This window comes from Enterococcus sp. AZ129 (genome assembly GCF_051714505.1).
GTDB lineage: Bacteria > Bacillota > Bacilli > Lactobacillales > Enterococcaceae > Enterococcus > Enterococcus faecalis.
The window spans coordinates 1,165,858-1,281,200 of record NZ_JBIORY010000001.1 but is presented as its reverse complement, the minus strand read 5'-3'; the positions used below and the strand labels follow the sequence as shown (position 1 = coordinate 1,281,200).

The following is a 115,343-nucleotide window of genomic DNA, read 5'->3' as shown; positions in this document are numbered from 1 at the left end:
TACTGCTAGCATTTTCAACTAAATCTAAAATTTTGCTAACTGTTGAATCCCCAAATTTTTTCGTAACATTAATGGTCAAGGCCCCATTTTTATTAATAAAACCACCTAAGATTTCATCGCCGACTTTGACCGTTCTTGGAACGGATTCACCAGTCAACGCAGAGGTATCTACCATACTTGATCCATCAATAATTTGACCATCTAATGGAACTTTTTCACCTGGTTTCACTAATATTTGTTGCCCAATTTCAATTGTATCTGGAGCGACCGCTTTTATTTGTCCATTTACTAAAAGATTTGCTGAATCCGGACGAATATCCATTAATTTGGCAATTGATTTTCTGGATTGATCAACCGCAGCACTTTGGAACCATTCGCCGACTTGGTAGAACAACATTACTGCCACAGCTTCGGGATATTCCCCAATAAAGAATGCCCCGATCGTTGCCACAGACATTAAGAAATTTTCATCAAACACTTCCCCACGAAAAATATTCGTTACCGCTCGTTTGACAATGTCGCCACCAATTAAGACATAAACGACTAAATAAGACGCCAAAGCAACCCAATTATTACTTGGCTTAATGATAATAAGTGCTAAAAATAAAACAAATGCAATAATGATACGAATTAAGCGATTCTTATTGGGATTACGTCCTTCTTCTTCTTTGACATCTTTTAAAGAAATAACTTTGACATCTGGTTCTAACTTACCAATCACTGCACGCGCTTCATTTTCGACTTCTAAATCATGTCCTGATTCAACTTCCAGTGTCATTTTTTCAGCCATGAAGTCCACACGCGCTTTTTCTACTCCGTGAATTTTTTGGACAGATTTTTCAATTTTGTCTGCACAACTTGCACAATCAAGTCCTTCTAGTTTATAACTCTTTTGCATTTAAACACCTTCACTCCCTATATAATAGCGATTATTCCGTTTACATGAATAACCTTTCATGAATCTATTATAAATGAAGATGCAATCATATGTCAACCGCTTCACGTAATCTTTTTCTATTTTATAGACATAATGGCATAATTGCTGTAGGTGGAATGGATAACTGAGTAATAACTTTCGGATTGAGTCTATTGCTGCCTTTCCACCAAATTTTGGTTTGTTGGTGTTGAAACCAAGCACTTTGTTCAAAAGGTGCTGACAATGTTTGTAAGTGATGCACTTCGATCTGATTGGTTGCCTGCGGTTCTGTTGTGAAATCATGGGCCCGAATACCAATAGAATGACAAGAAATAGGAACTTCTTGTGTAACCATTAGTGTTTGTTGCCAACCAATCACTTGGACTCTGTGCGCATCTATGCGTTTGACAGGCCAAATATTTTTACAACCAGTGAGTTTAGCTGCTTCAATCGTTTGAGGTTGGTTAAATAATTGATTTGTTGCACCAAAAAGTGTTTGGTTTTTTGTGATTATCACTAAACTCTGACATAACTTATACAGTTCATCTAAACTATGACTCACAATTAAGGCATGTTGATTTAAATTACTTAATCGCTGTTGAAGTTCAATTTGCAGCTCTTCCTTTAAGGGTGCATCTAATGCGGAAAATGGCTCATCTAATAATAGGTAAGCCGGCTGAGCCGCTAGCATTCGCGCAAAAGCCACTCGCTGTCTTTGTCCTCCAGAAAGTTGACTAGGATATTGTTGTTGGACTTTAGTTAAGTGAAAAGACGCAAGCAATTGAGTGACCAATTGTAAATCTTTTGTCACGCACGTCAGATTTTGTACTACCGATAAATGAGGAAACAACGCATACTGTTGAAACAAAAGACCAATTTTTCGTTGTTGCGGCGACAAATTGATCTTTTTTTCAGCATCGAATAAGACTTGATCATTTAAAACAATCTGACCTTTATCCGCAGTCTCAACACCCGCAATACATTTTAATAACATACTCTTGCCACAACCAGAAGCACCTAAAATTCCTGTTGTTTGCGTCTTTGTTTCAAACTGAATTTGCAAAGTATGACTTTTCAATTCTTTTTGAATATCAACAATTAATCTCATTCCGATCTTCTCCAAGCGCGCTGACTAAAAAATTCCGTAAAAAATAAAATAATCAGGCAAAGTAATAACATAATTACAACATATTGATTGGCTAAGCGCCAATCCCCACTTGCTACAGCAGAGTAGATAGCTAAAGGAAGCGTTCTTGTTTTGCCAGCAATATTCCCTGCTAACATTGTCGTCGCTCCAAATTCGCCTAACCCACGGGCAAAGGCTAACACGCCACCGGCCAAGAGACCGTTCATCGACAAAGGTAGCGCAATTTTTCTAAAATATCGACTTTCCGAAAACCCAAGTGTCTGGGCTACCGCCAACAATTCACTATCCATTTGTTCAAACGCCGTTAAGGCTGAACGATACATTAAAGGAAATGAAACAGCAACGGCAGCAATAACCGTAGCTGGCCACGAAAAAACAACTTGAATGGCAAAAAAATCAAGTAAAAACTGGCCCACTGGTTGCTGAACACCAAAAATAGTTAAGAGAAAAAAACCAAAAACAGTCGGCGGTAAAACTAATGGCAACGTAAATAAACTATTCAAAAGAATTTTTAATTTACGATTTTTCAAACGAAAAACAATATACGCAACGCCTGTTCCTAAAACAAAAGTAAATAAAATGGCGATTATTGCTGTCTGAAAAGATAAAAGAATTGGTCGAACATCCATTTTCCCACCTACTTTGTTAACTTAAAGCCAATATTTTCAAAATATTTTCTGCATTGTTGACTCTGTAAAAAATTTAAAAAAGCATCCGCTGATTTTTGTTTCTTAGAGGCGGCAACTTTACCAACTGGATAGATGATTGGCTTTTTCAAAGCAGCTTCAGGCATGGCCGCAACAATCGCTACTTTTGAATTGGTTGCTGCATCTGTCGCATAAACTAAGCCAGCTTCTGCACTTGCATTAGCTACCCATTCAAGGACTTCTGTTACATTCGTGCCAAAGCTTGCGTGTTTTTCTACATAGGACCAAGCACCTAAAGCTTTTAAGCCTTCTTCGGCATATTGACCAGCTGGAACACTCGCAGGATCACCAATTGCTATCATTTGGGCCTTTTTTAAATCAGAAAAATCATGCCACTTTGCTTGATCTTGATTAGGTACGATTAGAACGAGCTGGTTTTCCAATAAAGGAACGACACTTTTCTTATTAATTAGTTTTTCTGCAACCAATGCATTCATTTGTTTTGTCGAAGCCGAGAAAAATACATCGGCTTTTAGGCCTTTTTCAATTTGCATCTGTAATTTTCCAGAACTATCATAGGTTCCAGTTACCTGAATATCTGGATGCTCTTTTTCAAAGGCAGGAATAATTTTCTTCTCCATGACTGATTCTAAGCTAGCTGCTGCCGCAAGGGTTATTTCTTCTTTTTTTGTTGAAACTGTTTCTTTTTGCGGCTGATTTGTACATGCAGCAATTAGGGCAACTAAACTGAATAAACTAAGCAGGAACACAGCCTTTTTTTGTTTAGACATTTGAACGCCTCTTTTCTTTTATAAATACCCGCCATAACTCAAGTCAATAATTTCAGATTTTTTTATCACTTCTTTGGCCATTAATCTTGGTAACAACAAATCAAAAACCGTTTTTTCTGAAAATAAAACACCGCCTGGTAAGCCAATGATCGTTTGCTCTCCTTTATAAGCTAGCAAAAACATTGAACCTGGTAAGACTGGTGTCCCATGGGTTACGATTTCAGCACCTGTCTGCTTAATTGCTAACGGTGTCAAATCATCAGGATCTACACTCATACCACCTGTACAAACAATCAGATCAAACCCTTGTGCTAACATCTTTTTGATCGCAACAGTAATTTTTTGCGGCTGATCATCGACAATTTCTTGCTTGACAATCGTAACTAAAGGATACGCGGAGAACTTGGCTTTTAACACAGGGTAAAAAGCATCCTCAACCAATCCTGTGTAAACTTCACTGCCAGTAGTTACAATCCCGACCCGTATTTTTTTGAAAGGTTTCACAGAGATTAGTGGCTCAGACGTGCTGAGCTGGCGTGCCTTTTCTAATTGGCTTTTAGAAATCGTTAGTGGAATCACTCGAAAGGCTGCAACTTTTTCATCTTTCTGAACTTCTATATTGGTAACTTTAGTTGACAAGGCGAGACCTTCAATTTCATTTAAAGCAATTAATTTTTCTCGATTGACTTTTAAAAGACCTCTCGTGCTAGCTTTAGCAACAATTTTTCCTTCATGGACTTCACTCGGCTGACATGAGTCATCTGTTAACAGGTTATACAAAAATGTCGCTGCCTCTTCTTCATGTATTTCTGCTGGATCCAAGGAAACAAACAGATGTTTTTTCCCTAATGATAAAAGAATTGGAATATCTTCTTGAACAACTATATGTCCTTTTTTAAAACACACTTCCTTGGTCTTTCCATAGTCAATTCGCGTAATATCATGACTCAACGGAAGGCCAACTGCCTCTTCTGTTCGAATTGTTTTCATGGTTTATTCCTCATCATGTATGATTTTTTTATTTGTGATTAAATCCAAAGCGTGGGGCAAAACAGGCAACAAAAAATGCAAATGTTCTGTTACACTTTTCGGGCTACCAGGCAAATTAACAATGAGCGTGCGTCCTCTTTGAACAGAAACGCCTCGACTTAACATAGCAAATGGTGTTTTTTCCAAGCTAAGTTGACGCAAGCCCTCACTGATCCCAGGAATGATTCGCTCTGCTACACGTAAGGTAGCTTCTGGGGTCCGATCCCGTTCACTCAACCCTGTGCCGCCTGTCGTTAAAATCAAATCACATGTCTTAGACCACTCTTGCAATAGCTCTACTAATTGATTTTCTTCATCTGGTAAAATGGTTTGTTTGGTTACCTGGTAGAGCACAGGTAACTGTTCACGAATCAAGGGACCCGATTGGTCGACAGCAAGCCCCTGAAAGCAACGATCACTTAATGTTACAATGCCCACTTTAAACAACGTCTAACTGGTCTCCTTTTTTAATATGACCTTCTGTCACAACAACTGCAAAGATTCCTTCTCTAGGCATGATGCAATCGCCCACTCGCGCGTAAATCTGACAGTGTTTATGGCACTCTTTCCCAATTTGAGTAACCACCAATTCGGAATCGCCTATTTTCATTTTCGTTCCAACAGGTAATTGACGTAAATCAATCCCTGAGACGATTATGTTTTCCCCAAAAGCACCATTGCCAACCCGAGCTCCTTTTTCATTGAAAGCCGTTATTTCTTCAAAAGATAACAAACTGACTTGTCGATGCCAATTACCGCCGTGCGCATCATTTTCTAATCCGAAACCTTTAATTAAGTTGACTTCAGGAATTTCCTTTTTCTGTGTGCCTCTTCGCGGGCTAATATTTATTGCAATAATTTCTCCTGTTTTCATACTTACCCTCCTATTTGTGACATAAATCGTTGTTCTCCTTGTTGTTCCAAGAAAAGATGTTTTTCAGGCTTACAGGCAATGCCACTCTTGATAATCCCTAACAATTCTGCTGTTTGTTCCTTAGCTAAAGCTTCCTTTAACGAGTAGCCGTCTGCAGAATGCAGGCACGTTTTTAAATGGCCGTCTGCAGTAATTCGGATTCGATTGCACGTCTCGCAAAAACAATGCCCTAATGCACTAATAAAACCTATTTTCCCTTTAAAATCTTTTAAGGCGTAATAACTAGCAGGGCCATTGCCTAATGGTTTTTGGTATGGTTGCAACGTTCCATAATGTTTGGTTAAAATGGCTTCTACTTCTTCTTGTTGCTTACCTGGATGCGCCTTCCCTAATCCAATTGGCATCATTTCAATGAAACGAAGATGCACAGTCTCTTTCTTAGCGATTTCAGCCAGTTCTACAATTGTTGCTTCACTTAGCTCTTTCCTAGCTACAGTATTAATTTTGATATTAGGTAGTCCCGCATCAATCGCTTGTTCTAAGCCCGCCAGAACATTCCTTAACTGACCAACTCTTGTTATTTCTCGAAATTCTTCTGGATCCAAAGTGTCTAAGCTAATATTAATACCGTCCAAGCCCGCCTCTTTTAACCCTTGAGCCTCACGAGCTAACTTCATGCCATTAGTTGTTAAGGTTACTTTTTCGATGCCTGAGATTTGCTTTATCCTTTTAATTAATGAGAGTAAATTCGGTCTAACAAGCGGTTCACCACCTGTTAATTTAACTTTTTTGATGCCTTCTTTCGCTAATATCCTCAGTAAAAAAATAATCTCATCATCTGTTAGAAGCTGCTCTTTTTTTAAAAAGCAAAGACCTGTTGCTGGCATGCAATACGTGCAACGTAAGTCACAACGATCTGTTAAAGACAAACGAACATAATCAATTTCACGGTTAAATGCATCTTTCATGCTGTTCACTCATCACTTTCCTTTGATTTAATTGAAGAACGAATGAAATGACCACTGCGTCCACCATTTTTCTCTAATAAACCAATGTTTGTCATTGTCATTCCTCGATCAATTGCTTTACACATGTCATAAATTGTTAAGAGTGCTGCCTGCACACCTGTTAGCGCTTCCATTTCAACGCCAGTTGAACCCACTGTTTTTGTAAAGCAACGTACTTCTAAACAAGTTTGATTGCGCCAATCAAACTGAATTTCACACTTTGTCAAAGCAACCAAATGACACAAAGGAATCCATTCAAACGTTCGTTTTGCGGCGGTAATCCCAGCTACTCTTGCTACCTGTAATACTTCACCTTTTTTAATCATTTGGGTCTGGATCGCTTCTGCTGTCGCTTCCAACATGTGAATTTCTCCATAAGCGAGGGCTGTTCTTTGAGTGTCATTTTTTTCCGAAATATCAACCATATGCACTTCTCCTTGTGTATTCAAGTGCGTAAATTCCTTACTTTGAACCATTTCTCCACCTCACATTTGACATTTGTTAACGTTTACACAATACTTCTTTTTCAAGTGTATCACTCTTGCATCAAAAAAACAATCTGGCATCCATAATTTTTTTTAGCGAGAAATCGAAGTTAAAAAAGTTAAGCGACAAAAATTACGTGCTTCGCTTAGCCTGACCAGACTTTTGTCTTAGTCTTAAAACTTGATAAGCAATAAGCCACCAGTCGACTCGACTGATGGCTTACTTTCATACTAATCTTAGGTCAGGTTGTCATCAAGTTTGCCAATAATAGACTTTTACAAGCGCGCCTTTTTTGAGTAACACACCAGCTGGTTGTTCTAGCAGGCAATTTGTTTCTAAAGTATTTGATAAATTGGATGAAAGATGACTTTTTGTCACTAAATTTACTTTGCCATCTATTTCTTTCGCTCGGTAAAATCGACGTAGTCTACTGGGGGCTAATTCATGCGCTAAAATTACTGTTCGTTCCTTGAGATTTAACTCGACACAATTAAAAAAAGTAGCTAATAATGTCCAGTAAAAAAGATGTAAATTAACCATTGCCGCAAACGGATTGCCTGAAACGCTTAAAATGAGTGTTTCTTGAAATTTACTTCCCATAACTGGAGTTCCAGGTTTCATATTTACAAAATGAAACAACTCTGTTCCTCCGATACGTTTAATTGCTAAAGGTAAATTATCCTTTTCACCTACCGAAACACCACCACAAGTAATTAATACATCAAGTTTTGGTGAAATCTCAATCAGCCTCTTCGCTAATTCTTCAGGGTCATCTGAACAATGGTCTAGGTGGATTACTTCATTACCACTCGCTTTGACAAAAGCTGCTAACATGTAGAGATTACTATTATAAATTTTCCCAACTGACAGTGGTTCTTCCAAAGAAACTAACTCACTACCGGTCGCTAAAATCCCCACCTTCATGCGCTTCAAAACAACAACTTTATCAATCCCTTGCATTGCCAACAAACCAATCATGCGACTATTAATCTGTTGATGTTTTGCTAAAATTTTTTGCTGAAAAGCAATATCTTCTCCAATTTCCGCATAGTTTTGGCCCGCAGTGACAGAGCGAAAAATTTTAACATGGTCCTGCCCAAAATCCGTCCATTCTTGTGGCACTACAGCATCAAAATCGGTTGGAATAAAAGCACCTGTCGTTATTTTAATCGCACAGTTATTCGTCTGATTACAATAAAACATGGAATCCCCTGCCACTAAAGAACCGACGACTTTTAAACAACTTGGGCTTTCAGCAGTCGCACCTCGTGTTTCTACTGCACGAACGGCATACCCATCCATCCCGGCACGAGGAAAATGAGGAATCGCTGTCTCTGCAAAAATGGTTTCTCCGCTAATCCGCCCCAAGGAATCAAGCAGCGCCACTTCTTCTGTTTCACATTGACTCTTCATATGTTGGGTCATTTTCTCTCGTGCTTCTTCCAACTCGATCATGTTTTAACCATCCTTTTTTATTTATTCACTGGTTTAATCGCAACGGCACAAACTTTATATTCAGGAATTGTGGCGATATCATCAAATACAGCATTGGTGATTTCGTTAACATTCCCATCTGGAAAGTGGAATGTCATAAAGACTTCTTGCGGAAATACTCGATTTCCGACAGCCGCATAGGTTTCGATTTTGCCACGTCGAGAATGAACTTCAACTTTGTCACCTTCTTGGATTCCCAGAGCTTGTGCATCGACTGCATTTATCTCAATATAAGAGTGATTCGCTATTTGGTTAATCCCTTCCGTTCGTCCTGTCATTGCTCGGGTATTGTAATGGTAAAGCATTCGGCCTGTCGACATTAAATACGGGTACTCTTCATCTGGTAATTCTTGTGCTTGCTTATACGGAATTGCTTTAAATAAACCTTTCCCACGAGCAAAACTGCCCACATGCATAATCTGCGTACCTGGATCTGTCAAGCTACGACAAGGCCATTGTAAGCTCTCCTTCTCTAATCGTTCATAATTAATTCCACCAAACGAAGGCGTCACAGCTGAAATTTCTTCCATAATTTCTTTTGCAGATTCATACGCACAAGGATAGCCCATTCGTGTCATGACTTCACAAAAAATTTCATAGTCTTCTCGCGCTTGTCCCCTTGGTTCAACAGCTTTGCGGACTCTTTGCACGCGCCGTTCTGTATTTGTAAATGTCCCGTCTTTTTCTGCATAACTGATGCCTGGTAAAACGACATCTGCATAAGCAGCCGTTTCTGTCATAAATAATTCTTGAACGACTAAAAAGTCTAAACTTTCTAAAGCTTGACGAACATGTCCTGTGTCTGGATCCGTAACAATTGGATCTTCTCCAAAAATATAAAGGCCTTTGACGTTTCCTGCCGTTGCTGCTGGCAAGACTTTAGTAGAAGTTAAACCTGTGTTTCGATTTAACGGCACATGCCAAGCTTTTTCAAATTTGTCGATTACTTCTGGATTATTGACTTTTTGATAGCCTGGGAAATCATAAGGCATACAGCCCATATCGCAAGCACCTTGAACATTATTTTGACCTCGCAAAGGATTGACACCACAGCCTGGTTTTCCAACTTTACCAACCAACATTGCCAAATTAGACATACTCATAACACCCTCAGTTCCTGTCGAATGTTCCGTTACGCCTAAACAATAAATGATTGGTGCTTTCTCTGCTTTTGCATACATGCGTGCTGCTTGAATTAAATCTTCTGGATGAATATGACAAATTTCTGCGACTTTTTCCGGCGTATAATCAGCCACCATTTTTTCTAAATCTGAAAATCCTTCTGTCCGTTCTTCAATAAAGTGGCGATCTGCTAAACCTTCTTTCAAAATCACATGCATCATGCCATTAGCAAATGCGACATTCGTTCCCGCCTGAACTTGTAAATGCAGTGCACTATCTTTCACTAAGTTAATTTTCCGCGGATCAACAACAACAACTTGTGTTCCTCTTTGGATGGCTTGGCGAATTTGCGCACCAATAACTGGATGAGCTTCTTCTGGATTGGAACCTACTAATAAAATCATGTCGACATCTTCAGTGATATCAGCAATAGGATTGGTCATCGCACCAGAGCCTAAGGTTTGGGCTAAACCATGGACCGAAGCCGAATGACAAACACGGGCACAGTTATCAACATTATTGGTCCCAAAAGCAGCACGCACCATTTTTTGAAAGACATAATTATCTTCATTTGTCGCTCTAGAGCACGAAAAACCAGCAAGAGCATCCGGACCGTTTTCTGCTTTAATTTCGTTAAATTTTGACGAAACAAGCGTTAAGGCTTCTTCCCAAGAAGCAGGTTCAAAAATCCCATTCCGTTTAATTAATGGCTCCGTTAAGCGATCTCCTGACCCAACAAATTTATATGAAGCAAATTTTCCTTTCACACAAAGTAAATTTTTATTAGCTGGTCCATCCAGGGGTTCAACACCCACCAAACGATTATTTTTAACGAGTAAATTCATCTGACAGCCTGTCCCACAATGTGGACAAGTTGTAGGAATTTTCTGGGTTTCCCATTTGCGGTACTCTTTTGTATCTTTTGCTGTTAACGCACCTGTAGGACAGGAAGAGACACAATTGCCACATGATTCACAGATAGATTGATCAAACGCCTGCCCATAACTCGGCATCATTTTTGTTTCAAAGCCACGATTAGCAATACTAAGTACATCTCTTCCCTGCCGCAATTGACAGACACGGGCACAACGACGACACATGATACACTTTTCTGGATCATAAGAGAAAAATGGATTACTGGTATCTTCTTGATGGCAAGGCATTCTTTTTCCCTCGGTAAAGCTAGTGGCATCAATCCCATAATCTAGCGCATACTGTTGTAATTGACAATCCCCGTTTTTTCCACAAGAAAAACATTCTAATTTATGATTACTCAATAATAAATCAAGAATAAAACGTCTGGAATCAGCAACTTTTTCAGAATGTGTTGACACAACCATGTTCTCTTGACAATGTGCCGTACAAGCAGTTGTTAAGCCACCACGTCGGCCGCCTTCCACCTCAACCACGCACATCCGACAAGAACCATCAGGTGCTAATTCCTTTAAATGACAGAGCGTTGGAATTTCAACACCTAGCCCTTTCGCTGCTTCGAGAATAGTAGTCCCTTTAGGCACAGTTACTTCTTGGTTATCAATAGACAACGTAACTGTTTGCGTATGCAACTTTGTTTTCATTTTTACCAACCTCCTTTGCTGGTGGCATAGATTTCTGTTTCAGCAGTCGTTTCAAATTCTTCTGGAAACAAAGCCAATGCACTCTTCATTGGATTTGCGACGGATTGGCCCAAACCACAAGCTGATAATCGCGTGACATGTGTGAGCATCTTTTCCAATCGTGGCAAATCACTAGCTGTTGCCTCGTTCCGATTGAATTTACTCAATAATTCCAAAATCCTAGTTGTTCCCAATCGACAAGGGGTGCATTTACCACAGGACTCATGAGCAAAAAAGGCCGCCACGTGTACTAAATAGTCCACAACATTGACTGAATCATCCATTACTACAATTGCGCCAGAGCCGACAGATAAGTCATGGGCCCATAAATCTTCGTAGGAATACAAACAATCCCTTAACGTTGCGACAGCACCAATTGGACCGGATTGTCCACCGAAGTGAATAAATTTTAATGATCGACCAGTTGCAGAGCCTCCGCCGTATTGCTCGCTATAAATTATTTCTTCTAATGGTGTTCCAAGGTTGACCTCGTATAAGCCCCGATTTTTAATATGTCCAGACAAACAAATTAGCTTTGTTCCGCCACCATCGGCAGTCCCCATCTCTAAAAAGGCTTGTCCACCTTCTCGTAAAATTACAGGAACACTTGCAAATGATTCAACATTATTTACTAATGTTGGTTGCAAATATAAACCAACATCTGCTAAGTGTGGTGGTTTGACACGCGGCCGCCCCGTTTTTCCTTCAATTGAATTTAAAAGTGCTGAATTTTCCCCACAAATATAGGCGCCAGCACCAGAAATAATCGTAATATCATAATTGAATCCTTCAATTCCTAAAATGTTTTCCCCTAAAAAGCCAGCTTGTCGTGCATTATCCAGTGCTTCTTGAAATGTTTTTTGGATTCTGCGATATTCTCCTCGCATATAAATATAACCTGCTTTTGCTGAAAATAAATAGCCAGCAATAATCATTCCTTCAATCACACTCAATGGATCTTCAGATAAAAGTACTTTATCCTTAAAGGTCCCTGGTTCGCCTTCATCAGCATTACAAACAATGTACTTTGTGGTTCCTTTTGCATGATAAAGATGGCGCCATTTTTTTCCTAAAGGATAGGCTGCTCCACCGCGACCTCTTAAGTGAGCAACATCCAGTTCGTTTAAAATTTCTTCATCCGATAGTGAAATTGCTCTTTTTAAACCATCAAATCCATCGTATTTACAATATTCAGCAACATCGGTCGCAGATTGCATTTTTCCCATTCTCTCTAATAACATTGGTTGGTTTCTCTTAAGCATTGACTCACCTCCTACAATCCTTCATAGCAATCATTTTGTAAATGTTGAATTAATTGATAAATTTTCTCTTCTGTTAGTTGACTAAAAACGGTGTCCTTAATTTTAATTACTGGACCTAAATCACAAGCCCCGATACAAGGAATACTGTGATACATAAATAAGCCATCTGGTGTCGGCTGATTCTCTGGCACTTCTAAAATGGTTTCTAAAACTTCGGCAACCATCGCCCCACCAGTATAATGACACGGTGTGCTGTTACAAATCTTCAAGACATACTTCGCTTGCGGTTCCGTCTTTAAAATGGCATAAAAACTGACGATTTCATAGACTCGCGCTTCCGTTAAATGTAGATGCTCTGCAACTAATTGAGCTGTCTCCTGATCGATATACCCTTCCTCTGAAGCAAATTGTAATTCAATTAAAATATTTAAAATTCGTTGTGGATCAGCATCGTTTTCTAGAATAATCGCTTCTTTTTCAATTAAGCTTAATGCACACATTCCTTTTTATTCCCCCTTTTTAGTGAAACTTGAAGTTGTTCTCCTTGATAATAGATACGCAATTCTTTTGGTATTTCAGCAGATAGTAAACAAAAATCGGCTTTATCTATAACATTTTTTGCTGATTCTTTTTGGCGATTCTGGTTATTCATCATAAGAAATAGTCCTGGCTGCACAACATTACGTAATGAATTTGATTCACAAATGATTAATGCTTGGGCCGGCACAGCTTTCAGAAATTGCTGAATGGCTTCCGCCAAATTTTCTTGAAAAACTTTCAATAGAAAAACTTTTTGACAACCTGCAGCTAATAATTTCATGGTATCTTTATTGCCAATCGTCTCTTGCTCTTCTACTAATTCATAACCAGCTGTAATACTGGTACAAATTCCGCATCCTTTTGTGCCTCGTTGACACACACCTCGTTGACCACTAATCGTAATAATCTTCAAGCCATAAATTGGATAGACTTCTTTGTACTGTTTAATAAGGGCTTCGGCTAATGTCGTTTTGCCACTATTCCGACCAGTAGATCCAATTTGAATCATATTTGGTACCTCAATTGCCATAGAGCTCCTCCGTCTGAATCGTTTTCTCAACTCTTGGTTTGACAGTTGCTGGTTTTGTCATAAAGATCAATGGTACGGCCATAAAAAGACTGCCCCCTACCGCATTGCCTAAAAATACCCATAGTGTATTCTGCAAATAATCCCACCAACTGATTGTGGTGCTTTGTGAAAAAATTGCCGCTGGAATAATAAATGCATTGGCGACCACGTGTTGAAACCCACAAACAACGAAAACCATGACAGGAAACCATAAGCCAAACATTTTACCTAAATATGATTTTGCCAACGCTCCGAGATAAACCGCTAAACAAACAAAAATATTACAGCCAATCCCTGAAACAAAAGCAACTAGCGGTGGATCAGCAATTTTCGCCTGAGCAACTGCGACTGTTTTATCCAGAAACGCACCTTCAGTTAACCCAACAATATGGCCAAATAAATACGCCACAAGAAATCCGCCTAGACAATTGGTCAATAAAACAACTAGCCAGTTATAACAAAGAGCGCCCACTCGAACCTTTTTCTGTAATACGCCTAATGTCATTACCATCATATTGCCTGTTGCTAACTCACCACCAACAAAAGTAAGCGCTATCAATCCGACTGGAAATAAAGCTCCACCCAGAAAATTGTTAAAACTTCCCCATTCTGTGGGGGCAGTTCCAGTGATACGAATAAACGCCAAGTAACCTAGTGCAATACAAAAACCAGCCATGATACCTAAAATACAGAGTCGAACAAACGATAATTTCCCTTTCATTTTTGCCTTATCACCTAAGCTTGCAACTATTTCTTCACTACTGAAAAAATCCATTACGATTCCTCCTTTTTATCGATACCACTGAGACAATTCTTCTTTTCGATTGACATTTTTAAGTTGATTCTCTTTTGATAGTTGCACCGTTTTTACAGATAGATGCTCAAATTCTTGCCGAATCTGATAGTTATTTTGCGCAAGCTGTTTTTGAAATGTTGGTAAACAAGAACATCGATAAAAGCCAAATAATGGTTCTTGACGACCTTCAAAATCAAAGATTGTTACTTGATTTTGTCCACGCTTAGAGGCTAACTGATACACAAGTTTAGGAGAAAAAGTTGGTATATCACAGGCAATTACAAACACTTCAGCTTTCTGAGTATAGTTCATTGCTGTCACAATCCCACCTAATGGCCCCTTTCCAAGATACATATCTTGAATGATTGTGCATTTTCTAAACGCCTTAGGAAATTTTTGACTATCATTCGTTACTAAAATAACCTCTTCGAACAGTTCCATTAACTTTTCAGCTGTTTGCAAGATCACGTATTGCCCTTGAATTTTCAATAATGCTTTATCAAATCCCATCCGTGAACTTTTCCCGCCGCATAACAGCACTGCTGTACAATCAGCAATAATTTTCGCCACCCCTTTACCATAATTTTTATTAGTTCAAAAAAATATTTTTTAGTCATGTGTTAAGTCTATTATAAGACATCCCTCGTACAAGTCAATTCCTTTTAAAAAAAAAGAACGAGAAAAAGAGTCGCTCTTTTTCTCGTTCTACCTTATTCATCTGTTTGACGTTTTATTTCTTCAATCTCAATGCGTAATGATTTTCGTTTCTCAATGGCGACATAAACCAAGCCAATCAAAAAGGGTAACACAAAGCTACCAAATCGATACAGTAAAACAGATGCTACAGCATCAACATTGCCGACCAATGGTTTAAACAACAATAAGTAAACAAATTCAAATGGACCAATGCCAGCAGGTGTTGGAATAACTCCTGAAAGAATAACAGCAAAACTGGTAAAGGACATCACTAATAATAAATCAATATTCGGGTGATTTTCTACTAAAACAATGTAAGGAATAATGTACCAAAATAATAATTTAAATACATTCCATGAAAAGATTCGAAGCAACGCTGAGCGATCTTGTGTAATTGTTTGGACAGCCGCACGCAAGGAATAGATTTGTAAATTACAATTATCCACCCAATCTCTTAGTTTTGGTCGTTTAAACCAACGATTGGCAAACTTAACCAATAAAACTTGCAACTTTAAGCTACTAGATAAAATAAGTAATGCTGCAATTATTACTAATGTTAAAATAACACCTGCTAAAATGAATGGAATCATCTTAGGCGCATTTTCATAAAACAGGGAAAATTGAATAATCAAACCAATAATTGCTAAAAAAATCACGGCTGCTTTGTACATAATCATATGTAATGCCGTTATCCCTACACTTTTAGAAACAGGAATTCCCTTTTTCTTATAAAAATAAATTTCTGAAAGCAAGGTTCCCGTGCCAAATGAAATAATCCGATAAAATGCTACATAACAAGAAGTAAAAAAACCATCCACTGTTGTAAAGTCTTTGTTAAAATAACGAGCTATTTCCTTGATTGAGCGCCCTTCTGCAAATTGATAAACTACACCAAAAAAAATAACAGCAATCAGCACCAGCCAACTCGTTTCCATCAGTTGAGCAAAAATATCACTTAGTGAATTATCCATGACATAAAAGATTACGCCTAAAACGATAATCATTAACAACATATTTAAGCCAATTTTTACTTTTCCTTTCATCGCTTCTCCTTTTTTGTTCTTACTTAAACGTTAGATAGATGCAGCTAATCATCGCGATTACGCCAATTGAATAACACAATGCAAAAACTGGTTTTTGGGTTTTATGATGAAATTTCTTTTGTCCCATTAGCCCACCTAGACCGCCACCGACAAGTCCTATCGTCAATAAGCGGCGTTCTGGAATACGCCAGTTCCCACGTTTTGCTTGTTTTTTATCATAACCCATCATACTAAACAATACTAAATTAATGACGAGGAAATAAATGATTACTATCCACTGAAGCATTCTTTCTGGCCTCCTAACTAGTTACTGTACTAGGATACCTTGTTCTGATTCTAATTGCAAAAAAATTTTCAACGACTCATGAAACTACAACAGGAAAGTAAGCTCTCGGTTGCCCGTTTTCTTACTTTCCTATTGAGTGCCTCATTTATTTTGCATTTAATTCAGCAATTTTAATAATCACATTGGTCGCTTTTTCCATGGCTTGTAATGAAACAAATTCAAAACGGCCATGCATATTTTCGCCACCAGCAAAGATATTTGGTGTTGGAATCCCTAAATAAGAAATTTTTGATCCATCCGTTCCACCGCGAACAGGTTCAATAATTGGTTGAATTGACAATTCTTCCATTGCTTGTTTAGCAATTTCGACAATGGACATATCTTTTTCAATCACTTCTCGCATATTATAGTATTGATCAAATAAATCAACTTTGATTCGTTCTTCATCAAATGGTGCATTCAATGTTTGCTGAATTTCTTTAATTTTAGCTTTACGTGCTTCAAAAATCTCGCGATTGTGATCGCGAATAATATACGTCATTGTAGCTTCTTCTGGCGTTCCAGCAAACGCTGCTAAATGATAAAAGCCTTCTTCACCTGCTGTTTTTTCTGGAACTTCGTCAGCAGGTAAGGCATTATGGAAATCAATTCCTAATTGTAACGCATTAATCATTGTATTTTTTGCTGTTCCTGGATGAACGTTTTTCCCTTGAATTGTAATTTCTGCTTGCGCCGCATTAAACGTTTCAAATTGTAATTCACCTACTGGTCCGCCATCCATTGTATAAGCAAAATCCACGTTAAATTGAGCGACATCAAATTTGTCGGCACCTACACCAATTTCTTCGTCAGGACCGAAAGCCACACGAATGGTGCCATGTTTAATTTCTGGGTGATTAATTAAATATTCCATGGCTGTCATTATTTCCGCAATACCTGATTTATCATCAGCCCCTAATAAAGTGGTACCATCTGTTGTGATAAGTGTTTCACCACGATAATTTTTTAAGTTAGGAAAGTCTTTCGTATTTAAAGTGAATTTGCCTTCTTTATCTAAAGGAATCGTTGATTCTCCGTCATAGTTCTCAACAATTTGCGGAGAAACATTCACTGCATTAAAATCAGCCGTATCCATATGGGCAATAAAGCCGATTGAACGAACGTCTTTCTCCACGTTACTAGGTAACGTAGCAATCACAAAACCATTTGTTTCATTATAAATAACATCGCTCATCCCTAATTCTTCTAATTCTTTTTTTAAGGTTTGTGCAAAGGCTACTTGTGTTTGTGTTGATGGTGTCGTTGTGCTAGTTGCATCTGAGCGTGTTTCTGTTTTCACATAGCGTAAAAAACGAGGTAATAGATTTTCATACATAAAAGAACACTCCTTTAATCTTCATTTTTTTATTTAAAACGAAATGGGTTGGTATTCGCTTCTGATTCAAAAATGGATACAGCCCACTCATTTTCTTGTTTCCATTGATTCATTAATTCCACAAGTTTTGGCTTACAAAGCGCTTCAATGTAATGACCAGGATCGATAACTGGTAAATCTTCAGCAATCATGTCATGTGCCGTATGATAATACACATCACCAGTAATATAGACATCGGCTTGTTTACGTAATGCATCATGATAGAATTTTTCACCACTTCCACCACAAATGGCTACCCGTTGAATCATTTTAGTATCATCTTTTGCAATGACCCGCAAGCCATCCAATTGGAAAGCTTCCTTGACTTGCTGTACAAAATCAGAGAGTCTCACAGGCTTGTCTAATACTCCAACCCGACCTAAACCAAATTCTTTTGATTGATTTTCAATGGTATAAACATCATACGCCGGTTCTTCATAAGGATGCGCCTGTAACATAGCTGCAAGAACTTGTTCTTGTTTAGTTTCAGGGAAAATCACTTCGATTTTTGCTTCTTGGACGACACTTTCTTGACCAATTTCGCCAATCGTGGGATTTGCTCCTTGTGTTGGTGTAAAACGTCCTGTTCCAATTAAAGAGTAACTTGTTTTAAAATAATCACCTTGAGACCCGGCGCCAGCTAGACCTAAAGCTTCTCTCATTTGCGGAGCTTCATCAATAGGCACAAAAACGGCTAATTTTTTATAAGGAACAGTATGTGTTTTAGTTAAAAAGGTGGTCTGTTTAATTCCCAATAATTCACAAAACCAATCATTTAGCCCATTGTCAATAATATCCATGTTAGTATGCGCAGCATAAACAGCAATATCGTGTTTTAATAAATCAGCGTACATTTTTTCTTGAAAATTATCTGTGGTTAATCGCTTAACTGGGCGGAAAATAGGTGGGTGTTTCGCAATAATTAAATCAACCTGCTTCTCAATTGCTTCTGCAACGACCTCAGGACGAACATCTAAGGTAACCATCACATTTTCAATTGGTTTATCTAACGTACCAATGTGCAAGCCCACAGGATCTCCCGTTTCAGCTAGCCACTCGGGACAATAGTCATTGAAGCGTCGAATCAATGTCTTACCGTTCACAGCCATTGGCCAGCACCTCCTCAATTAATTGTTGGTCTTGCTGTAGTTTCACTTGTTTTTCAATATGTTCTCCACTTGCTTTTGCTAGTTGTGCAAGAACAGTTTTGCGCTGTTTTAATTCTCGTTGCCATTTTTTGGTAAAAACCGGTCCTTGTTTTTTAATTAAAACTGGCCCAAATAGTAATTCTTGGTCCGTATAAGAAACGGATTGCTCTGTTTTTTCGGCTACGATAATTTCATACAACTTACGGTTTTCTTCCACGATTGTTTCATCAATAATACTGTAGTCGTTTGCCATTAACCAGCGGCGTAAAGTTGGTTCACCAATATTCGGTTGTAAAACAAGGCGTTCCTTCCCTGTTAAACGATTTTTTTTGCGTCCAGCTTCTAAAATATCTCGGATTAATGTGCCGCCCATTCCACAAATACTAATGACATCTATTTGATCTTCAGGTTCAATTGCATCTAGCCCGTTCGCTAAACGTACGATAATTTTATCCGTCAAATTAGATTTACTAACTTGGGTTTTGGCAGATTGATAAGGGCCTTCTACCACTTCCCCAGCCACAGCAAAAGACAGTTTATTTTCTAACATTAAAGCAACTGGTAAATAAGCATGGTCTGAACCAATGTCTGCTAAGCGACTTCCTCTAGGGATTAAATCACCAACCGTTGCGAGACGTTTTGATAATTGATTTTCATTCATATTTTTGATTCCTCCGTTGCTTATTATACCATTGTCAATTGAAGATGAAAACTTACACATTCGTGCAATCTACTGTTTTCTCTCCGTAATCACTTATAAAAAAGAACCCCCTTCAAAATCAATTTCATAACTTTGAAGAGGGCTGTCATTATTGCTATAAAGAGCATTCTCCTTATATTAATAATAGGGAAAACATTTTTAATTAGGCATTTGCCAACCAGTTTTCAACTTCTGCTAAGGCATCCGCAATCCCTGCTGGATTTTTCCCACCAGCTTGAGCCATATCAGGACGACCACCGCCGCCACCGCCAACTTTTGGCGCAATTGCTTTGATTAAGTCACCGGCTTTTAAGCCTTTCCCGTTCATGTCTTTTGTCATAGCCGCTAACAAGCTTACTTTTTCATCTTGTGCAGTTGCCAGAACTAGTACATCAGACAATTCTTTTTGTTTCCATTGGTCAGCCAATTGGCGTAATTGATTCATGTCTTTAACATTGACTTGAGCGGCAATATAACGAACACCGTTGACGTCTTTGACATCTTTAAAAATGTCACCAGCTTGTTGGTTCGCTAATTTGCCAGCCAATTGTTCGTTTTCTTTTTGTAGATCACGTAATTGTTGTTGCAATTGCTCTGTTTTCGTAACCACTTCTTTTAATTGAGGTGATTTAACTAATGTAGCAATCTCTTTCAATTGACGTTCTTCTTCTTGTAAAAGTTGATACGCTTCTTTACTCGTCACTGCTTCAATACGGCGTACTCCTGCACCAATTCCAGATTCAGAAACAATTTTGAAAATCCCGATATCTTCTGTATTAGCAACGTGTGTTCCACCACATAATTCGATAGAGTAATCCCCAATATTAACTACACGGACTTCTTTGCCATATTTTTCGCCAAATAACGCCATTGCGCCCATGTTTTTCGCTGTATCAATATCTGTTTCAATTGTGACAACAGGAATAGCTTCCCAGATTTTTTCGTTAACGATGGCTTCCATCCGCGCTAGTTCTTCTGATGTAACTTGCCCAAAATGAGTAAAGTCAAAACGTAGATGTCCTGGTGCAACTAATGAGCCCGCTTGGTTGGCATGCTCCCCTAACACATCTTTTAAAGCACGATGCAATAAATGGGTTGCCGTATGGTTTTTCAAAATACGTGTCCGCATCCGTTCGTCCACTTGCAATTGATAAATTTGGCCTTCTGCTAATGGCGCCAAAACTTCTACTTTGTGTAAAAATTGACCGTTTGGTGCTTTTTTCACATCCACCACGTTGGCAACGACTTCCCCTGCGGTATTTTTTACATAGCCGCGGTCAGCAATTTGTCCACCCATTTCAGCATAAAATGGTGTTTCAGCAAAAATTAATTCGGCTGTTCCTGCAGATGCTTCATTTACTAGTGCGTCACCTTGAATAATAACAAATAATTCACTATCATGTGTTAATTCTGTATAGCCAACAAATTTACTTTCTACTTTAATATCTGTTAATAAAGCAGATTGAACACCCATTGAAGTTTCTTTACTGCGGGCAGAACGAGCACGTTCACGCTGTGCTTCCATTTCTGTTTCAAACCCAGCATGGTCGACTTTCAAGCCTTCATCTTCTGCAACTTCTTCCGTTAATTCTACGGGGAAGCCAAAAGTATCATAAAGTTTGAAGATAATTTTTCCATCTAATGTATCGCCTTTTGCATCTTTAACTTCTTTAATAACCTCATTTAACATGCTTAAACCTTCATTGATGGTTTCATGGAAACGTTCTTCCTCTGTCCGAACCACTTTTTCGATGAAGTCTTTTTGTTGTAATACTTCTGGATAGTAGCTTACCATGATTTCGCCAACAACAGGCACTAATTTGTATAAAAAGGCTTCATTAATGCCTAATTTTTTCCCGTGCATTACCGCACGACGTAATAAACGACGTAACACATAGCCACGACCTTCATTTGAAGGAAGCGCACCATCACCAATTGCAAAGGACAAGGCGCGAATATGGTCAGCAATCACTTTAAAGGAAACATCCGTTTGTGGTGCATCTCCATATTTTACGTTGGTTCCTAAAGCTTCTACCGCATGAATGATTGGCATAAATAAATCAGTTTCAAAATTTGTTGGTGCATCTTGAATGATAGATACAACACGTTCCAAGCCCATGCCCGTATCAATGTTTTTATGTGGTAATGGTTCATACGTATCTTCTGGTGTATGGTTAAATTCAGAGAACACTAAGTTCCAAATTTCTAAATAGCGTTCATTTTCGCCACCAGGATAATTTTCTGGATCATCTTCTGGAATATCTAAAAATTCTTCGCCGCGATCATAAAAGATTTCCGTATCCGGACCACTTGGACCAGCACCGATATCCCAGAAGTTATCTTCTACATCAATAATATGATCTTCAGATAAACCAACTTCATCACGCCAAATGCGTTTTGCTTCTGTATCTTTCGGATAAACAGTCACATATAATTTTTCTGGGTCAAAAGCAAGCCATTCAGCACCAGTTAAAAATTCCCAAGCCCAGTGAATCGCTTCATTTTTAAAATAATCTCCAATTGAGAAGTTCCCTAACATTTCAAACATTGTATGATGACGAGCCGTTTTCCCAACATTCTCAATATCATTTGTACGAATAGATTTTTGAGCATTCGTAATTCTTGGATTTTCTGGCACAACAGAGCCATCAAAATATTTTTTCAAGGTCGCAACACCAGAGTTAATCCATAATAATGTTGGATCGTTTACTGGTACTAAAGAAGCGCTTGGTTCTACTGAATGTCCTTTAGACTTAAAGAAGTCTAAATACATTTGGCGAACTTGACTACTTGTTAATTCTTTCATTGATTTTCCTACTTTCTATTAATAATTAACTATTTATATTTTGTACCCTCTTAAGTGGCAGATTGTGAACACAAAAAACACCATTGCAGTCAAGGACGATTGCTCGCGGTACCACCTTGATTGCAATGATGTTGGATCATTACCTCTTAAGCTCTATAACGCAGAGTCGCGTTGATATTTCTATCAAGTCCATCTAAAGGGAGCAAGTAAATTTATCTGATGCCCTTCTCTCAGCAATGAACGGCTTTCTGTGATCAAAATAAGATTCCTCATATCCTTTAGCTTATAGTCAAAAGTATAAGAAAGATCTGCTAAAAAGTCAATTGTTTTCGTAGGAATCGTATGTGTCTGAAATTTACCCTAAAACAAATTCCCCTTCGAAAAATTAAAATATAATTAGAGAAACTCTGGTGTAATAGATTCAAACTTTTGTTATTTAATTTTTTTTACGTCTTTTTATCGATTCATTTTTCCCTTTTAATTTAACATATTTTTGTTTTTTTGCAAGTCTAACTAGATATTTTTTGTTATAGAAAAAAATATGCACAAAAGAAACTTACGCCTCTATTTTAAAAATTTAGTTGCGCAACTCACTAAAATATGCTATATTTCAGACACGAAAAATTAAAATAGATTATTGAAACAAGTGCATTTTGCCTCCCTATAGAATTAACTATAGGGACTTTTTTTATATTCCATTAAAATATTTGAAAATTTCGTGTATACGATTGGTCTGATTTTTAAAATTGATTCTTCCTGTCGGAATTTTACCAACTTCTGCTTTCTCGTCTTCAAAGAAGTGATTATATTGATTGCCAATTTCTGAAACGATTCGATCATCTAATTCAAAATTTGACTTCCATTTTTCTAAGAAAATCTCTTTCAAAGTACCATTGCGTTTCGTTGTTAACAGCCACGCCATCGGTTCCAAACCTACACCCCAATATTTACTATTTTTCTTCATACGGAAAGTCAATATTCGGTGTAAACTTTCCATTATTCCAATTCCTTCTTTTTCTCCACTCAAATCTCGTATATGATATGGTTTGATTATTTTCCAATTTCTTCTCAAATAGCTCGTTAATCGTTTAACATGTTCTTCTTGCTCTTGTGTCGTCGCATGACTCTCTAATGTATCTAATGCCGTACGCACACGCTCATAAGAATACTGATTAATCGCCTGTTGAAACACATCGATTAGCTCTGGTACAAATACTCGTTGCTCCAATTTTTTTGAAATGTGGTAACGATCTAAAAAATGTTCATGCCTTTTCACACTCGGCAAAAGACTTTTGAAAGTTGCTTGCGTATAGCCTTTTCCTCCATCTGCATTGCTGACAATGATTGTATTCTTCAGGTTATATGTGCGATACAAATAATTTTCTAATCGATTCAACGTTTTTCTATGACCTAAACCAACAAATTGTTTTAGATTTTTCGTGCATTTTCTATTTCCGTTTGTTTCAACTCCTTCATGAACAATAAAATGAGCCAGTTCTCTATTTTTTCCATCTCGCCCACCAATAAATACACCGTCTCCTTCAATATACAAATAATCGACTGTTTTCGTACCTGCAGTTCCATATTCTTCTAAATAGGCTTCATAATTTTTATATTTTTCTCCGTATTCATGGACAATTTTCATTACAGTATCTTTTGACGTAGTTATATCTGCTATCGTTTCGATTAATTCTGCGGATTTTCGATAAGACGTGACCATGCTCAACGACACTAACGCATATTTAGTCCCTACAGAATATCTTGAATAGCGTTCTAATCCTAATAGCTCATCAATCGGATAAACAATATAGCCATTCTTTTCTACTGGCGTACGTGTATATGTAATTTCTCCAAATAGAAAATAGACACTTCGTTCTGCCTTTTTTCCAATAGAATAGCCCTGTGCTTGATACTTTTGCAATAACACTGGTTCATACATTTTAATATATTGAGTAAAAAGATCATTCATCATTCTTGAACCAAGACGTATCAATTGATTTTCTTTTGATAGAACATCTATTTCTGATAGAAGTATATTTTGTAAGTCTGTCAATAAATTGGCAAACATAGTGGTTCTTTGTTTCCTTTCTTATGAATTTTTATGTACACACCAAGTTAATAGAAACTTGGTGTTATTCTTGTTTCACTATTTACTTATTTTGAGAGTTTGATACTTCACTAACTGATTGATACACAACGTCAGAAACTCATCTTCAGATAGAATTTTCAACTGTTTTTTTACTGCTTGTTTTCTTTTCACAGATTCATCCGAACCAAATAATGTTAGTGCCTGCTTTCCTACAATTAAACAGGTACTTTCTTTTGTTACGGTTTGTTGAAATCGTCCACCTAATGCTACAACTAAATTTTGTGCTTGCTCTCGTGTAAAACAATCCAATGTTCCTGTAAACACAAATACTTCATCCATTCATTTCACCTCTTTAGAATTGACGAATAAATGCAGTCAAAAATGCAGAAGCATTTGGGCGACCTTTTGGCGTGATATATCCCGCCTGACTTGCTAACTCATTTAATTTTTCTCGATCACTTGGATAAAGCGTGAATACATAATCTTCTTTTCGTTCTTTTTCACGCTTCGCCATTTTCTGAATAGCATTTGACGGTTGAATAATGTTTTTTGTTTGAACTCGTTCCTGTTTAGAAACCTTTTTTTGTATCGCTTCAAAGTGATTCATTGTTCATTTCCCTTTCTCTTTATAGTTATTTTAATCGATTTGTTCATTTTTTAACAAGTGGATTTTCTTTTACATAGGTCTTTTACATAGGTCTTTTACATAGGTCTTTTACATAGGTCTTTTACATAGGTCTTTTACATAGGTCTTTTACATAGGTCTTTTACATAGGTCTTTTACATAGGTCTTTTACATAGGTCTTTTACATAGGTCTTTTACATAGGTCTTTTACATAGGTCTTTTACATAGGTCTTTTACATAGGTCTTTTACATAGGTCTTTTACATAGGTCTTTTACATAGGTCTTTTACATAGGTCTTTTACATAGGTCTTTTACATAGGTCTTTTACATAGGTCTTTTACATAGGTCTTTTAGGAAGCATTGCTTCGCTCGCTTCCTAAAAACCATCGACACATTGCTTGATTCTTTCTAATAACTCATATGTTTGCTTTTTAAATTCCTGATATTGCTTTTGTTGATACTTTTCTTGCTCAAACAAATCTAATAACGAAATACGCTGTAAACTTGCTTCATCAAATGCTGTCCGATTTTGAAAATAGCCTAGAAATGTAGTATTTGTTGCGATTAATTGTTTAAACTGTCTGGACACATCTGTATTGTGCGAAATTTGATTGCCTATGAATCGAACGGTTGCTCGAACATAACTTTTTCCCGTGAACACGTCCACTAATTCTTTTCGTAAATATTCAATATGCGATTCTAAACCTAACAACGCTTCAAAACCATCTGCACTTGGATCAGATACTCCCAATACTAAATCAGAAGCTGTTAACATATTATTCGTAATAATGTTACTATCGTTTCGTGTATCAATCACCACATACTCATAATTTTCAAACGTGTCATATTGTCGTAAATAGCTACTAAAAATTAATGTATTATTCATTCGTTGAAGCAATTCTGCATTTACTAATTCAAGCTCTGGTGTACCTGCGACTAAATCAAGATTTTCTCGAATCGCCATAGGTATGACCTCTTGACGTCTAAATAGTCGTGTTAGTTCTGCTTGTTCATCTCTCTCTTCTGTAAACCGTTTTGTCGCATTGCCACTCTCGTCTGAATCAATCAAACATGTTTTTCCAAATTTTGAAAGATACACTGCTAACATACAAGAAACACTAGTCTTTCCTGTTCCACCTTTTTTGTTGTTTACTGTGATAAATTTTGTCATTTTTTTCTTCCTCCTTGAACACCAAATGTTTTCATTACCTGATACTCTGCTCGAATCATTCGTTCTAATGTATGGGCAGGATAATATCGTTCTGAACTAAACTGACGATCATTTTCTGTAATTTCATGCCACATCTTTTTTACTTCCTGAGAAACCATACAATCAATTCTGGCTTTCTCCTCCACATGTGGAGCTGTTGGGTTCACATGTGGACCTAAACTAGCTTTTTTCAATAAAAACACTTCTTTCTTTTAAATGAGTTTGTTTATATCCAAAACAAGCATACACTCGTCGAAGGGTTCGATAACCATAGTCTTGACAATTCAGAAGATAACACTGCTCGATAATGTCTATACATTTTGACTTTGCTCCCTTCTTTTTTTCAAAGATTGTTTATATAAATATTCGTCCCACGAAATATAAAGATAAACAAACAGACTAAAAAAACAATCCCAATTGAATAACCTTAGGCAACAAGCTAGTAACCATTCCCAATAAAACAAGTGCGACAACAAATCGTTTATTCATCTTGAAATTTCTCTCCTTTTTTATTAAAATAAAGTTGTTAAGACTTTTAATAATTTTCATATTTATTCCTCAGTCCTTGTTTTTTAACAAGGACTATCTTTTTTTTTAATTTACAGAAGATTCACCAGTTAAGTAATTAATCGTGTAGCCTTCCTGTACATTATGCACATATACATGAAACGATAACTGATTATCTTCGATGCTCTGCGCTTCGATACGTACACCTCTAGCTACTAACTCATTTCCTCTAAAATCTGGTGTCACTCGATACAGAACATGATTTCCAGTTTTTCTCAGATAATCTGCTACTTTATTTTCATATTCCACCATTCCAGGAGTATTAAATGAACGTGTCCCTGTCATCAGATTTCTTGGATTATTATTTTCACCTGTCAATTGATACCCAATCAAGTGACAACGGTTATAGAGATAGTCGCCATTTTTCATTTTCTTTTGTTTCCAGCCAGTCGGCTTAATATATAATCGTTCTCGTTCTTCAGTAGGCATTCTGCTTTTATGCAAAAGTGCGCTCGCTACACCTACTCGATTCAAACGATCCAACTCCGAAAAAATTTGCCAATTGCCATTTTCTAACGAAAAATCTTCTTCAGAAAAGTTTGGCTTATTTTGATTCACTATTTCTACTTGTGAATTTTGTAGTTGCTTTTCATCTCGTTTTGTGAATACTTGTTTGATTTCTGATAAGGAATCTTTTTGAACGTCAATTGTTTCACAGCCTGTTCCTACTATTCCGAATAACGCAAACACAATAAAAATACTTCTTTTTAATTTTCTCATTTTTTCCACTCCTTTAAAAATTATCGTATTTCTATTTATTTTTTGTTCCATACTTGAAAAATCAGGTATGGAACAAAACTTTTTTATCTCTTAACTATTTGTTCGCTACTAACATGTTTAGAATGGTAAGTCGCTATCTGAAATTTGAACGTCATTTTCAAGTGTTGATTGCTCTAGTTGATTATTCGTTATCGCTTTTGCTCGTTGTTCATTCACTTCTTTACTCTCTAATAAATAAAAGTCTGTCACTAGAACTTCTGTAACATACATTGTCTGTCCTTGCTGATTCTGATAATTTCTTGTTTGAAGACGTCCATTAATGCCAATCAAGCTACCTTTTCCAGTAAACTTTGCTAAAGTTTCCGCAGCTTTTCTCCAAATGACACAGCGGATATAATCTGCTTCACGCTCACCATTTGCATTCGTATAATTTCGATTAACAGCTAAAATAAAGGTTCCTGTCGCATTCCCTTTTGGCGTATATTTTAAATCCACTTCTTTTGTTAATCGTCCTACTAAATTCACTGAATTCATCATTGTTTTTTCTCTCCATTCTTATATTTTTGAAAGGGGAAACTATCCCCTTAATAATAACTACTTTCATAAACAGCTTGTTCTTTATATCTATGAAACGTGTCCCAACTACGATAACCGTATAACATATCAGGATAGGTTTCTGGATCAATTCGTTTTTTTACAATACTGTCTTGTGTTTTTGCTAAAGGATACTCGATAAAATTATCTTTCATTGGCACCACTTTTCCACTCATAGACGAATAATGCTCAAACGTTTTCTTTTGAATAGGCTGAAACCATGCTGTTTTTTCTGTTAACTTCACAATTTGCCAAAATGTCACGTTCGTTTGTTCGTAGCCCCAACTACTATAAAAAATGTCTCCCACTTGATAAGGTGTGTTTTTTTTCATTGTCTTTTTCCTTCCTTTATTTTTTTATCGAACAAAGAGAATGATTCTCTTTGTTCGTCATGTGATTTTTATAAGAAATTTTCAAGCTTTCCGTTTATAATTTCCCACTCATACCATTCGGTAAAATCCTGTGGAAAGCCATTTACTGCATGTTTTTCTTGTTCTTGCACTTCTTGTTCATTCATCGGGTCTAATGCGGTAGGTTTGTTTATTGGTCTAGCGTAACAACCAATATATGTTTCAAAATCGCCTTCAAAATTTCCCTCAATAATCAATCCTCTTTCTTGCAATTCTTTTCTTGCTTGTTCTTTTAGTTGCTCTTCTTTTGTTTTCATAGTTGTTTCTTCCTTTCTGAAATAGAATGGTTTATTTGATTTTTTCGCCACCCCCACCCACCTTTTCGGTAGTGTGTCAGAGGCGCAGGGGCTTGGGGGTGCAACCCCCAAGGTTTTTATTCGGCTCGTTTTTAGACGAAGGCCTGCTTGTTTGATTTTGCTTTTAGTTGTCAAGGATCAAAGTGGGATTCTGTTTAGAGTCCCTTTTCGTATAGCGGTCTTTCGGCATAACCGGCTCGAAAACATGTTCTGACGATTGCCAAGGGCGCACTTGTGCGTGCATTTTACCCTTGGCAATTGGCAGGTTATGTTTTAGGTTATACTCGCCGAATGACTGATATACGATTAGGGACTCTCGAACGCCCACTTCTTTGACAACGGTTAAATCAAACAAGCTAGTCCTTCCTAAAAACGAGCCGATTCAGACGCTTGCGTCTGAATGTGACAGCTTGCTGGCACAAAAAAAGAACGAAGCTCGTCTTCGTTCTTTCCCTTTTTTTCTTTTTCAAAACATTGCACTTTTTAAGCTTTTCTTTCCTTCGAATCTTTTTCCTTTAAACAACATATTAAATTATCTCTACTCCTGTTCTTTTTCTACTTTCTCTCAAGTTTATGGTTCTGGACAGCCCCAAGAACATGGGGCGTTGGCCGTGGGGGTGATTCCCCCCTCTTTCAAAAGAGGCTGAAAGAGGGGTTAGGGGGTGTTAGTTTTGAGACCCCAAGATTGGGGTAGGGGTTGATTTCCTTTCCCTTTTATCAAATTAGATGACTAAACTATCATTTTTATTTCTGAGTCAAACCTTGGTATTATTTACTTTTCTGTGCTCGGCGGAGGAGACTTCCCTAGGTACATGTATTTTAATACGTGGAGCTAGGGAAGTCTCCTCCGCCGAGCACTTAGAAATGTTATAATACCAAGGTTTGACGGACTCCTTTTTTGAATCCTTATTCAATCATGTTTCAATGAAAATTCAAACAAATTTCAAAAGAAACAACTAAGATTTATACATTTTTTATTGCTCTTTTCTCTTCTGTTTTTGAAGCATTTTTAGTTAGCATATTCTTGCAAAACTCCGTCATTACTGAGTTTTGCACGCTTTCCTCCTCTGTTTCTTCCTGTATTGCTGATTCACTTTGAGTTGACTTATCCTTGCAAAACTCCGTCGTTACTGTGTTTTGCACACTTTTCCCCTCTGTTTCTCCCTACATTACTGATTCACTTTGAGTTGGCTTATCTTTACAAAACTCCGCCGTTACTGTGTTTTGCACACTTTCCTCTTCTGTTTCTTCCTGTATTTCTGAAACGCTTTGAGTTAGCATACTCGTGCAAAACTCTGCCGTTACTGTGTTTTGCACGCTTTTCTCCTTTGTTTCTCCCTGCATTGCTGAAACATTTTGCGTTGGCTTATCTTTGCAAAACTCCGCCATTACTGAGTTTTGCACGCTTTTTCTCTCTGTTTCTTCCTGCATTTCTGAAACGCTTTGAGTTGGCTTACCCTGAAAAACTCTGTCATTACTGAGTTTTTCACACTTTTCCTCTTTGTTTCTTCCTACATTTCTGGAACGCTTTGAGTTGGCTTATCCCTGCTAAACTCCGCCGTTATTGAGTTTTGTACGCTTTCCTCTTCTGTTTCTTCCTGTATTGCTGATTCACTTGGAGTTGGCTTACCCTTGCAAAACTCCGCCGTTATTGAGTTTTGCACGCTTTTGATTAATCCTGTTTCACTTCATTATAAACTTTTTCAAGTAAGTACTTTAATGTTCGGACGTATTCTTTTAGTTCTTCAATAGTGTTAGCAGTAATTAACGGTATTGTAATTGAATAGCGTACCCAATTTACTAGAATTCGTTCTAGTTCTAAGGAAAATATCGCACCATAAAAAATAGAAATTACTTTTTGTAGTTCTTCGTATTCTGCAACAAAGAAAGTCAAACTATATTTTCCGATCTCAAATGTACCATCATTATTCACATTAATATCAATAATTGAGAGCTCATCAATTGAACTGTCTACAAAATTCAACTCAAAAAAATGACTATCTTTTTCATCTTCCAAATAAGGAAAATAACCAAAATCTTCTAGTTCTTTTATCAATAATTCATTTGTTTTCTTCATATTCTTCTTCCTTTTAAATCGATTTTTAAAATTCGATTTAAAAGGTTTTATCTTTTTGTGATAGAAATTACCTAAACTGCTCTAAAACCTCTTAAATCGAAAATATAAGCTTTTAAAGATATTTGAAATTAAATATAGTATTCATTAGTTCATTGTAGTGACTGTGTGAAGCTAAACTTGTTCAAACATACTACTCAAAAAAACTATTCTATTCTTAATATAGGAGATCCTTAGATTGTTAATCTATAATATTAAACGTTCAATCATGTTTTAATAAAAATTCAAACAAAAAACTCTATTTATTATTTCCTCTTTCTATCCACCAGTTTTTTAACGTTTTTTCCGAATGCTCAATTTGTTCCTTTTTTTCATCTAATTGTTCCAGAGCAAGTTTAGGCAATTTAAATGTAGGTAAAATCTTTTCAGATTCCTTATGTGACAATAAATGTAAACTTTGTTCTTGATCTAATACTTTTACAACATCATTACTGATTGTATTGGCATGTGCTAATTGGTCTCGTAACAATTGATTTTCTCTTTCTAAATAAGCAATTTTTTCTTCATACATTTGTCTTTCTATTTGTGACATTTCTTCCTCCTCATTTCCTTCTGATTCTTCTTGTATTGTTGAATCGCTTTGAGTTAGCTTATCCTTGCAAAACTCCGCCGTTACTGAGTTTTGCACGCTTTCCCCCTCTGTTTCTTCCTGCATTTCTACAACACTTTGAGTTGGCTTATCCTTGCAAAACTCCGTCGTTACTGTGTTTTGCACGCTTTTCTCCTTTGTTTCTTCCTGTATTTCTGCAACATTTTGAGTTGGCTTATCCTTGCAAAACTCCGTCGTTACTGTGTTTTGCACGCTTTTCCCCTTTGTTTCTTCCTGTATTTCTGCAACATTTTGAGTTGGCTTATCCTTGCAAAACTCCGTCGTTATTGAGTTTCGCACGCTTTCTCCCTCTGTTTCTCCCTGCATTACTGATTCACTTTGAGTTGGCTTACCCTTGCAAAACTCCGTCGTTACTGTGTTTTGCATATTCTGAATTTCTTTTGTAATTATTTTTTCTAAAATTGTTATCGCATAATATTTTTTATTTTTCTCACCAACATAAATCGGTTTAATTTGATAGCTTTTAATTAATCGTTGTAATTTAGTGTATGAAATTTGATATAAATTGCTTGCTTCAGTAATTGTCATACACGGTTCCATTTGCTTCTCTCTTTCAACTACTTCCTCAGATATTGACGTCACAGTTTTTTTAGATTCAAAATATTGTTTCATTGCTTTACTATCTTCAGATCGATACAATTCATTTCCTTCGTAGTCAATAGTTTCTGCTTCAATTTGATTTTTTTCAATATATTTCTGAATTTCTTGAGGAGTTGTTTGAAAATAATCTGCTAATTCCGTAATACTCATTAATTTCCGCATGCTTTTCCCACCTTTTTATTTCAACCCATCTAATGCATTTCGCGAATAGATTTGTTCCTTTGTCATTGACAAGTTGTTTCCTGTTTTATCTACCATAAAAAAAGTATGATTTGGTAGCTCTTTGGCTGTATCTGGATCAAAAATAAATTTTCGCACATTTCGAATCGTTCCACGATCTTCTTTGGTTTCAATTCGTCGAAAAATTCCTCCTTTATTTTCTGTCATAACAGTTCGATCAATGTCTTCATAGGTTCCAGCAAGACGAGACGTATATTCTGCATTATCTGGATCATTAACTCGTCCTAACAAAAATAAGTTAACATTATCAATAATACGCCCTGTTAAATCGCCTTCTTCTGTTTTCAGGTCAGATTGAGACTGTGCGCCTAATACTGCCCCAAAATCTGCACTTCTTGCTTTAGAAACAATATCTATAATTTTCTTTGAAGCATAACTACCAAATTCATCAAAAAAACCTATACCTCCTTGATAAATAGAAGAGGTTGATTTTATTTGTTCAGTTTTCGTCATTTCTGTTTCCGCATATAATTTTGTTACTACATGTGCAACATCCGCAATCAAAAAACGTCCTAACGTTTTTATAAATCCTGAATAATCGTTTGAATTGAATGAAAAAAGAACGACGTGACCTTCTCGTATAATTTTAAATAAATCTAAGTTTTTTTCTGGTACTTCATTTTCTAAAAATTTTTCTCCTAAATCCGAATAAATTAACAATTCTAATTGTGTTCGTAATCCTTGAATCAGTTTAATCTTTTCCCCCTTCATTTCAGCAGCTGCTTCAATATCACCGTAGGTAAGAGAGGACTTACCAAAAAAATACTGATTATATTTTGCATATAACAAATCTTTCCCAAAAGTTTTCGATTGAATCACTTTTTTCTGTTGATCTACCAATTCACTAACTTTCTTTTGCTCTTGAATCGGTTCTTTTTTTTCTGTTCGTTTTTGTTCTATAAAAAGATAATTTGCTAATTCTTCCATATCCAAAAATCGATGAATTGTTTGTAAATCCCTACGCAATCGTTCCCCTTGTTCTTTGGGTCTAACTACTCCATTTTGTTCCTCTAACTCTTCTTTTTCTGCAAAATCTTGAACAAAACGAATAATCATTTGCAACATGTTCTCACTTTCTTTTTCATAAAATGATTCTGACCAATCCAACGTTGCCATTAAGCGATCTTTAATAGCCGTTGCTTTTCCATAACGAACAGGATTATAGTGAAAGTCTGTTCTATCAGAAAAAACATAGACTTTCTTTCCATAGAATTCTGCAATTTTTCTTACTTCCTTTTCTGTTTTTGGATCACCTTTTCCATCAATAAATGCAGTTCCTAAGCCATTTCTTAAAGCTCCTTCTAAAATATTGTACATTAAAGAGGTCTTTCCACTACCTGTTGTCCCGCAAATAAAACAATGGGTAAAAAAAGAATGAATGTCTAAAAAAATATCTTTAGCTTTCGTATTCATTCCTAAATAAACTTTTTTGTTAGAAGAACGGCGATATGCTCGTTGTCGTTGTGCTAAAATTTTTCCTCTATCACGAAAAATTTTCTTGAAGCGATCACTAGTTAAATAGTCTTTTTTCTCTGCTTCTTTTTCCTTTGTAAACCATGTTTTTTCAAGTCCTCGATACCCTAACAGAAATAAACATGTAAAACACCCAGTTAAAATTCCTATTCCTAACCAACTTTTAGCAGTAATCACAAAAGGTGCGCCATTTTGAATCATTTCTTCCGCAAAACGTACACCGTCTGCCCAAATCGTACGCCATAATCCGCCAAATTGAAATAGTGGTAGCCACGAATAATTAGTAAGATAAAGAAAAAGGAAAAAGCTAAATCCCAAAAAGCCCCACCATTCCCAACATTTTTTAGAAAAATTTTTCAATAGATAGGTCAATAAAATCGCTAATAAAACAGCAGGTAAAAAGAAAAATAAAAAACCTACGCCTAGTAATCCTAAAATCATTTCTATCACTGCTCGATTCGATAAACCTCCACTTTTCGAAGACTGATCCATTTTCAAAAAATCTGAATTATTTTTTCCCATAACTATTTCCTCTCCATCGGTTCAAATTGTTGATAATAAACTGGAACACCACATTTTTCTGCATTATGGAACACATAATTGAAAATTTTCTTATTTTCACATACGTAATAAATCACTTGATAATTTTCTAAAGACAATTGATCCGCGTACCATTTTAACTTTCTTAAAAGATACTCGTGCGATTTTCTAGTTAATTCCAATTCATAGGCAACAGTACATTCTTCTCCATTTGCTTCAAAACGAATCAAATAATCTGGTAATTTTTTACGTAACGCTGCTTTTTCTCTCATAAGTGTTCGTCCTGAATACTTTCTTTCTAAATCTGTATACCACCATGCTAAATTTTCTCGCTCTGTAATCAAATAAAACTGTTTTGTTGGTTCATTTTTACAACATTCCTTTAAACTTTGAAAAGAGGCTTCTACCATTTTTAAATTGTGTTGTAAAATGGTCGTATTTGGTTCTTTTTCAGTCTGAGTATAACCAAAATTGATCAAACCAACGTATTCACTTCCCGCTTGCGTAATATAGTAACAATGTTCTTTGTAAATCCGACAAACTTTGATAAATCCTAATTTTTCTAATTTATTCACACTATAAGAAACATGTCCTTTACAGGTATCTAACCATTGTAATAATTGATTCACCGTCATAATCCCATGGCGATCAATCTCAACTAAAATCCGATAAATTTTTGTATCTTTTTTTATCAAATCCATATATCCGTCTCCTCTAATTTTTTTGGCCATTTAAAACTGTCGTTTTTTGGCCACTCAAAATGTAGGTTTTTGGCCCATTTATTTATTCAATCGAATAAACGAGAACACTTCTTCCTTTTCACTGCTAATCAAGCGTTTCTTTTCAAAAACAAAAGTAGGAACTTTTTTTAACTGATATTCTTGAATATATTTTCTATTTGCTGGAACAGATAAATTAACAAATAGTAAATCTTGATACCATACATTATGCCAATACAATTGCGGATAAAGTTGTTGACAACTTTTACAATCTTCTCGATAAAACACTTTAATTCGTGAATCTTCCTTTGAAAGTACGACAGATTTCTTTGATGTCAAATTATAATGAATCCAAGTAGTTGCTCCTTTAATTCCTAAATGAACTGAAAAGAAAAAAACAAGAATAATATACAAAAACAATCTCCTTCTTTTATTCCAAAAGATCACTTGTATAACCACTTCCTAAATTATCCATTCTTGTAATGCGTTGACTTTCTGGATTGAATGAAATAGAAAAAAGATTCATTCCTTTTTGACTGCCATAAGCAGAACCACTTGAATACTTCACTACCACTAATCCATCAATCGTTTTTGTTGTCCAAGCTTTTACGTATACTTCACATGAAAGTAAATCTGAAGAAATTCCATTTGAATCTCCGACTGTTGTCTTTTCTGAAAAATATTGTTGATATAACTCTTCAGACAACCATTCTTTTACCTCTTTTTTCCGTGAGCCATACGTTTCGGGAGTAAAAGTATACATTTTTTGAAATAGTTTTTTTGTAATATCCGCAAATTTTTTTCGTTGCTCACTTGTTTCTGTATTTAATTGCTGTTCCTCCAATACTTCTTTTTGTCTTACTAAAGAATCATATGCTTCTTTATTTATTTGACTTGTATGCTCGCTTCGCTGGATTTCTTTTTCTAAATAAGTTTTTTCTTTTTTTAATTCAACAACTTTTGTTTGAAGTCCTTCTATTTCTTTTTGTTCTTTTTGAACAACAAAAAAGAGTGCGACTAAAAAAATCGCACTCATTGATAACACGATACCTATTGTTCTCATTTTTTCTTCTCTCCTATTTTTTTATTGGTCTTGCTAAACAAATATCTCCACCGTTTAACAACGCGCCAAAGGAATTTCCAAACGTTTCAATAGACACACGATCCTGTCCTCCTCCTTCTTGAATAATTTTTGTTTCTTTCCCTTTCCAATTTTCAGTTAAAATACCTGTATGGCCATTTGCTCCTGCGCCACCTCCAAGATTGACGATTACTATATCTCCTGCTTGTGCTTCATTTGGCGAAATTTCTCTTAAATACTGTTGAGCCTCTCGAGCATCACTAGTCATTGAACCTGTATACCATCCCATTGCTGGAGGTACTTTATACCCTGCTTTATTCAATACCAACCAAACATAACCAGAACAGTCTGTATAGCCTTCTTTATCAGGATTTAGCGGATCTCCACCAATCATATCAATCGAATGTGCAATTGGATTAGGATAATGAAACCAGCCTAGCCATGATTTTGCAACACCTAAAATATCATTGTTGTTAGAAATTTCTTCTTCACATTCTTCTTCTGAACCTGTCGAACTCCCAACAGACAAAGCACTTTCTGAGATTGGATCACTAGTCCCTAGTACTGAATACCAATGATTGGCATAATTTAATCGATTCCCCATTGCAGGGATTCCAGCTCGTTCGAATTTAATTTGCCATTCTTCTGTTGCTTGTTCCACTGAAGTTAAAGTGAATACGCTTTGAGAAGCTTTCTCTGAACCATTTAACTCATAAATCAGAAACTCGATTTGTAAACCTAGATCAGACCATTCTTTTCCTTTTTCCTTCGCAAAATTTTTTAAATTTGTTGTTCGCCCAGCTGTCCATTGTGCAATTCCATGACCAGATAAAGGATCATTTGGACGTTCAACGGCTGTTGGCATAATACCTGATTCTTGTTGAAAATTTCCTAAAATCCCCGCCATTGCCTGAGCGGTAAGTTGTGGAAATGCTTTTTTTAAATTGCTATAAATTTGCTTGGCATTTTCCGTCATGTCTTTATTAACAGCAACCACCTGAACATCACTAATCACTTCACAATCAATAGCTCTTTGATTCTCAGAAACTGAACTACTTCCTAAAACGATTAAAAACAAAAAAGAAAATACTAGAACGAGTAAACATAAAAGTTTCTTTATCATTTACGCCCTGTTCCTCTGTATTTTCTTAATAAACGTTCAAATTCATTTCCTCGAATTCGATTAGTTGTCTGATTTTTCACGTCTATATGCGCATGTTGTTCATTGTGTTGTTTTTGGTTAATCGTTAGGTTTTTATCTCCTTCTTGAAATTGTTGGTATACTTGAACAGGTGTTTCTGGTTTGGGTACTGTTGAATTTGGCACTTGTTGTGTCTTTCCTTTTTCATCAGTGGTGCTATTTGTTCCAATTTTTGATTCTTTTTGATAATTTTGTGTCATGGTTTGCTGTTGCTCTTGTTGTGTTATTTCTTCTTCCGTTTTATTTCTCTCTTTTGCTTCACTCATCGGAACATTTTCGACAGGTATCTCTTCATTCTCTTCAGTTGAAACTTCTGGAATATCTGGCACATCAAGTTCTTCTAATTCAATTGGATCTGGTTCTTCCACTTTGTCCATTTCTTCTTGAATTTCTAGTTCTGAATCAGGTAAATCCATTTCATTGATTCGATTACTTTGATCTGCTTCTTGCAAATCATTTTCAAATTCAGAATCTTTATCCATCGTTTCGTCGTCCATTCCATCAAAATCGTTTTCCTCTTCTTGTGTCAAAAGAGTATCCTGTTCAGGATTATCTTCGTCTTTTTCTTCATCACCAGTATAATCCGATACGTTTTCTTCTCCTCCAGTTGAATCATTGGCTAAAGCTAATTCAGGTGGCATGCCAGCTGCCATAAGTGCTGCACTTTTAGCACTAGAAATTGCTGAATCTTTCATATCAGACACCTTGTCCAAACCTTGTTGGAAAAATTCTTGCGAACCTTGTTGCATTTGAACCATTACATCACTTCCTCGTCCACTTAAAGCACTCATTAATGAACGAAGAATAAAATGTCTTGATTTCCACAACAAAATATACACGAGTCCTTTCACAAAAACGTTCCCTAATACGGGTATGAAATTTTCTGGGGGAATCAATAAATCAATGGTTGTATTGATCAAGCAAAACAGCAAAATTGCCATGGCCAAAACACCTTTAGATAAGTAAATTTTTACGATATTACCAATAGAATTAATGAACCCATCACTGTAACGTGGTAATAAACTGACTATTGCGACAAGTGGAAGAATATATTGATACAATATAGTCAACAACTGTAAAAATACATTAACAAACGCTAAAACAGTAAGAGGAATTCCCATAAGAAATACACCAAAAATCGACACTATGGATATAATAAACTTAAACCCTGCTTTTTCTCCTGTTAGATATTTATTATGCTTGGCTAAATCCTTTAATTGTTGTTTTTGTTTCTTACTATCTAATTTCGCAAATTCTTTACTTGCTAAATACTTTCCATTTGTATCTTTGGGAATTTCTTCACTTTTTACTTTGGCGTACATACCATTAATTTTTTCAACATTCGTTGTTCCATAATTCAATAATAAGAAAGGACGATACATCGTTTGACGAAACAACTCATTTCGAATAATCTCTGTAGCTGTTGCTCCACTATCGTTTCCATTTTCTGTGCTTAATGCGCTGGTTTCGTCTGTTTGTCCTGCAATGCGCAGAACTTCCGCTTGAAATTCAAAAGAAATATCATTCATTCTATTCAAGTAGGTTGACGCATGGGGAAACCATATACCAGAAACCACCAAGACTAAAAGAATTTTTCCTAAAAATAAAACAGCTTCTTTTGCACTTTCTAATAAAATTTTTCGTATAATTGAAAAGAACGAAAATAAAAGGATCAATCCTACATAATTATTTTTTAATGTTTGCCAGATATTGTTCGTTAATTCTGTAATCACATGACTAAGTTGCGATAAAATATCCATCGAATATAATTTATCAATGACAAAATCAAAAATTTGATAAATTACTCCAGTGAATTGAAACAGCGTATCTGCAAACCCACTAATGGTATTTGTCCAACCTTTTCCAAACATTATTCCCCAAAATCCTGAAATATCGCCTATATAAGAACGCAGATTATCTAAATCTACATCATCCTTCAATAAGCCACCACTTGATTGAATTTTTACGCCTTCAGCAAATACTCCGCTTGAAAAACAAAAAAAGAACAGAAAAAAAAGAAACGCTACTAAAAGTAGCTGTCTCCGTATTTTCCTCTTTTTTACTTGCACTATAGGTGTTAACAACGCTCTCCCTCCTTGTGTTATAGGTATTGTTCTTCTAAATTTCCACTTGCTGTTCGCTTAACCGTTTTGTTGGCCAACTGCCATTCTGGAAATAAAGCATGAATCGATAATTTGTTTACTCGTGAATAACTATCTTTCATTAAGCATTGTCCTTGTTGTAAGTTTTTCAACAGTTCGATATTCTCATCTGTTACTGGCATACTTAATTTTTCTAGTATCTCTGGACGTTCAGACGCTTCATCAAAGGCAAAAATCATTCCTAACTGTCCTTGAATTTCTTCAGAATCTGTATCTTTCACAGATTGAGAAGCAAAGATACAGCCATTGCATTGCGCACGTCCGACCTTTTTTATCTCTTTTATAATTCGCCGCCCAATTGCACTAGTGGATAATACCCAGCTTTCATCAAAAATTTCATACGTATACTGTTCTGGATTCTGTTTTCCAAATAAACGAATATACTCACCCACACAACACATAACAGCAATCGAATTTCGCTCACTTTGTGTATACTCCAGTGGATTTTGATTTGGTTCAGGCAGTGTTAAGCCTTCAATAGATAAAACTGTACTTCGATTATCTAACGACAACGTTCGATTTTTTCCATCACTAAAAATCAACTCCAAAACAGAATTTTGAATTTCATTTTCAAAAATTTCTCCAACTTCACGAATAGCTGGATTACGATGATGAACCAACATCGTGACCCATGTACGCAAACCAACTTCTTTCCCATTTTGTCGATCTTCTAATACACGCATCAACGCGGCCATCATTTGATTACGAATTTTATCATCTTTTTTCCAATCATAAACTTGACTTAAAATATCTTCCGCTACTGTCTTTGCTTCATTTGTAGGTAAAAAAACGACTGGATCTAGCACACCATGATTTTCCTTATTTTTCGCATCTAAAGTCACAAAAGCAATTTTTTTCAACAATCGGACAAATACTGGATATTTCTGTAAAAATTGCTTATTACTCAATAATTCTTTTGTTATTTTTTCCAACTCTACTTTTGGATCAAAATACAACGTACGAACATTCATTAGCTGAAGAATCCAAAAAAACAATTTCAATAAGAAACTTTTTCCATTTCCTGTACTTCCTGTTACTTCAATATGTGGACTGGCACTTGCTCCTGAAATATTTTGATTGTTTGCTAATGGATTCCAAAAAACAAATTTTCTTGAGCGTTTCACTGCCATATCTCTCGTAATTTTTCGATTTCCATCTGTTTGAACGCCCAAAAACCAACCAACTTTGTTTCCTAACGCATTGGATACGCCAAAAAGAAATTCTGATAAACCATAACTCGTACAAAAATGTTTCCAATACTTGATGTCTTCTTCTCGAGAACCAATTAAACATTGATGGAATAATTTTTCTTGGTCTACTAGTGGCATTTCTACTCGTACTTTCATTTTTCTTAGGGTAGAACGTAAAGAGCGTGCACGTGCCCGACACTGCTTCGGTGTTGAGCCATAAACCACAAATACAGCAGAAAAACGGAAAAAGCTTTCTTCAGACTCAATATCTTGCAATGCTTGTTCTGATTTATATTTCGCTCGCAATAATTTTCCACTTACAGGAATCCCACTTGCTTGCATATCACGAACACTATTCTTTAATTCTTTTCCTTTACCAATGGCCTTTGCTTTCACACCAAAAAATGGATCGTTGCTCTCCAATGATTTTGCATTCACTAGATACTCACAAGGAAACGGAAATTGTTGTTTCAAATAAAATAAATCATAACCTTGTAGATTATCTGGAAACTCGGATACAGGTAAAAAACTAAGATATTGAGTACCATACTCAGTTTGAACACCTAAAACCCCTCTTTTTACATTTGGAAATAAAATTGCTTCCGTAATTTCATCAAATGATTGTACCCGTTCTTCTTCTGAACGAAAATGAGGAGTATTTCGCAAAAATTGTCGTTTTTGTAAGTACGCTAATGCTTTTGTTGTTAGCCTTATCGGATGGATCATGCTTAATTCTTGAAACAAATCATTTTCTTTTTGCTCAAATTCTTCTAAAAGTTTTTTTCCATCACTGGTTACACCACCTAAAATCTTTAATAGATCTTTTTCAACCTCTTCTAAACCAATCTTAATTGCTTCTGCACGGCTAGTAATTGCATTATACTCACGCAATTTTACACCTAAAACAAAAATATCTTTACTTAAATCACCATATAAACGCTTTAATTGTTCAATGGTTTGATCGGCAAAATAAGTAGGAATCTCTGGATTTTCAGGATTAAAATCTTCTTTTAATGACTCAAATAATTCTTTCAAGTTAAATTCATAAGGTAAAATTCTCAAATCAATTCCTTTATAATTTTTACCTAATTCATGATATATATACTGTTTTGTACCAATTTCTTCTTGTCTCATTTCTTGATCGTGAAGTTGAACTTGTGTTTCTTGAATAAAATAATACGCCCATACGTCTTTATCTTTCGTAATTAATAAATTTTTATGATAATACGTAATCGGATACTTAAATTTCACTACTTCCTCTTTTTTAGTCATGAAAGGAAATAGTGAATGAAAAATCGTTTGCATTTGCTTTACCTCCCTACCATTCTTCGGTTAGATACACCACTGGCGCTTGTTTATACGGACGATAACGTCCTCTATACACTACTTTTTTAGGTACCATCACTTTAACAAAAAACAAAAAATAATCTTTTATAAATTGATCGATTCGCTTTCCTTCTAACGGCAAATTTAACAATAAAAAGGTTAAGCCAAACGAACTTGCTAATGTCCCTAAAAATTCAAACAAAATTAATCCTGTTGCACTTTGAATCATACGCAAAAAAGGAGCGAGCACAAATCGAACAAAAGAAAAACTCCCTATAAATACCAAAATACCTTGTAAAGATAAGCGCCAAGGCAATACCACCATTTTCTTTTTGTACCAAAATTTCAGTTGCATACTTATAGGCGCTTGAAACATACTCGTATAATTCATTGCTTTGATTGGTTTCATTTGTTTCTCCCTTCAATCATTTGATAAAAAAAGAAGGCGATAAGCTCTTAAAAGAACTTATCGCCAATTTGATTAACCGCCCATATTCAAAAGCTTATTGATAATCCCTTCGGCAATTTTTACCATCGTGCCTTCTGGATTTCGTGCAAATACAATCAAGACACCTGCTAAAATAATCACTGCAACTAATCCACCAAATTCTCTTTTAGCAAGGCAGATAATAATTAATATTAACGCCACAATGACAATAATTGAAACGACCGCACCTTGTGCATAGCTTTGAAGTCCACTAATTTCTGGTAACATTTCTTTCTTCTCCTTCTTTTTAATAATGAATCAACTGATCAATAAAATATTTTCCATCAGTTGTTTTGGATAAATGTAGTTCCATATTTTCTTCAAAAGAAACCCCTGTGTTTGCATAACTCATAATCAATGATAATTCTACAACTGGGTGGTCTTCCGTTTCGTATACAGTAAATTCTTTTGTTTCAATCGTTAGTCCTTTTGGCAATCCTTCCACATTTTTCATTAGATACTTCAAATTTTCTTGATTGTTCTCTTGATATTCCGTTAAAAACTGTTCAACGAATGTTCTAATTTTTTTCGTAGCTACTTGATCTTGTAACACATTCGTTGGTAATTGGTGCTCCTCATAAGAAGTAGAGGCTATCAAATTCTTTCGCTGATCATTTTGTTGATAAGGTAATCCTGTTAATTGATATTTGCCCTTTTCAACTTTAAACGGAATATTCAAAATGGTTTGGAACGTTTGAGAATTTTCTGCTTTTGTTTTGATTTCGACAAAAAATTTCGCAATATTTTCTGTTCCTTTTCGTTCATAACCATAATTTTCAATTCTGGTTACTTCAGTATCTACACGTGGTGATTGTCCTAACATTTTCCCTAATTCACTGTAATACTCACTTAGCTTTTTACTTCGCTGTTGTTGTTTTTCGTATTCTTTAAATTGTTCTCCATATAATCGGATAAACTCTTTAAAAAATGCTTCTGTCTCTGGAACGTCTAACTGTTGTTGCATTTCTAATTGTGAAAATTGCTTTTCTAATTGAACAATTTTTTTATTAGCTATTGTTAACTTGTTGGCCACAACATTTGACCGTACAATAGACAAACAACTAAAAAAAACGAATAAAAAAATAACTGTCCAAATCACCTTACGTATCTTTGAAGCACCATACGTATATGATTTTTTTGACAGTTTTTCTTGAGATCTATTCTTTTTTGAGGTGGAGCTCTGCTCCTTTTCTTTTTTTGAAAAGGGGAATTTCATTCTTTTCTACCTTCCCGTAATCTATATTTTGAAACGACTTTCATCGTTTCAGTCACCCCTTAGGGCTATTCCTTATTAAATAACTTTTAAACCTTGACTTCCTAAATCGTATTTTCTTTGTTTTGTTCTTCTTTTTCAATTAATGCTTTTTTAGCATTCTCTAGTTGAACAAAAATAGTATCTACTATTTCTTGTGTTGCCTGCGTATCTTCCATTACTCGATTCGCTTCTTGTAATACTTGTTGTAACGTTTCCCAGCTATCTGGTGTATAATTTACAGCTTCTAATTGATTGACTTCTTGAATTAACTGTATTAACGCTGTCTTGTCTGCTTTTCTTACTAATTGCTCTTTTGCTTGTTGTAACGCGGCTAATTGCGCTTGTACGGATTCTTCTGTTATTTCACCACTAGAAACAAAGGCTTTCGCTCTAGCCAACTCTGCTGTAAATACCGCTACGGATTGTTCCGTATACTCGGTTAAATCCATTTGTTCGCAAACTTCAATCAAACGAGTCAATTGCAATAGACTATAATCTGGTTCACCAATCGTTTGTAATTGAGCTAACGCTGTTTGAACCAATTGAACACTTTCGTCCACTTGGGCTTGTGTAGCATCCACAAATTGCAAGACTTGTTGCGCTTGACCTACTGCTTCGTCTAATACTTGTAAACTTTCAGCTGTATACAACGCGCGATCAATGCCTTTGGCTTGCTCAACAATCGCTTGAAGCGCTGCTTTTTCTCCACGTTCTACTAAGTGCATAATCGCTTGATTCAACTGATTTAACGCTTCATCAATACGTTCTTGTGTCGCTTCGCCTTCTTGAATCAACGCTGTTGCTTGTTCATACGCTTGATCTAAGCGTTGGGCACTTTCTGTCGTATAGTTTTCTCGTTGAATGAGCTTCACTTGTGCGACCAACTGCTCTAAATCAGAAAAATTGCCTCGTAGTACCAATTGATCAATGGCTGCTTGTAAGACTTCTACTTGTGCATTCACTTGAGCTTGCGTCGCTTGACGTTCTGCCAACATGGTTTTAGCTACCTTCAGTTGATTTTGCATCACTTGATAAGAAGCTGTCATGTAAACAGAAGCTGGTAAACCTTCCGCATTTTCAACTAAACGTTCTAATACTGTATAATCTACAAGTACTATTGGTGGTTGTTCATCAATTGGTGGTTGTATTGGTGGAAGAATATCTGAAATAATCGGAGGTTTTATTTCTACTATTGGTTTATTCGTATCAAAAGAATTTGGTTTGTTTGGCTGTAAAATCACAGGCGCTTGCCCACTCAAACTAGGCTTAAATTGTACAGATAGTGGTATCATTTGATTTTTTTGTTTTTCACTGGTAAAGACACCTTCCTTATGACGATCTGCTTGTTTGGCTCTTCGATCAAAAAGTGCTAAATCTTCTAAAACCTCGTTTGGCTCTAAAATATAATTTTCTTTCCCTCTTATTTGTTTAATCACTTTTTCCACTTTTTTTGAACCTGTTACTTTGTCTAAAATAGACTCTTCTTTACCTTCTGAAAATTGTTTCAACACATTTTTCTTCTTTTTAGGGTAAGAAATTGATTTAGTTGCTTTATCTGATTCTGCTGACAAATTATCCCATATTGCATAACCAGTACTTCCCAAAACAACTGTACTACATAGCATAGCTATAAGAATTTTCTTCTGTTGATTTTTCATATATTTTTTCTCCTTTATATTGCAATAGTTTTTGGTGTTACGTTTTTTATAAATTTTGCAGTTCTTCTTTTAATCGGAATTTTTCATTAGCGACTTTTTCTGCTTGCTCTCTTTTTTTACTCCCTTCTTTGCTTAATTTTTCTAATTCGACTTCTTTTTCCTTAATCGCTTGTGTCAATTGCTCATAACGAAAAATTTTCTCTTCTAATTCAATGTTGCGTGTTTGTTTTTGAATAGTTTTTGCTTCTTCAATCGCTTCTTCCTTCAAATACGCATATCCTACCAACGTTAAACGTTCTGTGTCATTAATAAATGAATCTTTTTTCGCTTCATAACTATGGATCGCAGAAGAATAATCTTTTTCAAAGATAGACACATCAAATGAACCGAAAGTTGTTGAGAATTTTTTAGTAAATTGTTTTAATGTTTTTATTTTTTTAGTTGTTTGTTTTTCTAACATGGACATATACAGCATTTGTTCAATCTCATTTGCTTTATTAGGAAAATTTTCTCCTGCTTTGATATATTCTTCCGTTTGAATAAGTGTTTCAAACGAAGTTTTTTTTATAAAATGAACATAACCAATAGAAGCCATACAACTAAAAAATAAAGCAACAAATACCACTATGCTAAGCTTTCGATTGATTCTTCTTTTCGTTTTTTGATTAGATACCTCTTTTGTTTCTGATTCTCTATCCTCTTCTAAAAGTTCTATTTCTTCTTTTTCCTCTTTGTTAGAGGAAAGATTCACAAAATAGGCTTTTAAAAAATCAGCTAATTGTTTTGCTTCTTCTGAATGAATTTCTTCTAACTGCTCATTTATTTCGTCGTATAATGAAAATTCTTCTTTCTCTGTAGGTAAATATAGATAACCTGAATAAAAAACCTCCTCCTCCGTTTTCAATTGAAATGGATACCCCTTTTGTTCTTCTCCTTGCAAGTAGTCATTTAAATCTTTAAGATAATCATTTACTTTCGACAAAGGAATTTGCTCGTTAGGCACTTCTTCCATTTCTGAAGAAACAAACTGAAAATACATCGTATCCCTCCGTTTCTCTGCTTTTTTTGTTTATTCTTTTTGCGTTGGTAAACAATACAACACAGTTAATAGGATTGAACCGATCGTTGGGATAAAATATAGAAAAATAAATCCCCAATGTATTCCTGCATCTCGTAAACGACGAATACTTATAGAATGAGACGGAAAAAGAACTGCCACACAATAAACAATGAATAAATCAACTAGACTAATTATCACTGCTTCTGAAGCATTCAATGCATGTATAACGACTATTATTATCCCTAGCCCAAAACTAATAAAAGTATTCATTAACATAACAGACCAATACACTTTTCTGGTTACTCTTCCTTTGTAATGAAAACTGTTCTTCCAAAATTGTTTATAATTTGTGATCATTTCTTTCCCTCTCTACTGTTTCTTTTTGATTTCAACTTCTTCTGGTTCACTTGCAATGAAGCTTGCCATAAAAAAAGTTGCCAGTACTCCCCCTGATAATAATCCACTTACAAATAGCAAAGCTTTCTCCTCCTTTCTGAAAAATCCGCCATAAAAAGGTTAACTCTTCATTAAATTATTAAATAAAAACCTTTTTTGTTATTTGTTTTTGCGTATCACCTCATATTTATTTTTTTTAATAACAATGTATAATACATACTATACGTTTCTCTAACTCATTTTTTCACAAGCAACACAAACGTCTACTACTAATAATTAACTTATTGAGGTGAATTTCTATGGAATTGTTTGAAGTTATTTCTTCAGTAATATTAGTTGCTAATTTCATTTGGACAATCTTTAATTATTTCGCAATAAAAAAACAACCCTTCAAACAAAACAACTTAAAAAAAGTAACCAAGTATATTTTTATTCCTTGTTACTTTTCTCTTGAAAAAAATCTGTTTCAAAAAATTACAAAAGAAAATAAACGAGAAATATATTCTAATTTAATAGAACTAAATAAAATAATTACTGAAAATCAATTACAGTTCTATTTGAATGATGCTTTGTTAATTTCATTAAAAAAATGTATTCATTGTTTTTCAAAAGAAAAAATAACTTTTAATACACATTTCCGATATATTATTTTTTCCAATAACTACTGGAAAAATCTCAATCGAGCACGTGCTGATCACGGACTGATTCCAAGAAGCTTAATTTATAGAATACAAATAGGCCTAGTTTTTTATCCCTATCTACTTGTAGAACTTGTACTAGTTATTTGTAAAAGTTTTTTTATCTTCATAGTCGTTCTAGCAATAATTCTTATTATTTTTGTAACTATACTCTGTATCTACTCTACTTTAATTGTTAAAAAATAATATCTTAAACTGCTTTAAATTCTTTATAAATAAGATAAAAATCGTTTGAGAAAAAAAATAAATCAATGAAAACCCAAACGATAAAAAATATTCCTAATACTATATTTAATAAACTACGTTCTAGATAGATACGAGATTTTAAATTTAAAAACGAAAATGAAAGATACAAATATATCAAATATTTAAAAATTAACCACATTTTTTATACAACTCCTTAACACAAATAGCTTTATTTCTGAAATTGTTTAACAAGCGGTCAGTTGCTCCCACATATATCATAAAAACAAAAGCAGACAGGTTGTCTGCTTTTGTTTATTTTGGTGTGATATAACTTAATACACTTGTATAATTTGCTGGAATTGTACGAGTAGATACGACGTTTAAGCCTTGTACATTCATTTCTGAAATGTAAATTGAACCATCTTGATTCACTTTTTCAACGAATGCGACATGTCCATACATTGGATCTGCGCCTAACACGCCCGCAGGGAAAGAAACGGCTGTTCCTGCTTGTGGTGTTCGACTCACTTCATACCCTCGAGCTTGGCCAGTCACACTCCAGTCTTTTCCATTTCCCATGGTTAAGTCAATGTGTTTGCCTAATTGAGTGATTCGATTATAGACATATTGCGTACAATTTCCCCACGCATAGCTGTTATACGTATCGTAGTTTTCACCGTTATACGCTGGAAAATCAGATTTTGTCATTTCTACTGTCGCTTTCGGATGATCATACATCGTTAAGTTATAAGTTTCAATTAAGCCGTTTAATTTCTGATTGTATTGACTATCTGTCGCATAACGTCCTGTCAAATACTGAGTGGCTTCTTGATAGGTTTTCGCTTTACTTTTCCAGACGCCTTCATAAAAAGAAGCATTCCCTGCCAACCCTTCTTTTAAGAGTTTCGCATAGTCTTTTAGGCTCTCTTCGTAGCTCTGATATTGTCTAAATGTTGCTTGGGTAGTATAAAGTGTTCCATTGCCTAAATCCTCTTGTGTCGCAAAAGAGACCCCTTTTCCGTTATGTGTGCCTTTAATGCCAAACAAATTATAATTTGGTGCTTTTGATAGTAAACTTTGACCACTAGCAGATTCTAAAATCGCTTGTGCAATCATAACAGAAGCATACAAATCGTTTTCTTGGCCCACTTTTCTAGCTGATTCTCCAATTTTTTGAATAAATTGTTCCACACTTTCATTTTTTTCAAAGTGAATGGTTCCATCTGAAGAAAGCGTACTTTCTGGCACTAACTCTTGAATAGGTGCTGATGGAGCTTGGTGGTATTCTTTAACTTCGTCTACAACGGGTGCTGATGGGGCTTGATTTGTTTCTATAGTAGTAGAAATACTAGATTGATTGGACACACTCGGTTGATTTGTCGGCGTTTCTGTTGGTTTTTGTGGTGTTTGTGTCGTTGTAGAATCCGTTGGCTTAGACTCTTCCACAGGCCGATTTTCTTCTGGTTTTTGTTCAGGTTCTACGGGTGTGGTTTCTGGTTTGCTTGAATCTGGCACCGTAGGCGTTTCTGGCTCTACTGGCTGCTCAGGTGTAGTTGGTTGTTCTTCTGTAGAAGAATTTATTGGTGGAACATCTGTTTCTGGTCGTTCTGATGTATCTATTGTATCTTCTTCAGGTATCTCTGGTTGATTTTCTTCAGTTATTGTTGTAGATTCCGAATTTATCGGTTTATTTGTATCTAGTTCATTTGCTAAAACCGTTGGTGTATAACCAAATACTTGACTTAGTAATAACAAGGCAGACAAAAGTTTACTTGTTTTTTTCACAAGCTTTCCTCCATTTCTCAATCAAGAATCTAGAGACAGCTGATAGAGCTGTCTCTAGTGTTTTTTATTTGCTTTGTTTCATTTTACGACGAACCAAAACGACACTTGCGCATACAAAAAGAAACAGCCCTAATGCTACATATGCAACATTTGCTGTTTCTCCTGTTTTTGGTAATGCTTTTGGTGTTTTGAAGGTAACTGTTTGGTCTTTATTGGCCAAGTTATCTTCTTTACCAACAAGTTTTGTTTTTTCTTTGTCGTAATAAATATAGTGAGTAGCTACCCCTTTTTGACCGTCTTTCATTGTATTTTTCGCAATTGGAATATCTACATGGATCGTTTCATTTTCGGCTTTTGCTGTATACGTTGATTCAACAGTCGTAATCACTTTTTTCGTTTCTGGGTCTACGTATGGAGTAACGATAGTGTACGTGTGGCCAACTTCTGCACCTTTGATTTTCACTTCATCACGTAACGTATTGTCAATTGTTGGGTTCGCTTCTTTCTTACCGTCTACAGTCGCTAAAAGTGTGGTAATTTCCATTGGTTTGCGTTTGTTGACTGCTTTAAGGGAAATGACTTGGCCATTCGTTTCTGGCGTTACTTCAAAGCTCAAATCGTCTGTATTTGGATAGTACCATTTCAAAGGTTTTGTTTCTTTGAATTTGTAGTTCCCTGTTGGTAATTTCTTCACAGCGATTTTTCCGTCTTTATCTGTTTTGTACGTATTTACCACAGTTTCTTTTTTACCGTCTACACGGATCAATTGGAACTCAACGCCTTCAAGAGGTTTGTTTCCTAAATTATCCGTTTTGATTAGCTCTACGTCTGTATACGCTAATTTGTTTTCAATTTCTTTTCGAGCCATTTTCGTCAAGATTTCTTTATTTTCAGCGTATCCGTCCGCAAATACATGAATCGTATGCTCTTTTTCATTCGTAGAAGGTACATATTTAAATCCATATTTGGTTTCGTCCAACACATGGTCATTACCTGCATCAATTTCTTTTAAGTAGAAATTACTTTCTACATTTGGTAATGTTAAGCCTTCAAAAGCTAATTTGCCGTCTTTGACTTTCGCAAAAGCTAATGCTGTGTCGTGAGGTAAAATATCAAAGCCAATTTGAATCCCACCTTCACCAACGAATAAGCCAAAGACTTGGCCATTCTTCGCATTTTCTAGCTCAATCACTGGTTTGCCGTCTTCCCACCCAGTTACAACTTCTTGTTTCTTGTAGCCGTATACGTTGATTTCTTGCAATTGATTTTCAACTTTAACGGTTGTAGAAGCTAATTCAACCAGTTGTCCTTCGTATTTGATTTCAAAAGGAATTGGGTCTTTTAACAGCACAAAACCATTTGGTGCTTCGATTTCTACTGCTTCATATTTACCTAGATATAAGTTTGGATCAGATTCAGTCATTCCTAAATCATTTGTTACTAACTCAAAATCTTTGCCGTCTTTTTGAACATATTCCCCTTTGGCCAAACGAACAGTACCATCAGGCGTTGTGATATCTTCTCTTGCACGGATTTTGAATTTCACACCTGCTAAATCCACTTGGTCATATTGAATTTCCGCATATTTTCCGTACTCACATTCTTTTTCGACAGTAGAAATGCCTTTTTCACCTGTTTTATGGATTTTTACTTGGCCTTTTTGTGGCATATTCTCGAATTTAATCGTAATTACGCCACCTGCATCAGCTTCAGTAACAGAGAAAACAACTGGTTCAGTCGCAAGTAAGTAGCCTTCTGGCGCACGTAACTCACGAATTTCATAACGATCTTTACCGAATGGTAAGCTATCGCTTGTCACCAATTCCCCTTTTTCATTGGTTTTGAATTCGTCACTAATTTCTAATGAGTTTGGTACACGCATAGAAACATAGTCGCCTTTACCGTCATTTGCCCAGCGGTCCCAAATTTTGAACGTTGTATCGCGTAGCGGAATATTTTTTCCTGTTTCTGCGTCAACTTTCACTAAATGTAGACGAGCTTCAATGATTTTATCTTCCAATACCCAGAAGAATTTTTGGTCTTCTTCTGAAATAGTAAATTCAATTGGATCAATCGCTAAATATCCTTCTGGCGTTTTAGTTTCTTCCATGACATAAGAATCGTAAGGCAATGTTTTACCTGTACTTGCTTTACCATTTTTATCCGTTGTCATCACTTTTACAACTTTTCCAGTTGTTTTTGACGTGATAGTGAATTCTGCCCCTTCTAATTGAGGCTTGATATTGTCTGCTTTTCCTGTGATTGTATCAAGGACTTTTTTGACAAGTGGTTTGTCACCAATTTTAACAATTTCCACGCCACCTTTAATGACTTGGTCTTTTAGCGTCATTGTTTTTACTGCGACAGTTTTATCTTGACCTGCATACGCAATGTTTACTGGATATTTTGTTTTATCTAACGTATATCCTTCTGGTGCTTTGATTTCTTGAACATAATAGTCATGCATAATTTGAATGTTTTCAAAAGAACCTGTGACTTTGTCTCCAGATTTTTTCAACGTCACTTCTTTTACTTTTTGACCATTTGTTTCAAATAAACCATACACAGCACCTTCCAACTTAGCAGATCCTTGCGCTTGATTTCCTGTTTCCTTATCTTCTTTGATAAGATCTAAGCGTCCAACTTGCTTTTTGTTTTTGAACGTAACTGTAATTGTTTTATTCGCTTCAACTGTGACTGTTTGTGGTGTTTTATTAAGAACATAACCGTTCGCTGCTTGAATTTCTGGAATGGTTACTGTTGTCCCATGAGGAATATCTTTCAGGTCAGCTTCACCATTAGCGTTAGTTACCACTTCCACATTTCGGCCACCATAAGAAAGTTTGAATTTCGCACCAGAAATAGCTTTTCCTGTGTCTGCGTCCACTTTTTTGATTTTTACATTACCGTTTTTGAGGACATTAATTTTAACATAACCAACAGTCGGGTCACTTGCGCCTGCCGTAGTTACAGATTGAGATCCTGGTTTAACCCAAAAGAATTGACTGCCTGTATAAAATGTATTTCTTAATAAATCAATGTCTCCACTCTTAGAATTTGCATTAGGTGTGATTTCTAACACATTCCCATTTTTCTTAACAGTTGCATTTAAATTATTTTGAACGGTAAAATGTTTTAATACACCATTTGTATCTGTAATTTTTAAAGTATCTCCTACTTTAACAGTATATACACTTTTATGGAAACTTGGTTTTATTCTAAAATTAGCAATATTATTTTCAATTTGTTGTTTATAGTTAGAATAACCTGATAATGTAGTGGATACTGCCCAATTTAATTTTTCCCACATATACATATTAGTAGCAAAAATATATTCACTACTATCTCCTTTTTTCGCTCCAAAGTTCATAATAGTGTTAATGGCTTCTTTTTGTATCGCCGTTATCCCATTAAATGTAGTTTGTTGAGTGAATCCAGCTCCTGGAACAAAAACAACTCCAGGCTCTACACAATACGCTAAATTATTATCAATATACAATGGTTGATAAAACTCTCCCCATACATGCCATGCTCCTTTAGTAGCATCATATCTAGCATAAACAGGATTCCCTTCTGTCCCCACAGCTCGCGTTTTTCGTGTAGCTCTTTCAAAAGGAATTTCAATTACTTTTCCTTCATCATTTTTTACTGACACTCCAAAAGAAGAATCTTTTTTAGCATAGTCTCCGTAAAGATACTGTGCTAAAGAAACGATTTCATCATCCGTTAAGCCTTGTACATCTGTTGGATTTGGTCGTTTAGCTAATTCTTCACCTGTTCGTTCTTGTGTTATTTTCTTACCTTCTTCTGTTGAGTGTTGAACTTGTTGCTCACTAGAAACTTGAGACGAACTGCTTTCTGTTTCAGTTGGACTATCATTACTATTCATACTATTCCCAATCGTTTTATTTAACTCGTTTTGAGAGTTTTGAGTACTATCTGTTACTTCATTAATTTTACTAGAAGAAGTTGTGGATTCTTCCGTAGTAGTTGTTTCAGTATCTTTATTCTCTACTGTAGATACCGACTCTATTGTATTTATACTTTCAGCAACGGCAGTTGCTGAAGGTATAACGTTTGCTCCTAAAATAGTCAACATTGCTAAAATAGTTAACATTTTACTTTTGAACAATTTAAATTTTTTATCCATTAAATTCCCTCCTAAAATAATTATTGCTTGCATTAAATATAGGCGGTGCTCTCAAAAGTTCCATAAAATTCCTCCAAAAAAAAGAAGCAACAATTGTCGTAAAACAATCATTGCTTCCAATCAAATATTTTTTAAATAGCTAATTCATATGTCCAACCAGCTGTACGTCCATCTACATATTTTACTTCCCAAACCACTACTCTGTAATCTCCTTGCCCTTCTTTAGATAATTCTAAAGCTTTTGCCTGACCAGCAGCAGTTGCTTCAGCTTCACTTCCAAATAGCCCACCTGAACCAACTGGAGTCATTGGATCATATTCGTCACTTGGTGTAGAAGGATTTTCCGTATTCCCTCCACCAGGTTGATTTGGTTGTTCTGGCGTAGTTGCTCCACCATTACCTCCATTATCTGGTTGATTAGGTTGTGATGGAGTTGTCGTTCCGCCATTATTTTCTGGTGTAGAAGGCGTTGTTTGTTCGCCTTGGCTGCCATTATCTGGTTGAACTGGCGTTTGTTCTGGTGTACTTGGTGCTGCTTCAACATTTCCAGTTTGTGTGTTATCTGTTACTACATTATTCATTGTTGCTTCTTGTGTAGGTTGGCCTACTGGCTGACTTGGATTTACTTTGTCTTTATCTTGAATCACTGTTTGAGCCACTGTTTCACCTGCGCTGTTTTGCACACTTGCTACATTGCCATCAAAACTCAATTTGTTTCCTGCATAAATTAAATCTACATTTGCAATTTTGTTCATGTCTGCTAATTTTTGCACTGTAATATTTGTCGCTTGGCTAATAGCACTTAGTGTATCTCCCCAAACAATTGTATATTCGTTTCCTTTGATTTCAGCTTTGATTTGTTCTGCTGTACGTGGTGTCCATTCTGCTGCTTCAGCTTTTTCACTATTCATTGCTAACGCAATTCCACCCACTGTTACTCCGATAGCTAATACCTTCAAAATTTTCATGATTTAATTCCTTCTTTCTTTTTAATATTTATTTGTTTTATCTACAAAAATATAGTACCAAACTTAACACCTTTAGTCAATATATTTTTTGTATTTTTTTCATTTTTTGATATACTAAGTTTGCTACCTAAATTCCAACTATTGAAAGGAGTTATTTTCATGAAAATCAATAATTTAACTGATTTCCACAATTGGGCACAAGATAACTTACTTAGTCGTAAACAAGCTGCCAAAATCACTGGTCAAAGCTATGAAGCCTTTTCTCGAGCGCTACAACAAAATAGAATAAAACCATTCCTAGAAATAGGCGACGAACCAGGTCCTTCTATCATCAGACTATATTTGAAAAAAGATATTGAAAAATACGCAAAACAGCTCAAAGAAAAAAGACAGAAACGGCAATAAGTCGTTTTCTGTCTTGAACTTACAACTAAAACAATAATAAATAATTTTTACAACGGAGGTTCTATGAATAAGAAATACATTGTTGCTATTGGTTCAATCTTACTGATTGTACTTACTATTATTGCTTTTACTGTATCTAACAAAACAGAAACACAGTCACAAAATACTGTTCAATCAACTACTACAAGCCAATCTAGTGAGCTTGCCGTTTATCCTTCATTAAATAGCTTAAGAGAAAAATATGGACAAGATTTAATCGATCTTGGTTCTTCTCAAATCACTACTGTCTTGTTTGAAAAGAAAAACGTAGCTTTTATCACTTCTGAAAAAGAAAATGATATTGAATTTCCACTTACCGTAACTGATAAAGCAAAAAATCTTTTTTCAATTTCTAGTATCAAACATACCCCTAATAATTTAAAAATAGGTGATACTTTTGGTCTTGCAAAAATAAATAAACAATACTTTGCCTACTCACTTGAATAACAAGAGAACAATTTCTCTTGTTATTTTTATCACATAATTATTTTATAAAAACGCTTCGAAAATTTCAACATTTTTCAATAACATTTTTTTATTTAATACATAAAAAATAACTAACAAGACTCTTTTCTTCCTTGTTATATTGATACATACGTCTTATATTAAAAAAATATTTTGATATTGCTATCAATACATGAACTGGTAGTTTAACTAACTCAGCACATTCTTCAATAGTCATTAAGCGATTTTTTCTTTTTTTTAATCGTTGTTCAAGCTGTTTTTCTATTTCAGAAATTTTTTCTTTACTCATCTTTTCAATAAACTCCTTTTTCTTTATTTTTTCAAAAAAATGAATTATTTCTGATAACGAACATATTTTATTGCATGTTTAAAACAAACAAATACTTGACCTGTTCTCTCATTGTCTTTAATCTGTTCTAAAAACAATTCATATTTTGTTACTCTAATTAGTATTCCTTCTAACTTTTTTGCATCTGTAGTAATTACAACCACACGTTTTTTTAACAATTGATTTAAATAATTCGTTTGCTTTTTCATACAAAAATCCTTTCATTTTAAATACTCGATAAAAACGAATGAAATAAAAACTAGCCTCTTTTGTTTATTAGTTTTAACTTACTTGCTAGTATTTATATTTAACAGATTTTCTTTCGCAGGGTTTCTAGCGTCAGCAACCCCAAACTCTAAAAAAGTGCCTTTGCTCCCTTGAAAAACGAGCGGACGATTGTACTCGTCATCATATATTTTTCATACTAACTGATCCACGCAAATAACCTTTTTTTGTTCTGTGCCACACCCATCAATACGTATCGCTTGAGATTCACCATACTTTTTTAGGTGGTTTATCCTTCCTAAGTCCCTGTTAGACACGCTGATTAACTTAGAAAGTCCTGTTTGTATCCAATTTTCAAAGATCTCCCAAAAGAAATAAGTAGGTTTACGTGTATCGCTTCTGTTCAAAGTACCTATTTGTACTTGAGTATTTCTACTCCCCTAGTTCAAGGGATTCCTTCCACCAGCTAGCTTTTCCTTTCATCATCAAATGTTCCTTAAAAGCATTTACGTTTCGTGTCCGTGTGCTTACTTATCCTTTTTTCGATAGCGATTATCCGCTCGCTACTTGCTCATTTATTCCTTGTTTGTTAGCTCAATAAAAACTAACAAACAAAAAAGGCTAGTTTCTTTCCGTTTTATTTTTTCAATTGTCGATAAATAATTAGTAATTTGATTCCAAATTCTAAAACCACTGCTCCAAGCAAAACGACAGGAAAAACAATTGGTGCAAGCAAGTAAAATCGGATGTTCTTCATCATGTCTTCCCTCTTTCTTTTTGTATGTGCGAGTGTTGTTTTTGCCGTTCAATGCTTCGGTACTCTTTTTTATTCGGCATTTTGTTTGGACCATTTTTGCTTTTCTTGCTTTTTGAATGCTTTATACGCTTTTCGTGCCTGCTTTAATAGGTCTTGTCGGCGTTTCATTCGTGAGAAAACAATATTTGAAACCATCAAATTCTGGTTCGAACAACCACGATTCGCAATAATTTTCCCATCAAAATAAATAGCTTTCACTTGAGAAAAAAACAGTTGGAAATCTTGCTTTGTTGCTAATTTTTTTGTCAAAATCACTGTGCTTTTCCCTGTTGAATCAATAATGACCCTTCGAGCAATCCGATTCGATAACTTCCAACGTTGTCGATTAAACAATGTTACTTCACAACAAATATAACGTAAGTGATTAGGAGACATTTTCATATATCCAATTCCTCCAACCAATTATGGATTGAAATTTCAGGTAATTGCGCTAGTCCATAGATTTGATCCTCTAAATCTTCACGACTACATGAGCGTTTTGCTTGTAGTAATAAATATTCTGCTTGATCTGATAATTTCGTTGCCAGTGGATCGATATTTAATTCTCGTGCACAGCATTCCCAGAAATTCAGCAAAGCTTTAAAATAAAATCCTTTTCGATTTTGAATGGCTTTTCCTTCATGTCGAGCAATTTTTTCATTTTGAATACAACGTTGATACATGTGAGTTAAATCTTCCGCAAATGTTTCTCCTAGAATTCGATACTCTTCACTACCAATTCCATGCCTTTTGTTATAATTTTGCTGTCGTTTCTCTATAATTCGCTTGCTATCATAAATCATGTTTAACTGCTCTTTTGCTTCCCGCCATTCTTCCGAACTACGAACAATCCAAACTAAAACATCTTCTGGAACAAATGTGCTTTCGCTATAACGAGCAATAAACTCTTTTTGCCAATTATCTGCTATTTCAACGGAACTAGTAGTATCGATTGTTGTATCTATATTTTCTGTATCTAGATAGTTAAAGGAATTATTAAATAATTGTGCAGAATTTGCACATGGTTTTTTCGCGTCAAAATGACAGGAGTTTTCTGTATTATCAACATTTTTTCTCTCTTCTTGTTCTTGTGCAAAATCTGCACTAGGCAATTCCTCTACATCCAGTGAATACACATCATTTTCTGTCGTATCTAATTCGCCTAGATACAAACGAGCCTTGTTTCTTTTGCCAGTTTGTTTATCAAATCCTCTATCTTCAATTTCTAATAGCTCATATTTTTTCAATTCCTCTTTAATTGTATTCACTGAACGTCTAGAACAATTCACTGCCTTTGCTAGTTCTTGTTCTGTAAATTCAAAATAGATGAATCCTTGTTCATCTATTTGATTTCTTTGAATGGCAAAATCTAACCGTGATCGAAAAATCATATAAGCAATTTTCGCTTTGTCAGATAATGACCGATATTTTTCACTCGTAATAAATACTTTTGGAAATTGATAATACAACTCATTGTATTTACGTGTTGCAGTAAATTTCTTTGTAGCCATCTTTTACACCTCATCTTGTCCATGAATTAAGAAAGAATTTTGGTATTGATAGCTATGAACATCTTCTATTGTAGCAATCAATTCTTTTAGATAAATTCGACCGAATTCAATTGTTAGTAAGTCATAATCTTCTAATTCATTTTTGATTTCTTCAATTTCTTCTTCAGATACATTGAGTAAAATTGCTAATTCTTGATTCGTATAAGAAATATAGACCTGTTTTTTTTCATCAATTCGTTTTTCAATTAATGCTTCTTCTAAATATTCATTCAATAAACTATACGCATATTTTGCTTGTGCAGACATTGAATAATATTTTGACGATTTTATAAAAAGTAATTTAGGCATATGAAAAGTTGCTTGTGCTAACACATCTGTTGCTTTAAATTTATTTTTTAACATATTTCTTCCTCCTAGTAAGACACGCAAAAAAGCTCTGTATAAATCAATTTACACAGAGCTTTTTTTATTGTTGTTATTTAATTTTTTGAAGGAGTTTTTTAGATTAGAACATTCTAATTTTTAAAATATGTTTCGGGTAAAAACTAGACACTTACGTAGGAATCTTTCCTTACTAAGCTGTTTCAAACAACGTTTGCTCTAAATAAGGCAAAATTTGTTCATTTATTTGATACCCTTTTCCCCAAGAGGTTGTAATAATCTCTTCATTCATACCTGCATCACTAAATTTTTGTTTCACTCGTTTACATACGAAAGACAGCTGCGATTTTGTAGAAGCATCTGGTTCTTTCTGCCAAAGCAAGCGACAAATTTGATCACGATCCAACCCTTCGTGGGCATGCTGATACAAGATTTTTAAAAAGCGTTGCTCGTTTTTTGTAAAGCGAATCTTTTTTATTTGGTCATCAAGTAGCTCGGCTGTGACTTCGGCAAAACTTTGATCGACAGTGTCAATTTTTTCACGAATATCTTCCAATGAATCTTTGAGGCCTAACCACCGGATAATACCTCTTTCCTGCCAAATCTCCGCTTCACGTTTATTACACATCGATTGTGAACGTCGATAAATCGGCTTCTCTAACGATGAAAGACTTCCTAATAATCTCAAGCAATCGTTCTGAGAAAGTGTTTCGCTTAATACAATTGCATCAAAATAATTAAAAAAAGTTAACTCATGTTCTATAGTTTCTTCAAAGCAGTTCGTACAAAAGACTTCATAATTTAAATGTTGTAATTGCTGCTGAAATGTTTGCTCAACTAAAATGTTCTTTGTTAATACCAAAATCCTTCTCATTTCTTCTTTCCTCCTAAAACTTCTCTCTGCTACCAATAACTAAACGCACCAACCAAACTACGTTACCAAATCGCGTGTTTCCTCCAGCGATTGATTAATAAACACTTTTTTATCTTCATCTCTCTTCGCTCCTTTATTCTTTATTTTGGTGGTTATTTATATTATATTAGAAAATGAATTTTTTTGTGTGTAAAATTTTTTTATCCTCCGTAAAAAAAAATGAATTTCCTTTAATATCAACTAATAAAGCTGATTTTTTAACAAAAAAAGTGCCGAAACTTCCTACTTTTTGCTAAAACTCGCCAAAAAATCTGTAATTTTATTATTTTTTTCTCGAGAAAACATCAAAATGTTGGTTCTAAACACCAACATTTTGATGTTTTTAACAAAAATCTTTACAATTAATTGGTAAATTTCTCTACTTTTAGCAATAGTCACTTTAAAAAAAGAGTTATTTTAAAAGTGACTTAAATATTTATCATATAAAAAAGTAAGGGACGAGAATCTTCACGATTCTCGTCCCTTACTTTAAATAATCCACAACAATGTTAGTTAGAAGAATTCTTTTTTGCTTTTCTAGCAGAACGATCTTTTTGACGACGTTCAATTTTACGTTTTTTCTTATTGCTGTCTTCAATTGCCCAATTAATTTTTTTCTTGTATCCTGGTTTAATTTTTTTCTTTTTCTTTTTCACTAAACCAATTAACGTTGGGTCTAATTCTTCTCGAGATTTTTCTCGTTTTGTTCGACGATTGCGATCATACGTCTCTACAATCTCACCATTTTTAATTTCTTTTGGTTTGAAAGAAACACCTAACTGCTCAATCTGAGTAATCGCTTCATCATCCGCTGGTGAATATAATGTTATGGCAGTTCCATTCAATCCATTACGTCCTGTGCGGCCAACCCGATGGATAAAGAAGTCCAATTCATGTGGAACTTCTGCATTGATGACATGTGAAACCCCTTCAATATCAATCCCACGTGCGGCTAAATCAGTAGCTACCACATATTGGTAGTCAAGATTTTGAACTTGACGCATCACACGTTTTCTTTCGCGTGGTGTAATGTCTCCATGAATTTTGGCAACTTTTAGGCCCTGATCTTTTAAGTAATCGGTGATTTCATCAACTCTTTGTTTAGTATTTGCAAAAACAATCGCTAAATAAGGATGCCCGATAGTCAATAATTGATAAATTATTTGATTGCTGTTTTTTCCTTTGGTGGAAATCAACCAATTGTCAATTGTTTCTGAAATAACTGCTTTTGGTTTGATATGTTCAATCACTGGATTTTCTAAATATTTTTTTAAAAATGGTCGTAATTTTTCTGGAATGGTTGCAGAAAAAACGAGCATTTGTAATTTTTCTGGCAAACGACCAGCAATTTGATCGACTTCTGCTAAAAAGCCCATATCTAATGTCATGTCTGCTTCATCGACAACAAAGGCAAAAGCCGTATGCACTTTCAAGGCTTGTTCATTCATCATATCTAAAATCCGCCCTGGTGTACCAATCACCACATGAGGTTGTTGATGCTTTAATTTATTTAATTGACGTTGTTTATCTGTTCCGCCAACAAAATTTGACACTCGAATTTCTGGTTGACTAAAACGAGCCAATTGCTGCGCTTCTTGATAAATTTGATTGGCTAATTCACGACTAGGCGCAGTAATCACAATTTGTACTTCGTCGATAGTTGGCTTAACTTTATCCATTAATGGAAGTAAAAAAGTATGCGTCTTTCCACTTCCTGTTTGCGATTGTCCAATGACACTTTTCCCTTTCTTAATGATTGGGATTAATTTTTCTTGGACTTCTGTTGGTTCTTCAAACCCTTTTTCTGCGAGTGCTTCGTTGATAAAAGGTTGAAATTGAAATTGTTTAAATGAAGGCACTTGCCTCACCTCTTCTCGTTAAATTCTTTATGCACTTTGGCATTATAACACAAAAACAACTTTTACTCACCTGCTGATTCCTTTGTTTTCGCAACTTCTAATGTACTGACTGTATAAGTGTGGCTGGCTTTTTCATAAAACAAACGCCGTTTTTTACGAATCAAGGTTAACAAAACGTTGATCAAAAATAGTAAATATAAAATTAAACAGAACAAATACAGAAGCAACGACACCATTTGCAACATCCGATTAGAAGAATTCAATAAATCAGTGGCATTAGCTAGATAAATACTAATTAAACCATACACAAAATACAAATAACCGTAGCGAACAAACAAGGCTTTTAAACGAATTTTTTCATGTCCTGTTTCAACCACCCGAATGCGAACAACTTTTTTCCCTAACGTTTGACCATTTGTCAGTTTCATCATGACGATAAAGACCGCAAACACCATGATAAAGAACCACATCCGATCTGAAAAAATCGGATAATTGGTTGCCCAATTTTTATAAGCTGGAATGAAATTTAGTCCAAAAACGAGCAGGCCTTGCACAAAGCCAATCACCAACCAATCAATCCCCCATGCAAAGAAACGTCTCAACAGGCTAACTGTCTGCCCTTTTTCATAAGAGGTGGCATCAATTTCTTCTCGTGTTGGCAATAAAAAGGTAAAGAGTGGCGTCAACCAATAACCGACCATGCCTCCGACGGTATTATTAATTAAATCATTGACATCCGCCAAGCGATACGAACGTGGATAAATAAAATAAAGGCCAGATAACTGTGTTAATTCAAAAAATAATGACAATAAAAAACTCGCAAGAACTGTTTTTAAAAATGAACATTTGAAATAATACCGTAAATACACACCAAAAGGTAAAACTAATAAAACATTAAACAGTGGTTCTAAAACGGCATGCTGTTTTAATGCTGGCAAATACGTACTAGGATCTTTGAGCGAAAAAACAGTTTCGTTTAAAATCCCTGAAATAAAATGAAAAGGCCGCAGTTCCATTGTCGGTCCTGTGTATTGAGCCACTTCTGCCCGAGATGGCAACGGTAAAATTACCAAGAAATAGGCACATAATAAATAAAAAACAAATGAATACAAAATCATTGCTCGTGTCCAAACAAAGGAACCATATTTGCGGTATTCATAGATTAATAATACCCCAGAAATAAAAAATGCTAGAAACGGGAAAATAATGATTGCCCATTTAATTGGTTCGCTATATACTGCCATAAAAATTCCTCCAAGATAAACAATTTCAAGTATGAATGCCTCAATAACACTATACTTGTTTCTAAAAAAATGTACCAACAATAAATTTTATTTTGCAAATCCTCTCCTTTGCAGTATCATTAAGAAAAAGGAGGACGTTCTCATGTTACAGCCATATTTTGCGTTTGGAGTGCCGCTATTTTTACTTGTGCTCTACTTACTCTTTGCACTGATTCACCGTCAAACAACGATTCATTATTTACGGTTTATTTTGTTACTTATTTCAACATTTCTCATGGTTTTTAGTTTCCAAGTATTGCAAGAATCATGGACCATCAACCCTGAAACGTTAAAAGATGCCGCTTATTCTCCGCAATGGTTATGGATTCCTTTAGGTATCGGGTTAATCCTCACACTTTACAACGCTTGGCACGGCCTTCGTACAATGATAAAATACAAGACCGATAAACATTAGTAAGAGTCTAGGACGATGGTTGTGTCCTAGACTCTTACTGTCTCATCATTCAAATGAAATTTAAATTTTCTTAACAAACTCTGATTTTAACTTCATTGGACCAAAGCCATCTACCTTACAATCGATGTTATGATCACCTTCCACTAAACGAATGTTTTTTACTTTTGTGCCTTGTTTAATTGCGCCACTGGCACCTTTAACTTTCAAATCTTTGATTACAGTAACACTGTCACCATCCGCTAAAAGATTGCCATTTGAATCCTTGACTACTAAGCCTTCTTCTGCAACTTCTTCTGTTGGTGACCATTCATGACCGCATTCTGGACAAATAAATAATCCGCGATCTTCATAGGCATATGCCGACCCACATTCAGGGCAGTTTGGTAATTGCTCTGTCATTAACGTTCTCCTTTGTAAAAAATAATTCTTTTTCATTTTACCTTATTTTCTAGTGAATGAAAAGTAGTCCTAATGATTTATCAACGTCCGATAACTACTTTCTAATTACTTATTTATTTTTGAGCCCACTCTTGGCAAGCTGCTTGGATTTCTTGGTAAATCACTTCAATTTCAGCTGCATCACGGGCATTAGCGCCACTTGCCAAAGGATGGCCGCCGCCATGATGTTTTTTAGCAATTGTATTAATGATTGGCCCTTTGGAACGTAATCGAACGCGATAATAACCTTCCGGCTGTTCAACAAAGATTGCCCATGAGAGAACATCTTCAATTTTTCCTGGCATTGAAACAATGGCTGCCGTTTCAGAATCGACAATATCATAACTGTTTAAAATACTTTGTGGTAAAACGACACGAGCAGCGCCATTTGCGTCGATTTCTAAATTTTGATAAATATAACCCGCTAATTTAGCAACCTTTAAAGGCATTTGGTCTAACTCACGATTTAAGTCTGCGGCATTAAAGTTAAACGTACGCAATTGCGCAGCGACAGCGAGTGTATGCGCCGAAGTGGAAGGATAAAGAAAACGTCCTGTATCCCCCACAATCCCAGCATACAATAAACGAGCTGCATTATCTGTCATCGTTAATTCTGCTAAATGCTGTTGCCAAAAATCAACAATAATTTCACTACAACTACTTGCATTTGTATTCACCCAAACTAAATCTCCATAGGGTTCATCATTCGGATGATGATCGATTTTAATTAATTGATCGCCTAAAGAAAAACGCGCATCACTAATTCGTGGAGCATTTGCAGTATCTGTTACAATGACTAATGCACCTCGATAGACATCGTCAGTAATGACATCCATTTCAGCTAAAAACTCTAAGCCTTCCACTGGTCCGCCTACTTGATAAATATTTTTTTCAGGAAAGCTCGCTCTTAAGAGTTCTGCTAACCCAACCTGTGAGCCAATCGCATCTGGGTCGGGCCTTTGATGTCTATGAATAATAATTGTTTCATATTGTTTAATTGCTGCCATAATTTCTTTTACTACGTCCATTCTTTGTAGCCTCCTACGTTCTCTCCATCACTTGGCAAACAACAATTGCTTTTGCCACAATGACATTTTCTAAATAAACTTCAATATCTAATTTTGCAGAGCGACGACCAATTTCTAAAATCCGTGGACGAATGTCCAATTCACTTTCCAACTGGATTAGCCGCAAATAATGTAGATTCACTTGTTCAATTAATACATTTCTTTTTTGATTCATCAACATTGTTCGTTGTGTCACGTTAGAAATAATTTCACTTAGGACACCGAACGAGATGGTACCAACACTGTTAACCATTTGGGGCGCAACCGAAAAACGAAAACGGGTTGTTTCTTTGCCATTTTCTTCAACAGGCATCACTTCCCCGGAAATTTGATCTGAAATTGTATCTGCAATTTGTGGTTGTCGTTGCACCAATTGCATGGCTTTCATCACATCTTGGCGAGAAACAATTCCAACAAGCGCTAAATCATCTTCCACCACCGGCATGACTTCTAGACCATCCCAAATCATTTGATGACTGACACTCGCTACACTCATCATCTTTTTCACAACATTGGGATCCTTTGTCATGACTTTATCCACGGTTAAATGTTCACTTTTACCAATGACATCTTTGGCTGTGACAATCCCCACTAAACGTAATTTCTTATTTACTACTGGGAAACGAGAATGATGGGTACTTTCAGATAATGCCTGATAATCTGCAATCGTTTGAGTTGTCAACAAATAATTGGTTTTTTCAAGCGCTGTATAAATATCACTGACGAGTAAAATGTCTTTTTTAATCAGCTGATCACTTAAAGCACGGTTAATCATAGTAGCCACAGTAAATGTATCATATGTGGTTCTCAAGACAGGCATACCCAGACGATCTGCTAACTGCGCAATCTCTTCAGATGTTTCAAATCCACCTGTAATTAAAACGGCTGCCCCATTTTCTAAAGCAAGCTTTTGCACACCTTGGCGGTTACCAACAATCATTAAGGAGCCTGGAGTAATATATCGCGTCATCGCGGTTTCTGTCATCGCACCAATTACAAATTTATTAAGGACTTTGTCTAGACCAGAGCTACCGCCTAACACATCCCCTTCAATAATCCGGACCACTTCACCAAATGTTAATTTTTCAATATGTTTTTTTAACTTCCGCTCAATTCGTATCGTACCAACACGTTGAATGGTGGAAACAAGCCCAATATTTTCTGCATCTTTGATGGCCCGATACGCTGTTCCTTCACTAACACTTAAACTTTTGGCAATGCTTCGAACAGAGATTCGATCGCCAATTGGTAATTCTTCAATATGTTTTAAAATTTGATCATGTTTCGTCGCCATAATTTCCTCCTAAACTAGGATCGTCTCTCCTGGGTTTAATACTTTCCCGCCAACTACTTGCTCTGCGAATATTGCTGGATTTTGTTGGATAACAGGAAAGGTATTGTAATGAATTGGAATTGTTATTTTGGGATTTAAGTAAGAGACTGCTTCTAGCGCATCCTCTGGTCCCATCGTATAATTATCGCCAATTGGTAAGAACGCTACATCAATGGATTTGTCTTTTGCAAAAAGGCGCATATCTGAAAACAACGCCGTATCACCAGCGTGATAAATTTTTTTATCTTCTGCTTCTAAAATAATCCCACTTGCTTCGCCCATGTAGGTCATTACGCCGTCTATTTCATAACCGGAACTATGCAAAGCTGGCACAAATTTAACCGAACCAAAAGGAAAGACATAACGCCCACCTAGATTCATTCCATGCGCTTTTACCCCTTGCGACTGTGCATACGTAGCCACTTCAGCTATCGCAATAATTGTTGCCTTGTTGGCTTGAGCAATTGCTAGCATATCGCCAATATGATCGCTGTGTCCGTGAGTGATTAAGATGTAATCAGGGTGTAAATCTTCAAGTGAAACGTCCGCTAAAGGGTTGCCATTAATAAAAGGATCAAATAAAAGGTTCGTGCCGTCGTTTAGACGAATTTCAATACATGAATGTCCATGTCCTATCAGTTCCATTTGTATTCCTCCTACGGTATTTTCTACACACTCTTATGATAATTAATCGTCAAATTCATTCTTAAAAGTAGTACAGTTTAGTACAGTTTACTTTCTTTATTGTAACAGAGAATTAGAAATATACAATCGCATTTGCTTATTTTCTTAGCTAGTAAAGAAACAGACGAGAAAAATCATGAATCTTTCTCGTCTGCTTCTTTTTACTTATTTGGTTGTTTTCCGAAAACGTAAAATCGTTAATATAAAGGCCGCCACACATAATAGAAAGGCGACAAAAAAGGTTTCACGCATTCCCACAATAAATATATCTGGGCGATTAGCCAGATACGTGGTTACTCGTTCACCATAGGCTTCGCTCATACCACGATATAAAATGGTCGTTGACAACGCAATCCCAATGACCATCCCTAAGTTTCTAGCAAAAGAATTCATACTTCCTGCTACACCTAAATCTTGCTTTTCAACACTGCTCATAACCATTGTATTGTTTGGAGACTGGAAAAGTGCATTTCCCAAGCCCATAATGGCCGTTGCAATCACATAATACCAGATGGGCGAGTTCATATCTAAAAACATATACATTAACGACGTACAGCACAAGAGCAACAATCCGCCAAACGTTAAAATAGCTGGGCCAATTTTATCCGTCAAATAGCCACTCAGAGGAGCCCCAACCACCATTAATAACGGAAATACCATCATTAATAGACCAGCATAACTAGCACTTAGTTTGCGTGCATCCTGCAAATAAAATGGAATGACAACATTTACAAAAAAGTTTGAGGCAAAAATTAAAACGGCGGACAATAAACTTAATGTAAAAATTTTGTTTTTAAAAATTGCGAACTTAATAAGTGGGCTTTTTCTTTTTCGTTCAACCATTATAAATAATCCTAATGCGATTACTGCAATAATGAACAATAAATAGGATTGTAACGAGCCAAACCCGCTCTCTTGTCCGAGGAAAATCCCGCCGAAGAACGTCATAATCGCAATGGCAATACAAGCAAATCCTGAAAAATCGATTTTTTCTTTTGTTTTTGTAATATCTTTTGGTAGAAACTTTTCGCCAATTAAAATTGTAACTAGCCCCACAGGAACATTAATCCAAAAAATATACGACCAAGAAAAGTTTGATAAGATCAATCCACCAATCCCAGGACCAGCAATCGCGCCTAAAGAGACAAAGGCACCTACTGCACCAAGCGCCCGCCCTCTTTCATTTAAAGGGAATACTTCCGTAATAATTCCTGAATTGGTCGCCATGGTCATGCTAGCACCAATACTTTGAACGACTCGCGCAAATAATAGAAAGCTCAGCGATTGATTAAAGCCACAAAGTAACGAACCAATCGTAAAAATAACCGTGCCAATTCGATAAACTTTTATTTTTCCAAAACTGTCGCCAATTTTTCCAAATAATAATAAACAAGCACAGACAACCATTAAATAAATAGATACGACCCATTCCGCTTGATTCATGGGTACGGACATTTCTTTTGAAATAGTCGGTAAAGCAATATTTACAATGCTGGAATCTAATGTAGACATGAAGGTAAACATAGCCACAGAAACTAAGATCCACCAACGATTTTTCTGCACTTCAGAATCCTCTTGGTAACTTTTAATTTTCTCCATTGATTCATCCCCTCTCGCTCCAAAACAGTTTACTTACTAATAATAACTCTATTTCTTCTTTTTTTCATCGGAAATTTTCTAAAAAATCACTCATGAGATGTTCACCTTCTTATTACACGCTCGCAATTGACAACCATTCGCTTTTACGCTAATTTAAAATTAGCAAACGGAAAACACAAGGAGGACTTGAAATGACCTTAATTTCTCGCATTAAACAACTAGCTCAGTCAAAGCAATTAACCCTCGCCCAATTAGAAAGAAACGTCGGCATTTCCAATGGACAAATTCGTCGTTGGGATACCTCTTCGCCTAAAGTAGAGAATCTTTTAAAAATAGCAGACTATTTTTCTGTTTCCTTGGACTATTTAATGGGCCGCACCCAACAAACAGAGATCAATCATCAGGCACCTATGACAAGCACACAAAAAGAGTTACATATTCACATTACTACGGAAGAGTTAACAGAAGAAGAAATTACTCAGTTAGAGGAAGAAGCAAAACGTTTCTTGCGGTTCCGTAAATTTGAAATGACAAATTCTTAAAGAGCGTTCACTTCTCCTAGTCAATTAATAGCAAAAACTAGAACCTAAATAAAAAAACCACCACGACCGTCGTCTGTGGTGGAAATGAAGGTTGTTATTTACTCTTGGTAGGAGTAAGTATGAAAAAACCAATTCGGGATAATTGGCATAACGTAAGTATAGTGGTTTGTGCCTTTTTTATCATGAGTTTCAGCTATATTTTTTATAAAACTTTTATTAGAACACCATTAACAGTCCTTTATTTAGATTCTTTAAAGCGCTTTCTTTTATTGAACATATTGTTTTAAACATTCGATTTCCTGTGCTACACTTACTTTTAGAAGGGGGATTTTATTATGGCAAATCAAAAAAAAGATAGCTTATCAACATTATTTTCTGAAGAAGTTCATGGACCGTTTGTTACTTTCTTGTTTAACACCCATGTCGCTCATCAAAACGTAGAAAAAGATTCGCTTGTTTTGAAAAATTTTGCAAAAGCGGCAAAAACACGCTTTGAAAAAAAATTTCCTGAGGAAAAATGGGCTGTTTTCCAAGAAAAAATTGACGCACTTCTAGCTGATGCTTCCTTCTGGCGCAACGGCACAGCAAGTGTTTCAATCATCTTATCTCCAGAAAACACCTTTGTTCAACGATTAGATGTGCCCGTTGACGATCAATATTACGTGGACACGATTCCTTATTTACTTGGACTAGTCAAAGACAAACAATTTAACTACCATTATTACCTACTTGCTCTAAATCGCGATTCAATGAAACTTTACAAGGTCGATCATACGACTGTGACTCCTGTTGAATTGCCTAAAGACGCGCCAACAGACGTGGTCACAGCTTTAGGTGATGAATTAACGGGTGGTAATTTAAACTTTTCAACTCAAGGTAGTTCTAACGGTTCTAAAGAAGGTGTCGCTTATCATAGCATCAATACTAAAGATAAAGAAGTTGAAATTGATTGGGTGAACTACTATCAAGCAGTCGATACTTTCTTAAAAGATCAACTGGATAATCCTGAAAAATTACCGCTTTATCTTTATGCTTTACCAGAAAACCAAACACTCTTTAAAAAGATTGCTAAAAATCCTTATTATGATTGCTCAATTTCAGTTGCTGCTTCACCTGCACAAGCAACCATTCAAGATATCCGCAGCGCTAGTGAAAAAATAGCTGCAGAGTTAAAAGAAAAAGAAACAGCTTCTTATAACAAATTACTAGATCGTAAATTCTTAGATCAATTTACAGATATTTCGCCAGCGGCAGCTGACGGCAAAATTTCCCATCTTTTTATTGCAACGTCACTCTTTGTTACTGAAAACAATGAAATGTCATCTGAAGAGTACGATCGCCGCAAACTTTTAAACACCATTGCTTACCAAGTCATTCAAAACGGCGGTCAAGTTTTTGTTTTAGACCAAAAAGCTGCACCAGATGAAAAATCTTTAGCGGCTATCCTCCGTTATTAAAAACAGGCAAAAAGCCCATTGTAAGAAAGCGCCTTACAATGGGCTTTTTTTCTGAGTCTTATTGAAACAGCACTATAACAGCCTTATCTTCACTTTCTAGTTTTTAAAAAACATCCGATAAAAAAGAAAATAAGGTTATCGCTATACAAAAACCAGTTAGTATGCTATAGTAATAGATGTAGTTTTTGTTCGGTAATATGGGTAGCTGTTTCAAATAAACATCTTCCACATTTTTCACCTTTCAAGTAATTGCAAAATATGAATGTGTTATAACACACATCTAGGAGGATATTTATTATGGAAACAGGTACAGTAAAATGGTTTAACTCAGACAAAGGCTTTGGCTTCATCACTGCAGAAAACGGAAACGATGTATTCGTACATTTCTCAGCTATCCAAGGTGACGGCTTCAAAACTTTAGAAGAAGGTCAAGCAGTAACTTTCGAAATCGAAGAAGGTCAACGTGGCCCTCAAGCAACTAACGTTACTAAAGCTTAATTAAACAATACTGACTCAAAAACCTGACGTTAATCGTCAGGTTTTTTTTTATAAAAAAAAGAACAAGAAAACTTTCTGAAACTAAGTGCTTCCTCTATTTTTTTTGAAGAGTTTTCGTTATACTGAAGAGGAAAAATGTTTTAAAGGAGTTTATTTATGCAATTTTATGGTGATTTAACCTTTTTAGGTGTTTATTTATTGGGTCTCTTTTTCATTCCTTCGTGGCGAAAAAAGAAAAAAGAACACGATTGGTTGCCGTGGATGTTTGGCTGGACCGTCTTTATGTTCTTCTCATATGTTTTATATTTAGAAATCATTCGTGGCACAGCCTTCTTTTTAATTCCCATTGCTTTTTTTGGCTTGTTTGCGCTCTTCTACTTCAAAGAAAAAAGGCGTTTACTGAATGGAACATTATTTAATATTTTTCTTGTGGTTCTAGCGACTTATTTAGGGATTACTGCGATTCGTACAAACAACTACTTTCTAATCACCTTAGCAATTATTGCCCTGCTGGCGATTTTTATCGCTTTGGCTTTAGGACTCTATGCCTTAATTATTTTCCTCTATTGGAATGCGGTCGTTGTTATGAGAAAAGAAGGTCGGTCTCTAGGGAACTTGTTGACGTTGTTGCTGGCAATTGGCTTAACATTACTATTAATTTATAATTTCTTTTTTCAATCGTTGTTACCAACTTGGCTCTCCTTACCATTAACTATTGCGCCATTTATTTTGACTTATTTCGCGTTTGTTTTTTATAATTTTTTAACTGTTTCTACGTTGTATCAATTTAATCAGCCAAAATATACACAGGATTATATTGTTGTGTTAGGTTCGGGGTTAATCAATGGTGAGATTGTGCCGCCGTTATTGCAAGCCCGCATCAACAAAGCCATTCAATTTTACAAGGCTCAAAATCGCGCAACGTTAAATCCGCCAAAAATCGTCATGTCTGGTGGCCAAGGTCCCGATGAATTACTTCCTGAAAGTGTCGCGATGAAAATGTATGCTTTGACACAAGGTATTCCTGATGATGATATTTTAGTAGAAGCTCATTCAAAAAACACACTAGAAAATATGCGTTTTTCCAAAGAAACAATGATTGAGGATTTTGGAAATGCTAATTTCCAAGCCATTTTTACTACAAACAATTATCACCTTTTCCGAGCGGGTCTTTTCGCTCGAATGGCTGGCTTAAAAGCTGATGGCATTGGTGCAAAAACCGCTTTTTATTTTTTACCTAACGCGTTTATTCGAGAGTTCATCGCCATTGTAGTGATGTACAAACGCCGCCATATTATTGTTTGCGGCCTAGCTGCCATCGGTATGGTTATGTTATTCTTAACAGGATTGATTATTCAGTAAAGAAGGAGTTTCCCCTATGAGTTTGTATCAAAAATTTATTCAAAATGAACGTTTGCGACGTTTTTGCGTCCTTGCTTTGATTATTTTTGTGCTTTATTTATCCAGAAGTATGATTACAACAATTCTTTTAACATTTATCTTTACCTATTTAGCTGTTCGTTTGGTCCATTTTGTTCAACGCTATATGAAAATCCCGACGATTGTCATCGTTCTCTTAACCTATGCATTGGTTGTTTTTCTAATCTATTTAGCGATTACTAAATATGTTCCCGTTCTAGTTAACCAAACGACTCAAATGATTAATTCTGTAGTTGATTTTTATCAAAGTCCACATACAGATACAAATCAAGTATTGCAATTTATTGATCAATACTTGGAAAAATCTAATTTACTCTCTCAACTCCAGAATGGCGCTTCAATGATTTTACGCTACATTCAAGATATTGGTGCTGTCGGCTTATCATTTGTCATGTCCTTTATTTTAAGTTTCTTCTTTATGATTGAGAAGAAGCAAATGGCCGATTTTTCTAAGTTATTTTTAAAAAGTGATTTTGATTGGTTTTTTCAGGATATCTATTATTTTGCCAACAAGTTCGTCAACACATTTGGTGTCGTGATGGAAGCTCAGTTTTTCATTGCTGTGGTGAATACAGTCATTACTACCTTGGCCTTGGCGATAATCGGCTTTACTCAGCTACCTAGTTTAGCCATTATGATCTTCATTTTGAGCTTAGTCCCAGTTGCTGGTGTGATTATTTCCTGCATTCCGCTAAGTTTCATCGCTTATTCCCAAGGCGGCTTGAACGATGTGATTTATATCTTAGCTTTAATTACAATCGTCCATTTATTTGAATCTTACGTGCTAAATCCTAAATTCATGTCTAGTAAAACAGAGTTACCAATCTTTTATACGTTTGTCATCTTATTAGTTAGTGAGCGTCTCTTTGGTGTATGGGGACTTATTGTAGGAATCCCTGTGTTCACTTTCTTCTTAGATGTCTTAAAAGTAAAACCAATTCGTGGCCTGAAACGTCTACCTAATGTGAAAAAAAATAGTTCAGCAGAATAATTTCTGCTGAACTGTTTTTTTATTGTTTTCTTAAATCATTTAAAATAGCCAAGGCTCGGTCTTGGTTCATCGTTTTTTGACGTTTTAATTGTTGAGCGACTGCCTCAACTTCTTTACCAGTAGCTCCGACCGTCATCGCTAAAGAACGTGCTTGTAGAGCCATGTGTCCTTTTTGAATTCCTTCAGAGACTAAGGCCCGTAACGCCGCTAAATTTTGTGCCAAACCAACAGCCGCTACTACTCGACTTAGTTCTTTTGCATCCGTCACTGCTAACAAATCAGCAGCTGCTTGAGATTTAGGTAAGACTTTTGTGGCACCGCCAACCGTGGCTAAAGCAAGCGGAACTGAAATTTCACCAATTAGTTGTTCGCCATCCAGCGTCCAACTAGTCAAGCCTTGGTAGCGACCTTCCTTCACCGCAAAAGCATGACAAGAAGCGCTAACAGCGCGTGTATCATTTCCTGTAGCTAAAACTACAGCTTCAATGCCATTCATGATCCCTTTGTTATGCGTGACTGCCCGATAAGGATCTAATGAAGCATAGCGTGAAGCTAAAACAATTTTTTCAGCAATTTCCCGGCCATTGCTCCCCTTACTTAAACGTGAAACTGGAATAGCCGTTTTCATCGTAACAACCGACTCCGTTGCGTAATTGCTTAAAATACTGAATAAAATTTTTTGCTCCGCAAACCATTCACGGAACAACTCGGCCACACCTTCCAACATAGCGTTAACGATATTTGCCCCCATTGCATCCTTAACATCTACTAAAAAGTCGACAGATACAAACGATTCATCAAAAGCACGATATTGCAAATCTCTTAAGCCGCCGCCCCGTTTAACGATAGATGGATAACTTAACTCTGCTTGTTGAAAAATTTCCGCTTCTCTTACTTGTAGTTTATCAATCAATGACTCGGGATCTGCAACATCGTAAAAAACGATTTGTCCACGCATTAAGCGTTGTTGATTCACTGTTTTAAATCCTTGTGCTATTTTTGCACCATTACTCAAAGCCGCAATCACTGAGGGCTCTTCTGTCGCCATTGGTACCAAATAATCAGTTTCGTCCACTGTTAAATGTAAGCCAACGCCCATCGGCACTTCTGTTTCACTGATTTGATTTTCAATCATATGATTGGCAATCTGCGAAGATAAAGCCGTATTTTCAAATTCTTTTTTTGTATCAGCAGAAATCTGGCCTTCATTAAGAAGCGAAGCCAGGCGTTCCTCAGGACTCATTTGATAAAATCGGCTGTTTTTTTTTTGCTGAGGTCTCTCTAGTAGCATAGCGAGTCCTAAGCCACCGCCGATACATAAAGAAGCCACGCCATATTTCTTTTCTTTTTGATTTAATTGATAACTTAAACTCGTTAATAAACGAGCACCTGTGGCACCAATCGCATGACCTAACGAAATACCGCCACCATAAATGTTGACCTTTTCCTCTGGTAAAGCCAGTTCTCTTTGGACCACGATTGAAGTTGCTGCAAATGCTTCGTTGATTTCATACAGATCAATTTCTTCCGTAGTAAGTTGATTCCGCGCTAACAGTTTTTGAATGGCTTTAATCGGCGAAATTCCCATATAGGCTGGATCAATACCGACTTCCACACTGTCTCGAATAATAGCTAAATAAGGAAGACCGTGTGCTTCGGCATATTCTTGTGAAGCAATAATCAAAGCAGAAGCCCCATCATTAATGGTTGATGCATTCCCTGCTGTTACAGTACCGTCTTCTTTAAAAACTGTTTTAAGCGTTCCTAGCTTCTCAACGCTCGAATTAGGGCGAATCCCTTCATCTTTCTCCACAAGCGTTCCTGACACTTCTAATGGGGCTATTTCGTCAGCGAATATCCCTTCTGCTTGTGCTTGAGCTGCTTTTAATTGTGAATGTACAGAAAATTGATCTTGCTCTTCTCTAGTTACATGATACTTTTCGGCCACATTTTCAGCAGTTAAGCCCATTGCTTGACCACTAAAGGCATCCGTTAACCCATCGTACATCATACTAGAAAAAGGCGCATCGTAGCTTTCTGTTTCGTAATTAAATCGTTGTAATTTAGGTGCTTGGGACATATTCTCAATCCCGCCAGCAATTAAAACTTCCGCTTCCCCTAATTGAATCAATTGTTTCGCCAAAATAACGGCCTTCATTCCTGATCCGCAGACCTCATTAACCGTCATTGCGGGAATTTCATGAGATAAACCGCTGTTTATTGCTATTTGTCGTGCGGGATTTTGGCCATTTCCAGCTTGTAAAACATTTCCAAAGATTACTTGATCAATTTCTTCAGAAATAGTGGAATGTCTTTTTAAAAGTTGTGTTGTAACATGTGTTCCTAAGTCTACGGCACTTACTTGACTTAAGCTGCCTTTATATTTTCCAATTGGTGTTCGTAATGCATCAATAATAACTACTGTTTTCAACTAAATGCACCTCCATCTTGAAATATATCATAAAATCCCAGAATCACAAGTGCCAATTACTGAATGTTAACAGACTTATAAGATATTTTTTAATAATCTATGAAGTTAATACAAAAATTCCCCATTTTGGTTCATTTCGTGCTATTTTATATAATGAATCTATTTATCGTAAAGGAGTTAAAGAAATGACAATTGGGATTGATAAAATTAGTTTTTTTGTGCCCCCTTATTATATTGATATGACGGCACTGGCTGAAGCCAGAAATGTAGACCCTGGAAAATTTCATATTGGTATTGGACAAGACCAAATGGCGGTGAACCCAATCAGCCAAGATATTGTGACATTTGCAGCCAATGCCGCAGAAGCGATCTTGACCAAAGAAGATAAAGAGGCCATTGATATGGTGATTGTCGGGACTGAGTCCAGTATCGATGAGTCAAAAGCGGCCGCAGTTGTCTTACATCGTTTAATGGGGATTCAACCTTTCGCTCGCTCTTTCGAAATCAAGGAAGCTTGTTACGGAGCAACAGCAGGCTTACAGTTAGCTAAGAATCACGTAGCCTTACATCCAGATAAAAAAGTTTTGGTTGTAGCAGCAGATATTGCAAAATATGGCTTAAATTCTGGCGGTGAGCCTACACAAGGAGCTGGGGCGGTTGCAATGTTAGTTTCTAGTGAACCGCGCATCTTGGCTTTAAAAGAGGATAATGTGATGCTGACGCAAGATATCTATGACTTTTGGCGTCCAACAGGCCATCCGTATCCTATGGTCGATGGTCCTTTGTCAAACGAAACCTACATCCAATCTTTTGCCCAAGTCTGGGATGAACATAAAAAACGGACCGGTCTTGATTTTGCAGATTATGATGCTTTAGCGTTCCATATCCCTTACACAAAAATGGGCAAAAAAGCCTTATTAGCAAAAATCTCCGACCAAACTGAAGCAGAACAGGAACGAATTTTAGCCCGTTATGAAGAAAGCATCGTCTATAGTCGTCGCGTAGGAAACTTGTATACGGGTTCACTTTATCTGGGGCTCATTTCCCTTTTAGAAAATGCAACGACTTTAACCGCAGGCAATCAAATTGGGTTATTCAGTTATGGTTCTGGTGCTGTCGCTGAATTTTTCACTGGTGAATTAGTAGCTGGTTATCAAAATCATTTACAAAAAGAAACTCATTTAGCACTGCTGGATAATCGGACAGAACTTTCTATCGCTGAATATGAAGCCATGTTTGCAGAAACTTTAGACACAGACATTGATCAAACGTTAGAAGATGAATTAAAATATAGTATTTCTGCTATTAATAATACCGTTCGTTCTTATCGAAACTAAGTATTTAAATCCCCCGATTCAATCAACAAAAGAGCTAGACATTCAAGTTTTTGCTTGAATATCTAGCTCTTTTTATGAAAGCCAAACTTCTTTGACCCCGTCTGTCACGGCGATACCATCTGTCAAAGCTAAACGTTGTGAATAAGAAACGTAGCCATAATAAACATCAACACCGCCGCCATTGTTCCAAGTAACAGTGATTTTAACATTTGGAGTAATCGATTTTGTAGCTGGTTGGGTCGTCGGGCGATAATTAGTCGTATCATAACTTAAAATAGTGCCCGAAGCTCCACTTATTTCGGCTTTTCCTGTGTAAATTTCGCCATTCGTATTCGTCTGCGTGACCGCTCCATTCGCTTCAATGATTAACCCCGCTTGCTTTTGATCTCCTCGTGGATAATAAAAAAGATACGTGGTTGCCCATTTAGCAAATTCATCTGGAATCGGTTTAAGTGATTCTGTTTGTGCCGGACTCGACTTCGTTTGCTTTTCAACCGCGACTTCTTCTTGTCTTTTTAAGCCTTCATTATTTTGATTATTTAGTTTCTCAACCGTTTCTTTAACGATCGAATAGTGTGGTTTCCCTAAATCGCTAACAGGGATCGTAGCTAATTTTTCTTCTGATTCTTTATATTGCCCCTCTGCCGTTAACTTTTTAGCTTCTGTAATAATGGCATCATACTTGGTTTGGTCTACAGAAGAGGATGTGCTTTGTCCCGTAGCTTCGACTTGTTTTGTGACACTGGTTTTTTCCGTGGTCACGTCTGACGAATTTCCACAAGCACTTACAAACATTGAGCTAACGATTAATAAACATCCCACAATCACATGCTTTTTCATCTTTAAATCCCCCATTTGTCTATCTTTGTTATTTTTTGTTACTTAAATTATCCCATAGATGAACAAAAGAAACCATTATTTATAAAAAAGTTTAGCAAGCGCTTCAAGAGAGGCACTTGCTAAACTTTTTTCTCACTGTTATTGATTGATTACTTTGACTAGTTCTTCAAATAATAATGCACTAGATGCTGCTCCTGGATCAATATGACCAATTGCTCGTTCCCCTAAATAAGAGGCACGTCCTTTTTTCGCCACCCAATCTTTTGTTGCTTCAGCAAATTGTTCAATTTTTTCTTCATTAAATTGTTCCGTTCCAATTACTTCAGCAACAGGTGCCCAGACATCAACCATCGTTTTATCTCCTGGTTCAGCTTTGCCGCGCATCTGAATCCCAGCTAGACCTTGCTGAACAATTTCTTTTAATTGCTCTGGCGAACTGATGGTTTCCAAATCTTTTGTCGCTTTAGTCATATTCATAAACGCAGTACCATATAAAGGACCAGAAGCTCCGCCAACTTTTGAAATCAAAGCCATGGATAGGACTTTAAATGTCTCCGTGATTGTTGTTGGTACTTTTTTGTCAAACGCAATTTTGTATTCAGCCATACCACGAGCCATGTTGTTACCGTGATCCCCATCACCAATCGGCGTGTCTAATTCACTTAAATAGTCTTTTTTTTCTTCAATAACTTTTGAATAATTGTCTAACCATGTTTGAATGTCTTTTACTGTTAATTCCATCTTTTATCACCCTTACCAAGAAATTGTTGTTACATTGCTTTCTAGCGCTGTTTGCCAGTCTTTTGTCGCCAAGTCAATCATCGTTAAAGATAATCCTTGCATGTCAATAGACGTCATATAGTTACCCACTTTATGGAAGGTCACTTGAACACCTTTATCTTCTAATAATGTTAGCACGTCGTTCATAAATACAAATTGTTCCATTAATGGCGTGCCGCCCATGCCATTGACAAGTATCCCAACTGTTTGTGGTTGTTGTTCATAGCTACTTAATGTTTTTTCAACTAATTCTTTCGCTAACTCTTTCGATGGTTGGATTTTTTCACGACGATAGCCTGGTTCTCCGTGAATCCCTACGCCAAATTCAATTTCATCTTCTGGTAAAGTAAAACCTGGTTTGCCAACTTCAGGCACAGTGGCTGCTTTTAAAGCCACTCCAATTGTTTTCGTGGCTGCTACAATCTTTTCTCCTAAAGAAACGAGCTCTTCTAAAGAAGCACCTTGGCGGGCATGATGTCCTAAAATTTTATGGACAAGAACAGTCCCGGCAACGCCGCGTTTTCCAGCGGTATAGGTGCTATCTTCGACAGCTATATCGTCATCGACAACGACCATTTCTACATGAATGTCTTCCATATCAGCCATATCTTTGGCCATTTCAAAGTTCAAAATATCGCCTGTATAATTTTTTACGATTAACAGAACACCGGCCCCTTGGTCTGCCGCTTGGATCCCTGTTAAAATTTGATCTGGTGTTGGTGAAGTAAAGACATCACCTAAAACTGCGGCATTTAACATTCCATCACCAACAAACCCAGCATGTGCAGGCTCATGACCACTTCCGCCACCAGATACTAACCCAACTTGTTTGTTTGAGTCGTTGCGAGCAATCACGCGAGAATCTTCGACTTGATGAACAAGGTTTCCATAGCTTTTCACAATTCCTTGGAGCATTTCTTCGACAATTTTACCAGGTTCATTAATAATTTTTTTCATTTAGTTCCACCCTTTCTTACCAGCATTTTGAGCTTCTGCTAAAATTTGCGTCAAATCATCTGAGACACCTGCAGTAATTGCTGCCGCAAAGGCACCTTCAACCAATGGTGCATCGACTAAATGATAATGTTTCTGTTGGTCTTCTTCTAGCATATCAAAAGCTAATTCTGAACTTAAAACGGCACTGCCTAAATCGGCAAAAATTAAAAATTCTCGGTCAGAGTCCGCTTCGTTAATCGTGTCAATGATTTTCATTGGATCTGAACCTAATGAACCATCTGATGTGCCACCAAGTGAATGAATCGTAATTTCTTCACTGGCGTTCATCTGTTCAATCATCTCTTTAATACCATCTGTAATCATTTTGCTATGTGAAACGAGTAAAATATCTGCTTTCATGTGGACACTTCCTTAATCTAATTTATGTCTTGTTTTATATTCTTGTCCGACTTTATCTGCAACAATGATTGCATTCGCTACTTCTTCAACGACAATTGGGAATGGCATTGAATGAATTGATTCTTCTGGAATACAAGCAATTTTGGCTACTTCCAACGCTTCTTCATAAGTGATTTCATCGACACCAATGTCTGAAAGCGTTAATGGTAAACCTACAGAAGCACTAAAGTCTAAAACAGCTTCTAATTCGTCTTTTGCTGCATCTTCTAATACAAGTTGTGCAATCGTTGCAAAGGCTACTTTTTCACCATGTAAATAACTGTGCGCACCAGGTAAGACTGTCATACCGTTATGAATCGCATGCGCTGCAGCTAAACCACCACTTTCAAAACCTAAGCCTGAAAGTAAGATATTTGTTTCGATAATCTTATTCAATGATTCAGTAACCACATTTGCATCGCAAGCTAATTTCGCTTTTAACCCATCTTCCTGGAGGTTTTCCCAGCAAAGTTTTGCCATGGCCAAAGCTGCATATGTGCCGCTAGCAGCAGGCGTTAAGCCTTCTCTTGAACCCATTGGCAAACTAGCATTAACCCGAGAATATGAATTGTGTGTTGCGCGTGCTTCAAAATATGTGGATAAGGCATCCCCCATTCCAGCAACTAAAAATCTAGTTGGCGCTTTGGCAACCACTTTTGTATCAACCATCACGACGCTTGGACTTTGTTTAAAGTAAGCATAATCATCAAATGAGCCATCTTCATGATATAGTACAGCTGAATGCGAAGTTGGTGCATCTTGAGCCGCAATCGTTGGTACAATAATTAAGTTTTCACCTTCTGCTACGACTTTTGAAGCATCGATTGCTTTACCGCCACCTAAACCAATGATACAGTCTGCTTGTTCTTTTTGTCCAACGTTTTGCAAGCGCTTTGTTTCTTCACGCGTTACTTCTCCACTAAAGCCACCCTCTACGAAGGTAATGTCAAACTTTTTCGCTGTTTCTTCCAATTGTGGACGTACACGATCAACGTCAGCAGGATTTGCAATTAGTAACGCTTTTTTTCCAAAAGTTGAAACGAAGTAACCTAAGTTTAGTAATTCATCTTCCCCTTGAACATATTTCGTTGGTAAAATCAATGCTTTTCTCATGTTGATAGCCTCCTATATTTTGTTTACATACATAGTATAAAACGCTTTCATCCAAAAAGCATTGAACTTTTGGTATCGTTTTCTTGCAAAAAATGATAGAATTATTTTGTGAAATAATAAAATATTATGATTTTTAAACTTTAGATTGAAGGATTGCCTTATGACTGTAGAATTAAAAAATATTTTAGATTTAGAAAAGTGGGAAAAATTGCAAGAATCATTGGCCTTAAGCACTCGTTTAGCCATTATTTTAGTCGATTATAAAGGTCGTCCTGTGACGAAACATAGTCAAGTTCAACCCTTTTGCCAACTGGTACGTCACTCCCCTGAGCTCTCGAAACTTTGTGAAAAATGTGATGCTCGTGGTGGCTTGGAAGCCGTTCGCACTGGTCAGCCTTTTATCTACCGTTGTCACTTTAATATCGTTGATATGGCCATCCCCATTATTGTTGATGACCAGTATGTAGGAGCCATTATGGCTGGTGAAGTTTTGCTCGAAGATCACCAAGAAGAGTTAGAACAGGTTTTAACCATGAATGATGCCTTCATTCAAGAATTTTTAGCAACACACCAAGAGCTGTATCAACAATACCCTGTTTTAGAACTAGCAGACTTAGAAAAGAGCGCGACATTAATCGCTGATCTAAGCCAATATATTATTTCTGAAGCCATCAAAAAAGATTATTTAATCAATACGTACAAACAATCCTTACAGATTAGTTCGCGAAAAGAAGAACTGGAGCCATTAAATATGATCCAAAAAGATATTCAACAAACTTTATTAACTGCTCAATTAACTCCTTCAAGTGCCTATCAAACTAAAAATAAGCAATTACAACCGGTTTTAGATGCCCTTTGGGAAAACAAATCGCTACGTTTAAATTTACAAGAACTGGCAGACCTTGTTCATTTGACACCAACGTATTTAAGTCGTTTATTAAAAGAGGAGTTTGGTATTCCCTTTAGTCAATTTTATCGACAATTAAAAATCACATGGGCTAAACAGCTTCTTTTGGAGACAGATAAAACGATCGCCCAAATCAGTGAAGATTTAGGATTTGTTGAAGATAGCTATTTTGTCCGTATCTTTAAACAAGAAACGGGTGAAACACCTCTTAAATACCGTAAAAGAAAGAACAGAGCATAAAAAAACAACGACTCCGAGAAAGTCGTTGTTTTTTTACACCTTTTGCACTTGCTGTGGCTAATGCAACAAGTGCAAAAGGCGCATTATATCTGTCGTGCGACAAAGTGATACTATTAAATATGAATTGGTAAACCTAAAGCCAATTCAGCTGTATCCATAGTAATTTCGCCCAATGATGGGTGTGGGTGGATTGTTAAAGCAATGTCTTCTGCATTCATGCCAGATTCAATAGCTAAAGCTAATTCAGAAATCATGTCACTTGCACCGACACCGGCAATTTGTGCACCGATGATGACATTGTCTTCTACAGTTGTAACTAAACGCATGAATCCTTCAGTTTTATCTAAAGAGATTGCACGGCCGTTACCAGCAAATGGGAATTTGTAGCCTTTTGCTTCGATTCCCGCTTCTTTTGCTTCTGCAACAGTCATACCAACGCTTGCCAATTCTGGATCAGTAAAGGCAACAGCTGGCATTGCTTTGTAATCAACTGCAACTTTCTTACCAGAAATTGCTTCAGCAGCAATTTTTGCTTCGTAGCTTGCTTTATGCGCTAACGCAGCACCTGGTACGATGTCGCCGATTGCGAAGATGTTTTTCACGTTAGTACGTCCTTGGTTATCAACTGGGATTAAACCACGTTCGCCAATTTCAACGCCCGCTTGTTCTAAGCCTAAGTCGTCTGTGTTTGGACGACGTCCAACAGTGACCATTACGTAATCTGCTTCAACACTTTCTTCTTTTCCGTTAACTTCATATTTAACAGTGACGCTATCGCCATTGTCAACAGCTTCTTTAGCCATTGCAGAAGTCACGATTGTTACGTTTTTCTTCTTGAAGTCGTCTGTGACAACTTTAACCATATCTTTTTCATAAGTTGGTAAAATTGACGGGCTACCTTCTAAAATTGTTACTTCTGAACCTAAGTTAGCATAAGCGCCACCTAATTCAGCACCGATGACACCGCCACCGATAATAACGAATTTTTTAGGAACTTCTTTTAAGTTTAAACCGCCTGTAGAATCTAACACGCGTCCGCCAAATTTGAATCCTGGGATTTCAATTGGACGAGAACCTGTTGCTACAATAGCATTATTGAATGAGTAAGTTTGTGCTGAGTCTGGGTGAATAACACGCAATGTATTTTCGTCAACGAAGAATGCTTCGCCTTCAATAATTTCTACTTTGTGTTTTTTCAATAACATGCCAACTCCGCCTGTTAATGATTTAACAACTGTGTTATCTTTCCAGTCTTGTGTTTTTGCAAAGTCTAATTCGACTCCTTTAGCTGTTACACCAAAAGTTGAAGAATCTTGTGCTTCTTGGTAATGATGTCCAGCAGCAATTAAAGCTTTTGAAGGAATACATCCAACGTTTAAACAAACGCCTCCGATGTATTCACGCTCGATAATCGCAACTTTTTGACCCATTTCTGCGGCACGAATTGCGGCAACGTATCCTCCAGGACCAGCTCCGATTACGACTGTATCTAGTTCAATGGCGAAATCTCCTACTACCATTTGTTAATCATCCTTCCATTAATAGTAATTCTGGATCAGCTAATAAGCGTTTAATGTTGTTCATTGCTTTTTGAGCAGTTGCGCCGTCAACGATACGGTGGTCAAAGCTTAATGATAATTTCATCATGCGTCCCACAACGATTTCGCCGTCTGCATTAACAACTGGTTCTTGTGCAATTGTACCAACGCCTAAAATAGCAACTTCAGGGTAGTTGATTACTGGTGTAAACCAGCCGCCACCGACTGAACCAATGTTACTAATTGTGATTGTACCATCACGCATATCTTGTGCAGTTAATTTGCCTTCGATAGCCAATGCTGCTTTTTCGTTGATTTCATCAGCGATAGCAAACATGCTCTTCGTATTAGCATTTTTAACATTTGGTACATATAAGCCATGATCTGTATCAGTAGCGATACCAATGTTAAAGTAATTTTTGTAAACAATTTCTTGTGCTGCATCATCGATTGATGCATTCAAGATTGGGAATTTTTGAACAGTTGAAGTCAATGCTTTTACAACGTATGGTAAGAATGTTAATTTTGTACCGTTTGCAGCAGCAACATCTTTAAATTTCTTACGGTGATCCCATAATTCAGAAACTTCTACTTCATCATGTAATGTTACGTGAGGAGCAGTGTGTTTGCTGTTAACCATTGCTTTAGCAATTGCTTTACGTGTTGGTGTCATTTTTTCACGTGTTTCCATTTCGCCTAAATCAGAAGTAAAGGCTTTTGGCGCTGCTTTAGGTGCAGCGGCTTCCGCTTTAGGTGCTGCTTCTGTTGCGGCAGCTTCAGTAGCTGGTGCTGCTTGAGAACCACCAGAGACAAAGGCATCAATATCCGCTTTAATGACACGGCCACCTTTACCAGTTGCAGTTACTTGTGTAATATCAACGTCTTTTTCACGCGCATACTGACGAACAGATGGCATTGCTAAAACGCGTTTGTTTGGATCAGCGGCTGCAACTACGCCTGTTGAAGCGGCTGGAGCTGATGCTTCCGCTTTAGGAGCGTCAGTAGCTGGTGCTGCGGCTGCCGGTGCTGCTGAATTATGACCAGGTGCGTCAATTTCAACTAACACGTCACCCACATTGGCAACTGTTCCTTCTGGTACAACGATATTTTTTACAGTACCTGTTACTGGTGATGGAATTTCTTCTACTGATTTGTCATTTTGTACTTCTAATAATGAATCATCTTCATTAATTGTGTCGCCCGCTTTAACGAACCATTTAACGATTTCGCCTTCGGCAATTCCTTCACCGATGTCTGGTAATTTGAATTGGAAAAATCCGCCAGCTGCTTCGGTTGTTGGTACAGCAGCAGGTTGTGCTGGTGTTTGTTCTTGTGCAGGAGCTGCTGGTGCTGCATCGTTATCTTCGTGACCAGGTGCGTCGATTTCGATTAACACGTCACCAACGTTTGCAACTGTTCCTTCTGGTACAACGATATTTTTTACAGTACCTGTTACTGGTGATGGAATTTCTTCCACTGATTTGTCATTTTGTACTTCTAATAACGTATCGTCTTCGTTGATTGTATCGCCAGGTTTTACAAACCATTTAACGATTTCGCCTTCGGCAATCCCTTCACCGATATCCGGTAATTTAAACTGATAAGCCATTTTTTAAGTCTTCCCTTCTTCGTTGGATCTGTCTATTTTCTTAGGAGCAAAACGCGGGGAAACGACTATAGTAGCTGAACATTTCATGCCTATAGCCGTATTCCACCTGTTTAATTCTTCGTTTATCTACTTCGAATAACTATTAAAATTCGACGATTTCTCTAGCTTTTGCTTCGATATCTTTCGCATTTGGTAACCAGATATTTTCTGCTTGTCCGAATGGGAAGATTGTATCTGGAGCAGATACACGTCCGATTGGTGCTTCTAATGATAATACGGCACGTTCAGAAATTTCAGAAACAACCATAGCGCCAACGCCAGCTTGTTTTTGTGCTTCTTGAACGACAACCACACGGCCAGTTTTTTCAACAGAGTTAATAATTGTTTCCACATCTAAAGGAGCCACTGTACGTAAGTCAATGATTTCTGCTGAAATATTGTCTTTCGCTAAGCTATCAGCTGCTTTAATCGCTTCACGAACCATAGCGCCGTAAGTGATGATTGATACGTCTGTTCCTTCACGAGTTACAGCCGCTTTATCTAAAGGCACTTCATAAGCTTCGTCTGGCACTTCCTCACGGAATGAACGGTATAATTTCATGTGCTCTAAGTAGACAACTGGATCGTTGCTACGAATAGATGAAATTAATAGTCCTTTTGCATCGTAAGGGTTTGATGGAATAACAACACGAACACCTGGTGATTGTGCGATTAATCCTTCTAAGTTATCTGAGTGAAGTTCTGGTGTATGAACACCACCACCAAATGGGGCACGAACAGTAATTGGCATATTACGAGTTCCACCCATACGGTAACGCGTACGAGCCATTTGACCAACGATTTCGTCAAATACTTCAAAAACGAAACCAAAGAATTGGATTTCAGGAACTGGACGGTAACCTTGCAAGGCAAGACCGAAAGCCAATCCACCGATACCAGATTCAGCTAAAGGTGTATCGAAGACGCGGTCTTCACCAAATTTTTCTTGTAAACCTTCAGTTGCACGGAAAACCCCACCGTTGTTACCAACGTCTTCACCGAAGATTAAGACATTTTCGTCTTTCTCTAATTCAAGAGCTAAGGCATCTGTAATTGCTTGGATCATAGTTTTTTGTGCCATTTTTATTTCGACTCCTTCGCTTCATAAAATGCAATTTGTTCTTTAATTGTTTGAGGTTGAACTTCAAACATATTTTTCAAGAAATCAGAAACTTTTTGTTTTGGCGCTTTATCCGCTTCTGCAATCGCTACTTTGATTTCTTCTTTTGTTTTTTCAATAATTTCTTCTTCTTTTGCTTCAGACCATAAGCCTTTATCTGTTAGATATTTACGGAAACGAGTCAATGGATCTTTTTGTACCCATTCGTCATCCATTTCTTTTGAACGGTAACGTGTTGGATCGTCTCCAGATAAAGTATGTGGACCATAACGATAAGTTAATGTTTCAATTAAAACTGGACCATTTCCTGCAGCTGACCAATCGCGTGCTTCTTTTGCAATTGCGTAAACTGCTAATGGATCCATACCATCAACTTGAATACCAGGAATTCCTGCTGCAACAGCTTTTTGAGCTAAAGTTTTAGCCGCTGTTTGTTTTTCACGAGGTGTAGAAATCGCAAAACCATTGTTTTGGATAATGAAGACACCGTTTGCTTGGTAAGCACCAGCAAAGTTAATTGCTTCATAGAAGTCTCCTTGTGAAGAACCGCCGTCACCAGTATAAGTGAAGACAACATTTTCTTTTCCACGTTTTTTCAATCCTAAAGCAACACCAGCTGCTTGGATGTATTGAGCACCAATGATAATTTGTGGTGGTAATGCATTTAAATCTTCCGCGTAGTAGTTCCCTGCTACGTGACCACGAGACCATAAGAAAGCTTCTCTTAATGGTAAACCATGTTGTACTAATTGAGGTACATCACGGTAACCTGGTAGTAAGTAGTCTTCTTTTTCCATTGCAAATTGACTTGCCAATTGGCTTGCTTCTTGTCCAGCTGTTGGCGCGAAGAATCCTAAGCGTCCTTGACGGTTTAATGCAGTAGAACGTTGGTCTAACACACGAGACCAAACCATGCGTGTCATTAATTCAACTAATTCCTCATCCGATAAATCAGGTACTAAATCTTCATTCACAATTTTTCCATCTTGATCCAAGATTTGGAAAGTTGGGAAATCAGCGTCGACTTTAGCCATTAGCTCTTTAAAGTCAATAGGTTTTTGTTTCTTAGCCTTTGCCATTTTGTCACACAATCCTCTCTATTACGTTTCTTTAATTTCGATAAAAGTAAAACAGAGTGCGAAACTGTATTACTTTTTATCGACTACACTTAACAAATTATCACTAAATTCGAAAAAGCGCAAGAAAAAAACTCTAATTTCTTCATTTTTTCACAAAAGAGCAAAACCGCATGTTTTTGCGGTTTAGTGATAATTTTCACAAACAAGAAAACGGTTTCTGTTCCACACTTCTTCTGTACTATTTTTCTCCTAACTGTTATATTCTATTTTGAAAATATTATATAACAGTTCTATTAATCCGAGCCCCCTCATCCCCGAGCTGGCTAGTAATCTGATTTCCGAACTTTGCGTTTTCATGAAAATTATCTTGAAAAAACCAAAAAATAAAAACCGTCAGCCGAGTAACCTACTCAGCATGCGGTTTTTTATTTTTTAGAGAACAAAGTTTTTTTCGTTAATTTTTATTTTTTTTGGCTCGCTTTTTTGCCAAATACTTTACCTTAGGTTTTATCACGAACATTCATTGCTTAAAATCACCAAATTTTCGCAAAACGAGTAATACAGCTTAGCAAATTCTTTTCTCTTTCAGTAGATTTTACTAAATCCATTCCTTGGTAATTTTAATATATAGACGTTTAGCTACTTCAACAGTTAACATGTACGCAATGATGATTCCAAAGAACCATGGCCAGTAGTTAGCCGGAAGTTTCACAAAGTCAAAAACCTCTCTTATAGGCGTTGCTACAATCAAGAAACCGAGTAAGATTGCGCCTAAACTACTTAACATCACAGGCATTGACGCACGACTTTGAATGAATGGTATTTTCCGCGTCCGGACCATATGAACAACTAACGTTTGACTAACAAGTCCCACCATAAACCAACCTGTTTGGAATAAATGTTGAGTTGCCAAACTATTGGCGCTAAACACAAACCACATGACAAGATACGTTAGAATATCGAAAATACTACTTACCGGGCCAATACATACCGTAAATTTCGCTAGTCCGTTCGTTTCCCACCGAACAGGGCTTAATAACTCTTCTTCATCGACATTATCCCAAGGAATTGTCAACTGAGCTACATCATAAATCAAATTTTGAATCAAGAGTTGTAAGGAAAGCATTGGTAGAAATGGTAAAAAGGCACTGGCTACTAAAATTGAAAAGACATTCCCAAAATTAGAACTGATGGTAATTTTAATATATTTCATCATATTGCTAAATACTTTTCGTCCTTCAATCACACCAGATTCCAGTACATTTAAACTTTTTTCCAGTAAAATAATCGAACTAGCATCTTTAGTAATATCAGCTGCAGTATCTACTGAAATGCCCACATCAGCTTTTCGTAATGCCGGTGCATCGTTAATGCCATCCCCCATAAAACCAACCGTATGACCTTTTGCTTGTAGCAATTCAATAATTTTAGATTTTTGCATCGGATTTAATTTGGCAAATAAATTAGTTTCTTCCACTTGCGCACGCAACTCTTCATCTGTCATTGCTTCAATTTGAGAACCTAATAACACATGGGAAACTTCAATACCTACATCTTTACAGACTTTTTTGGCGACAATGTCATTATCGCCCGTTAGCACTTTCACGTTGACACCATGTTCATGCAAGGAGCGGATAGCGCTGACAGCTGACTCTTTTGCTGGATCAAGAAAACCCATAAACCCAATCAATGTCATCTCTTTTTCATCTTCAACTGAATAAACTGCTTCTTTATGGACATCTTTTTTTACAGCTACCGCTAACACACGCATCCCTTGTTTGTTCATTTGAACATTCACTCGGCGTAGTTCTTCTCGTACAGCAGTGCTTAATGGTACAATTTCGCCATTAATTTGCGCATGCGTGCACACTTCTTCCATTTCTTCCACGGCGCCTTTCGTAATCATCAATTGATGATCATCTGCATTCACGACAACCGTTAAGCGGCGTCTGGAAAAATCAAAAGGAATTTCATCAATTTTAGTGACATTTTTAAACGGCGTTTTCCATTGATGCTCTTCATAAAAATTAATAACGGCAATATCCATTAAATTTTTCCAACCTGTTTGATAAGAAGAATTTAAGTAGGCTAAATTTAGAACCTCGTCACTCAAATCACCTAATGGATTCAAATGTTGAACCAAAACTACACGATCTTCGGTAATCGTTCCAGTCTTATCTGTACAGAGCACATCCATACCACCCAAATTTTGGATAGCCGCTAATTCTTTAACAATGACTTTATGTTTCGATAAGCATAATGCACCCTTGGCTAAGTTACTCGTAACAATCATTGGCAACATTTCTGGTGTCAAACCAACTGCAACGGCAATCGCGAAGAAAAACGCTTCGCCCCAAGCACCTTTAGTTAAACCATTAATCAAGAAAACGATTGGAAACAAAATCATTACCATTCGTAATAAAAACTTACTGACTTTTGCTAAGCCTAAGTCAAAACTAGTTTTTCCTCGTTGTGTTGTAGCATTTTTAGCAATATCACCAAAAAATGTATGTTGCCCAGTTTTTAAAATAATCGCTTTTCCTTGTCCACTCAAGACATCTGTGCCCATAAACACTAGGTCTTGCATATCTAATGCAGAAACCTCTGTTTGTTGACGATCCACACCTGCATCCACAAATTTTTCGACAGGCATGGATTCGCCTGTTAGCGACGATTGATTAACGAATAAATCTTTGGTCCAAATCAACACGGCATCTGCAGGAATCATGTCTCCTGTAGCTAAAGTTACAATGTCTCCTGGAACAATTTCGTCCATTGGAATTTCTTTCGTAATTCCTTCCCGTGTCACTGCAGCGGTGTTTTCAATTAATTCTTTTAAATCCAAACTCGCTTTTTGAGAACGATACTCTTGTATAAAAGCAATCAAGACACTGGCTAAAATCATCACGCCCATCACGATAGCGGCTTCGAAATCTTTCGTTAAAGTTGAAACGACCATCAATAAGGCTAAGACATAGACAAATGGATCTTTGAATGCACTTAAAAATAAAATAATTGCTGGGGTTGGCTTTTGTGCAGAAACTTCGTTTGGTCCAAATTCCTCTAATCTTTTTTCGGCATCTTCATTCGAGAGTCCTTTTTCAGATGTCCGTAATTCCATCATTAATTCCCGTTCAGAAAGCAACGCCAATTTACGTAATTCTTGATCTTTGGTTGCTTTTCTCATATCCATTGTTTTTTTGTTCATCATTTTCTTTTCCTCCAAGGTTGTGGTCACCTGCCGAAAAGAGCGCTAAAATCTTCTCCTTTCGTTGGTGACTGTATTTTGTTTCTCTGTTCACTTCCAGGGTCTTCCATGACAGTCATCCTTTCTTTTTCTTATTTATACTTCCAGTGAATAATTGCTTTTTTGCCAAACACACAAAAAAGGACCTACTCAACAATAGAGTACGTCCCAAAATACCATCTTTAAATAAGATTCTCTATCGTTGAGCTTTAGCACTATAGGGCGTAGATAACATGTATCAGCTACATTATGAATAACCTTCACGATTATTCCTGTTCAACCAACTAAGGGTCTCTCGATCCTTTCGCGGCAGCAGCATTTGTCCAAATAGGAGCCTCACCTAACAATTATTCAGTTTTTATCCACTTCTTATAATAGAGGAGTTTGACATTCTTGTCAAAAGATTTATGACTTTTTTGTTATAAATAAAAAATAACTACTTTAAAATTTCCTTTATTTCTGCTTTTCGCTCAGGAATAAACCACATGACTAAAACAATCGTATCAATAATCAGGACAGCGATTGGCGCTACCAGTTTGCCCACAATCAACGCAATAATATTCAACACAATCGAAAGCGTTAATTTTGGATAGTGGCCAAACAAACGTTGTACTTCGGATTTGGGCCCATTTGCCTGAATCAATGCCCGCACCACTAGATAATAAGCAACATCAGCTCCTAATACTACTAAGCCATACAAAGCTTGTGGCGGCCAAGAAAACGGATGTTCACCCACCCAACCAGTAACAAACGGGAAAAACGTCAACGTCAAAATTAATAAATTATTCATCCAAAGGACACGTCCATCAATTTTACGGACACTTTGAAATAAATGATGATGATTGTTCCAATAAATCAATAAAGTAACAAAACTAATTAAATAAATAATGATTTTGTGTCCAGATTGAGTCAGAGCAGACCAATCTGCTTTTTCAGGAATTTTTAATTCTAAAATTAATAACGTTAAAATAATCGCAATGACTGCATCTGTAAATGCTTCTACACGTGTTTTCGGCATCATTTCCCCCTACTTTCATAAAAATTAAATAACTTACCCAAAGTAAGTATAACGCATTTCTGTAAAAATTCAATTATTTATGGAGTCTCTCGGTTGTTGAAGTTCCTAAAAACGAGTGCAAGCGCCCCACTTAAAAGTAAGCCTCTTGCACTCGTTATAGAACAAATCAGTTATTGGAATACGCCTGCCTGATAAGGTGCTAACTGCATCCGTTTCTTCACCGTAAAATCTTGATTCCCTAATAATTGTTGCCACTTTCTGCCTAGTAATTTATTCGGCAAGTCAAATTGGCACTTTTCTCCACTTAAATTGACAATCACTAACGCTGTTGCCTCAGTTGTTTTTCTTAAAAAAGCAAAAACAGACGGATGATTGGGCGCTAATAGTTCAAACTGTCCATCTGTAAAGACCGGATTGTCTTTCCGCAACGCAATTAACTTTTTATAATAATTCAACACGGATTGCGCATCCGTTTCTTGGTCATCCACATTTATTTCTTTGAAATTGGGATGAATTGCTAACCACGGATGCCCCGAGGTGAATGAACTTGCCTCTTGACTCGTCCACTGCATAGGCGTACGCGAATGGTCCCGCGTCCAATGCGCCACTTCTTTTAATGCTTGTTTCGCATCGTAGCCACTTTCTATAAGCAAACGATAATGGTTATGAGAATCTTTAGCATCTAACTCGTCAATCTGTTGAAACGGATAATTAACCATGCCGATTTCCTGTCCTTGATAAATAAACGGTGTTCCTCGCAAGAGCAAGGCGATTGTTCCAATCGCCTTAGCAGAATGAGAGGTTTCATTGCCTAAAATTGAATTGATTCTGGGATTATCATGATTTTCTACATATAATGCATTCCAGCCTTCTGTCCCTAAATGCTTTTGCCAGCGAGCCATTACTTTTTTATAGCCTAAAATATTTAACCGTTCTTCTCCTGGCTTTCCTTCTCGAACATTGTGCTCTAATTCAAAAATCATATTCAGATAGCCCGCATCATTGGTCCATTCCACCGCTTTTTTACTTGAAACGCCACTAGCTTCCCCCACTGTCATGATGTCATACTCAGCAAAAATAGCTTTCAAATCCAGCATATAGTCTTCAATGCCTTTTACATTCATAAATGGAGCCCACGGATTCGTGGTAATTTTAAAATCCCAAGGTTCTTTTTGGATATGACTAATCGCATCCAATCGGAAACCATCAATTCCCAAATCTAACCACCAGCGAATCATCGCATAAATCTCTTCACGAACTTTAGGATTTTTCCAGTTCAAATCAGGTTGCTCTTTTGCAAACACATGAAAATATGCTTGTTTTGTACCCGCGTCATACGTCCAAGTCGAGCCACCAAAAAAGCTTTGCCATTCATTCGGCATACGTTCTGGTGTCGCATCGGCCCATAAATAATACTCACGATACGGATTATCTAAACTTTTTTTTGCTTCAACAAACCACGGATGTTGATCACTGGTATGATTGACTACTAGATCAAGAATAATCTTCAAACCTAATTGATGCGCTTGATCCAAAAGTTCTTGAAAATCTTCCATCGTACCAAATTCTGGCTGAATCCCTTGATAATCCGCAATATCATAACCATTGTCAACGTTTGGCGAAGTGTAAATCGGATTTAACCATAAAAAATCGACCCCTAGTTCTTTTAAATACGGTAATTTCTCAATAATTCCCTGCAAATCACCAATGCCATCCCCGTTGCTATCTTTAAAACTCCGAGGATAAATTTGATAACCGACAGCATTTTTCCACCATTGGTCCATCTTATTGACTCACTTTCACAACAAATGCTTGCCAAGGCGCTAACGAATAGTCTGCTAAAGCAGTGACATCTGTCGGCATATTTTCAATCATTACTTGTTCTACAGAAACGTCTGCAGAAAATGGCTGAACTTTGTCAGAAAAGTTTGTTGCAACAAGCCAGCGTTCCTCACCATAGGTACGATAAAAACTGATCACTTCGTCCACTGTTTCTAGCAATTCAAAGTTGCCCCAAACAATTAAAGGATGTTCTTTTCTCAAACGAATCATTTCTTGGTACGTATAGAATAGTGAATTTTTATCTGCCAAAGCAGCAGCGACGTTAATCGTTTGATAATTGGGATTAACATCAATCCAAGGTGTACCAGTCGTAAAGCCCGCATTTTTTTCAGCGGTCCACTGCATAGGCCGGCGTGCATTATCACGACCTTTAGTATTAATTTTCAGCAAAATTTCTTCTTTAGAATATCCTTTTTCTAGATACTCATGGTACATGTTAATCGTTTCGATGTCCCGCGCTTCACGAATATCTGTAATCGGCGTATTGGTCATACCAATTTCTTCCCCTTGATAAATATAAGGTGTGCCTTTCATCATGTGCAGTAAAATAGCGAATAACTTACTACTTTCCAACCAATATTCCTGATCATTTCCCCAACGTGAAATCATTCTCGGTAAATCATGGTTATTCCAAAATAAAGAATTCCAGCCATCATTTCCTAATTCTGTTTGCCATTTTGCAAAAACCTGTTTCAACTTGGCAACTTCCATTGGCTGAAGGTCCCATTTTTCTTTACCTGGTTGTTGATCCAAGCTCATATGTTCAAACTGAAAAATCATAGATAATTCATGACGCTCTGGACTAGAGTACATTTTTGCAATCTCAGGTGTGGCCCCCCATGTTTCACCTACAGTTAACAGCTCTTTGCCGCCAAATGTCGCGGCGTTCATTTCTTGTAAATAACGATGTAAATGAGGCCCATTCGCGGTGATCTCTTCTCCTGGAATTTTACCCACTAAGTCAATTACATCTAAACGGAAACCGCCAATTCCTTTATCAATCCAAAAATTCATCATCTCGTAAACCGACTGACGCATTTGTTGGTTTTCCCAATTTAAATCTGGTTGTTTTTTACTAAACAAATGCAAATAGTATTGCCCACTCGCTTCATCAAACGTCCACGCCGAACCCGAAAAGGCAGATTTCAATCGGTTAGGCACACCGCCATCTGAAGCAGGATCAGCCCATACATAATAGTCTCGGTAGGGGTTCTCCTTGCTTTTTTTCGCTTCAATAAACCAACGATGTTCATCTGACGTATGGTTAACCACTAAGTCCATAACAATTTCAATCTTTCGCTTTTTCGCTTCCTCAATTAGACGATCCATATCCGCCATCGTCCCAAACTCTGTCATAATCGCTTCATAATCAGAAATGTCATAACCATTGTCATCATTGGGTGATTGATAAACTGGTGATAACCAAATAGCCCCAATGCCTAACGTTTCCAAATAATCCAATTTTTCAATAATTCCTGGTAAATCTCCAATGCCATCTCCATTGCTATCCTTAAAACTGCGAGGATAAATCTGATAAACCACGACTTCTTGCCACCAATGTTTTTCCATTCTTCTTCACATTCCTTTGCTTAATTATTATGCTTGATATAAAAGAAAACCTTTTGGTAAAACCATTATCTGTTCTGAAGCAGTTTCGATAGAAGAACTTAGCAAAACTTCTCGATCAGTTCTATCAACAAATTGTGTCTCTTGGCCAGTATTAAAAATCCCATAGATCGTTTGTTCATCCAAACAACAAGCGAGTCTAATCAACCCCGTTTCAAAAGAAGTGCCTGTCCAATCGATTGTTCCACCAGAAAAAACAGCCGCATACTTTTTGCGAAGGGCAATCAATGATTTTACAAATTCCTTCAAATCCAAATCTTGCTGATTTTCCTCCCAAACCATACAACGACGACAATCAGGATCCATATCACCTGTCATACCAATTTCATCACCATAGTAAAGACAAGGGACGCCTGGTTGAATATACGTAAACGCTAATACTTGGCGCATCAGCTCTTTATCCTCTTTCGTTTCATGCAATAAGCGTGGTGTATCGTGGGAATCTAAAACATTAAACTGCATTTGATTCGTTTGTTGTCGATAGAGCATTAACTGGTTGTTCATTTCAGAAAGCATCTTTTCCAAGGACAGTTCTTGCTTGACAAAGTAGCCCATAATCGCATCTGTGTATGCATAATTCATCACTGCATGAAATTCGTCTCCTTGGAGCCAGCTTTGCGACGAGTGCCAAATTTCTCCTAAAATATAAAAATCTTCTTTTGCGTCATCACATGTTTGCCGGAATTTTTTCCAGAACGCATGATCCACTTCGTTTGCCACATCTAAACGCCAGGCGTCAATATCATATTCCTCAATCCAATAACGAGCAATTTCTAAAAGATAGGCTTGCACTTCTGGATTTGCTGTATTTAATTTAGGCATATGCGGAGTGAATGCAAAAGTATCATAGGTAATGTTGCTTGCTTCTTCAAAATCAGCACTTTCTTCATAGCTAGCTGGAAACTCATTTACGTGGAACCAATCGGCATAAATTGAGTCCTGGCCATTTTTTAACACATCTTGCCATTGAGGCGAAGTGTCCCCCATATGATTAAAAACGGCGTCCAACATAATCTTAATGCCCCGTCGATGACACTCTTCGACTAAGCGCTTAAAGGTAGCGCCATCACCAAAAGCTGGGTCAATTTTTAAATAATCAATCGTATCATATTTGTGATTAGAAAACGCTTCAAAAATTGGGCAAAAATATAAGCCGTTAACACCTAAATCTTCAATGTAATCAAGATGATCTAGCACCCCTTGCAAATCCCCACCAAAAAAATCTTGTCGATCTGGTCTTTTAGATCCCCACGGCAACGTCCCTTCAGGATCATTGGCGGGATCACCATTTGCAAAACGCTCTGGAAATATTTGATACCAAACCGTTTCTTTCACCCATTCAGGTGCTTTAAAACGATCGATTTCATGAAAATACGGCATCCGAAAATAATTATTCGCCATCGCTAAATACTTTTCTTCTAAAGGATAAATGCCGTGTTCGCCATAAAACGCCGTCAAGCCATCCGTCCCTACTAAAGTAAAAGCATATGAAAGGCGTTTAAATTTTGCACTTAATGCAATAAACCAGTAATCATATAACTCCGTAGATACTAACTTCTCCATGGTTAACGACTGTTGGTACCACTTTTCTTTCCCTAAAAGATAAGGATCTCCTTGCACTAATTGGACAGAGGCAATGTCGCCTTTTGCCGTACGCAAACGAATATGCATTGTTTCTTCTGTATAAAGATAAGCAAATTCACTTTCTGGACGATGGTAGATTGCAGCAGTGTTCATTTAATTCTCTCCTTTAATTGTCGCTTTTCGTGTATTTTCTAATACTCGAACACATTTTAGCGCAAACGATTGCATCTGTATACCCTTTTTTATTTTTTTATTTAAAATGCTTAATTAGTGGTATACACCACTTTAAACAAACAGTATGTTATTTATAACAAAAAAACTTTTTTAACTTTCTCGATGAAAAACACTTGATTATTTCCGCAATCGGTTGCATAATAAGACTTGTAAAAAATAATTTTTGGAGGGTTCAAAAATGAAAGCGAATTGGAAAAAGATTTTAATGGGCGGTATCCTTTTAAGTGCTTCCGCGGTTTTACTTACTGCCTGTGGTGGCGCAGAAAAAACGAAAGCTGAAAATGAAAGCGGTTCAGCAAATAAAGCAGCTGGTGACATAAAATTATGGGTTGATACTGAATATATGGGCGTCTTTAAAAAAGTTGTCGCCGATTTTGAAAAAGAAAACCCCGATATTAAAGTTAACTTAACTGCTGGAAATTCGGCAGATGCTAAAAAAGACATTGCAAAAGATCCTAAAGCTGCCGCAGATGTTTTCATGATGCCACATGATCAAATTGGTCAAATGGCAGAAGCTGGTCTGATTTACCCTAACACAAAATATGAAAAAGAAGTCAAAGAAAACAATATCGACTCAGCAGTTGCAGGGGTCACTTGGAAAGACAAAGTCTATGCCTACCCTTATGCCGTAGAGTCACAAGTTCTTTATTATAACAAAGATACGTATTCTCCAGAGGAAATCAAAACTTGGAAGTCTTTAACTGAAAAAGGCAAAATCGGTACCAATTTTGGCGAAGATGGCGCAAATTATATCTTTGGTCCTTTATTTATGAGTAACGGCGATTACTTATATGGTGAAAATGGCGAAGATCCAAAAGGTACCAACTTTAACAACCAACAAGGTATAGAAGTATTACAATGGATTGCCGATCAAAAAAATAATCCTGGTGTGATCCAATCAAATACAGAAGCATTGTCTAATCTAGGTTCTGGCAAAACGGATGCCTTCCTTTCCGGCCCTTGGTCTAAAAACGATGTAGAAAAAGCTCTTGGCGACAAAATGGGGGCCGCTGCCTACCCAACCATTGATTTTGGCAATGGAGAAAAACAAATGAAAGCTTTCTTGGGCGTTCGTAGTTTTGCTGTCAACCAACAAACACAAGCACCATTGGCCGCAATGACATTAGCAAACTATTTAACCAGCGAAAAAGCACAAATGACTTACTTTAAAGAAATCGGCTTTGTCCCTTCAAACAAAAAATTACAAACAAACGAAGAAATTACACAAGATACTGTTGCAAAAGCTATCTTAGAAATGGCGCAACCAACCCACTCTGTGGTAATGCCAAAAATCCCAGAAATCGTTTCATTCTGGCCTGCGATGGATGCAGTGATCAATGATACGTACAAAGGCAATATCAAACCTGCGGATTATCAAGCAAAATTAGATAAATTAGTCCAAGACACATCAAAAGAAGCAAAAGAATAAAAAGAGTAAAGAAATGGGACGAGCTTCAATCTGCTGTCCCATTTCCTCTATCTTTTTTATTTAAGTAGAAAGTGAGTGAACGAAGATGTTCAAGAAAAAGAAAGCCCAGACGTCATTTCGAGAGGTCTTTAAAAAAGGCGACTTCGCTACAAAACTATCTTTTTTAGTTATGGGTGCTGCAAACTTCGCCAACAAGCAGTGGTTAAAGGGAATCATCTTTTTAACAGCTGAAATTGGCTTTATCTATTGGTTAATCCGTAATGGTTTCCACGCATTAATGATGCTAGGAACACTAGGGACCCAACAGCAAGGATTAGTATATGATGATTCTTTAGGGATTGAAGTTCTAAAAGAAGGCGATAATTCAATGCTCTTATTATTATTCGGAATTGCAGCAATTTTAGTCTGTTTATCGCTAATCATTTTATATGTAATCAATTTAAAAAGCGCCCGTCACCTATATGAATTAAAGACAGCCGGCAAAAAAATTCCAACAACTATGGATGATTTACGTAGCTTGTTAAACGAACGTTTCCATGCAACTTTAATGACGATCCCCTTACTAGGCGTTCTTTTCTTTACCATCTTGCCGTTGTTATATATGATTTCAATTGCCTTTACCAACTACGACCATAACCATTTACCACCGAAAAACCTTTTTACTTGGGTTGGATTGGCAAATCTAGGTAATGTAATCACAGGCGATATGGCTTCAACGTTCTTTCCAGTACTTGGCTGGACCTTGATTTGGGCTGTTTTCGCAACCGCAACTTGTTTCTTTTTTGGAATCATTTTAGCCTTGCTTATCAATACAAAAGGCTTAAAATATAAAGCGTTTTGGCGGACTATTTTTGTTATCACGATGGCCGTACCTCCGTTTGTTTCACTTTTAATTATGCGAAACCTCTTAAATGGTTCCGGACCTATCAATGCTCTGTTGTTAAATTGGGGCTTAATCGATTCTTCTATCCCCTTCTTAACAGATCCGAATTGGGCAAAATTAACCATTATTGTTGTCAATATGTGGATTGGTATTCCTGCTACGATGTTAATCTCTACAGGGATTATCCAAAATCTTCCTGAAGATCAAATCGAAGCAGCTAGAATTGACGGTGCCAATAAATGGCAAATTTTTAAAAGTATTACATTTCCACAAATTCTATTTGTGATGACCCCGGCGCTGATTCAACAGTTTATTGGCAACATCAATAACTTCAATGTCATTTATCTATTAACAGGCGGTGGTCCAGCCAATTCTAACTTCTACGGTGCAGGCTCAACTGACCTTTTAGTTACCTGGCTATACAAATTGACTGTCGATACAATGGATTACAATTTAGCCTCTGTGATTGGTATTTTAATCTTCATTCTCTCCGCAGTCTTCAGTTTAATTGCCTATACACGGACGAATTCATTTAAGGAGGCGTAACTTATGGCTAAAGCAAAAAGTTACCAGAAAAAACAACGCACTGCACTTACCAGCGTTTACATCATTCTAACCATTTTAGCAGTTTTTTGGATGTTCCCCATTGTGTGGATTATCTTAACAAGTTTTCGTGGCGAAGGCGGTGCATTTGTTCCCTATATCATTCCCAAAACATTCACTTTAGAAAATTATAAAGTATTATTAACAAATCAGACTGGCAACTTCCCCTTTGTCCGTTGGTTTTTGAACACCTTGTTCGTCTCCATCGCAAGCTGTCTGTTATCAACTTTTATTACAATCGCAATGGCTTATGCGCTGTCACGGTTGCGTTTCCGCTTAAGAAAACCATTTTTAAAAGTGGCGCTCGTTTTAAATATGTTCCCTGGTTTTATGAGCATGATTGCCGTTTACTATATTTTAAAAGCCTTAAATTTAACTGAAAGTTTATTCGCTTTAATTCTGGTTTACTCTGCAGGTTCGGCGCTAGGTTTTTACATCGCCAAAGGGTTCTTCGATACCATTCCGATGGCTTTAGACGAATCGGCTATGATTGACGGTGCCAACAAGTGGCAAATTTTCACAAAAATTACGTTGCCATTGTCGAAACCAATTATTGTCTATACTTCTTTAACCGCCTTCATGGGCCCTTGGATGGATTTTATTTTCGCAAAAGTTATTATGGGTGATAAAGTTGAAAATTACACCGTTGCGATTGGTCTCTTTTCGATGATGACCAAATCAACAGCCAATTCACTATTCATGGCTTTTACAGCAGGATGTGTGCTGATTGCCATTCCAATTACTATTTTATTTATATTAATGCAACGTTTCTATGTAGAAGGCGTGACTTCTGGCTCTGTCAAAGGCTAGAAAAAAACATCGTTTGGTTTATAGCCAAACGATGTTTTTTATTTTTTGGCGTTGTTTTCCTTACACGTTTTTCTTCGTAGCGCTTGATAATTGGACAAAATTTTCATGACCGCCAAAAAGTGTTGATTGACTTCTTGATAATCCTCTAACGAAAGAACACTAAGCGTTTCAGATAGTTGCTGTTTTACTTGATTTTCTTTTTGCTTAAAGAGCTTCTCGCCTTCTTTTGTCGTATAAACATTAACCACGCGGCGATTTTCTTGATTATGGCGACGTTGAACAATCGCTCGTTCTTCTAACCCCGCAATAGAGCGACTCACTTGAACTTTCGACGTTCCTACTTGGTTGGCTAACTCCGTCATACTAATTCCTTCATTTGTTGCCACAATTAATAAAATTAACATGTCTAACTTGGTTAATTTTAGATCCTCCAAGTCTAGGTCTTTAAAAAGCAATTGGCTCATATATGAAAAAATTTCAGTAAAGACACTAATATCTAAATTTGATGAATGCTTCTCTTTATCCATATGTTCTCCCTCGTTTCCCACCTAGTGTATACTAAATTCACTTGATTATCAAATGGTAATGATTGATTTTTGTTAACTATTATGTTACGTTATACACTAACTTAAGGTTGTGTTGTTGATAAATTGGAAGAAGGATGCGAAAAATATGCTAGAACTCAAAGAGATAAAAAAATATTATACTGTCGGCGGAACGACCACTAAAGCTTTAGATGGCGTCTCTGTCGCTTTTCGAAAACAAGAATTTGTAGCCATTCTGGGTCCCAGCGGCTCTGGTAAAACGACGATGTTGAATGTGATTGGCGGATTGGACAATTACGATTCTGGTGACTTAATCATTAACGGCAAATCAACAAAAAATTTTAAAGAAGCCGACTGGGATGCTTATCGGAATAACTCAATTGGTTTTATTTTTCAAAGTTACAACTTAATTAGTCATCAAGGGATTTTGGATAATGTCGAGCTTGGTATGACACTGAGTGGTATTTCAAAAGCAGAAAGACGCCAAAAAGCCGAAGATGCACTCATCCGTGTCGGTTTGAAGGACCATATCCATAAAAAACCTTCCCAATTATCTGGCGGTCAAATGCAACGGGTTGCCATTGCTCGCGCTTTAGCTAATGATCCCGATATTTTACTTTGTGATGAACCAACTGGTGCATTGGATTCAGAAACTAGCCTGCAAATTATGGCACTTATCCAAGAACTTTCGAAAGAAAAATTAGTCATTATGGTGACCCACAATCCTGAATTAGCTCATGAATACGCTGATCGAATTATTGAATTTTCAGATGGCCAAATTCGTCATGACTCGCGTCCTCATATTGAACATGAAAAAAAAGAACCTTTCGAATTGAAACGCACCAAAATGAAATTCACGACTGCGCTGCGTTTATCTTTTAATAATATCCGCACTAAAAAAGGGCGAACTTTTTTAACCGCCTTTGCTTCAAGTATCGGAATTATCAGTATCGCGATTGTCCTTTCTCTTTCAACAGGATTCCAGAAACAAATTGATAAAACTCAGTCGGAAACGTTAGCGCAATTTCCGATTACCATTTCTAAAATAGCGACCGATCAAGATCCAGAAAGTTTCAATAATCAGGACAAAAAAGGCACCTTCCCGAAAGAAAAAGAAGTGACTGCTAAAATTAGCGATGCGGACCGTGCGCAACACACGAATTTAATTGATCAAAAGTTTATTGACTATGTCAATCACATTGATCCTGAATTAAGTAATAATATCGGCTATACTCGTCTAGTCAATATGAACTTATTAAGAGAAATCAACGGGAAAGCACAAGCTGTCAAATTTTCAAACGATGCACCCGACGGCCAATCAAACGCGATGGCTTCTATGATGGCTGCCCAAACTGGCGTCGGCGTTTCTGCTTTTCCTAAACAACTAGAAAATGGAAAAAACAATTTCTTAAAAGACAATTACTCGTTGCTTGAAGGAAATTATCCAGAAAAAGAAACCGATGTCGTTTTAATCGTTGATAGTAACAATACCACCAATATTAATGCTTTAAAAAATCTTGGCTTTGACGTGAAAGATAATCAAAAGATTGCCTTTTCAGACATTGTTGGCACAAAAATGAAATTAGCCAATAATAATGCATTTTACACCAAATTACCGACAGGCAACTTCATTCCTAACCAAGATTTGCAAGCTGTTTACGATAACCCAGAAAATACCGAATTAACAATTTCAGGGATTTTGCGAATTAAAGATTCTTCAACAATGAATCTATTAGCACCTGGAATTGCTTATAGCGATGCACTTTCAACTAATATGATTGCCAAAAACAAAACCTCTGATATTGTTAAAGCGCAAGAAGCCAGCAACACTAACGTTATGACTAACGAAACATTAGATGCTTCCGCGAAAGAAAACCTGTTGTCTTATTTAGGAGCGAATGAAATTCCTTCAAGTATTATGATTTATCCAAACGATTTCAAATCAAAAGATAAAATTCTTGATTATTTAGATGCTTATAACAAAGGAAAAGATAAAAAAGACCAAATCATCTATTCTGATTTAGCTGGAACAATGACCCGCTTAACAGGTGGTTTAATGGATGCCATCACCTATGTGCTGATTGCATTTGCTGGGATTTCCCTTGTAACAAGTATGATTATGATTGGAATCATCACCTATACTTCTGTCATTGAGCGGACCAAAGAAATCGGTATTCTGAAAGCGTTAGGAGCTCGTAAAAAAGATATTACCCGGGTGTTCGATGCCGAAACTGCTATTTTAGGCGTTGCCTCTGGTATTCTTGGTGTTGTGATTGCCTTTCTCGCAACATTTCCGATCAATGCAGTGCTCTATAACCTGACTGATTTAGAAAATGTTGCCACCTTAAATCCAATTCACGGGATTATTTTGATTGTAATTAGCACAATCTTAACCATGATTGGTGGCCATATTCCTGCCCGAATGGCAGCGAAAAAAGATGCGGCAGTTGCTTTACGTGCAGAATAAATAACAAAAAAACAATCCTTTAATTTCTCTTAAAGGATTGTTTTTTATTTGTATTTCTTATAAAACCTCCGTATACTAAGTGATTGTGAATACTTAATAAAAGGAAACGAGGTAATTTCATGTTAAAAAAACCATTTTTACTATTTTTTTCACTTTTAGGAGCTATTTTTATTTTAGCTAGTTGCGGCGTAGGAAAAGATGCCGTCACGGATACAAAGTACAAAGTTAGTTTGCAGCAAGCTGCTGAAATCTACGAAAAAGAAGCCGGCAACAGCAAACCATTAGTAAATGTCCAATTTGATACAAAACCAGAAAGTGACTACAGCTATATCTTTACCAACGATACAGAAACACTTTACGTGAATCCTGAAACAGGAAAAGTCACCAAAAATACTGAAGCAAATCAACTTGGCGAAAACGAGACAGCCTTTTCAGCTGCTGAAGTCAAAGAATTAGGCGCTGTTAACGACGTTTTAGCCAAAGCAAAAAAAGAAGTTGGAGGACTTTCTCCACGTATTTTGACTTGGAAGTTAACCAAAAATAACAATAAACTTGTTTATACAGTAGATGTTAAAACGACTACGGCAGATGAAAAAGTTACCTTAGATGCCAATAAATAAGTACAAGCGTATAACTTATCACGAAATAACCAAATCTTAAAATACTCTTTGGGACAGAACCTACGCATTCGGAAACCTTAACATTTTCTGAAGCCGATCGTTCTGTCCCAATTTCATTCTTTTAAGTAATAATAATTGTTCGTTACCCCTGCTACCGTTATACTTAGTTTAAAAGAAAAGATGGGAGTATCAATTCATGGTTTATACAGTTGATTTTAAAGAAGTAGCCACTATTGGTTTAGAAAGTTCACCAGTGGCACCTGCCCTTGCTGGACTAAGAGCGAATGAAGCTCGCTATTTTTGGAATAAATACAAACATCGCTTTACGACCGTCCCTGCCTCTGAAGCTCCAGAAACATTGGCCTGGATTGAAAAAATTTTATTAGAACGAGAATTACATTTCCCTTACAAGCCACTTGAAATTTCTTCTTTCACTTTAGATGGCATAAAAATGGCCTATGTATTTTATGAAAACGGCTTAGCAGTTAACGTGATGTACACATTAGCTGAGGAAGGCAAACGCGCCGTTGGGTTTAAACTTTCAGATGGTATGGCAATCCCTGCAGAATTTGAAGGAAAATTCAAATTTGCTCGTCAAAAATCAAAATTAGCTGGAACCATTCGCGGCTCTTATTTTGTCATTAAAGGAACCTATTAAAAAAATGCTTTTGCCCTTATTCTTAAAGGCAAAAGCATTTTTTTATTTTAATTCTTCAATATAGTTAAATACTTGTTGTCCAGCAATACCGCCTTCACCGACCGCTGTCGTGATTTGACGCAATGTTTTTTCACGGACATCACCAATGGCATAAACACCAGGAATTTTTGTTCTCATTTCTTGGTCTGTTTCAATCCAACCAGCCTCATTCGTAATACCAACTTTCTTAAATGGTTCTGTTAATGGATCTAGCCCCACGTAAATGAACACGCCGTTTGCTTCAATTTCAGAAACTTCATCTGTTTTGACATTCCGGGCTTTCACACCTGTCACGACCATTTCATTGCCAACAATTTCTTCGACAACTGTATCCCAAACAAAGGAAATCTTTTCATTTGCAAAGGCACGATCTTGAATGATTTTTTGCGCACGCAATTCATCACGACGGTGAACAATCACTACTTCAGAAGCAAATTGTGTTAAATAGATTGCTTCTTCAACTGCAGAATCGCCGCCACCAACAACTACTAAGCGTTTATTTTTAAAGAAAGCACCGTCACAAACGGCACAATAAGAAACACCACGGCCAGCAAATTCTTCTTCGCCTTTTACACCCAATTTTCGGTGTTCACAGCCTGTTGCAATAATTACCGCTTTAGCTTCATAAGATTTGTCATCACAAATCACTTCTTTATAGGATCCGTGGTCTTCGATGCCCATCACAATGCCATACGCATTTTCCGTACCAAATTTTTCTACATTTTCATACATTTTATAGGCCAATTCTGGACCCATAATAGAATCAAAGCCTGGGTAATTCTCTACCTCAGCAGTGTTGTTCATTTGCCCACCAGGCGCACCGCGTTCAATCATCAATACAGAAAGATTAGACCGTGATGCATAAAGTGCTGCCGTCATCCCAGCAGGACCGGCACCAATGATAATTACATCATACATTTTATTTCCCCCAAAATTTTAAGTAAGTTTACTTTACTCCTTAAACAATTTCTTGTCTACTTTTCTGCCCTTTTTTGACATTCGGAGTAGGTGTGTCTATTACGTAAGTTATTGTACCACGGTTTTGTGTTTTCTAGGAGAGGGAAAAGAAAAGTTTAAAAATAACGATCACAACGAATCATTGATTTTTAGAAGCTGTTGTACTGCCGCATCAGAGAATTCTTCTTTATCATTTTTTATGCATTCTTGTTGATTTTGCCCTTGTGGAACAAAACGAAATACTGTAAATGATGCAGATAACGTATCAGGATTACTAATCCGATGAAGACTATTATGCATCCGAATAAGTTCTCCTTCTGCACAAATTCTTGAAACAATTTGCTGATTTTCTACCTCTTCTATTTTCACTTTTCCTGACTGCACAAGTAAAACTTCTTCGATTTCGTGATGCTTATGCCAACCTTGCACAGTTTTTCCTGGCAAGCTATTTATATGTATTTCAAACTCTGGAAATAGAAAATAATTTACTTCTGTTCCATCTGGCTTTTTACGAAAGATGGCCTCGTCTCTTGTTAAAATTTCTATATATTTCTGTAACATGGCAGGCTCCTTTTAACTTTTTTTATAGCCGAAAGCTATTCTTTCAAACTAAGTTTGAAGCTACTTTCTGAAAATTCGAGTTCCTTTAAATATACTTTTATTACCATTTGAAAATCACTTTTTTTAAAACAATTGACTGTTCAGTATCAATCTTCACTAATCCATCTGTTCACCAGAAAAAATATAGTATTTCCGATTATTCACGAACTTATTATTCAACTTCAAAGGAAAATCAGTCAACACACAGCCCACATATCTAACATCAGAAACACTTCTACTTTTCTCAAATACTGCTATGGTATACATTAACCTTACTAGTAACATTATAGCATCAAGTTTTAATCATATGTAGATTTTAAAAAAATTGATAGCACCCTAACAGATGTTTTCGTTGCTCATTTAATTTACATGATTATTTTTTAGATGCTAATTAAATGTTTGTCAGTAACCTGAATTTTTGATATTTTTATCCAGATTACTTATGTCGGTTTATCAGTTTAAAAAAGAAATGTAAAAAATGGACAAAAATGAACTACAGCCAAAAAAAGAATAAAAGCAAATAAACTAGCAGCTATTATAAGTTTATTTTTAACAATATTTATAGCGGGACAAACCATCTCACTTTTCTGGTATTCAGATTTGCTACTCTATTCAATATTTATTTGAATTGAGATGCTTTCACTAATTTTAATTTGAATTCTACCTGATAAGTTCATAAAAAATAACCTCCAAAAATTGTATTTTTCAGATACAACTTTTGGAGGTTAAAATATCTTACCTCAGCCTATTTCTTGGCATTTTTCCATACTTATCATTTCTCTACTTCTCTAAATAAAACTCAAATCGACTTCCTGCATACTGCGTACGAACATATTCAAAAGGTAGTCCGTTTTCAAAATAGGATACTTGGCGCACACGCAGAATCGCATCGCCTCGTTTAATCTCTAAATATTCTGCGATCTGTTCCGATGCTTGAACAGCAGAGATTGTTTGGTTAGAATGGCCAATTTTGTGGCCAGATTTGGCTTCAAGTGTTTTATAAAAGGAGTTCGTGATTTCAGATTTGCCATATTGCGAGACCAATGAATAAGGAATGCTCGCCACCTCAAAACAAATCGGAATGTCATCCGCAAAACGAATTCTTTCCATTCGTAAAATTGAATCTTCTGGACCTAGTTGTAATTTTTCCATCTCACTAGAACTAGGTTTCGCTACAAAATAAGACACCGTCCGACTAGAAGGAACGCGATTTTGAGACAAGGTAATTTCTGTAAAACTAGTGGTACCTGTCATTGTTTCTTGAACTTTCTTACGTGCTACATATGTTCCTGAACCAATTTTTCGTTCTAAAATCCCTTCGTCTGCTAAAGTCTGAATGGCTTGGCGTAAGGTCATTCGACTAACATCAAATTTCAAGGCTAATTCTCGCTCAGAGGGCAAACGATCCCCGATACTCCAGACACCTTTTTCAATATCTTCTTTGATTTTATCGTGAATTTGAATATAAATTGGTATATTTTGAACCATTTACGCTTCCTCCTCTTCATTCATCTCCTCTTCTATTATAACTGGTATAGACCGTGTAAACAACCAAAAAATGATAAATAAAAGAGGAATTGGAATTTTTATCAAAGTTGGTCTAGTTGTATGCTTTCTTTTTATAACAAAAACATTTGGCTTAGTCAGTAAAAAGTGATCAAGCCAAATGTTTTTAAACGAATTTCTATTAGTTATTATCTTTTTACATTTTCTTCTTTCAACAACTTGTTCGCTGTGGCCATCATCAAACGGATTCGGTTCAACTGATTGACCAAAGATACCCCTGGATCATAATCCACCGCCGCAATGTTTGCTTGCGGATATTGACGTCGTAGCTCTTTCACGACCCCTTTTCCAACAATATGGTTTGGTAAACATCCAAACGGCTGCATACAAACGATGTTATTCACCTCGTGTTTTAAGAGCTCAATCATTTCAGCTGTTAAAAACCAACCTTCACCCGTATGATTGCCAATTGATAAAATTTTACTTGCATCTGCTGCCATATCATAAATGGAATGAATACCATCAAAACGGACAGATTTTCTCAATGCCTTATCCATTGGTTTTTCTACCAATTCAATGATTTTTATCGCAAATTCTGCTAAACGTTTGCTTTGTTTTGACATGCCCATATTTTCGTATTTCCAAATTTGATTGTACAAAGAATAGTTCATAAAGCCAACAATATCTGGCACAACTGCTTCAGCACCTTCTTCTTCTAGCAAACGCACGATATCATTATTCGCTGTCGGCGAATATTTCACTAAAATTTCCCCGACCACACCGACTTTTGGTTTTTTTATCTCTTGTAAAGGAATTTCATCAAACGTCCGAATAATTTTTTTCATGAAGTGATTAAATTGTGTCAGCGAACCATTCCGGACATTGGCTTCCACTCTTTTTAGCCAATCTTGGTGCAGTTGATCCACCATTCCTTTTTCTGTTTCATAAGGTCTTGTTCGATAAACTACTCGTTCGAATAAGTCACCATATAAAAAGGCAACTACTAAGCGTTTGATCATTGGCAACGTAAATTTAAATCCTGGATTGGATTCGACCCCTTTATTACCCATCGAAACTGAAACTACAGGAACTTGAGAAAAACCAGCATCATTTAAGGCTTTTCTTAATAATGGAATGTAATTCGTTGCGCGACAACCGCCCCCCGTTTGCGTCATTAAAACACTGACATTATCCAAATCATATTGACCACTTTCCAAAGCTTCGACTAGTTGTCCGATAGAAATAATTGCTGGGTAACACGCATCATTATTGACATATTTTAACCCGACATTCACGGCTTCTTTATCCTGCGCAGGCAAACAGACGACATGATAGCCAGAAGCTTGTAATGCTACATCGACTAATCCAGATTGATGAATCGGGCTAAGCATTGGTAACAGTAAAGTATGTGTTTTTTTCATTTGTTTTGTAAACACAATTTTCTCTGGCTCTTCCATTTGCATATGCGGAACAAACTGTTGCTTCTCCCGCTCATTGACAGCCGCTTTCAAGGAGCGCAACCGAATACGAATTGCACCCAAATTCGCGCCTTCGTCGATTTTGAGGACTGTATAAATTTTGCCAGACCGATCCATGATTTCTTCTACTTGATCGGTTGTCACAGCATCTAAGCCGCAACCAAAGGAATTCAGTTGGACAAGTTCTAAATTTTTCGTCTTAGCCACTACTTTAGCCGCCGCATATAAGCGAGAATGATAGACCCATTGATTCACCACACGTAAATTCTGCACGTCTCCAAGATGCGAGATACTGTCTTCTGTCAAGACATGGAATCCTTCCTGTGTAATGACTTCGGCAATGCCGTGATTAATCTCTGGATCCAAGTGATACGGTCGCCCCGATAAGACAATCCCTCTCTGGCCTTTTTCAGTTAACATGGCTAACGTTTCTTCGCCTTTTTCTTGAATTTCTTTTTTAAAAGCTGCTAATTCTTGATAACCATGATGCAGCGCTGTTTGAATTTCTTCTAAGGAAATCCCTAAATCAGCAAAATTTTCAGCTAAAACTTTGGCAACTGCAGCTTCATTCGCTAGATTAAGATAGGGATTTCGATAATCTACTTGGCCCTCTCTGATGGCATCCACATTATTTCGAATGACATCTGGGTAGCTTTGCACAATTGGACAATTAAAATGATTATCAGCTTCCACTGTTTCTTGCTGTTCAAAAACGACACCAGGATAAAAGATAATTGGCACTTGCGCATCAATTAATGCTTGAATATGTCCATGCGCCATTTTCGCTGGGTAACAAACCGTATCACTGGGAATCGTTTCAAGGCCTTGTTCATAGATTTGCTTATTAGAACGTGGCGATAATTCGACCCGAAAGCCCAAGTCAGTAAAAAATGTATGCCACAAAGGATAATTTTCATACATGTTTAGGACTCTAGGGATACCCACGCGCCCACGAAACGCTTTATTTTCCCGCAAAGGTCGGTACTTAAATAACTTGCGGTACTTATAATCAACCAAATTCACTTTGCGTTCTTCTCGTTTAATTTTAATTCGTGCACCACGTTCACAGCGATTTCCCGTAATAAATTGGCGCCCATCTGAAAACACTGTGACCGTTAACTGGCAATTGTTTTCACACAAGCCGCAATGAGTAAATTCCTTTTCAGAGGTAAATGCCGCTAACTCTCCTAAAGAAAGAAGCGTGGTTTCTTCCCCAATTTCATAAGCGTCCAAAGCAATCAGCGCTGCCCCATAAGCCCCCATCAAACCAGCAATAGAAGGACGAACCACTTCACGACCGCTAATTTTTTCAAAAGCTCTCAAGACCGCTTCATTGTAAAATGTTCCTCCCTGGCAGACAATCTTTTCTCCCAACTCTTCAGGTCGGCGAACCTTAATAACTTTATAAATGGCATTTTTGATGACTGAATAAGATAGTCCAGCAGAAATATCGCCGACAGAGGCCCCTTCTTTTTGAACCTGTTTCACTTTTGAGTTCATAAAAACAGTACACCGAGAACCTAAATCAACCGGCGCTTGCGATTCTAAAGCCGCCAAAGCAAAATCCTTCACATTATATTTTAAAGATTGCGCAAAGGTTTCGATAAAAGAACCGCACCCAGAAGAACAAGCTTCATTTAATTGTATCGAGGAAAGCACGCCATTTTTAATGGTCATCGCTTTCATATCTTGTCCTCCGATATCCAAAATAAAATCCACACCTGGCTGAAAATGGTTGGCTGCTTTGTAATGGGCCATCGTTTCAACTTCACCAATATCGACTTTTAACGCATTTTTTATTAGCTGTTCTCCATATCCTGTAACAGCCGTTTTTCCGATAAAAACTTCTTCAGGCAGTTGTTGATAAAGTGATTTCAGTACTGTCATGGTGGTTTCTAAAGGTTGCCCTTGGTTATTACCATAAAAAGAAAACAACAAATGACCATCTTCATCAATCAATGTGACTTTTGTCGTTGTTGAGCCTGCATCAATCCCTAAAAAGGCCACGCCAGTATGTTGAGATAAAGGTTTCTCCGTTGCTTGGGCTTGCGCGTGTCTTTCTCGAAAATCTGCTAAATCTTCTGCGCTGTTAAATAACGGTGGTAACGTGTCGCTCGGCTGTAAATCAGTAGCCTGGCTGTTCACTAAGCGCTGAATTAATTCTTCCAATGTACATTCGGCTGCATCTTCTGAATAAAGTGCTGCACCCATTGCTACAAACAGTTGCGGTTGTTCTGGAAAAATAACATCTTCTGGCTGAATTGCTAAGGTTTCAATAAACCGTTTTCTCAATTCTGACATGAAAAATAAAGGTCCCCCTAAAAACGCTACTTTACCTTTAATTTTGCGACCAGCAGCTAACCCGGCGATTGTTTGATTAACTACCGCTTGAAAAATACTCGCCGCAATATCTTCTTTCGCTGCTCCTTCATTGATTAAAGGTTGAACATCCGTTTTGGCAAAAACCCCACAGCGGGAAGCAATCGGATAAATAGTTTGATAATTCTTCGCCAATTCATTCACTCCATTGGCATCCGTTTTAAGTAAAACAGCCATTTGATCGATGAAGGCGCCTGTCCCACCTGCACAACTACCATTCATTCGTTGCTCTAAAGCACCATCAAAAAAAGTGATTTTTGCATCTTCTCCGCCAAGTTCAATAGCAACATCCGTTTCTGGTATTATTGTTTCAACAGTTCGTGTACACGCGATAACCTCTTGAACAAAGGGAATCCCTAATACCTCAGCCAGCCCCATACCACCAGAGCCAGTTATGCTCATTGTCACAGGTTGGTCTGCACCGATCCTTGCTAGCCCTTCTTTTAAAATGCGTTCCGTTGCTGCTTTGACATCTGAAAAATGGCGTTCATATTTTGTAAAAATAGGCTGATTTTGTTTATTTAAAAATACTAATTTTACTGTCGTTGACCCAACATCAATCCCTGCTCTCATAACCATCAATTAAAATACCCCTTCATTTCCCAACAGTTTGTTGATTATTATACAAACTGTTTGTTATAATAGATATACCTATTTTAGAAAGGTTCTAAATGATTTGCAACAAGCAATTTACCCTATTTTGTGAGATAAACAACAAAGTTTCCGCGAATGTTGACTATCTCGAAAGGAATTTATGATGGCAAAGAAAACAGACCTTAGAGTACAACGAACCAGAAAAATGATTATTGAAGCTTTTTTTAAACTTGTAGAAACGAAAGGCTACGAAGCGGTGACGATTCAGGATATTGCTGATGAAGCTATGATTAATCGTGCGACTTTTTATGCTCACTTTAAAGACAAACAGCATTTATATGATGCAATCTTCACCTTTACGCTTAGTGCTTTTACCGCTATTCTTGATTCGCAACAACTGGTTAATGGCAACCGTGTCCGCGTGAAGCACATTGAAGAACTTCTGACGCAACTCTATATTAATATTCAAGAGAACAAATCTTTCTTCTTAACTATCATGGACAATAATTTCAACGAACACTTTCGAAAACGCTTAGCTGAAATTATCGAAGAAAAATATGCGACGATTTTTTCGCAGTTGCGTATCACCGAAAATGATATTGATGTACCGATAGATTTTGTTATTGAATACATGACCTCTATCTTCATCGGTACCCTTCATTGGTGGATTACTAGCGAGACGGATATGACACCCAACCACTTAGCCCAATTAGTTATCAAATTAGTTGGTAATGGGCATTTAACTGTCTTAGGCATCGAATTAGAAAAATAAAAACACCGGAGTAGACAATAATGTTGTCTGCTCCGGTGTTTCTGTTAAAGACGAGTTAGTTTTTTGAACGCCATTTGATATTGTGGGCTGTATTTCTTGAAGAAGTGACTTTAACACCACTTTTGATGTTACCTTTTTTACGAGGAATTAAGTCAACTTTGACATCATACTTACCATCGCGTGCTAAATCGTAAACATTTTCAACCATTTCTGTAATTTTTTCTTTAAAGTTCATTCTTATCAACTCCAGACTATTCTTTCTTTATACTTTAGCATATTCTTATATAAATGAAAACTTTTCTAGCCTGTACATGAGGAAAATCTTACCTCATTTTTGTTATATAATTATACAAAAAAAGAACATCTCTCTACCAGAAATGTTCTGAAAACTGGGGTAGCTGGATTCGAACCAACGCATGACGGAGTCAAAGTCCGTTGCCTTACCGCTTGGCTATACCCCAAAAAGAAAATGGAGGAAAGTGGATTCGAACCACTGAACCCTAAGGAACGGATTTACAGTCCGTCGCGTTTAGCCACTTCGCTATTCCTCCAAAAAGTCATTGTCGCTGTAACGACCTGACTTAGTTATAATACAATCTTTTCCAGAAAAAAGCAACCCTTTTTTTAAAAAAATTGTTATTTATTTTTTATTCACTTAAATTCCATTGACGAATAATTGTTTCAAAGGCTTCGTCCAGATTTTTTGCTGTACCTTCTTGCTTGCCATCAATTTCAATGATGAATTTTTTATCATTTTGCGGAATGACACGACCGATTTCTTTTTTACCAATAAATAATTTGTTCATTAAAACGTTTGCTCCATTGTATTGGGCTTTTTCTTCTTCAACACGTACTTCAATATCTTTATTCTTTTTTGACATCTCTATCCCTCCAAGAACTCTATGTTATCAGAATCTTTGAAACAAAACAAGCACTCGCTATTTCTCTGTCAGATTGTTCGTTTATCGTTTCAATGCAGCATTAAGGAGTAACGAAATGCGATTCGCTACTCCTTAAAGGCTGATTTCTATTCTTTTTCTGAACCTTCTGTTGCATGATAGTTCACGCTATTTGAGGTACCTTTTTTAGAAAAGTTTTCAATTAGCTCTTTCACGTCGAGGCCCGTTGTTTCTTTTAGTGTTTCTTGTGTACCAGCCAACAAGTTTGTTGCATAATTGGTAATACGGTTGGCGCCAGAATTTTCGCCACCTGCGCCTGTATCTACCACTGAAATCTTGTCGATGTTGCCCAATGGTTGTGCTGCTTCTTTCATTAATTGTGGTAACATTTCCATCACCATACTTAACACAGCTGCTTCACCATATTCTTTGAAGGCATCAGCAATCTTTTGTTTGGCTTCGGCTTCCGCTGCACCACGAGCTAAAATAGCTTCGGCTTGCGCTTGACCTGTTAAACGCGTTTTATTGGCTTCCGCTTCGGCTAATGCTTCAACTTTGAAGCGTTCTGCTTCGGCTTCTGCTACTTCGCGTGCTTTTTGAGCAAGAGCTTCTTGTTCGCGTGCGTAACGATCTGCATC

105 protein-coding genes, 2 tRNA genes and 1 riboswitch (2 of these 108 only partly in view) are annotated in these 115,343 nt (G+C 36.6%); of the genes, 18 read left to right on the top strand and 89 right to left on the bottom strand.

The features are described from left to right. From IGJ90_RS06385 to IGJ90_RS06150, 48 genes are all read right to left on the bottom strand, one after another. Positions 1-898, bottom strand: the beginning of a protein-coding gene (locus IGJ90_RS06385) for a heavy metal translocating P-type ATPase (RefSeq protein WP_010712414.1). The gene continues 1,205 nt to the left of window position 1, outside the view; only the first 898 of its 2,103 coding nucleotides appear in the window; the start codon lies at positions 896-898; the stop codon falls past the left edge of the window. A 121-nt stretch (positions 899-1,019) separates the two neighbouring features. Continuing rightward, positions 1,020-2,024 carry an ATP-binding cassette domain-containing protein gene (locus tag IGJ90_RS06380; RefSeq protein ID WP_173958533.1) on the bottom strand — a complete coding sequence of 335 codons (1,005 nt, stop codon included), beginning with the start codon at positions 2,022-2,024 and terminating at the stop codon, positions 1,020-1,022. Continuing rightward, the gene (gene modB / locus IGJ90_RS06375; protein ID WP_002357709.1) at positions 2,021-2,692 is read right to left on the bottom strand and encodes a molybdate ABC transporter permease subunit; all 672 of its coding nucleotides are present in this window, start codon (positions 2,690-2,692) and stop codon (positions 2,021-2,023) included. Before modB ends, IGJ90_RS06380 begins: the two co-directional genes overlap by 4 nt. Positions 2,693-2,700: 8 nt before the next feature. Further along, a complete protein-coding gene (gene modA, locus IGJ90_RS06370; protein ID WP_002360416.1) occupies positions 2,701-3,501 on the bottom strand; it encodes a molybdate ABC transporter substrate-binding protein in 801 nt (266 codons plus the stop codon). An 18-nt stretch (positions 3,502-3,519) separates the two neighbouring features. Next, positions 3,520-4,491 (bottom strand): molybdopterin-binding protein, encoded by a 972-nt coding sequence (locus tag IGJ90_RS06365; RefSeq protein WP_202564723.1) that lies wholly within the window; start codon positions 4,489-4,491, stop codon positions 3,520-3,522. Positions 4,492-4,494: 3 nt separating this feature from the next. Continuing rightward, a complete protein-coding gene (locus IGJ90_RS06360; protein WP_002365607.1) occupies positions 4,495-4,977 on the bottom strand; it encodes a MogA/MoaB family molybdenum cofactor biosynthesis protein in 483 nt (160 codons plus the stop codon). Beyond that, positions 4,970-5,404: an MOSC domain-containing protein gene (locus IGJ90_RS06355; RefSeq protein WP_002357714.1), complete on the bottom strand. Its 435-nt coding sequence runs from the start codon at positions 5,402-5,404 to the stop codon at positions 4,970-4,972. Before IGJ90_RS06355 ends, IGJ90_RS06360 begins: the two co-directional genes overlap by 8 nt. 2 nt (positions 5,405-5,406) lie before the next feature. Further along, entirely contained in the window at positions 5,407-6,381 is a 975-nt protein-coding gene (gene moaA, locus IGJ90_RS06350; protein WP_002374938.1) for a GTP 3',8-cyclase MoaA, read from the bottom strand. Then, on the bottom strand, positions 6,378-6,887 hold the full coding sequence (moaC, locus tag IGJ90_RS06345) for a cyclic pyranopterin monophosphate synthase MoaC (protein ID WP_002369470.1): 510 nt from the start codon (positions 6,885-6,887) through the stop codon (positions 6,378-6,380). Before moaC ends, moaA begins: the two co-directional genes overlap by 4 nt. A gap of 262 nt (positions 6,888-7,149) precedes the next feature. After that, positions 7,150-8,352, bottom strand: a complete 1,203-nt coding sequence (locus IGJ90_RS06340) for a molybdopterin molybdotransferase MoeA (protein WP_002366622.1) — start codon at positions 8,350-8,352, stop codon at positions 7,150-7,152. A gap of 17 nt (positions 8,353-8,369) precedes the next feature. After that, positions 8,370-11,090 (bottom strand): formate dehydrogenase subunit alpha, encoded by a 2,721-nt coding sequence (fdhF, locus tag IGJ90_RS06335; protein ID WP_002366621.1) that lies wholly within the window; start codon positions 11,088-11,090, stop codon positions 8,370-8,372. A 2-nt stretch (positions 11,091-11,092) separates the two neighbouring features. Then, a complete protein-coding gene (locus tag IGJ90_RS06330; protein ID WP_002374946.1) occupies positions 11,093-12,391 on the bottom strand; it encodes a complex I 51 kDa subunit family protein in 1,299 nt (432 codons plus the stop codon). An 11-nt stretch (positions 12,392-12,402) separates the two neighbouring features. Next, on the bottom strand, positions 12,403-12,891 hold the full coding sequence (locus IGJ90_RS06325; RefSeq protein WP_002357722.1) for an NADH-quinone oxidoreductase subunit NuoE family protein: 489 nt from the start codon (positions 12,889-12,891) through the stop codon (positions 12,403-12,405). Then, a complete protein-coding gene (locus IGJ90_RS06320) occupies positions 12,879-13,460 on the bottom strand; it encodes a hypothetical protein (protein WP_010819971.1) in 582 nt (193 codons plus the stop codon). The genes IGJ90_RS06325 and IGJ90_RS06320 overlap by 13 nt, the downstream gene beginning before the upstream one ends. Next, positions 13,450-14,274 (bottom strand): formate/nitrite transporter family protein, encoded by an 825-nt coding sequence (locus IGJ90_RS06315; protein WP_002366617.1) that lies wholly within the window; start codon positions 14,272-14,274, stop codon positions 13,450-13,452. The genes IGJ90_RS06320 and IGJ90_RS06315 overlap by 11 nt, the downstream gene beginning before the upstream one ends. 15 nt (positions 14,275-14,289) lie before the next feature. Then, positions 14,290-14,865 carry a molybdenum cofactor guanylyltransferase gene (gene mobA, locus IGJ90_RS06310; protein WP_002361748.1) on the bottom strand — a complete coding sequence of 192 codons (576 nt, stop codon included), beginning with the start codon at positions 14,863-14,865 and terminating at the stop codon, positions 14,290-14,292. Between the two features lie 140 nt (positions 14,866-15,005). Next, positions 15,006-16,034, bottom strand: a complete 1,029-nt coding sequence (locus tag IGJ90_RS06305; RefSeq protein WP_002360426.1) for a lysylphosphatidylglycerol synthase transmembrane domain-containing protein — start codon at positions 16,032-16,034, stop codon at positions 15,006-15,008. Positions 16,035-16,053: 19 nt separating this feature from the next. Beyond that, a complete protein-coding gene (locus tag IGJ90_RS06300; RefSeq protein ID WP_002360427.1) occupies positions 16,054-16,320 on the bottom strand; it encodes a DUF1294 domain-containing protein in 267 nt (88 codons plus the stop codon). A gap of 145 nt (positions 16,321-16,465) precedes the next feature. Continuing rightward, positions 16,466-17,695 carry a peptidase T gene (gene pepT, locus IGJ90_RS06295; RefSeq protein ID WP_002360428.1) on the bottom strand — a complete coding sequence of 410 codons (1,230 nt, stop codon included), beginning with the start codon at positions 17,693-17,695 and terminating at the stop codon, positions 16,466-16,468. A 29-nt stretch (positions 17,696-17,724) separates the two neighbouring features. Next, the gene (locus IGJ90_RS06290) at positions 17,725-18,843 is read right to left on the bottom strand and encodes a Nif3-like dinuclear metal center hexameric protein (RefSeq protein ID WP_002366616.1); all 1,119 of its coding nucleotides are present in this window, start codon (positions 18,841-18,843) and stop codon (positions 17,725-17,727) included. Continuing rightward, the gene (locus tag IGJ90_RS06285) at positions 18,827-19,543 is read right to left on the bottom strand and encodes a tRNA (adenine(22)-N(1))-methyltransferase (protein ID WP_002360431.1); all 717 of its coding nucleotides are present in this window, start codon (positions 19,541-19,543) and stop codon (positions 18,827-18,829) included. The genes IGJ90_RS06290 and IGJ90_RS06285 overlap by 17 nt, the downstream gene beginning before the upstream one ends. A gap of 202 nt (positions 19,544-19,745) precedes the next feature. Then, a complete protein-coding gene (alaS, locus tag IGJ90_RS06280; protein ID WP_002366615.1) occupies positions 19,746-22,388 on the bottom strand; it encodes an alanine--tRNA ligase in 2,643 nt (880 codons plus the stop codon). A 688-nt stretch (positions 22,389-23,076) separates the two neighbouring features. Continuing rightward, a complete protein-coding gene (locus tag IGJ90_RS06275) occupies positions 23,077-24,456 on the bottom strand; it encodes an ISLre2 family transposase (protein WP_438767810.1) in 1,380 nt (459 codons plus the stop codon). A 78-nt stretch (positions 24,457-24,534) separates the two neighbouring features. Next, positions 24,535-24,816, bottom strand: coding sequence for a BRCT domain-containing protein (locus tag IGJ90_RS06270; protein ID WP_438767808.1), 282 nt, complete (start codon positions 24,814-24,816; stop codon positions 24,535-24,537). A gap of 13 nt (positions 24,817-24,829) precedes the next feature. Beyond that, positions 24,830-25,084, bottom strand: a complete 255-nt coding sequence (locus IGJ90_RS06265) for a hypothetical protein (protein WP_438767806.1) — start codon at positions 25,082-25,084, stop codon at positions 24,830-24,832. Positions 25,085-25,478: 394 nt separating this feature from the next. Continuing rightward, a complete protein-coding gene (locus IGJ90_RS06260) occupies positions 25,479-26,273 on the bottom strand; it encodes a ParA family protein (protein WP_438767804.1) in 795 nt (264 codons plus the stop codon). Continuing rightward, a complete protein-coding gene (locus tag IGJ90_RS06255) occupies positions 26,270-26,506 on the bottom strand; it encodes a hypothetical protein (RefSeq protein ID WP_438767802.1) in 237 nt (78 codons plus the stop codon). The genes IGJ90_RS06260 and IGJ90_RS06255 overlap by 4 nt, the downstream gene beginning before the upstream one ends. A 400-nt stretch (positions 26,507-26,906) precedes the next feature. Then, positions 26,907-27,599: a DNA/RNA non-specific endonuclease gene (locus tag IGJ90_RS06250; RefSeq protein WP_438767800.1), complete on the bottom strand. Its 693-nt coding sequence runs from the start codon at positions 27,597-27,599 to the stop codon at positions 26,907-26,909. 117 nt (positions 27,600-27,716) lie between these two features. Then, on the bottom strand, positions 27,717-28,136 hold the full coding sequence (gene ssb, locus IGJ90_RS06245; protein WP_070363920.1) for a single-stranded DNA-binding protein: 420 nt from the start codon (positions 28,134-28,136) through the stop codon (positions 27,717-27,719). A 47-nt stretch (positions 28,137-28,183) separates the two neighbouring features. After that, positions 28,184-28,525: a hypothetical protein gene (locus tag IGJ90_RS06240; protein WP_438767798.1), complete on the bottom strand. Its 342-nt coding sequence runs from the start codon at positions 28,523-28,525 to the stop codon at positions 28,184-28,186. A gap of 68 nt (positions 28,526-28,593) precedes the next feature. Then, the gene (locus IGJ90_RS06235) at positions 28,594-28,860 is read right to left on the bottom strand and encodes a hypothetical protein (RefSeq protein WP_438767796.1); all 267 of its coding nucleotides are present in this window, start codon (positions 28,858-28,860) and stop codon (positions 28,594-28,596) included. 1,002 nt (positions 28,861-29,862) lie between these two features. Next, on the bottom strand, positions 29,863-30,042 hold the full coding sequence (locus IGJ90_RS06230; protein WP_438767794.1) for a hypothetical protein: 180 nt from the start codon (positions 30,040-30,042) through the stop codon (positions 29,863-29,865). 21 nt (positions 30,043-30,063) lie between these two features. Continuing rightward, on the bottom strand, positions 30,064-30,330 hold the full coding sequence (locus IGJ90_RS06225; protein WP_438767792.1) for a hypothetical protein: 267 nt from the start codon (positions 30,328-30,330) through the stop codon (positions 30,064-30,066). 241 nt (positions 30,331-30,571) lie between these two features. After that, a complete protein-coding gene (locus tag IGJ90_RS06220; protein ID WP_438767790.1) occupies positions 30,572-30,976 on the bottom strand; it encodes a hypothetical protein in 405 nt (134 codons plus the stop codon). 295 nt (positions 30,977-31,271) lie between these two features. Continuing rightward, a complete protein-coding gene (locus tag IGJ90_RS06215) occupies positions 31,272-32,405 on the bottom strand; it encodes a hypothetical protein (protein ID WP_438767788.1) in 1,134 nt (377 codons plus the stop codon). 15 nt (positions 32,406-32,420) lie between these two features. Next, on the bottom strand, positions 32,421-34,478 hold the full coding sequence (locus IGJ90_RS06210) for a type IV secretory system conjugative DNA transfer family protein (RefSeq protein WP_438767786.1): 2,058 nt from the start codon (positions 34,476-34,478) through the stop codon (positions 32,421-32,423). A 2-nt stretch (positions 34,479-34,480) separates the two neighbouring features. Beyond that, positions 34,481-35,197, bottom strand: a complete 717-nt coding sequence (locus IGJ90_RS06205; RefSeq protein WP_438767784.1) for a MarR family transcriptional regulator — start codon at positions 35,195-35,197, stop codon at positions 34,481-34,483. 78 nt (positions 35,198-35,275) lie between these two features. Then, positions 35,276-35,629 carry a thioredoxin domain-containing protein gene (locus tag IGJ90_RS06200; RefSeq protein WP_438767782.1) on the bottom strand — a complete coding sequence of 118 codons (354 nt, stop codon included), beginning with the start codon at positions 35,627-35,629 and terminating at the stop codon, positions 35,276-35,278. A gap of 16 nt (positions 35,630-35,645) precedes the next feature. Beyond that, positions 35,646-36,278 (bottom strand): hypothetical protein, encoded by a 633-nt coding sequence (locus IGJ90_RS06195; protein ID WP_438767780.1) that lies wholly within the window; start codon positions 36,276-36,278, stop codon positions 35,646-35,648. 13 nt (positions 36,279-36,291) lie between these two features. Further along, positions 36,292-37,374, bottom strand: coding sequence for a phage tail tip lysozyme (locus tag IGJ90_RS06190; protein WP_438767778.1), 1,083 nt, complete (start codon positions 37,372-37,374; stop codon positions 36,292-36,294). A 41-nt stretch (positions 37,375-37,415) separates the two neighbouring features. After that, positions 37,416-39,581 (bottom strand): CD3337/EF1877 family mobilome membrane protein, encoded by a 2,166-nt coding sequence (locus IGJ90_RS06185; RefSeq protein ID WP_438767776.1) that lies wholly within the window; start codon positions 39,579-39,581, stop codon positions 37,416-37,418. Between the two features lie 17 nt (positions 39,582-39,598). After that, positions 39,599-42,154 carry an ATP-binding protein gene (locus tag IGJ90_RS06180; protein WP_438767774.1) on the bottom strand — a complete coding sequence of 852 codons (2,556 nt, stop codon included), beginning with the start codon at positions 42,152-42,154 and terminating at the stop codon, positions 39,599-39,601. A 13-nt stretch (positions 42,155-42,167) separates the two neighbouring features. After that, positions 42,168-42,584 carry a TcpE family conjugal transfer membrane protein gene (locus IGJ90_RS06175; protein ID WP_438767772.1) on the bottom strand — a complete coding sequence of 139 codons (417 nt, stop codon included), beginning with the start codon at positions 42,582-42,584 and terminating at the stop codon, positions 42,168-42,170. A 72-nt stretch (positions 42,585-42,656) separates the two neighbouring features. Further along, complete coding sequence (locus IGJ90_RS06170; RefSeq protein ID WP_438767770.1) at positions 42,657-42,890, bottom strand: TcpD family membrane protein; 234 nt, start codon at positions 42,888-42,890, stop codon at positions 42,657-42,659. A 19-nt stretch (positions 42,891-42,909) separates the two neighbouring features. Beyond that, positions 42,910-43,761: a conjugal transfer protein gene (locus IGJ90_RS06165; RefSeq protein ID WP_438767768.1), complete on the bottom strand. Its 852-nt coding sequence runs from the start codon at positions 43,759-43,761 to the stop codon at positions 42,910-42,912. Between the two features lie 218 nt (positions 43,762-43,979). Continuing rightward, entirely contained in the window at positions 43,980-45,575 is a 1,596-nt protein-coding gene (locus IGJ90_RS06160; protein WP_438767766.1) for a hypothetical protein, read from the bottom strand. 46 nt (positions 45,576-45,621) lie between these two features. Further along, positions 45,622-46,614: a hypothetical protein gene (locus IGJ90_RS06155; RefSeq protein WP_438767764.1), complete on the bottom strand. Its 993-nt coding sequence runs from the start codon at positions 46,612-46,614 to the stop codon at positions 45,622-45,624. Positions 46,615-46,644: 30 nt separating this feature from the next. Continuing rightward, positions 46,645-46,992, bottom strand: a complete 348-nt coding sequence (locus tag IGJ90_RS06150; RefSeq protein ID WP_438767762.1) for a DUF805 domain-containing protein — start codon at positions 46,990-46,992, stop codon at positions 46,645-46,647. Positions 46,993-47,330: 338 nt separating this feature from the next. Between IGJ90_RS06150 and IGJ90_RS06145 the strand changes: the two genes are divergently transcribed. Next, positions 47,331-47,915, top strand: coding sequence for a hypothetical protein (locus IGJ90_RS06145; protein ID WP_438767760.1), 585 nt, complete (start codon positions 47,331-47,333; stop codon positions 47,913-47,915). Between the two features lie 312 nt (positions 47,916-48,227). Here IGJ90_RS06145 and IGJ90_RS06140 read toward each other — a convergent pair whose 3' ends face one another. The 3 genes from IGJ90_RS06140 to IGJ90_RS06130 all read right to left on the bottom strand — a co-directional run bounded on the left by IGJ90_RS06140 (position 48,228) and on the right by IGJ90_RS06130 (position 54,818). Beyond that, the gene (locus tag IGJ90_RS06140) at positions 48,228-49,700 is read right to left on the bottom strand and encodes a glucosaminidase domain-containing protein (protein WP_438767758.1); all 1,473 of its coding nucleotides are present in this window, start codon (positions 49,698-49,700) and stop codon (positions 48,228-48,230) included. 64 nt (positions 49,701-49,764) lie between these two features. Continuing rightward, positions 49,765-53,850: a SpaA isopeptide-forming pilin-related protein gene (locus tag IGJ90_RS06135; RefSeq protein WP_438767756.1), complete on the bottom strand. Its 4,086-nt coding sequence runs from the start codon at positions 53,848-53,850 to the stop codon at positions 49,765-49,767. Between the two features lie 131 nt (positions 53,851-53,981). Beyond that, a complete protein-coding gene (locus tag IGJ90_RS06130; protein ID WP_057086814.1) occupies positions 53,982-54,818 on the bottom strand; it encodes a LysM peptidoglycan-binding domain-containing protein in 837 nt (278 codons plus the stop codon). A gap of 159 nt (positions 54,819-54,977) precedes the next feature. On the opposite strand from IGJ90_RS06130, the gene IGJ90_RS06125 reads away from it, so the two are divergent. Further along, the gene (locus IGJ90_RS06125; protein ID WP_070363741.1) at positions 54,978-55,223 is read left to right on the top strand and encodes a hypothetical protein; all 246 of its coding nucleotides are present in this window, start codon (positions 54,978-54,980) and stop codon (positions 55,221-55,223) included. Positions 55,224-55,286: 63 nt separating this feature from the next. After that, entirely contained in the window at positions 55,287-55,709 is a 423-nt protein-coding gene (locus IGJ90_RS06120; protein WP_438767753.1) for a hypothetical protein, read from the top strand. Between the two features lie 88 nt (positions 55,710-55,797). Here the strand turns inward: IGJ90_RS06120 and IGJ90_RS06115 are convergent, their stop codons facing one another. The 8 genes from IGJ90_RS06115 to IGJ90_RS06080 form a co-directional block, all read right to left on the bottom strand. After that, entirely contained in the window at positions 55,798-56,016 is a 219-nt protein-coding gene (locus IGJ90_RS06115) for a hypothetical protein (RefSeq protein ID WP_070363739.1), read from the bottom strand. Between the two features lie 44 nt (positions 56,017-56,060). Further along, positions 56,061-56,264 carry a hypothetical protein gene (locus tag IGJ90_RS06110; RefSeq protein WP_438767751.1) on the bottom strand — a complete coding sequence of 68 codons (204 nt, stop codon included), beginning with the start codon at positions 56,262-56,264 and terminating at the stop codon, positions 56,061-56,063. Positions 56,265-57,106: 842 nt separating this feature from the next. After that, positions 57,107-57,478 carry a hypothetical protein gene (locus IGJ90_RS06105; RefSeq protein ID WP_070363735.1) on the bottom strand — a complete coding sequence of 124 codons (372 nt, stop codon included), beginning with the start codon at positions 57,476-57,478 and terminating at the stop codon, positions 57,107-57,109. Next, positions 57,475-58,587, bottom strand: a complete 1,113-nt coding sequence (locus tag IGJ90_RS06100) for a replication initiator protein A (protein ID WP_438767748.1) — start codon at positions 58,585-58,587, stop codon at positions 57,475-57,477. Before IGJ90_RS06100 ends, IGJ90_RS06105 begins: the two co-directional genes overlap by 4 nt. Before the next feature lie 3 nt (positions 58,588-58,590). Continuing rightward, positions 58,591-58,989, bottom strand: coding sequence for a replication initiator protein A (locus IGJ90_RS06095; RefSeq protein ID WP_070363733.1), 399 nt, complete (start codon positions 58,987-58,989; stop codon positions 58,591-58,593). 172 nt (positions 58,990-59,161) lie between these two features. Next, positions 59,162-59,842 carry a helix-turn-helix domain-containing protein gene (locus IGJ90_RS06090; protein WP_002366614.1) on the bottom strand — a complete coding sequence of 227 codons (681 nt, stop codon included), beginning with the start codon at positions 59,840-59,842 and terminating at the stop codon, positions 59,162-59,164. A gap of 548 nt (positions 59,843-60,390) precedes the next feature. Next, entirely contained in the window at positions 60,391-61,749 is a 1,359-nt protein-coding gene (locus IGJ90_RS06085; RefSeq protein ID WP_002385937.1) for a DEAD/DEAH box helicase, read from the bottom strand. Between the two features lie 53 nt (positions 61,750-61,802). Continuing rightward, on the bottom strand, positions 61,803-62,984 hold the full coding sequence (locus IGJ90_RS06080; RefSeq protein WP_002366613.1) for a VanZ family protein: 1,182 nt from the start codon (positions 62,982-62,984) through the stop codon (positions 61,803-61,805). Between the two features lie 55 nt (positions 62,985-63,039). On the opposite strand from IGJ90_RS06080, the gene IGJ90_RS06075 reads away from it, so the two are divergent. Beyond that, the gene (locus IGJ90_RS06075; RefSeq protein WP_002382283.1) at positions 63,040-63,438 is read left to right on the top strand and encodes a hypothetical protein; all 399 of its coding nucleotides are present in this window, start codon (positions 63,040-63,042) and stop codon (positions 63,436-63,438) included. A 60-nt stretch (positions 63,439-63,498) separates the two neighbouring features. Here IGJ90_RS06075 and IGJ90_RS06070 read toward each other — a convergent pair whose 3' ends face one another. The 5 genes from IGJ90_RS06070 to IGJ90_RS06050 all read right to left on the bottom strand — a co-directional run bounded on the left by IGJ90_RS06070 (position 63,499) and on the right by IGJ90_RS06050 (position 68,559). Next, entirely contained in the window at positions 63,499-63,837 is a 339-nt protein-coding gene (locus tag IGJ90_RS06070) for a zinc ribbon domain-containing protein YjdM (protein WP_002366612.1), read from the bottom strand. A gap of 113 nt (positions 63,838-63,950) precedes the next feature. After that, the gene (locus IGJ90_RS06065) at positions 63,951-64,904 is read right to left on the bottom strand and encodes a DHH family phosphoesterase (protein ID WP_002357742.1); all 954 of its coding nucleotides are present in this window, start codon (positions 64,902-64,904) and stop codon (positions 63,951-63,953) included. Positions 64,905-64,917: 13 nt separating this feature from the next. Then, on the bottom strand, positions 64,918-66,237 hold the full coding sequence (locus IGJ90_RS06060) for a DRTGG domain-containing protein (RefSeq protein WP_002357743.1): 1,320 nt from the start codon (positions 66,235-66,237) through the stop codon (positions 64,918-64,920). Positions 66,238-66,246: 9 nt separating this feature from the next. Further along, a complete protein-coding gene (locus tag IGJ90_RS06055; RefSeq protein WP_002366611.1) occupies positions 66,247-66,921 on the bottom strand; it encodes a metal-dependent hydrolase in 675 nt (224 codons plus the stop codon). 204 nt (positions 66,922-67,125) lie between these two features. Next, positions 67,126-68,559, bottom strand: coding sequence for an MFS transporter (locus IGJ90_RS06050; protein WP_002366610.1), 1,434 nt, complete (start codon positions 68,557-68,559; stop codon positions 67,126-67,128). 191 nt (positions 68,560-68,750) lie between these two features. On the opposite strand from IGJ90_RS06050, the gene IGJ90_RS06045 reads away from it, so the two are divergent. The 5 genes from IGJ90_RS06045 (at position 68,751) to IGJ90_RS06025 (ending at position 73,487) form a co-directional block, all read left to right on the top strand. Then, positions 68,751-69,101: a helix-turn-helix domain-containing protein gene (locus IGJ90_RS06045; RefSeq protein ID WP_002366609.1), complete on the top strand. Its 351-nt coding sequence runs from the start codon at positions 68,751-68,753 to the stop codon at positions 69,099-69,101. Between the two features lie 335 nt (positions 69,102-69,436). Next, a complete protein-coding gene (locus tag IGJ90_RS06040) occupies positions 69,437-70,558 on the top strand; it encodes a baeRF6 domain-containing protein (protein ID WP_002366608.1) in 1,122 nt (373 codons plus the stop codon). A gap of 297 nt (positions 70,559-70,855) precedes the next feature. Further along, positions 70,856-71,056 (top strand): cold-shock protein, encoded by a 201-nt coding sequence (locus tag IGJ90_RS06035; protein ID WP_002357750.1) that lies wholly within the window; start codon positions 70,856-70,858, stop codon positions 71,054-71,056. Between the two features lie 156 nt (positions 71,057-71,212). After that, on the top strand, positions 71,213-72,418 hold the full coding sequence (locus tag IGJ90_RS06030; RefSeq protein WP_002382277.1) for a YdcF family protein: 1,206 nt from the start codon (positions 71,213-71,215) through the stop codon (positions 72,416-72,418). A 16-nt stretch (positions 72,419-72,434) separates the two neighbouring features. Further along, positions 72,435-73,487: an AI-2E family transporter gene (locus IGJ90_RS06025; protein WP_002357754.1), complete on the top strand. Its 1,053-nt coding sequence runs from the start codon at positions 72,435-72,437 to the stop codon at positions 73,485-73,487. Between the two features lie 19 nt (positions 73,488-73,506). Here IGJ90_RS06025 and IGJ90_RS06020 read toward each other — a convergent pair whose 3' ends face one another. Then, positions 73,507-75,918, bottom strand: a complete 2,412-nt coding sequence (locus tag IGJ90_RS06020; RefSeq protein ID WP_002408551.1) for a hydroxymethylglutaryl-CoA reductase, degradative — start codon at positions 75,916-75,918, stop codon at positions 73,507-73,509. A gap of 185 nt (positions 75,919-76,103) precedes the next feature. On the opposite strand from IGJ90_RS06020, the gene IGJ90_RS06015 reads away from it, so the two are divergent. Further along, on the top strand, positions 76,104-77,255 hold the full coding sequence (locus IGJ90_RS06015) for a hydroxymethylglutaryl-CoA synthase (protein WP_002366606.1): 1,152 nt from the start codon (positions 76,104-76,106) through the stop codon (positions 77,253-77,255). Between the two features lie 72 nt (positions 77,256-77,327). On the opposite strand, the gene IGJ90_RS06010 is transcribed toward IGJ90_RS06015, so the two are convergent. The 5 genes from IGJ90_RS06010 to IGJ90_RS05990 all read right to left on the bottom strand — a co-directional run bounded on the left by IGJ90_RS06010 (position 77,328) and on the right by IGJ90_RS05990 (position 81,383). Further along, complete coding sequence (locus tag IGJ90_RS06010; protein WP_016614996.1) at positions 77,328-78,110, bottom strand: hypothetical protein; 783 nt, start codon at positions 78,108-78,110, stop codon at positions 77,328-77,330. A gap of 123 nt (positions 78,111-78,233) precedes the next feature. Further along, entirely contained in the window at positions 78,234-78,836 is a 603-nt protein-coding gene (dhaL, locus tag IGJ90_RS06005; RefSeq protein ID WP_002360441.1) for a dihydroxyacetone kinase subunit DhaL, read from the bottom strand. Between the two features lie 12 nt (positions 78,837-78,848). Further along, positions 78,849-79,832, bottom strand: a complete 984-nt coding sequence (gene dhaK / locus IGJ90_RS06000) for a dihydroxyacetone kinase subunit DhaK (protein ID WP_002366604.1) — start codon at positions 79,830-79,832, stop codon at positions 78,849-78,851. Then, a complete protein-coding gene (gene dhaM / locus IGJ90_RS05995) occupies positions 79,833-80,231 on the bottom strand; it encodes a dihydroxyacetone kinase phosphoryl donor subunit DhaM (protein WP_002357762.1) in 399 nt (132 codons plus the stop codon). Positions 80,232-80,243: 12 nt separating this feature from the next. Beyond that, positions 80,244-81,383, bottom strand: a complete 1,140-nt coding sequence (locus IGJ90_RS05990; protein WP_002363858.1) for a glycerol dehydrogenase — start codon at positions 81,381-81,383, stop codon at positions 80,244-80,246. Between the two features lie 160 nt (positions 81,384-81,543). Here IGJ90_RS05990 and IGJ90_RS05985 point away from each other — a divergent pair, with 160 nt between their 5' ends. Further along, a complete protein-coding gene (locus tag IGJ90_RS05985) occupies positions 81,544-82,530 on the top strand; it encodes a PocR ligand-binding domain-containing protein (RefSeq protein ID WP_025186610.1) in 987 nt (328 codons plus the stop codon). A gap of 113 nt (positions 82,531-82,643) precedes the next feature. On the opposite strand, the gene lpdA is transcribed toward IGJ90_RS05985, so the two are convergent. From lpdA to IGJ90_RS05940, 9 genes are all read right to left on the bottom strand, one after another. Continuing rightward, the gene (gene lpdA, locus IGJ90_RS05980; protein ID WP_002357765.1) at positions 82,644-84,050 is read right to left on the bottom strand and encodes a dihydrolipoyl dehydrogenase; all 1,407 of its coding nucleotides are present in this window, start codon (positions 84,048-84,050) and stop codon (positions 82,644-82,646) included. A gap of 7 nt (positions 84,051-84,057) precedes the next feature. Continuing rightward, on the bottom strand, positions 84,058-85,677 hold the full coding sequence (locus IGJ90_RS05975) for a dihydrolipoyllysine-residue acetyltransferase (RefSeq protein ID WP_002366601.1): 1,620 nt from the start codon (positions 85,675-85,677) through the stop codon (positions 84,058-84,060). A gap of 142 nt (positions 85,678-85,819) precedes the next feature. Further along, on the bottom strand, positions 85,820-86,797 hold the full coding sequence (locus IGJ90_RS05970; protein ID WP_002357767.1) for an alpha-ketoacid dehydrogenase subunit beta: 978 nt from the start codon (positions 86,795-86,797) through the stop codon (positions 85,820-85,822). Positions 86,798-86,799: 2 nt separating this feature from the next. Further along, on the bottom strand, positions 86,800-87,915 hold the full coding sequence (gene pdhA, locus IGJ90_RS05965) for a pyruvate dehydrogenase (acetyl-transferring) E1 component subunit alpha (RefSeq protein WP_002357768.1): 1,116 nt from the start codon (positions 87,913-87,915) through the stop codon (positions 86,800-86,802). A 598-nt stretch (positions 87,916-88,513) separates the two neighbouring features. After that, positions 88,514-91,126, bottom strand: a complete 2,613-nt coding sequence (mgtA, locus tag IGJ90_RS05960) for a magnesium-translocating P-type ATPase (protein ID WP_438767742.1) — start codon at positions 91,124-91,126, stop codon at positions 88,514-88,516. A gap of 223 nt (positions 91,127-91,349) precedes the next feature. Further along, a riboswitch (M-box (ykoK) riboswitch) is annotated at positions 91,350-91,517 on the bottom strand. An 81-nt stretch (positions 91,518-91,598) separates the two neighbouring features. Beyond that, positions 91,599-92,180 (bottom strand): TMEM175 family protein, encoded by a 582-nt coding sequence (locus IGJ90_RS05955; protein ID WP_002392546.1) that lies wholly within the window; start codon positions 92,178-92,180, stop codon positions 91,599-91,601. A gap of 170 nt (positions 92,181-92,350) precedes the next feature. Beyond that, the gene (locus IGJ90_RS05950) at positions 92,351-93,964 is read right to left on the bottom strand and encodes a glycoside hydrolase family 13 protein (RefSeq protein WP_002366598.1); all 1,614 of its coding nucleotides are present in this window, start codon (positions 93,962-93,964) and stop codon (positions 92,351-92,353) included. A gap of 1 nt (position 93,965) precedes the next feature. Next, complete coding sequence (locus IGJ90_RS05945) at positions 93,966-95,591, bottom strand: glycoside hydrolase family 13 protein (protein ID WP_002366597.1); 1,626 nt, start codon at positions 95,589-95,591, stop codon at positions 93,966-93,968. A gap of 27 nt (positions 95,592-95,618) precedes the next feature. After that, the gene (locus IGJ90_RS05940) at positions 95,619-97,385 is read right to left on the bottom strand and encodes a glycoside hydrolase family 13 protein (RefSeq protein WP_438767739.1); all 1,767 of its coding nucleotides are present in this window, start codon (positions 97,383-97,385) and stop codon (positions 95,619-95,621) included. A gap of 259 nt (positions 97,386-97,644) precedes the next feature. On the opposite strand from IGJ90_RS05940, the gene IGJ90_RS05935 reads away from it, so the two are divergent. The 3 genes from IGJ90_RS05935 (at position 97,645) to IGJ90_RS05925 (ending at position 101,191) form a co-directional block, all read left to right on the top strand. Next, on the top strand, positions 97,645-98,895 hold the full coding sequence (locus IGJ90_RS05935) for an extracellular solute-binding protein (RefSeq protein ID WP_438767737.1): 1,251 nt from the start codon (positions 97,645-97,647) through the stop codon (positions 98,893-98,895). 85 nt (positions 98,896-98,980) lie between these two features. Then, the gene (locus IGJ90_RS05930) at positions 98,981-100,324 is read left to right on the top strand and encodes a carbohydrate ABC transporter permease (RefSeq protein ID WP_002357775.1); all 1,344 of its coding nucleotides are present in this window, start codon (positions 98,981-98,983) and stop codon (positions 100,322-100,324) included. A gap of 3 nt (positions 100,325-100,327) precedes the next feature. Next, positions 100,328-101,191 (top strand): sugar ABC transporter permease, encoded by an 864-nt coding sequence (locus IGJ90_RS05925; protein ID WP_002360454.1) that lies wholly within the window; start codon positions 100,328-100,330, stop codon positions 101,189-101,191. Positions 101,192-101,229: 38 nt separating this feature from the next. Here the strand turns inward: IGJ90_RS05925 and IGJ90_RS05920 are convergent, their stop codons facing one another. Beyond that, complete coding sequence (locus IGJ90_RS05920; RefSeq protein WP_002365578.1) at positions 101,230-101,739, bottom strand: MarR family winged helix-turn-helix transcriptional regulator; 510 nt, start codon at positions 101,737-101,739, stop codon at positions 101,230-101,232. Positions 101,740-101,863: 124 nt separating this feature from the next. On the opposite strand from IGJ90_RS05920, the gene IGJ90_RS05915 reads away from it, so the two are divergent. The 3 genes from IGJ90_RS05915 to IGJ90_RS05905 all read left to right on the top strand — a co-directional run bounded on the left by IGJ90_RS05915 (position 101,864) and on the right by IGJ90_RS05905 (position 105,481). Continuing rightward, positions 101,864-104,203: an ABC transporter ATP-binding protein/permease gene (locus IGJ90_RS05915; RefSeq protein WP_002360456.1), complete on the top strand. Its 2,340-nt coding sequence runs from the start codon at positions 101,864-101,866 to the stop codon at positions 104,201-104,203. A gap of 119 nt (positions 104,204-104,322) precedes the next feature. Further along, complete coding sequence (camE, locus tag IGJ90_RS05910; protein WP_002366593.1) at positions 104,323-104,823, top strand: plasmid sex pheromone cAM373 precursor; 501 nt, start codon at positions 104,323-104,325, stop codon at positions 104,821-104,823. A 196-nt stretch (positions 104,824-105,019) separates the two neighbouring features. Then, complete coding sequence (locus IGJ90_RS05905; RefSeq protein WP_002355960.1) at positions 105,020-105,481, top strand: hypothetical protein; 462 nt, start codon at positions 105,020-105,022, stop codon at positions 105,479-105,481. 42 nt (positions 105,482-105,523) lie between these two features. On the opposite strand, the gene trxB is transcribed toward IGJ90_RS05905, so the two are convergent. The 4 genes from trxB to IGJ90_RS05885 form a co-directional block, all read right to left on the bottom strand. Then, the gene (trxB, locus tag IGJ90_RS05900) at positions 105,524-106,438 is read right to left on the bottom strand and encodes a thioredoxin-disulfide reductase (protein ID WP_002366592.1); all 915 of its coding nucleotides are present in this window, start codon (positions 106,436-106,438) and stop codon (positions 105,524-105,526) included. 168 nt (positions 106,439-106,606) lie between these two features. Continuing rightward, positions 106,607-107,038, bottom strand: a complete 432-nt coding sequence (locus tag IGJ90_RS05895) for a cupin domain-containing protein (protein ID WP_438767734.1) — start codon at positions 107,036-107,038, stop codon at positions 106,607-106,609. 819 nt (positions 107,039-107,857) lie between these two features. Next, positions 107,858-108,565, bottom strand: coding sequence for a GntR family transcriptional regulator (locus IGJ90_RS05890; RefSeq protein ID WP_002357800.1), 708 nt, complete (start codon positions 108,563-108,565; stop codon positions 107,858-107,860). Between the two features lie 206 nt (positions 108,566-108,771). After that, positions 108,772-113,019, bottom strand: coding sequence for a 2-hydroxyacyl-CoA dehydratase (locus IGJ90_RS05885; protein ID WP_025186607.1), 4,248 nt, complete (start codon positions 113,017-113,019; stop codon positions 108,772-108,774). A gap of 175 nt (positions 113,020-113,194) precedes the next feature. Between IGJ90_RS05885 and IGJ90_RS05880 the strand changes: the two genes are divergently transcribed. Further along, positions 113,195-113,806 (top strand): TetR/AcrR family transcriptional regulator, encoded by a 612-nt coding sequence (locus IGJ90_RS05880; protein WP_002357803.1) that lies wholly within the window; start codon positions 113,195-113,197, stop codon positions 113,804-113,806. 55 nt (positions 113,807-113,861) lie between these two features. Here IGJ90_RS05880 and IGJ90_RS05875 read toward each other — a convergent pair whose 3' ends face one another. The 5 genes from IGJ90_RS05875 to IGJ90_RS05855 all read right to left on the bottom strand — a co-directional run. After that, positions 113,862-114,041, bottom strand: coding sequence for a hypothetical protein (locus IGJ90_RS05875; RefSeq protein ID WP_002357804.1), 180 nt, complete (start codon positions 114,039-114,041; stop codon positions 113,862-113,864). Positions 114,042-114,195: 154 nt separating this feature from the next. Beyond that, positions 114,196-114,267, bottom strand: a tRNA-Gln gene (locus IGJ90_RS05870). A 9-nt stretch (positions 114,268-114,276) separates the two neighbouring features. Then, a tRNA-Tyr gene (locus IGJ90_RS05865) sits at positions 114,277-114,357 on the bottom strand. Between the two features lie 96 nt (positions 114,358-114,453). Next, positions 114,454-114,687, bottom strand: a complete 234-nt coding sequence (locus IGJ90_RS05860; protein ID WP_002357806.1) for a DUF2969 domain-containing protein — start codon at positions 114,685-114,687, stop codon at positions 114,454-114,456. 146 nt (positions 114,688-114,833) lie between these two features. Next, a protein-coding gene (locus IGJ90_RS05855) for a flotillin family protein (protein ID WP_002357808.1) crosses the window boundary here: on the bottom strand, positions 114,834-115,343 show its 3' portion. 960 nt of this gene lie beyond the right edge of the window; 510 of the gene's 1,470 nt are visible here — the last part of the coding sequence; its start codon lies beyond the right edge, outside the window; the stop codon is at positions 114,834-114,836.

What these genes read in the sequence shown, in the direction of transcription:
- IGJ90_RS06220 (WP_438767790.1), bottom strand. Translation starts at nt 30,976, where the DNA reads ATGAAGAAAACAAATGAATTATTGATAAAAGAACTAGAAGATTTTGGT.
- pdhA (WP_002357768.1), bottom strand. Translation starts at nt 87,915, where the DNA reads ATGGCAAAGGCTAAGAAACAAAAACCTATTGACTTTAAAGAGCTAATG.
- IGJ90_RS06095 (WP_070363733.1), bottom strand. Translation starts at nt 58,989, where the DNA reads ATGTTAAAAAATAAATTTAAAGCAACAGATGTGTTAGCACAAGCAACT.
- IGJ90_RS06055 (WP_002366611.1), bottom strand. Translation starts at nt 66,921, where the DNA reads ATGGAACTGATAGGACATGGACATTCATGTATTGAAATTCGTCTAAAC.
- IGJ90_RS06235 (WP_438767796.1), bottom strand. Translation starts at nt 28,860, where the DNA reads ATGAAAACAAAAGAAGAGCAACTAAAAGAACAAGCAAGAAAAGAATTG.
- IGJ90_RS06330 (WP_002374946.1), bottom strand. Translation starts at nt 12,391, where the DNA reads ATGCTTAAGAGAAACCAACCAATGTTATTAGAGAGAATGGGAAAAATG.
- dhaK (WP_002366604.1), bottom strand. Translation starts at nt 79,832, where the DNA reads ATGAAAAAAATTATTAATGAACCTGGTAAAATTGTCGAAGAAATGCTC.
- IGJ90_RS06040 (WP_002366608.1), top strand. Translation starts at nt 69,437, where the DNA reads ATGGCAAATCAAAAAAAAGATAGCTTATCAACATTATTTTCTGAAGAA.
- IGJ90_RS06010 (WP_016614996.1), bottom strand. Translation starts at nt 78,110, where the DNA reads ATGGGGGATTTAAAGATGAAAAAGCATGTGATTGTGGGATGTTTATTA.
- IGJ90_RS05895 (WP_438767734.1), bottom strand. Translation starts at nt 107,038, where the DNA reads ATGTTACAGAAATATATAGAAATTTTAACAAGAGACGAGGCCATCTTT.
- dhaL (WP_002360441.1), bottom strand. Translation starts at nt 78,836, where the DNA reads ATGGAATTAACAGTAAAAGACATTCAAACATGGTTAGACAATTATTCA.
- IGJ90_RS06100 (WP_438767748.1), bottom strand. Translation starts at nt 58,587, where the DNA reads ATGGCTACAAAGAAATTTACTGCAACACGTAAATACAATGAGTTGTAT.
- IGJ90_RS05945 (WP_002366597.1), bottom strand. Translation starts at nt 95,591, where the DNA reads ATGGAAAAACATTGGTGGCAAGAAGTCGTGGTTTATCAGATTTATCCT.
- IGJ90_RS06195 (WP_438767780.1), bottom strand. Translation starts at nt 36,278, where the DNA reads ATGAGAACAATAGGTATCGTGTTATCAATGAGTGCGATTTTTTTAGTC.
- pepT (WP_002360428.1), bottom strand. Translation starts at nt 17,695, where the DNA reads ATGTATGAAAATCTATTACCTCGTTTTTTACGCTATGTGAAAACAGAA.
- IGJ90_RS06110 (WP_438767751.1), bottom strand. Translation starts at nt 56,264, where the DNA reads ATGAAAAAGCAAACGAATTATTTAAATCAATTGTTAAAAAAACGTGTG.
- IGJ90_RS06300 (WP_002360427.1), bottom strand. Translation starts at nt 16,320, where the DNA reads ATGCTTCAGTGGATAGTAATCATTTATTTCCTCGTCATTAATTTAGTA.
- IGJ90_RS06115 (WP_070363739.1), bottom strand. Translation starts at nt 56,016, where the DNA reads ATGAGTAAAGAAAAAATTTCTGAAATAGAAAAACAGCTTGAACAACGA.
- IGJ90_RS06290 (WP_002366616.1), bottom strand. Translation starts at nt 18,843, where the DNA reads ATGGCTGTGAACGGTAAGACATTGATTCGACGCTTCAATGACTATTGT.
- IGJ90_RS05955 (WP_002392546.1), bottom strand. Translation starts at nt 92,180, where the DNA reads ATGCCGAAAACACGTGTAGAAGCATTTACAGATGCAGTCATTGCGATT.
- ssb (WP_070363920.1), bottom strand. Translation starts at nt 28,136, where the DNA reads ATGATGAATTCAGTGAATTTAGTAGGACGATTAACAAAAGAAGTGGAT.
- IGJ90_RS06320 (WP_010819971.1), bottom strand. Translation starts at nt 13,460, where the DNA reads ATGGCAATTGAGGTACCAAATATGATTCAAATTGGATCTACTGGTCGG.
- IGJ90_RS05915 (WP_002360456.1), top strand. Translation starts at nt 101,864, where the DNA reads ATGCTAGAACTCAAAGAGATAAAAAAATATTATACTGTCGGCGGAACG.
- modB (WP_002357709.1), bottom strand. Translation starts at nt 2,692, where the DNA reads ATGGATGTTCGACCAATTCTTTTATCTTTTCAGACAGCAATAATCGCC.
- IGJ90_RS05930 (WP_002357775.1), top strand. Translation starts at nt 98,981, where the DNA reads ATGTTCAAGAAAAAGAAAGCCCAGACGTCATTTCGAGAGGTCTTTAAA.
- mgtA (WP_438767742.1), bottom strand. Translation starts at nt 91,126, where the DNA reads ATGATGAACAAAAAAACAATGGATATGAGAAAAGCAACCAAAGATCAA.
- IGJ90_RS06325 (WP_002357722.1), bottom strand. Translation starts at nt 12,891, where the DNA reads ATGTGTGCATTAAGCTTAATTGAAAAAGAAGCGATTATTCTAGAAAAC.
- IGJ90_RS06380 (WP_173958533.1), bottom strand. Translation starts at nt 2,024, where the DNA reads ATGAGATTAATTGTTGATATTCAAAAAGAATTGAAAAGTCATACTTTG.
- lpdA (WP_002357765.1), bottom strand. Translation starts at nt 84,050, where the DNA reads ATGGTAGTAGGAGATTTCGCCATTGAACTAGATACAGTCGTAATCGGA.
- IGJ90_RS05860 (WP_002357806.1), bottom strand. Translation starts at nt 114,687, where the DNA reads ATGTCAAAAAAGAATAAAGATATTGAAGTACGTGTTGAAGAAGAAAAA.
- IGJ90_RS05880 (WP_002357803.1), top strand. Translation starts at nt 113,195, where the DNA reads ATGATGGCAAAGAAAACAGACCTTAGAGTACAACGAACCAGAAAAATG.
- IGJ90_RS06270 (WP_438767808.1), bottom strand. Translation starts at nt 24,816, where the DNA reads ATGGATGAAGTATTTGTGTTTACAGGAACATTGGATTGTTTTACACGA.
- IGJ90_RS06025 (WP_002357754.1), top strand. Translation starts at nt 72,435, where the DNA reads ATGAGTTTGTATCAAAAATTTATTCAAAATGAACGTTTGCGACGTTTT.
- IGJ90_RS06355 (WP_002357714.1), bottom strand. Translation starts at nt 5,404, where the DNA reads ATGAAAACAGGAGAAATTATTGCAATAAATATTAGCCCGCGAAGAGGC.
- IGJ90_RS06150 (WP_438767762.1), bottom strand. Translation starts at nt 46,992, where the DNA reads ATGATCACAAATTATAAACAATTTTGGAAGAACAGTTTTCATTACAAA.
- IGJ90_RS05925 (WP_002360454.1), top strand. Translation starts at nt 100,328, where the DNA reads ATGGCTAAAGCAAAAAGTTACCAGAAAAAACAACGCACTGCACTTACC.
- IGJ90_RS05905 (WP_002355960.1), top strand. Translation starts at nt 105,020, where the DNA reads ATGGTTTATACAGTTGATTTTAAAGAAGTAGCCACTATTGGTTTAGAA.
- IGJ90_RS06210 (WP_438767786.1), bottom strand. Translation starts at nt 34,478, where the DNA reads ATGGGAAAAAATAATTCAGATTTTTTGAAAATGGATCAGTCTTCGAAA.
- IGJ90_RS05935 (WP_438767737.1), top strand. Translation starts at nt 97,645, where the DNA reads ATGAAAGCGAATTGGAAAAAGATTTTAATGGGCGGTATCCTTTTAAGT.
- IGJ90_RS06305 (WP_002360426.1), bottom strand. Translation starts at nt 16,034, where the DNA reads ATGAAAGGAAAAGTAAAAATTGGCTTAAATATGTTGTTAATGATTATC.
- IGJ90_RS06240 (WP_438767798.1), bottom strand. Translation starts at nt 28,525, where the DNA reads ATGAAAAAAAACACACCTTATCAAGTGGGAGACATTTTTTATAGTAGT.
- IGJ90_RS06315 (WP_002366617.1), bottom strand. Translation starts at nt 14,274, where the DNA reads ATGGATTTTTTCAGTAGTGAAGAAATAGTTGCAAGCTTAGGTGATAAG.
- IGJ90_RS06130 (WP_057086814.1), bottom strand. Translation starts at nt 54,818, where the DNA reads ATGAAAATTTTGAAGGTATTAGCTATCGGAGTAACAGTGGGTGGAATT.
- camE (WP_002366593.1), top strand. Translation starts at nt 104,323, where the DNA reads ATGTTAAAAAAACCATTTTTACTATTTTTTTCACTTTTAGGAGCTATT.
- IGJ90_RS05985 (WP_025186610.1), top strand. Translation starts at nt 81,544, where the DNA reads ATGACTGTAGAATTAAAAAATATTTTAGATTTAGAAAAGTGGGAAAAA.
- IGJ90_RS06090 (WP_002366614.1), bottom strand. Translation starts at nt 59,842, where the DNA reads ATGAGAAGGATTTTGGTATTAACAAAGAACATTTTAGTTGAGCAAACA.
- alaS (WP_002366615.1), bottom strand. Translation starts at nt 22,388, where the DNA reads ATGAAAGAATTAACAAGTAGTCAAGTTCGCCAAATGTATTTAGACTTC.
- IGJ90_RS05940 (WP_438767739.1), bottom strand. Translation starts at nt 97,385, where the DNA reads ATGAACACTGCTGCAATCTACCATCGTCCAGAAAGTGAATTTGCTTAT.
- IGJ90_RS06285 (WP_002360431.1), bottom strand. Translation starts at nt 19,543, where the DNA reads ATGAATGAAAATCAATTATCAAAACGTCTCGCAACGGTTGGTGATTTA.
- IGJ90_RS06050 (WP_002366610.1), bottom strand. Translation starts at nt 68,559, where the DNA reads ATGGAGAAAATTAAAAGTTACCAAGAGGATTCTGAAGTGCAGAAAAAT.
- IGJ90_RS06030 (WP_002382277.1), top strand. Translation starts at nt 71,213, where the DNA reads ATGCAATTTTATGGTGATTTAACCTTTTTAGGTGTTTATTTATTGGGT.
- IGJ90_RS06135 (WP_438767756.1), bottom strand. Translation starts at nt 53,850, where the DNA reads ATGGATAAAAAATTTAAATTGTTCAAAAGTAAAATGTTAACTATTTTA.
- IGJ90_RS06080 (WP_002366613.1), bottom strand. Translation starts at nt 62,984, where the DNA reads ATGGCAGTATATAGCGAACCAATTAAATGGGCAATCATTATTTTCCCG.
- IGJ90_RS05950 (WP_002366598.1), bottom strand. Translation starts at nt 93,964, where the DNA reads ATGGACCAATGGTGGAAAAATGCTGTCGGTTATCAAATTTATCCTCGG.
- IGJ90_RS06180 (WP_438767774.1), bottom strand. Translation starts at nt 42,154, where the DNA reads ATGCAAACGATTTTTCATTCACTATTTCCTTTCATGACTAAAAAAGAG.
- IGJ90_RS06120 (WP_438767753.1), top strand. Translation starts at nt 55,287, where the DNA reads ATGAATAAGAAATACATTGTTGCTATTGGTTCAATCTTACTGATTGTA.
- IGJ90_RS06155 (WP_438767764.1), bottom strand. Translation starts at nt 46,614, where the DNA reads ATGTATTTTCAGTTTGTTTCTTCAGAAATGGAAGAAGTGCCTAACGAG.
- IGJ90_RS06065 (WP_002357742.1), bottom strand. Translation starts at nt 64,904, where the DNA reads ATGGACGTAGTAAAAGAAATTATGGCAGCAATTAAACAATATGAAACA.
- moaC (WP_002369470.1), bottom strand. Translation starts at nt 6,887, where the DNA reads ATGGTTCAAAGTAAGGAATTTACGCACTTGAATACACAAGGAGAAGTG.
- IGJ90_RS06160 (WP_438767766.1), bottom strand. Translation starts at nt 45,575, where the DNA reads ATGAAAAATCAACAGAAGAAAATTCTTATAGCTATGCTATGTAGTACA.
- IGJ90_RS06205 (WP_438767784.1), bottom strand. Translation starts at nt 35,197, where the DNA reads ATGGATTTGATAAAAAAAGATACAAAAATTTATCGGATTTTAGTTGAG.
- IGJ90_RS06340 (WP_002366622.1), bottom strand. Translation starts at nt 8,352, where the DNA reads ATGATCGAGTTGGAAGAAGCACGAGAGAAAATGACCCAACATATGAAG.
- IGJ90_RS06035 (WP_002357750.1), top strand. Translation starts at nt 70,856, where the DNA reads ATGGAAACAGGTACAGTAAAATGGTTTAACTCAGACAAAGGCTTTGGC.
- IGJ90_RS05890 (WP_002357800.1), bottom strand. Translation starts at nt 108,565, where the DNA reads ATGGTTCAAAATATACCAATTTATATTCAAATTCACGATAAAATCAAA.
- IGJ90_RS06070 (WP_002366612.1), bottom strand. Translation starts at nt 63,837, where the DNA reads ATGACAGAGCAATTACCAAACTGCCCTGAATGTGGGTCGGCATATGCC.
- IGJ90_RS06225 (WP_438767792.1), bottom strand. Translation starts at nt 30,330, where the DNA reads ATGCAGGAAGAAACAGAGAGAAAAAGCGTGCAAAACTCAGTAATGGCG.
- IGJ90_RS06060 (WP_002357743.1), bottom strand. Translation starts at nt 66,237, where the DNA reads ATGGCGACGAAACATGATCAAATTTTAAAACATATTGAAGAATTACCA.
- IGJ90_RS06275 (WP_438767810.1), bottom strand. Translation starts at nt 24,456, where the DNA reads ATGTTTGCCAATTTATTGACAGACTTACAAAATATACTTCTATCAGAA.
- IGJ90_RS06365 (WP_202564723.1), bottom strand. Translation starts at nt 4,491, where the DNA reads ATGAAAACAATTCGAACAGAAGAGGCAGTTGGCCTTCCGTTGAGTCAT.
- IGJ90_RS05990 (WP_002363858.1), bottom strand. Translation starts at nt 81,383, where the DNA reads ATGAGAAAAGCATTGATTTTACCAACGAAATATGTTCAAGGGGAAGAT.
- IGJ90_RS06260 (WP_438767804.1), bottom strand. Translation starts at nt 26,273, where the DNA reads ATGACAAAATTTATCACAGTAAACAACAAAAAAGGTGGAACAGGAAAG.
- IGJ90_RS05875 (WP_002357804.1), bottom strand. Translation starts at nt 114,041, where the DNA reads ATGAACTTTAAAGAAAAAATTACAGAAATGGTTGAAAATGTTTACGAT.
- IGJ90_RS05970 (WP_002357767.1), bottom strand. Translation starts at nt 86,797, where the DNA reads ATGGCACAAAAAACTATGATCCAAGCAATTACAGATGCCTTAGCTCTT.
- IGJ90_RS06215 (WP_438767788.1), bottom strand. Translation starts at nt 32,405, where the DNA reads ATGCGGAAATTAATGAGTATTACGGAATTAGCAGATTATTTTCAAACA.
- IGJ90_RS06170 (WP_438767770.1), bottom strand. Translation starts at nt 42,890, where the DNA reads ATGTTACCAGAAATTAGTGGACTTCAAAGCTATGCACAAGGTGCGGTC.
- IGJ90_RS05885 (WP_025186607.1), bottom strand. Translation starts at nt 113,019, where the DNA reads ATGGTTATGAGAGCAGGGATTGATGTTGGGTCAACGACAGTAAAATTA.
- IGJ90_RS06125 (WP_070363741.1), top strand. Translation starts at nt 54,978, where the DNA reads ATGAAAATCAATAATTTAACTGATTTCCACAATTGGGCACAAGATAAC.
- IGJ90_RS06265 (WP_438767806.1), bottom strand. Translation starts at nt 25,084, where the DNA reads ATGAATCACTTTGAAGCGATACAAAAAAAGGTTTCTAAACAGGAACGA.
- IGJ90_RS05975 (WP_002366601.1), bottom strand. Translation starts at nt 85,677, where the DNA reads ATGGCTTATCAGTTTAAATTACCGGATATCGGTGAAGGGATTGCCGAA.
- dhaM (WP_002357762.1), bottom strand. Translation starts at nt 80,231, where the DNA reads ATGAAAGCAGATATTTTACTCGTTTCACATAGCAAAATGATTACAGAT.
- trxB (WP_002366592.1), bottom strand. Translation starts at nt 106,438, where the DNA reads ATGTATGATGTAATTATCATTGGTGCCGGTCCTGCTGGGATGACGGCA.
- IGJ90_RS06175 (WP_438767772.1), bottom strand. Translation starts at nt 42,584, where the DNA reads ATGAAACCAATCAAAGCAATGAATTATACGAGTATGTTTCAAGCGCCT.
- IGJ90_RS06250 (WP_438767800.1), bottom strand. Translation starts at nt 27,599, where the DNA reads ATGAGAAAATTAAAAAGAAGTATTTTTATTGTGTTTGCGTTATTCGGA.
- IGJ90_RS06015 (WP_002366606.1), top strand. Translation starts at nt 76,104, where the DNA reads ATGACAATTGGGATTGATAAAATTAGTTTTTTTGTGCCCCCTTATTAT.
- IGJ90_RS06105 (WP_070363735.1), bottom strand. Translation starts at nt 57,478, where the DNA reads ATGAAAATGTCTCCTAATCACTTACGTTATATTTGTTGTGAAGTAACA.
- fdhF (WP_002366621.1), bottom strand. Translation starts at nt 11,090, where the DNA reads ATGAAAACAAAGTTGCATACGCAAACAGTTACGTTGTCTATTGATAAC.
- modA (WP_002360416.1), bottom strand. Translation starts at nt 3,501, where the DNA reads ATGTCTAAACAAAAAAAGGCTGTGTTCCTGCTTAGTTTATTCAGTTTA.
- IGJ90_RS06045 (WP_002366609.1), top strand. Translation starts at nt 68,751, where the DNA reads ATGACCTTAATTTCTCGCATTAAACAACTAGCTCAGTCAAAGCAATTA.
- IGJ90_RS06145 (WP_438767760.1), top strand. Translation starts at nt 47,331, where the DNA reads ATGGAATTGTTTGAAGTTATTTCTTCAGTAATATTAGTTGCTAATTTC.